The sequence below is a fragment of the Marivibrio halodurans genome, assembly GCF_017963645.1.
In the GTDB taxonomy this organism is placed as follows: Bacteria; Pseudomonadota; Alphaproteobacteria; order UBA8366; family Aestuariispiraceae; genus Marivibrio; species Marivibrio halodurans.
Map to the genome: position 1 here is coordinate 1 of NZ_JAGMWN010000007.1, position 110971 is coordinate 110971.

Here is a 110971-nt window from a genome sequence, read left to right on the forward strand (position 1 = left end):
ATGCGCGCAAGGCCATCGCGTACTATGAACAGCAATTGGTAATCACGCGGGAGATTGGCGACCGGCGTGGCGAGGGCGCTTCGCTGTTCAACGCTGCTGTCAGCCTGAAGAATCTGGGACAGGATCGCGAAGCCATCGCGCGCGCCCGGGCGGCCCTTGAAATCCTCGCGCGGATCGAGGCGCCTAGCGCGGAGACGGTCCGGAAATGGTTGGCGGATTGGACGTAGGACGGGAGCATGGGGCCGATGGAAGACCATGAATTTTTCGCAATTATTGCCGCGGCTGTCATCGCCGCGGGCGTCGTCGTCGTCGCGATGGTCCTGTTTCGCAAGCGGATAGCGTTCTCGGTTGAATGGGGGAATAAAAGAATGAGCCTGGAAGGGGAAAACGACCCCGCGCGGGAGACGCAGCGGCGGGGCCGGGCGGCGCCTTCGCCTGCCGGGTCGATCAAGGCTGGCGGGAACATATCCATCGCCAACGGCGATGGCACCGTGTCGATTGGCGGCGATGTGAAAGATTCCACGATCGGCACCGGTTCCGCGTCCGCCCAGGACAAACGGCCCTGAGGTCAAATCCATGCCCGCCATGATCGATCCCGACAGGTGGCGCCAGACGCTCGAAGCGATGGAGGCCGGCGCGGCAGCGATGACCAGAAGCCCCTCATTCCCGCCGCTTCATGCGTGGTGGCGGCGGGTGCTGGCTCTATTGAATCTGCCGGTCGGGCATGGGCGCTTCTCCCGGTGAAAGGGCCGAGGGGGCCTGCCCGTGCGTCAGATCCTCCGCGACCAATGGCTCGCCGGAGTAATAGGCGGGAAGCGCCCCCTTCTCGATCTTCTGGAAGGCCCGGTCCACCGCGGACTTGATGGTGGGGAGATTCGCCTCGATGCGGTCGCCGATGACCAGCACGGTCAGGCTGCCATCCTGCCAATAGGCGCTCTGGACATCGTCGAGCCGTTCGACCGTCGGGGCGGTGTCGGCGGGCTGTTTGGGGCGTTCCAGGACGACGGTGATCAGGTCGCCCTCGCGGTCGCGATAGAACAGATTGGTGCGGTAGCGCGTGCGCCCCTCGCTGCTTTCGGTGCCTTCCAACGCATAGCCAAGCGGGCTCAGGTCCGGGGCCTGCATGGTCAACATATCGGTTTTTCCGGTCCTCTGCTGGGAGGCTCCCTGCTTCGAGGACATCGTCGCCGGGCGGGTCGTCGCGGCCGCCGGGGAGGGCGTGTCGGCGGCGCCGCGGTGACGTTCCAGCCCTTCGGCGAGGTTGGGTTTCGGCGATTCCGCGGTCGCGCCGAAGCGGCCGACGCTCCACCCCGAAAGGGCGGCGATCAGGATCATGGCCGCCGCGAGCGCCTTCGTGCGCGGGCGTGTCCCCGACCCGCCCGGTGATCCCCGCATGAGGGTTCGCAAGAGCCGGGGCGGCGGCGGATCATCGGGGATTTCACCGTACCGTTCCCGAATCCTGTCCGCGACGGCGCGGTCGAGGCGGACATGTTCGCGTGCTTCAGGCCGATGTTCGAGATAGGCTTCGACCTGCGCCTTGCGGCGGGGGTCGCGATCCAAGCGCCCGTCCACATAGGCCTGCAAGTCGCGGTCGTCGATAGACTCGTCGAACCGATCCATCACTTGATCCTTCGGATTGGGGCCGCCGCGTCGATCGCGGGATCCATCGTGTTCCGCAATGTATCGCGGGCCCGGGACACGCGCGAACGCAACGTCCCGACGGGAATCCCGAGAACCGACGCCGCCTCGTCGTAGGAAAGATCTTCCAGCGTCACCAGCAGGATGGCCGCCCGCTGGTCTTCCGGCAGCCGGTCCAGGGCCTGGCTGATGTCCCGCCACATGAGGGAGGCATCCTGTGTCGGCTCGACCCGCCGGTCCGCCGCGGCCAGGGTCTCGTCCATTCGATCCCGCGGGTTGGTGAAGGGTTTCCCATCGCGCGTACTGTTGAGATGGGTTCGGTAAAGGATTGTGAAAAGCCAGGATCGCACGCTGCCGGAGCGTCGCCACTGGGCCCGCTTTCTGAGCGCCTTCTCCAGCGTTTCCTGGACGAGTTCGTCGGCCGCGTCCGGCGTGCGCGCCAACGAGCGGGCATATCGGCGCAGATGCGGGATTTCCCGCGCGATCAGCCACTTCAGATCACTCACCGGCGGCGCCCTTCTTCCTGTCGCGGTTACGTGATCGACACATGGGCGGACGGAAAAGTTCCCTCGCCGCATGAAATTCCCGCGCGATGGAACCAATCACGGGTCGAACGTGTCTGATAAGGGAAGAGCGAGCAATGAACCCGAGAGGAGTCCACAATGACCCGCTTTACCTCCATGATCGCGAGCATCGGCATCCTGTTGTTGGTGGCCGCTGCCCTTCCCGCCCAGGCCCAGATGGCGACGCCGCCTTCCGAGGACGAGGTCCAGACCTTCGCCGCCGCGGCGACCTCGATCCAGGAAGTGACGGAAGAGTATCGCGCCGAGGCCGAGAACGCGGAGACCGAAGCGGCCCGCGCGGATATTCGCGAGGAATATTCCCAGATGCTGACCGAAGTGGTCACCGACGAGGGGATGTCGGTTCAACGCTATAACGAAATATACGAGTTGGCCCAGCAGGACGAGGAGGTTCGCGCGCGCATCAATGCCGCGATGGCGGATCTCAACTCCTAGAATTCGGATTCGGCGCTAACCGATCGGACGGCGCCTTTCCCGTTTCTCCCGCCGGTGCCGGTGCCTGAAAAACCGCGTCGCGCGCCGGCGGGGTTCCCTTCAATGAGACGTTCGGTTGGAGCCCGCCCATGCGTTCGCGCGCCAAGCCGCTTGGTCTGATCCTCATCCTTGGCCTCGCCATCACCGCGGCCGTGGTCGGCTTTCTCCAGATGCGGGACAGCGAAACACCGCTCTCCGGGTTCGAGGCGAGCGGTCGCCCGCTGCTCGATCCGGAGGGGTTCGGGGAGGACGACGTCGCCACCATCGAAATTGCCACGGCGGAGGGCAGTGTCCGCCTTGCACGTGAAGCCGGGGATTGGGTGGTCCGGTCGCAAGATGGGTTTCCCGCCGATTCCGCGACGATCCATCAGCTTATCGATCGCGTCATGGCGGCACGCATCCTTTATGAGCGGCGGGTCGAGCAGACCGAATTGTCGCAATATGGCTTGCAGCCGGTGAGCGCGCTCGGCAGCGCGGCCGTCCGGCTGTCGTTCCGGGACGCGGCGGATGGCGTGCTTCTTGACCTGCGCATCGGCAATGTCATGTCGCTACCCGACGGGGTGGAGATGGAAACGCTGATCGCGCTTCCGGAGGAGCGGCTCGTCGGTGTGCTGGATCAGGATCTCGGCTTCTCCTGGTCGAGCGAGGATTGGTTGCGGCAAGTCGATCTGGGCTTCGACGGCGCCGATGTCGTCGCTCTTCGCATGGGGGGGGACGAGGATGCTTGGCGCGCTTACCACCGGAATTCGCAGGGGCGATGGCTCTTCGCTAGCCAGGCCGGGGAGGAAGAGCCGGCGGAGAAGCAAGGCTATCTCCGCTCCGCCGCGAAAACCCTGGCGGATTTGCCGCTCCTCGACGCCGCGCGGTCCGAGGCGGACTTGGGCGATGTGGAATGGCGGCGGACGATCGTGCTGGGGACTGGGCATGGCGCGCGGGTCGACTATCGCATCGTCGGGACGAAGTCGGGTGATTGGGTTGCCATCGACGCCGCGGAGAGCGCGTGCGACGGCGACCCGTCATGCGAACGGGTGAAAACCTCCGTGGCGGCGCTGTCGGGCTGGTTCTTCAAGATGTCGATCGCATCCGGATCGGACATCGAACTGGCTTACATGCTGTCCGAATAGACGGGCGCCGAGTGGGCTGGCTCTAGCTTTGCAATTTATTTAGGCAATTGCTGCGGTGCGCCCTGAAATGCCTAAATATTAGCCATTATAACGAATAATCTTGCGTACCGATCGACCTCCTGATTCCGAGGCGGCCGCTTTTCTTTTCAAAAAAGCATCATTACTTCAATGGCCTGTAAAAGATCCCCCACGCTGTAACAAACTTGGCACAAAAGCTGCTGTTCGTGATGCGCTGCAATATCGCAGACGCGAAAAAGAGGCTCGAACGAGCCGGTTCACGAACAGGGGAAGGGTATGACAGCGAAGAAAGTGATCGGGGCGGCCTTGGCCGGCCTCGTCGGCTATGTCGGGGCGAGCGCGGTAGCGCTGGCTCAGGACACGATCAAGGTGGGTGTTCTGCACTCGCTCTCGGGCACGATGGCGATCTCCGAGACGACGCTGAAGGACGCCATGCTCATGCTGATCGAGGAGCAGAACAAGAAGGGCGGCCTGCTCGGCAAGCAGTTGGAGCCGGTCGTCGTCGATCCGGCTTCCGACTGGCCGCTGTTCGCCGAGAAGGCGCGCGAACTGATCGAGGTCGAGGAGGTCGACGTCGTCTTCGGCTGCTGGACGTCGGTCAGCCGCAAGTCGGTTCTGCCGGTCTTCGAGGAGTTGAACTCGCTCCTCTTCTATCCGGTGCAGTACGAGGGCGAGGAAAGTCAGCGCAACGTCTTCTATACCGGCGCGGCGCCGAACCAGCAGGCGATTCCGGCGGTGGATTACCTGGCCGAGGTCGAGGGAGTCGAGCGCTGGGTGCTGGCCGGCACGGACTATGTCTATCCGCGCACGACCAACAAGATCCTTGAAACCTACCTCAAGGCTAAGGGCGTGGCCGACGAGGACATTATGATCAACTACACGCCCTTCGGTCATTCCGATTGGCAGACGATCGTCGCCGATATCAAGGAATTCGGGTCCGCCGGCAAGAAGACGGCCGTGGTCTCGACCATCAATGGCGACGCAAACGTTCCCTTCTACAAGGAACTCGGCAACCAGGGCATCGAGGCGTCCGACATTCCGGTCGTCGCCTTCTCGGTCGGCGAGGAGGAACTGGCGGGTATCGATACCGCGCCGCTCGTCGGGCATCTGGCCGCCTGGAACTATTTCATGTCGGTGCCGACGCCGGAGAACGACGCCTTCATCGAGGCGTGGCACGAGTTCATCGGCGACGATGCCCGCGTCACCAATGACCCCATGGAGGCCCATTACATCGGCTTCAATATGTGGGCGCAGGCGGTCGAGAAGGCCGGCACGACCGATCCCGACGCGGTGATCGATTCGATCATCGGCGTTTCGGTGCCGAACCTGACCGGCGGCTATTCGGCGATGATGCCGAACCACCACATCACCAAGCCCGTGCTGATCGGCGAGATTCAGGACGATGGCCAGTTCGCGACGGTCTATGAGACTCCGGGCCTGGTCGTGGGCGATGCCTGGTCGGATTTCCTGCCGGACTCGAAGGATCTGATCTCCGATTGGCGCAAGCCGATGGAGTGCGGGAACTTCAATACCGCCACCGGCAAGTGCGGCGGCATGACGTCCGAGTGATCGGGCGGGCGAACCGTTAGGACCGTTACCGCGTGGGGCGGGCGTGCCGGGGCCTCGATCTCCCTCGGGAGAGGGCCCCGGCCGCTGCCCCGGCGACTTCCGCCGTCCCACGCCGGATTCGTCCCCGCCGTTCCATGGCTTGGGTCCGCCGCTCCTCGGCTACGTGCCGCGCCGCGTTCGGCCCGCGCTTCCGGGCATCCCGCTTTCGGGCATCCCAACGGGAAATCGACATGCGCACAGCATTCCTATCCCTCGCGGCCATGATGCTGCTGTTCCTCGCCGCGCTGTCGCCGCTGCCGGCGGCCGCGCAATCGGACAATCCCGCGCTCGCGCCGCATCTGGCCGCGCTGGACAGCCGCGACTTCGCCGCCAAGGGGCGCGCGGTGGAGGCGATCGCGCAACTCGACGACCCGGTCGTCGTGCCTCTGCTGCGCACCCTGGGCGCGGGCGATCTTTACCGCCGTAAATCGGACGGCCTGTTCTTCCGGGCAGAACGCGACGGGCGCGACTACAAGCTCTTCGATCTGCAAAGCGGTGACCTCGTCGAGACGCTTTCCGGCTCCGCCGTCACCCGCATCATCGTGAACAACTCCATGCGCGGTCAGATCGACGCGCTGCTCGGCTCCCTCACCTTGCGCGCGGACGATCCGGCCCAGCGTCTCGCCGCCGCGCGGACGATCTTCGAGGAACGCGATCCCGCCACCCTGCCCGCGCTGGAATCCGCCATCGCGGCGGAGGACGACGACGATATCCGCGCGTTGATGGAGACGGCGCGCGCGGCGATCCTGGTCGCCGACGACGGGGCGCTGACCGAAAGCCGGCTGGAGGCCGTCTCGGTTCTGCGCGCCATGGGCGGGCGCGAGGCGATGGTCATCCTCAAGGGCGCATCGGGCGACGAAGCACCCGCGATCGCCGAGGCCGCCGCCGAGGGCGCCGCCGCGATCGAGCAGACAATGCAGCTCTGGGGCCTGGGCCAGAATGTCTGGTATGGCCTTTCCCTGGGCTCGGTATTGCTTCTGGCGGCGATCGGGCTCGCCATCACCTTCGGTGTGATGGGGGTCATCAACATGGCGCATGGCGAGCTTGTCATGCTCGGCGCCTACACGACCTTCGCCGTTCAGGAGGTGATCCGCAATTCGGCTCCCTGGCTTTTCGATTACTCGTTGCTGATCGCCGCGCCGCTCGCCTTCGCCGTGGTCGGCCTCGCCGGTGTCGCGATCGAGCGGGGGGTGGTGCGGTTCCTCTATGGCAGGCCGTTGGAGACGCTGCTGGCCACCTGGGGCATAAGCCTGATCCTGCAACAGGCGGTACGGTCGATCTTCGGCCCGACCAACAAGGAGGTCGGCAATCCCTCCTGGATGACCGGCGGGTTCGAACTCGGCTATCTGACCATAACCTATAACCGGCTATGGATACTGGTCTTCGCGTTGGCGGTCTTCGCCGGGCTGCTGGCGCTTCTGAAGAAGACGCCGGCGGGGCTTCAGATGCGCGCGGTGACGCAGAACCGGGCCATGGCCTCCGACCTCGGCGTCAAGAGCGGCTTCGTCGATGCGATGACCTTCGGCCTCGGTGCCGGGGTGGCGGGGCTGGCGGGCGTCGCGCTCAGCCAGATCGACAATGTCTCCCCCAATCTGGGGCAGGGCTATATCGTCGATAGCTTCATGGTCGTCGTCTTCGGCGGCGCGGGGAACCTGTGGGGGGCGCTCGCGGGGGCCTTCACGCTGGGTATCGCCAACAAGTTCCTGGAGCCGTTCTCCGGCGCGGTGCTGGCGAAGGTCCTGGTGCTCGTCTTCATCATCATCTTCATCCAGAAACGGCCGCGCGGGCTATTCCCCGTGAAGGGCCGCGCGGCGGAGAACTGAGCGATGGCCGACACCTCTCTCATCCGCCGCGCGGTCACCGCGCGCTCGCAGCTCTTCCTGATCCTGCTGGTGCTCGCCGCGATCCTGGTGCCGGTATTGAACCTCGCGGTTCCGGCGGGCAGCTTCTTCCATCTGCCGAGCTACGCGGTCTCCCTCTTCGGGAAGTATCTCTGCTACGCGCTGCTCGCGCTCTCGGTCGATTTGATCTGGGGCTATTGCGGCATCCTCTCGCTCGGCCACGGGGCGTTCTTCGCGCTGGGCGGCTATGCGATGGGCATGCATCTGATGCGCGAGATCGGCTCGCGCGGGGTCTATGGCGACCCGCTGCTGCCGGACTTCATGGTGTTCCTCAACTGGCAGGAACTGCCCTGGTTCTGGCACGGGTTCGGCAGTTTCCCCTTCGCGGTGCTGATGGCGCTTCTCGTGCCCGGGGTGCTGGCCTTCATCTTCGGCTGGTTCGCCTTCCGCAGCCGGGTGACGGGCGTCTATCTCTCGATCATCACCCAGGCGATGACCTATGCGCTGATGCTCGCCTTCTTCCGCAATGAGATGGGCTTCGGCGGCAATAACGGCCTGACCGACTTCAAGGACGTGCTGGGCTTCAATCTACAGTCCGACGCGACGCGCGCGGGGCTCTTCGTCGTCACCGCGGCCGCGCTCGCCGGCGGCTATCTGCTCTGCCGCTGGGTCGTGGGCAGCAAGGCGGGCAAGGTGCTGGTCGCCGTGCGTGACGCGGAGAGCCGTACCCGCTTCCTCGGCTACAAGGTGGAGCATTACAAGCTTTTCGTCTTCACCCTGTCGGCCATGCTGGCCGGGATCGCGGGCGCGCTCTATACGCCCCAGGTCGGCATCATCAATCCGAGCGAGTTCAGCCCCGCCAACTCGATCGAGATCGTGGTCTGGGTCGCGGTCGGCGGGCGCGGGACGCTGGTCGGCGCGGTCATCGGCGCCTTGATCGTCAACGGGGCGAAGACGCTATTCACCGGATGGTTCCCGGAGATCTGGCTGTTCGCGCTGGGCGCGCTCTTCGTGGTGGTGACGCTTTTCATGCCGCAGGGCGTGCTCGGCCTCGCGCGCGGGCAGGGCGGTCTGGCCGAGGGGGCGAAGCGGGCGCTCGCCTTCCTGGAACAGGCCGGCATCAAGCGGAAGGGAACGGGATCATGAAGGAGACACGCGCGCTCCTCTATCTCGACGACGTGACCGTCAGTTTCGACGGCTTCAAGGCGATCAACGGCCTCTCCCTCTTCGTCGAGCCGGGGGAGCTTCGCGCCGTGATCGGCCCCAACGGGGCGGGCAAGACGACGATGATGGATATCATCACCGGCAAGACGCGCCCCGATAGCGGCAAGGTGTTGTGGAAGGGGGAACACGACCTCACCAAGCTGGATGAGGCGGATGCCGCGCGTCTCGGCGTCGGACGGAAATTCCAGAAGCCGACGGTTTTCGAGACCCACACGGTGGAGGACAACCTGCTGCTCGCCCTCAAGGCCGACCGGCGGGTGATCCCGACCCTCTTCGCCCGCACGCGCAAGGACGAGCAGGCCCGGATCGACGCGATGCTGGCGCTGATCCGGCTGGAAGCGCGGCGCGCCGATCTGGCCGCCGATCTTTCCCACGGGCAGAAGCAATGGCTGGAGATCGGCATGTTGCTGGCGCAGGAGCCGGAACTGCTGCTGGTGGACGAGCCGGCGGCCGGCATGACCGACGACGAGACGATGGAGACCGCGAAGCTGCTGCGCGATATCGCGGGCGAGCGGTCCGTCATCGTGGTGGAGCACGACATGGCCTTCGTGCGCGAACTCGACGTCAAGGTTTCCGTCCTGCACGAGGGCTCGGTGCTGGCGGAAGGATCGCTCGACCACGTCAGCGCGGACCCGCGCGTGATCGAAGTCTATCTCGGACGCTAGGGGGGTCGGATGCTCACGGTCGAATCGGTCGATATGCACTATGGCGCCGCCCAGGCGCTGAACGGCGTCAGCCTGAAGGCCGCGCCTGGCCGGGTCACCTGCCTGCTGGGCCGCAACGGGGTGGGGAAGACCAGCCTTCTGCGCACCATCGTCGGGCGCCGCCGCCTGACGCGCGGTAGTATCCGGTGGCGCGATACGGAATTGGATGGGCTCAGGCCGGATCAGCGCGCGCGGCTCGGCCTCGCCTCCGTGCCGCAGGGGCGGGAAATCTTTCCGCTCCTGACCGTGCGGGAGAATCTGGAGGTCGGTTTCGCCACCCTACCCCGCCGCGAACGCAAGGTGCCGGACGAGGTGTTCGAGCTTTTTCCCGTGTTGAAGAGCATGCTCGATAGGCGCGGCGGCGATTTGTCGGGTGGGCAGCAACAGCAACTCGCCATCGGTCGCGCGCTCGTCACCCGACCCAGCCTGCTGGTCCTGGACGAGCCGACGGAGGGGATTCAGCCCTCCATCATCAAGGATATCGGCGCCGCGATCCGGCACCTGCGCGCGCGCGGCGATATGGCTATTCTGTTGGTCGAGCAGTATTTTGATTTCGCGCGTGACCTCGGCGACAGCTTCTTCGTGATGGACCGGGGGTCGATCGTCCTCTCCTCGAACAAGGACGACATGGTTGAGGCCGATGTTAGACGATGGCTCACGGTCTGAGACGCTCCGGCTGCAACGCGCCGTCGGCGCCGTTCGTGTGTCCGCGAAGCCCGGCCATCGGCGGGGCACAACGGTACTCGACGGGCTCTATCAGCAAGGGGCCGGTAAGGCGCGGTTTCCCCGCACCCATTCCCCCTGGCTGGAGGCCGTCTTGCTGAACACGGCCGGCGGCATAACCGGAGGCGACCGGCTGACGACGGGGGTGTCCGTCGCGGACGGCGCGCATCTGGTGGCGACGACCCAGACGGCGGAACGGGTCTATCGCTCTCTCGGCGAGGACGGGTGCCTGGATGCAACGGTGTCGGTGGCCGGGGGCGGCGTCTGCGAATGGTTGCCACAGGAAACGATCCTGTTCGACGGCGCGCGACTGAAACGCACGCTGAATGTGGAGATGGCCGACGACTCGCGCCTGACGCTGCTGGAGCCCGTCGTGCTCGGCCGGCAGGCGATGGGGGAGGTGGTGCGCCGCGCGCGTCTCGTCGATCAATGGCGTATCCGGCGCGGTGGCCGCCTCGTCTTCGCCGATGCGCTGCGTTTCGAGGAGACGGGCACGTTGGCCCGGCGGCGCGGCGTGCTCGACGGCGCGCGGGCCTTCGCGAGCCTGCTGCATGTCGCGCCTGAAGCGGAGGCGCGGCTGGAGGAGGCGCGGGCGATCCTGGCCGGTCTTCCCGGTCTCGCCGACCCGCGCGGAGATGTGGGCGCGGGCGCGGGCGTGGGCGTGGAGGCCGGGGCCTCCGCCTGGGACGGCATGCTCAGCCTGCGTTTCGTCGCGGCGGACGGCGCGTGTCTGCGCCGGGCGCTCATGGCGTTCCTGGAACGGTTCCGCGCGGTGGCCCTGCCGCGTGTCTGGATGATGTGAGGGAAGCGGGAGGAAAGCGATGAACCTGACGCCACGCGAGAAGGATAAGCTGCTGATCGCCATGGCGGCGATGGTGGCGCGCAACCGGCTGTCGCGCGGGGTGAAGCTCAACTACCCGGAGGCCGTGGCGATCATCTCCGATTTCGTGGTGGAGGGCGCGCGCGATGGCCGTTCCGTCGCCGATCTGATGGAGGCCGGGGCCACCGTCATCACCCGCGATCAGGTGATGGAGGGCATTCCCGAGATGATCCACGACGTCCAGGTCGAGGCGACCTTCCCCGACGGGGTGAAGCTTGTCACCATCCACCAACCGATCCGTTGAGCGAAGGGAGGTCCGTCCCCATGACGATCCATCGCAATGTCCTTGCCGCCGCCTTCGCGCTGACGCCGGTGGAGGCCGCGCGGGTCTCGGCCCTGCTCGCCAACTTGGGGAGGGTGCCGCGATGATCCCGGGCGAGATCATTCCCGCGGACGGCGAGATCGTGCTGAACGAGGGGCGGGAGACCGTGACCCTCACCGTCGCCAATACCGGCGACCGGCCGGTGCAGGTGGGCTCCCACTATCATTTCGCGGAGACCAACGCGGCGCTCGATTTCGACCGGGGGGCGGCGCGCGGCATGCGCCTCGACATCCCCGCCGGCAGCGCGGTGCGCTTCGAGCCGGGGCAGAGCCGGGAGGTCACCCTCGTCGCCTATGCCGGGCGGCGGCATGTCTACGGCTTCAACCAGGCGGTCATGGGAGGGCTCGACTGATGGCTTATTCGCTGTCCCGCGCGGCCTATGCCGATATCTACGGTCCCACCACGGGCGACAAGGTCCGGCTGGCCGACACGGAGCTTTTCATCGAGGTGGAGAAGGATTTCACCACCTATGGCGACGAGGTGAAGTTCGGCGGCGGCAAGGTGATCCGCGACGGCATGGGCCAGTCCCAGGCGACGCGCGCGGAGGGGGCGGTCGATACCGTCGTCACCAATGCGCTGATCGTCGATCACACCGGCATCTACAAGGCCGATGTGGGGTTGCGCGACGGCCGGATCTGCGCCATCGGCAAGGCCGGCAATCCGGACACGCAAGGGGGCACCCAGGGCGGCATCGATATCGTGATCGGACCGGGGACGGAGGCGATCGCGGGCGAGGGCAGGATCCTGACCGCCGGGGGCATGGACGCGCATATCCATTTCATCTGCCCGCAGCAGATCGAGGAAGCGTTGATGTCCGGCGTCACCACCATGCTGGGCGGCGGCACGGGACCAGCCACCGGGACGAACGCCACGACCTGCACGCCGGGTCCCTGGCATATCGGGCGGATGCTGCAGGCGGCGGACGCCTTCCCCATGAATCTCGCCTTCGCGGGCAAGGGCAACGCGGCGACCCCGGCGGCGCTGGAGGAACAGATCGCCGCCGGGGCCTGCGCCCTCAAGCTGCACGAGGACTGGGGCACGACCCCGGCCACCATCGACAATTGCCTCGCCGTCGCGGACGCGATGGACGTGCAGGTGATGATCCACACCGACACGCTCAACGAATCCGGTTTCGTGGAAACCACGCTGGCCGCGCTGAAGGGGCGGACGATCCACGCCTATCACACGGAAGGCGCCGGTGGCGGTCACGCGCCGGACATCATCAAGGCGTGCGGGGAGGCGAACATCATCCCGTCCTCCACCAACCCGACCCGGCCCTATACGGTCAACACGATCGACGAGCATCTGGACATGCTGATGGTGTGTCATCACCTCGACCCGTCGATCCCGGAGGATGTCGCCTTCGCAGAGAGCCGCATCCGGCGCGAGACCATCGCGGCGGAGGATATCCTGCACGACATGGGGGCTTTCTCCATCATCGCCTCCGACAGCCAGGCGATGGGGCGCGTCGGCGAGGTGCTGATCCGCACCTGGCAGACCGCGCACAAGATGAAGGTGCAGCGCGGGCGCCTGGCGGAGGAAAGCGGTGACAACGACAATTTCCGCGTCCGGCGCTATATCGCGAAATACACGATCAACCCCGCCATCGCGCACGGGCTCGCCGGCGAGATCGGCTCGATCGAGGTGGGCAAGCGCGCGGATCTCGTCCTGTGGAACCCGGCCATGTTCGGGGTGAAGCCGGACATGGTGCTGATCGGCGGCACCATCGCGGCGGCCGCGATGGGCGATCCCAACGCCTCCATCCCGACACCGCAGCCGGTGCATTACCGCCCGATGTTCGGGGCCTATGGCGGCGCGCTCCAAGCCTCGGGGGTCACTTTCGTCTCGCGGGCGGCGGCGGCCTCCGGCGTGGCCGAGGCGCTGGGTCTGCGCAAGCCGCTCCACGCGGTCGCCAACACGCGCGGCGGTATCGGCAAGGCATCGATGATGCTGAACGACGCCCTGCCCAGGATCGAGGTCGATCCTGAAACCTACGAGGTGCGCGCGGATGGCGAGTTGCTCACCTGCGAGCCGGCGGCGGAATTGCCGCTCGCCCAGCGCTATTTCCTCTTCTGATGGCGAGCGCGCGGCGTGTCATAAGGGCGGGCGACTGGTCGGGGCCGGCGGCGGACACGGTGCTGCTCGACTATGAGGGGCGCCAGCGTCGCCGCATCGCGCTGACCGGGATCGGGGGAACGGCGTTCCTGCTCAATCTCGAACGGGTCATGGGATTGCGGGACGGTGACGCCCTGGAATTGGATGACGGCCGGTTGATCGCGGTGAAGGCGGCGCCGGAGCCGCTCCACGCCGTCCATGCCGGCGACGCGCATGATTTGGTCCGGATCGCCTGGCATCTGGGCAACCGGCATTTGCCGACGGCGATCGAGGGGCGGCGGCTCCTGATCCGGCGCGACCATGTCATCGTCGACATGCTGCGCAAGCTGGGCGCGCGGGTGGCGGAGGTGACGGAGCCCTTCCGGCCGGAAGGCGGGGCCTATGGAACCGGCACGCCGCTCGCCCATGATCACGCGCCCGCGCCGGGCGGCCACCCCCCCGGCCATGGCCACGGGCATGGGCACGGGCACGGCCATGGATGACGCGGCGCTCTATAAGGTGAGCGTCTGGCTCTCGCCCGCCTTTCCGGTCGGCGGCTATACCTATTCCCACGGTCTGGAATGGGCGATCGAGGCGGGGGAGGTGCGCGACGCGGAGAGCCTTCGGGACTGGCTGGAAACCTGCCTCGCCCACGGCGCGGGGCGAAGCGACGCGATCCTGCTCGCCGCCGCGTGGCGTGCCGCGTGCGCGGACGACCGCGCGGCGCTGGCGACGGTGGAGGAACTGGCCGCCGCGCTTTCACCCTCGCGTGAGCGCGCGCTGGAGACGCACCAGCAGGGCCAGGCCTTCGCCCGCACCGCCGCCGCCGTCTGGCCGGAGGCCGCGCTGGACGGTGCCACGCTCCGCTATCCGGTGGCGGTGGGGTGGACGGCGGGACGGCACCAGGTTCCGCTGCGCGCGACGCTCATTTGCTTCCTGCAGGCCTTCGCGGCGAATATCGTGTCGGCGGGGGTCCGGGCCATCCCGCTCGGCCAGACGGACGGGCAGCGGGTGACCGCCGCCCTGGCCGAATGCGCCGTCGCCATCGCGGGCGAGGCGGAGACCGCGCCGCTCGACGAGATCGGCGGCGCGGCGCTTCGCATCGATCTCGCCTCCCTCCACCACGAAACCCAGTATTCGAGGTTATTCCGCTCATGACATCCCCGAACGGTCCCCTGCGCGTCGGTATCGGCGGTCCCGTCGGCTCCGGCAAGACGGCGCTCACCGATGCGCTCTGCCGGCGGTTTCGCGACCGCCGGTCGATCGCCGTCATCACCAACGATATCTACACCCGCGAGGACGCGGAATTCCTGACCCGCGCCGGCGCGTTGCCGGCCGAGCGTATCATGGGGGTGGAGACGGGAGGCTGTCCCCATACCGCGATCCGGGAGGATGCCTCGATCAATCTGGCGGCGGTCGAGCAGATGGTGGACCACTTCCCGGACCTGGAACTGATCCTGATCGAATCCGGCGGCGACAATCTGGCCGCGACATTCAGCCCGGAACTGGCGGATATCACGATCTATGTGATCGATGTCTGCGCGGGGGATAAGATTCCCCGGAAGGGTGGGCCGGGTATCACGCGCTCCGACCTGCTGGTCATCAACAAGATCGAACTGGCGCCCTCGGTCGGTGCCTCGCTGGCGGTGATGGACCGCGATTCCCGCAAGATGCGCGGCGAGCGCCCCTTCCAGTTCACCAATGTGCGCACCGGCGACGGCGTCGACAGTGTTGTTGCCTGGATCGAGCATCTGGGCTGGAACGCGCCCATGCCGGCGCGCGCGGCGTCGCCCGACGCCCCCGACGCGTCCGCCGCCCAGGCGTCCTGATGCGTGCTATGCCGCGCGGGAGACGGTATCCAACATGTTCCCGGCCGAGGTCACATCGACGTCGTAAGGTGTCTCCTCGACCGTGAGGCTTTCCAGCACCCGGTCGCGCACCACCATGCTGTAGCGGTTCGAGCGCCGCGCGAGTCCGATGCCGCCCAGATCGACGGCGAGCCCGCAGGTCTCCGCGAAGTCGGCGTTATTGTCGGTCAGCATCGCGATCCGGTCGTGATTGATGCCGAGTTCATTCGCCCAGGCGGCCATGACGAAGGGATCGGCCGCGCACAGGCAGACGATCCGATCGACATCGCCATGCTCCTGGAACGCCTCGACCAGGGGAATGTATTCCGGCAGATGGCTCACCCCGCAGACGGGCGTGAAGGCGCCGACGACACCGATGACCAGAACCTTGCGTCCGGCGAATAGTTCTTGCGCGTCGGTCCGCGTGACCTCTCCGTCGACGAAACGGAAGAAGGTCGCGTCCGGGATCGTTTGTCCGACCTTGATCATGGTTCCACATCCCATGTTGTTTCACGCCGAGATTCGGCGTGGCGTTCATACAGGCCCTTCCCTAATGAAGTGTGAAGATAGAGCGCGAACCGCGTCGATCGAGCTTGCCTGCATGCCGCCCGCGCGCCACGTTAACGCCATCACGCGGATCGAAGGGGAGAGGTACCGTGTCCACGCATCGTTCGTTCTCGCGGCGCGCCGGTCGTGCTTGCATCGCGCCGTTATTGGCAATGTTCCTACTCGGCCCGGCCGAGGCGCCGGCCCAATCCTTCCTCGACAAGGCCAATGACGCGTTGAAGAGTCTCGGCGGCTCGAACGCACTCGATTCCATAACGGGCGGGAAAAGCGGGTCCGGATCGTCCACCGGCGCGGCCGCCGGGCTCAGCGAGGGCACGGTCGCCGACGGGCTTCGCGAGGCGCTGGCCGTCGGCACGGAACGGGTGATCGGTCAGCTCGGCGCGACGGGCGGTTTCCTCGACGATCCGACGGTTCATATTCCGCTGCCCGACGATTTGAAGCGCGCGCGGGATCTTCTCGACGCGGCCGGGCTCGGCGGCTACGGCGACGAGGTGGAGGAGCGCCTCAACCGCGGGGCCGAGGAGGCGATGCCGGAGGCCGGCGAGATCCTCGGCGGATCGATCCGGCAGATGACGCTTGCGGACGCCAAATCCATCCTGAACGGGCCGGAGGATGCCGCGACCCAATTCTTCCGCCGCACAGCCGGGCCGGAAATCGAGGATCGTCTGCGCCCGGTCATCGAATCCTCCCTGTCGGAGGTCGGGGCGCTCAGCGCGCTCGATTCGATGATCTCGAAATACAAGACCTTGCCCTTCGTGCCGGACGTGAAGGGGGATTTGATCACCCATGCGACGGACGAGGCGATGAATGGCCTCTTCCACTATCTGGCGGAGGAGGAGGCGGCGATCCGCGCCAATCCGGCGGAACGGACGACCGACCTTCTGAAGACCGTCTTCGGATCGTAGAAGGAGGAGGCATGACGGCAGGCGACGACCCGCTGATCGAGTTGCAGATGCAACTCGCCCATCAGGAACGAACGATCGACGATCTGTCCGACGTGGTCGCCGCCCAGGCGCGGGAAATCGAGCGTCTGACCGGCCGCGTCGCGATCGCGGAACGCGCGCTCGCCGATATGGTGGAGGCGCTCGACCGGGCCGGCGCGCCGCTCCACCAGAAGCCACCGCATTATTGATCCGGGCCGAATTTCTTCGCCACCGGGGCAGCGGCCAAAGGACGCGCCTTGTCGTTGTCAGCGGCCGTGACAGGGCGGGGCGGGCGCGTTACATCAGCGGCCCATGGAATCGATCCGCCCCCTGATCCCGCTCGCCGTCGCCACCTGCCTCGCGATCGTCGCGTTGGGCATCGTCATGCCGGTATTGCCCTTCTATGTGACGGATCTGGGGGGTGGGAAGGATCTGGCGCCGCTGATCTTCTCCACCTTCTCGGCCGCGGCCCTGGTCGCGGCGCCCTTCTGGGGTCGGCTCAGCGACCGGATCGGTCGTCGTCCGGTCCTGCTGGTGGCGATCGCGGCGACGGTGATCGCCTATCTCTGGCTCGCCGCCGCGCATGAGATTTGGGAATTATTCGCCAGCCGCGCCTTCGCCGGCGCCACCGCCGGGTGGATGGCGGCGAGCCAGGCCTATGTCGCCGATGTGACGGCGGAGGAGGATCGCGCCAAGGGCATGGGGCTGCTGGGCGCGGCCTTCGGGATCGGCTTCACCATCGGGCCGGGTATCGGCGGGGTGTCGGTCGGGCAGGGGGACGCGGCCTCCGGCTATGTGCTGCCGGCCCTGCTGGCGGCCGGGTTCGCGGCGGCGTCCTTGCTGGTTACCTTCGTGTTCGTGAAGGAGCCGGACCGCCTGCGCGAAAGCGCGGGCGCGCGGATGAATCCGGCCGTCCTGCGCGAGCCCATGGTGGCCCGCCTGCTGCTGCTCTATTTCCTGGTGGCGCTGGTCTTCACCGCGCTGGAGGGGGTATTCGCGGTCTGGGGCGCGGCGCAGTTCGATCTCGATGCGCGGGACGTCTCCTATTACCTCGTCTTCGCGGGCGTCATCACCGTCATCATCCAGGGCGGGTTGGTCGGCCGGCTCTCCAAGCGTTTCGGGGAGGCGCGGATCGCGCTGGCCGCCGGGGTCGTGCTGCTCGCCGCCAGCCTCGTGTTGATCCTGGTTACCTCGCCGCTTCAGATCTATCTGCCGATGGCGCTGCTGGCGATCGGCATGGGGCTCAACAATCCCGCCTGCCAGTCGCTGTTGAGCCGCTTCGCGCCAAAACACCTCAAGGGCAGTGTCCTCGGCTCCGCGCAGAGCGCGCAGAGCCTCGCCCGCATCATGGGGCCGGCCTGGGCGGCCTGGGCCTTCGGCGCCCTGGGTCCGGAAACGCCTTTCATGATCGGTGCCGTCGTGATGCTGGCCGCGATCGCCGTGGCCGTCACCGTGGTGCGCCGCGTACCGGCGCCCATGCCTCTCAGATCCGCGGGTTGAGGATCGGTCCCCTCGGATTACCTCCATGTACGAAGAATCGCGGGGGAAGTGGAGGGGGGAGGTTTCATCATGGCCGAGCGGCAATTCGCATCGCGGCACCGAGGCCCCCTTGCACGCCCGTGACGGCGCGCCGATATAGCGTCGCGTTCGGCGCTCCGCCTTGTTCCCTTCCGCCGTTATCCGACTATAGGGTCACCGTTCCATGACCGTCCTGTTGATCGCCCTCGGCCTCGTATGCCTCGTCGTCGGGGGGGAGGGATTGGTTCGGGGTTCCGTTGCCGTCGCGCGTGGATTGGGGGTGTCGCCGCTCCTGATCGGGTTGACGCTTGTCGGGTTCGGCACCTCGACGCCGGAGTTGATGACCAGTCTCGCCGCCGCCTTCGCCAATTCGCCCGGGCTCGCCATCGGCAATGTGGTCGGCAGCAATATCGCCAATATCCTGCTGATCCTGGGGGTGACGGCCGTGATCGTGCCGGTGGCCACGGTTCGCGCGGCGCTCTGGCGCGACGGCACGGCGTTGGGCATCGCGACGACCGCCTGCCTGGCGGTGGTGCTGGCCGGGACGGCGGGGCGGGTCGCGGGGGCGCTGCTGGTGACGCTTCTCGGACTCTATCTGCTCTACACCATTCGAAGGGAGCGCCGGGTCCCCGACGCGGCCGCCGAACTGCACGGCGCGGAGGCGACGATGGCGGAGCCCGGCCCCCGTTCCCCCTGGCTCGCGGTCGCGATGACGGTGGGGGGGCTCTGCCTCACGATGCTGGGGGCGCACCTGTTGGTGAGGGGCGCGATCGATCTGGCCGCCGCCGCGGGCCTGTCGGAGACGCTGATCGGCCTTACCATCGTCGCGGTCGGCACCTCGCTTCCCGAATTGACGGCCAGCGTCGTGGCGGCGTGCCGGCGTCAGACGGACCTCGCTTTCGGCAACATCATCGGCAGCAATCTATTCAATATCCTGGGTATTCTGGGGATCACGGCGCTTGTCCGGCCGATCCCGGTGCCGCCGGAGATCGTGACCCTCGACATCTGGGTGATGCTGGGCGCGACGGCGGCGATGTTGGTCTTCGCGACCACCGGCGCGCGGTTGGTCCGGCTGGAGGGGGCGGCCCTGGTGGCGGCCTATGGTGGTTATATCGCCTGGCTGGCGGCGGGCGCGATATGATCACCGATTGACGGGCGGCGGTGTCAGACGCGGAAAATCCGCTCCGAAACGGCGCGGCGCTCCTCCCAGCCGGCTTCCTCCAACTCCGGTGTCGGCTGCACGCGCTCCGGATAACCCAGGCACAGATAGCCGACGAGGCGCCAGTCCTCCGCCGCCCGCGCGGCCTGGGCGACCACGTCCGGCTCCAGGATCGAGACCCAGCCGAGGCCGACGCCGTGCGCGCGCGCGGCGAGCCAAAGCGTCTGGATCGCGGCCACGACGGAATAGCGCACCGTCTCCGGCATGGTCCGGCGGCCGAGACCGGCGCCCTGTTCCGGCGTGTCCTCGGCGAAAACGGCGAGATGAACCGGCGCCACCTCCAGGCCGGAAAGCTTGAGGGAGGCATAGAGCTTCGCCTTCTCCCCCTCATAGCCGGCGAGGGCCGCGTCGTTGCAGCGCCTGAAGCTCGCGCGGACGCGGTCGCGCGACGCCTCGCTCTCCACCAGGACGAAGCGCCAGGGCTCGCTCAACCCCACCGACGGCGCGCGGCAGGCGAGCGTCAGGAGATGCATCACCAGATCGTCCGGCAGCGGGGCCGGGCGGAACCGCCGCACGTCTCGGCGCCAGGCCAGAAGGTCCGCGAAACGCTTGCGGAAGGCATCGTCGAAATCGGGAGCGGCGTCGCCTTCGTTCGCGCTGTCCTTCGCCGTCATGATCCTTCCATCCCGTCGAGTCGGAGGAAATGGAGCACCGCCGCGCCATAGCGGCGGCTGTCCTCGACCATGAACCCGTCCGGCGCGGAAAAGGGCGTCTTCGGATGCAATTGCACGACGGCAAGCGCATCGGGCTTCAGCCAGCCCATTGCCCGCGCGCTCGCCAGCGCATCCTCCGCGACCGTCTCATGATAGGGCGGGTCGAGAAACAGCATGTCCGCCGCTTCCGGTGCTTGAGGCAGGCGCGTCGCATCGGCCTTCACGATACGGGCCGGGGCGCCGATCCGCAGGCGGCGGATATTGCCTTCCAGCGCGCGCAGGGCGGCGGGCTCCCGCTCCACCAGCAGGGCGCGGGCGGCACCCCGGCTCAACGCCTCCAATCCGACGGCCCCGGTGCCGGCGAAGAGGTCGGCCACCGTGCCGCCGCGCAGGATCGCGCGATGGGGGCCGTGCTCCAACCGATTAAACAGCGCCTCGCGCGCGCGTTCGGAGGTCGGGCGCGTTCCCATGCCCGGCGGCGCGTCGAGGCGTTGATTGCGATAGGTGCCGGCGATGATCCGCATGGGGCTTAGCGCGGCTTGCGTCCCGTCGGCCGCTTGGAGAAGCCCTTCCGTCCGCCCGGGCGGACGGGCTTCGGCTTGGCCTTGGCGGTGCCGCCCTTGCCGGGGATCAGCTTCTTCACCTCTCCCAACTGCTCGCGCAGGATGCGGGGGCTCACCTCCTCCACATCGCCGGCGGGCAGACGGCCGAGCTGGAACGGCCCGTAGGCGACACGGATCAGCCGGTTCACCGGATAGCCCAGATGCTCCATCACCCGGCGGACCTCCCGGTTCTTGCCTTCCTGCAGGGAGATGGAGAGCCAGGCGTTCGAGCTTTGCTGCGATTCCAGTTCCGCCCGGATCGGGCCGTAGCGCACGCCGTCCACCGTCACCCCGTCGGCGAGCGCGGCGAGCCTTTCCGTATCGATCGCGCGGCCCTGGATGCGCACCCGGTAGCGCCGGGTCCAGCCGGTGGAGGGTAGTTCAAGGCGCCGCGCCAACTCCCCGTCATTGGTGAGCAACAGCAGCCCTTCCGAATTGATGTCGAGACGCCCGATGCTGATGACGCGCGGCAAGCGCTCCGGCAGGTTGTCGAAGACAGTGGCGCGACCCTTCTCGTCCCGGGCGGTGGTGACGAGGCCGCGCGGCTTGTGATAGCGCCAGAGCCGCGCCGGTTCCCGCGCGGGCAGGGGCTTGCCGTCGACCACCACCTCATCGGCCGGGCCGACGGTGCGCGCGGGGGTCTCGATCCGCTCGCCGTTGACGGTGACGCGGCCGGCCTCGATCCAGCGTTCCGCCTCCCGCCTGGAACACAGCCCGGCGCGCGCCATCGCCTTGGCGATGCGCTCGCCCTCGCCCGGGGCGGAGGCGTTCGGGCTTCCGGCGGCCTCGGTTTGGTCGCGCTCTGTCTCGTCGCGCTCTGTCTCGTCGGATGGGGGCTGGGTCATGGATCAAACGCTTTGCGTCGCGGGGCCTCGCGCCCGACAATGGTCGACGCCGCGCAAGATAGGGGAGCGTGGCCGCCGCGACCAACCCTTTTCTCGGATGCGCGTCGCGAAGGGCGCGGCCGCCGATGGAGAAGCCGGAACCGCCGATGGATCAGGACGCCGCCATGGATCGCGCCTTCGCGGAAGCCGAGGCCGCCGCCGCGCGCGGCGAGGTGCCGGTCGGCGCCGTCGTCGTCGAGGTTGGGACCGGCGCCATCCTCGCCGCCGCCGGCAATCGGACCGAGGCCGACCGCGACCCGAGCGCGCATGCCGAAGTCCTGGCGATTCGCCGGGCCTGCGCCGCGCGGGGAGAGCCGCGCCTGCCGGATTGCGATCTCTATGTCACGCTGGAGCCTTGCGCGATGTGCGCGGGCGCGATCTCCTTCGCGCGGATCCGGCGGCTCGTCTTCGCGGCCTATGACCCCAAGGGCGGCGGGGTCGAGCACGGCGCGCGCTTCTTCGAGCGTGCGACCTGTCACCACGCGCCGGAGGTCGTGGGCGGTGTTCGCGAACGTCGCGCGGCGGACTTGCTCAAACACTTCTTCGCCGCCCGTCGAGACCCGCATCGCGACGCGGAATGATCGATCGTCCCGAGGTGGGCAGAAGAGGAGACACGGCGGTTGAGAGGTCGGTCCTGCGGCTCCCGCTTGAGGGTGGGGAGGGTCAGCGAGAGCCGCAGGACGCCTCACGCCGGATCCGAGGACCCGGGTGAATGCTGGCGGGAAAGAACGGGATTGATCACGTCCCCCCACCGTAATCACACTTAAGTATATTAGATGCACGCGCATTCCAAAAGAAGGGAATCACGTACCGAGGGGTTGGACTCGAAAAAACTTGCCCTAGAGTATGGCACGTTCATTCTGAACCGCCCGGGATCGGTTGTCCGGGCTTCCGGCCAGGAGAGGTCGGGCGGGCGATGTGGGGCCTCGTCGCGGGACGGCGCGGGCGGCGTCGCTCCGCTTTCCGAATGTTCCGCATCGCCGCGCGCGTCGCTCCTTGCCGGAACCGGAAACGGCGTCCCGGGCGGTTAAAAAATAGCGCGCCACATTCTAACGTCTGGACCTGCCGGCCGATCGTGGCACGATGGCGCGGAGAGACGGTACTTTCGAAGGGGGGAGGCCCCCCGCGCGAGGAGGAGACGACATCATGGCGCTGACGCGGCGACATTTCCTTCAGGTAGGCGCCTGCGGGGTGGGGGCGGGCTGCCTCGGTGGATGTGTCGGCACCAACCGCGCCACGGGTGACACGAGCTTCACAGGACTGATGTCGATCGAGGACGACATCGCCATGGGGCGCGAGCAACACCCGAAGCTGGTGAAGGAGTTCGGTGGCGAGTACGAGAACGCCAAACTGCAGAGCTATGTCGAGCGGCTTGGCAACAAGGCGGCCGAATACGCGGAATATCAGGAGTTTCCGTACAAGTTCACCATCGTCAATTCGCCGATCATCAACGCCTTCGCGCTGCCGGGCGGATTCGTCTATGTCTCGCGCGGGCTGCTCAGCTACGCCTCCAACGAGGCGGAGTTGATGGGCGTTATCAGTCACGAGATCGGGCATGTGAACGCGCGGCACACGGCGGAGCGTGTCGGCTCCACGCAACTGGCGCAGGGGCTCTTGCTTCTCGGCACCGTCGCGACGGGGTCGAGCGCCGTCGCCGATGTCGGGAGCAGCGTCGCGGGTCTCGTCCTGCAAAGTTTCTCGCGCGAGCAGGAATTCGAGGCGGACAGCCTCGGCATACGCTATATGAGCCGGGCCGGCTACGACCCGGATATGATGTCCACTTTTCTCTCGACCCTGCGGGAATACAGCCAGGTTCAGGCCAAGATCAACGGCAAGGACCCGAGCAGCGTGGACGAGACCAACCTGATGGCCACCCACCCGCGCACGGTCGAGCGCGTGCAGCGCGCCAAGGATCAGGCGGTAGGTACCGCGCCGAACGCGACCCTGGTCAATCGGGAACAGTTCCTGGGCCAGATCGACGGCATGCTCTATGGCGACGATCCATCGCAAGGCGTGATCGACGGCCAGACCTTCACCCATCCCGATCTGCGCTTCCGCTTCACCGTGCCGGAAGGTTTCACGATGCTGAACAGCCCGGAGCAGGTCGTCGCCTTCAACGAGGATCGCACCGTCTCCATCGTCTTCGACGGGGTAACGGTCCCGGAGGGGCGGAACATGGCGACCTATCTACAACGGGATTGGTCGGGCGATGTCACCCTGCGGGATCTGGAGCCGATCGACGTGAACGGCATGCCGGGGGCGACGGGCTGGGCGCGCCTCAACGGTCAGCAGGGACAGGCGGATGTTCGCGGTGTCGCGATCCGCCACGGTGGCGATCAGGTCTATCGCTTCCGTTTCGTCACGCAGCCCCAGCAGACCGACGCCTTCAGCGAGCGGCTGCGCCAGACCACCTATTCCTTCGCCAGGATCTCGGCCGAGACGGCGAACGCGATCAAACCGCACCGTTTGCTCGTCGTGCCCGTGCAGTCCGGTGATACGGTCGCGGGGCTGTCGAAACATATGCCGCACGGCCGCTATAACGAGGAAATGTTCCGCGTGCTCAATGATCTGGTGGACGGGCGTCCCTTGCATGCCGGTCAGTACGTCAAGACCATCGTCCTTTAGCGGGGCGAGCCCCGGGGCCATGATGCAGGAAGGGTGACCCATGTCCGAGCGCGGGGAAGAGCGCCGCCGGGCCGATCCGGTACTCGCCGCCCGGTCTCCCTCCGCGGCGCGACGGTTGATCCGCGAAGGCATGATCGACGGACCGACCCAGGCGCTGGCCGCGGGTCATCTTCAGGCCGCGCTGGTGGTGGTTCCGGAGGCCGATGCCCTGGCTTTCGCCCGGCTATGCGCGCTCAATCCCCGGGCTTTTCCGCTTCTGGCCATGTCCGCGCCGGGGGACCGGGCGCTGCCGACGCTCGCCGGCGGGCTTGATCTAGCCCGTGATCTACCGGGCTATCGCGTCATTCGTGACGGTGTCGCGGAGGAGGGGGAGCGGGCGGATGTCTCGGATCTTTGGCGCGCCGATCTCGTCGCCTTCGCGCTCGGCACCGGGCAGGGAATGGAGGCGGCGCTGATGGCCGCTGATCTGGAAGTGCGGGAGGTCAGCGAGGCGCATTCCCCACCGCTTTATGAGAGCAATATACCTTTGATCGCGAGCGGTGCCTTCGCCGGCCGGCTCTGGGTGACGATGCGCCCCTTCAGCGCCGGGGACGCGATCCGCGCGATCGAGATCGCGGCGCGCTATCCGCTCGCCCATGGGGCGCCGGTGCATTTCGGCGATCCCGGGGCGATCGGCATCGACCGGCTGTCCCGGCCGGACGGCGGCGTTCCCTCGCGAATGCGCGAGGGGGAGGTGCCGCTCTTCTGGCCCTCGACCCATTCGGCGGCGACGGCGATTCGGGCCGCGCGGCCCGGCCTTGCCCTTCTAAACGCGCCGGGCAAGCGGTTGATCACCGACTTGCCGATCGATCGGGCGTGGGACCGGTAGAACGACCCCACGCCCGACGCCCCTCCCTGTCAATGCGCGATCAGCACCGGCACCGTCATATGGCGCAGGATGCCCCGGGTCGTTCCGCCGAGGACGGTCTCGCGCAGTCGCGAATGGCCGTAGGCGCCCATCACGATAAGGTCCGCGCCGTTGTCGCTGACCCAGTTGAGAATCGTGTCGGCCGGGTCGACCTCGGTGCTCACCCGTTCTATCCGGCAGGCGACGCCATGCTCGGCCAGCCAGCGCGCGATATCGGCGCCGGGCAGGTCATCCCACTTGCTGGCGTTGATGCAGAGGATGGTGACCTGTTCCGCCTGTTGAAGCAGCGGCAGGGCATCCATCACCGCGCGCGCCGCCTCCCGCCCGTTGCGCCAGGCGACCAGAATATTCTTCCCGGTCGTCTTCGGCGCGCCGATATAGGGAACGGCCAGGATCGGCCGGCCCGCCATCATGACCAGATCGTCGGGCAGGGCCTCGATATGGGCCGGATCGCGGTCCGGTTCCGATTGGCCAAGGACGATCAGGTCGGTGCAGCGCGCGGCCTCGGCCAGCGCGTGGGCGGGGTCGCCCTCCACCTCCTGCCATTCGCAGCGGTCGGCGCGCCCGGCCTTGCGGCAGCTTTCCTCGAAGATGATGCGGGCCTTGTCCATGGCGGCGCGAACTTCCGCCCGGATGGCGTCATAGACGGCCGCCGGAACCTGCACGCCGACGGCGCTGGGCAGGGTCGGAATACTTTCCACCGCGCAGCCGATGACGTGGGCGTCGTGACCGTCGGCAAGGCGCAGTGCCGTATCCAACGCGCGTTCGGCGCGCGCCGACCCGTCGAAGTGAACGAAAAGGCGCTTAAGGGACATGGGGCGGATCTCCTCTCGTCGGTCGCGCGCATCCGGATGGATGCGTGTTCATTCGTGCAAGGCTAGGCCTTTCCGCGTGGTCGCCGCCTTGACCTGCGTCAAATTCCGGTGTCGCTGGCCCGATCCTCCGAAGCCTGATAGGAGAGGCGGCGATCCGCCCCCCTCCAATCACCGAGCAACAGGTGAGCGTCCATGACCGTTCTTCTCATCAGCCGTTCCGACAGCGCCGCGACATGGGCCGCCGAATTGCGCCGGCAGGCTCCCGACATGCCCCTCAAGGTTTGGCCGGACGATATCGATGGACTCGATCCGGCGTCCGTCACCTATGTCATCGCGGCCAAGCCGCCGCCCGGGGAGATCGCCCGCTATCCCAACGTCAAGGCGGTGCTCTCGCTCTGGGCCGGGGTGGATCACATCACGGCCGATCCCGATTTCCCGGCGCATCTGCCGATCGCGCGCATGGTGGAAAGCGGTCTTACCAATGGCATGCGGGAATTCGTGATGGCGCAGGCGCTGGCCGCGCATCTGAAATTGCCGGATTACCTGAATCAGCAACGCCAACAGCTCTGGAGGCCGGAAATCCGCGGACCCCACGGAACCGAACCGTTGGTCGAGGAGGTCACCGTCGGCATCCTCGGCCTCGGTGTGATGGGGGAGGCATGTGCCCGCGCGCTAGCCGATTTCGGCTTTCCCGTGGTCGGCTGGGCGCGCTCACCCAAGGACATCCCGGGCGTCGAAAGCCTGTGCGGCGACGATGGGCTGGAAACCCTGCTGAGCCGGAGCCGCATCCTGGTCAATCTGCTGCCCCGCACGGACGCGACTGAGGATATCCTGAACGCCGATCTCTTCGCCAAGCTGCCGGAGGGGGCCTACCTCATCAATGTCGGCCGGGGGGAGCATCTGGTCGAAGCCGATCTGCTCCAGGCGCTCGACAGCGGCCAACTCGCCGGCGCCACGCTCGATGTCTTCCGGGAGGAACCCTTGCCCGGCAAGCATCCCTTCTGGACCCATCCCGCGATTACCGTCACCCCGCATATCGCCAGCATCACGCGGGTGCGCACCGGCGTCGGCCGCCTGCGCGCGGCGATCGAGAGCTTCGAGCGGGGCGAGACGCCCGAGGGCGTGGTCGATCCCAAGGCGGGATACTGAGCTTTCCCGCGTGTCGCGGTAGCCCCTGGGCGTCGGCCGTGTAACCCCTAGGCGTTGACCTTAGGCGTTGGCCGCGGCCGGGCCGGGATCGGCGAGCGGACCGTTGATGAGACGGAAGCCGCCCGCCTCCAGCCGTTCGGCGAGCGCCGCGATATGCGCCGGGCCGATCTCGCAGCAACCGCCGACGATCGCCGCGCCGGCCTCCGCCCAGGCGGTGGCGGCCTCGGCATAGTGCGCGGGGGTTACGTCATGGCGCGCGCTCAACACCTCCACCGTCGCGGCGTCGCGCAGCGGGGCGACACTGGTGAAGCCGTTGGCATAGGCACCGAAGGCAATTCCGGATGCGGAGAGCACGGGCATCGCGCCGTCCACCGCCTCCGGCGTGGAGCAATTGACCAATACCGCCCCGGCACCGCCGCGCCGCGCGGCCGCGATTCCATCAGCCAACGCCTCGCCCGAGCGTAGCCGGGCGCCGTCGGCATCGTCGACCGTCATGCCGGTCCAGACCGGCAGACCGCTTTCCCAGGCGGCGAGGCTGGCGGCCTCCGCCTCCGCGGCGCTGGGCAGGGTTTCAGCCAGGAACAGGTCCACATGCGGGGCCTGCAAGGCGACGATGGCGCGGTACTGGGCCAGCGCATCGTCGAAATCGGGGGAAAGGTCGGGTCGGTAGCTCGCGATCAGGGGCGGCAGGCACCCGGCGAGCGAGACGGGCCGCCCGGCACGCCACCGTGCCCGCTTCGCGACCGTAACGGCTTCCACCTGAAGCCGTTCGAAATCGTCGCCGCGCCCGGCCTTGGCCAAGCGGACGGGCGTCGCCGTGTAGCTGCTGAGCGTGATGACGCGCGCGCCCGCCATGATGAAGTCGTAATGGACCTGTTCCACCAACTCCGGCTCGTCCAGAAGCACCTGCGCGGACCAGAGCGGCATCGGCGGCTTGGCGCTGCGCTTGGTCAGTTCCTGGCCCATCCCGCCGTCCAGCAGGATGACATCGCGTATCGTATCGGTCATGGCGTCGGCACTTCCACCCGGATTGTATTTTCCGCTCCATCGCACGGCACGGCCATGTCGGCGTTTCCAATCGCGACGTCTTTTCGGTGATTCGCGCCCTGGGCCGGTATCACGCGGGCGCACGGTCGTTTCGCGAGACTCAGTCCCCGGCGGTAAGGGCCGCGACGTTCGGGTCGTGCCGGATCTCGCGCGCCAGCTTGCGCCGGATCGCCGCCGCGAAATGCCGGAGGGTTCCCGCCCGCATGACGAAGGCGCCGAAGCCGGTGATGACATGGTCGCGATACCAGAGGTCGAGGCGCGATTCCTCGTTCAGGATGGCGAGCCCGTTGACCGTGATATCCAGCCGGTCCGCCATGGCGCGGGCCTGGGGCAGCAGGACGACCCATTCGCGCGCCGGCGTTTCCTTGCCGTCGCCGGAGACGTCGATCACCTTGCGCGTGCCCTCGAAGCCGTTGTCGGCGATGTGCCGGGCGGCGACGGCGATGCCCTTGCCGATGCCGGTGCCGCCGCTGACCCGGCGTGGATAGTCCTCGACCAAGCGCGCGAAAGCTTCCGCGTCCGACGCGTCGCGCAGCTCCATCCAGGGGCCGACATCCTGGGGGCGCGTCGCCTCGGCCCAGACGACGAGGGAGACGGCGATGGCGCCGATCGGGCCGCTGCCGATCGCGGCCACGATCTCCGGCGCGCGGAAGGCCGCCGCGATACCCTGCATCTGCAAGCGGAACTCCCGATTATCGATGGAATAGGAGGCGTCGACCGCCAGCACCAGTTCGAGATCGACCCGCTTCCCCTCGGCCATCGCCGGACCGGCGAGGAGCGTCGGAAGGAGCCCGAGGGCGAGGAGAAGGCGGGCAGGTCGGATCATCCCCCGCAGGATAGTGCCGTTTCCCGATCGGGGGGAAGGCAATCCGCCCTATGTCCGCTCGCCATGAAGCCATCATGAAGCCTGCCCTGAAGCCCGCCATGAAGATTGCGTGACGGTCGTCGTTTGGTCTTGCGGTCAACCTCATCCGTCGATATTTCATGAAATATGGATAACAAGAACGCCACCGCCGCCTTCAAGGCCCTGGCCCAGCCGACCCGGCTGCTGGCCTTCAGGGCCGTGGTTCGGGCCGGTACGTCCGGCATCGCGCCCGGTTTTTTGGCGGAGCGGATGGGCGTACCCCACAACACGTTGTCGGGCCATCTCGATATCCTGCGCCGCGCCGGGTTGATCCGCCTCGCGGAGCAAGGCGGCGGGCGCCGTTACGCCGTCGACCCATCGGGGATGCGGGCGCTGGGCGACTATCTACTTGCCGATTGTTGCGGGGGGCGGCCGGATATCTGCGCGGCCGTTCTTCCGTCCCTTCATGGCGAGCGCAAGGGAGCCGAATGATGCAACGCGCCTTCAATGTCCTGTTCCTGTGCACCGGGAACAGTTGCCGGAGCGTTATGGCCGAGGTGATCATGAATCGCGATTTCGGGACGCGGTTCCATGCCTTCAGCGCGGGAAGCCGGCCACGCGGCGCGATCGACCCCGAAACGTTGGAATTTCTGCGCATGCGCCACTACGAAACCGATGCGCTACGCTCCAAGCCGTGGGATGAGTTCGCGGCGCCGGGCGCGCCGAAGCTCGATTTCGTCTTCACGGTTTGCGACAACGCGGCGGGGGAGGTCTGTCCCGTCTGGCCGGGGCAGCCGGTCTCCGCCCATTGGGGCGTGCCCGATCCGGTGGCGTTTCGGGGCACGGTGGCGGAGCGCGCGGCCTTCCTCGCCGATGTCTACCGCATGCTGGCGACCCGCATCGAGGCCTTCGCGGCCCTGCCGTTCGATAGTCTGGATCGCATGACGCTGAAGGCCCGGCTGGACGATATCGGCCGCCGGGAAAGCGAGACGCAATGAGGCCGGCGGAGCAACGCTGGGTCGAGGATGCGGTCGCGCATCTGGGCGCGCTCGCGCATGAGACGCGTCTCGCCGTCGTGCGTCTGCTGGTCGAGGCCCTGCCGGACGAAATGTCGGCCGGCGAGATCGCGGCACGCCTCGACGTGCGGGAGAATGCGTTGTCCCCACATCTGGACCGTCTTGTCCGCGCGGCGTTCCTGAGCCGCCGGCGGGAGGGGCGGTATCTCTATTATTCCGCCGATCTGACGGGGCTCGCCGCCGTGATGCGCTTCCTGCTGCGGGATTGCTGCGACGGCCGTCCGGAGCTTTGCGGGCCGAGCGCGGTGGCGGGTTGCCCGTCCCGGGCCGAGGAGGAGATGTCATGACCGATCGAACGGTGACGGAAAGCGACGCGCCGATGGGCCGTTTCGAACGCGGCCTCAGCCTTTGGGTGGCGCTGGCCATCGCGGCCGGGTTGGGGATGGGCACGGTATCGCCCGGCCTGTTCGAGACGCTGGCGGGGTGGGAGGTCGCGCGGGTCAATCTGGTCGTCGCGGTCCTGATCTGGGCGATGGTCTATCCGATGATGGTGTCGGTCGATTTCGCGAGCCTGCGCCATATCCGGGAGACGCCGAAGGGTCTCGTCGTCACCCTCGCCGTCAATTGGTTGGTGAAGCCCTTTACCATGGCGGGGCTGGCGGTCCTGTTCTTCGAGGGGCTGTTCGCCGACTGGATCGCGCCGGCCGATGCGAAGGAATATATCGCGGGCCTGATCCTGTTGGGCGCCGCGCCGTGCACCGCCATGGTCTTCATCTGGTCGCAACTGACGCGCGGGGACGCGACCTTCACGCTGGTTCAGGTATCGATCAACGATGTCGTCATGATCGTCGCCTTCGCGCCGATCGTGGCGCTGCTATTGGGCGTCACGGATCTCAGCGTGCCGTGGGAGACGCTGCTGATATCGGTCGCGCTCTATGTCGCGATCCCGCTCGCCGCCGGGATCGCCACGCGCCGGCGTCTGCTTGCCCGGTCGGGCGGGGACCCGGGCGCGGTCGACCGGTTCACCGCGCGGATGAAGCCATTCTCCATCTTGGGACTGCTGGCGACCGTGGTGCTGCTGTTCGGTTTCCAGGGGGAGGTGATCCTGGAACGGCCGGTGGTGATCGCCCTCATCGCGGTGCCGCTGCTGCTGCAATCCTACGGCATCTTCGCCATCGCCTATGGGGCGGCGCGGATCTGGCGGCTGCCCTTTCGGATCGCGGCGCCCTGCGCGTTGATCGGTACGTCGAACTTCTTCGAACTGGCGGTCGCGGTGGCGATCAGCCTGTTCGGTCTGCAATCGGGCGCGGCGCTGGCGACCGTCGTCGGCGTGCTGGTGGAGGTGCCGGTGATGCTTTCCCTCGTCGCCTTCGCCAACCGGACGCGGGGGTGGTTTCCCGAGGGGCGATAGCGTTCAGGCGCCGGATGCGGGATTTATGGATGTCGCGCCCAGATCCGCCGCGAACCGCTTCAGCGCCGCGACGACCGGGCTGTCGGGACGGGTTATCGCGGGATCGGTGCTGATAAGGGAGGCGGTGGCCTCCGGATAGCCCTGCCAATCGAGGATCGGCGCCGCGATCGCGGCAAGCCCCGGGAGGAATTGGCTATCGACCCAGGCATAGCCGTTTCCGCGCACCGCCGCCCTGATCGCCTCGGGTGTCTTTATACCGGTGACGCCGGCCGCCTGCTCGCGCGTCAGTTCCGACCGGCTGAGCGCATCCGGCAGATGGGCGAGGAAGACCTGTCCCGTCGCGGAGGTCAGGAGCGGCAGGCGCGTGCCGAGGCCGAGCGCGGTGGCGACCAGACGCTCCGAGCGCTCGATCCGCACGATCGTGGCGCCTTCCGGCCCCCAGACGGAGAGCAGTGCGCTGGTCCCCGTGGCGCGGGCAAGGTCGGGTAATGCATCGGCCGCGTCGTTGACGAGGCGCGAGCGGTTGAGCGCCGCCAGACCGATTTCCACCGCAAGCCGGCCGAGATCGTAGGCGCCGGAGCGACCCTGCTGCACCACCAGCCCCTTTTCCAGGAAACTCGCCAGATAGCGATGCAGCGTGCTGGCGGTCATGCCCGTCATCCGCGCCAGGTCGCCGAGCGTGACCGGCCCGCGCGCCCGCGCCATCGCGGTCAGCACATCGACCGCGGTGCCGGCGGATTGGATGCCCCGCCGGCCGGCGGGGGGCGGGGTGTCGTCGGGCGATGCCATGGCGTCAATCCGGTGGTTGCACGATATGAAACTATTTGCACAATATGGAATAACGAACAACGGCAACCGGGCCATAAAGGTCCGGGAGGAAACGTACGATGCGCATAAGAATTGTCGGCGGTGGGCCCGCCGGCCTCTATCTCGCCTATCTGTTGGCCGGCCAGGATGCGGGCCATGAAATCGATCTGTGGGAGCAGAATCCGAAGGGCGCCACCTTCGGATTCGGCGTGGTGTTCTCCGATCAGGCGCTCGGCTTCCTGAAGGATGACGACCCCGGCACGCACGATCTGATCGCCCCGGAGATGGAGCGCTGGCGCGATCTCAGGATCAATCACGCGGGCCGGACGGTGACCCTGGACGGCATCGGCTTCGCGGCGATCGGACGGCACCGGCTGCTCGACCTGCTGGCCGCGCGGCTGGAGACCACCGCCGTCCGCCCCCGGTGGGGGGAACGGATCGAGGGCGCGGCGCTTCTCGACGGCGCGGATATCGTCGTCGGCGCGGACGGGGTGAATTCCGTCGTCCGGCAGGCCGCCGATTTCGGCACGGACAACCGGCCGCTGGCCAACCGTTTCGCCTGGTTCGGGGTGGAAAAACCCTTCGATGCGCTGACCCAGACCTTCCGGCGCACGGAGAAGGGTTTCTTCAACGCCCATCACTATCGTTTCCAGCCGGACCGCAGCACCTTCATCGTGGAATGCGATCCGGCGACCCATGCGGCTTATGGGTTCGAGGGGATGGGAGAGGATGAATCGGCCCGGATCTGCGCCGAAATCTTCGCCGATGTGCTGGACGGCCGGCCGCTCCTGACCAACAAATCCAACTGGCGGCAATTCCCGCGTCTTTCGAACGACCGATGGTCGGTCGGAAACGCGGTGCTGATCGGCGATGCGCTGCGCACGGCGCATTTCTCCATCGGGTCCGGCACGCGGCTGGCCTTGGAGGATGCGATCGCGCTGGCGGATGCGATCGGGGAGGTAGGGCGCGACGCGCCGGCCGCCCTCGCGCTGTTCGAGGAACGCCGCCGTCCGATCGTGGAGAAGCTGGTCGCCGCGGCCAATGCGTCGGCGGCCTGGTACGAGGATTTCCCGGCGCACATGGCGCTCGATCCCCATGACCTTGCCTGGTCCTATATCTCGCGCAGCGGGCGGGTCGATCCCGACCGGCTGGCCAAGCTCTCGCCGGAATTCGTGGCCGCCTATCGCGCGGCGAAGGACGGGACGGTGGACAAGGAAGGGATGGCCAGGGGGGGCACGTCATGACCGACATCACCGACCGCGTGCCCCGGGATGCGGCGCCGTCGCGGGAGATCGGCTTCGCCTGTCCGGAACGCTATAACGCCTCCAGCGTCCTGTTCGACAATCTGGATCGCGGGCGGGGGGAGCGGACGGCCGTCCTCTGCCCCGCCGGCGATTTCACCTATGGGGCCTTGTGCGCGCTGGCCGGTCGGATCGGCAATGCGCTGATCGCCCAGGGGCTGGAACGCGGCGACCGCGTGCTCTGCTTCATGGAGGATCACGGCCCCCATCTGGCCGCCATCTTCGGCGCGATCCGGGCAGGTTTCGTGCCGATGCTGATCAATACCCAGTCGACCGACGAGTTGATCGACTTCTACCTAGAGGACAGTGGGGCCAGGGTCGTCGTCTGCGACAAGACCTTCCGGGAGAAGTTCGCGCGCGCGGCGGTGGAGCGGATCGTCACGATCGACCCGTTCGATATCGGGGCGGAGGGGGCGGAGAGCCTCGCCACCTTCATCGCGGACCAGCCGGAGACGCTCGATGCGGCCGACACGCACCGCGACGAAATGGCCTTCTGGATGTACAGCTCCGGTTCCACCGGGAAACCCAAGGGCGTCGTTCACCTGCATCACGACATGCCCTATACCGCCGAGGCCTATGCCAAGCCGGTGCTGGGGCTGACGGAAGGCGATATCTGCTTCTCCGTGCCGAAGATCTTCTTTGCCTACGGCTTCGGCAATTCCGCGACCTTTCCCTTCAGCGTCGGCGGCGCGACGGTACTGATGCCGGAGGCACCGAAGCCCCCGCGTATCTTCGAGATGGTGGAAACCTACCGTCCGACCCGCTTCTTCGGTCTGCCGACCCTCTATACCGCATTGGTCAAGCATGAGAGCGCGGTCAACGCCGACTTCTCCAGCGTCGAGACCTGTGTTTCCGCCGCCGAGATCCTGTCGGAGGAAATCTTCGACACCTGGCGCCGGCGTTTTGGGCACGACATCCTGGAAGGGCTGGGATCGACGGAGGTTCTGCATATTTATCTCTCCAACCGGATGGACCGGCGCAAGCTCGGCTCCGCCGGGATGCGGCTTCCGGGCTATGCGATCAAACTGACGACCAAGGAGGGCGCGCCCGTCGAACGCGGCGAGGAAGGCATCATGTGGGTGCTGGGCGACAGTAACGCGCCCTGCTACTGGAATCGCCCGGACAAGACGGCGGAGACCATGCGCGACGGCTGGATCTATACCGGCGATCGCTTCATCGAGGACGAGGACGGCTTCTTCTTCTTTCGCGGCCGGGCGGACGATCTGGTCAAGGTGTCCGGCCAGTGGGTCTATCCGTTGGAGGTGGAACTGACGCTCGCCAACCATCCGGCGGTGCATGAATGCGCCGTGCTGGCGGTCGAGATGGCGGATCGGCGCATGACGCTGCGTGCCCATGTCGTCCTGACGCCCGGCACCGAGCCGGGGGAGGCGACGACCAAGGCGCTGCAGGGGTTCGTGAAGGAAAAGCTGGTGCCCTATAAATATCCGCGCGACGTGGTCTACATGGATGAATTGCCCAAGACCGGCACCGGCAAGATAGACCGCGCGCGCCTGAAGGCGGCGCAGGGGGAGGTAACCCGATGAGCATGGATAACGCACCCAGGGAGACGCCCGAACGCCGGGCCTATTACGACCGGTTGGAGCCGCAGGACCTCTCGGCGCTGTGGACCAAGTTCTCGACCCTGGTCACGAAACAGCCCAAGAGCCGCGCGACGGCGCATCTCTGGCGCTACGCGGCGGTGCGCGACTTGCTGATGGAGGCGGGCGAGCTGATCACCGCGAAGGAGGCGGAGCGCCGCGTCCTGATCCTGGAGAATCCGGGCCTGCCCGGTGACGGCCGCGTGACCAGTTCGCTCTATGCCGGGCTGCAACTCGTCCTGCCGGGGGAGATCGCGCCGGCCCATCGTCACACCCAGACGGCGCTGCGTTTCGTCATGGAGGGCGAGGGGGCGCACACCGCCGTCGACGGCGAGAAGACGGTCATGAAGCCGGGGGATTTCGTGATCACCCCCAACTGGGCATGGCATGATCACGGCAATGACAGCGACCGGCCGATGATCTGGATGGACGGGCTCGACATCCCGTTGGTCAATTTCCTGGATGCCAGCTTCGCCGAAGGGTACGGCGCGGACGAATATCCGCGCGCCCGGCCCGCCGGCGACAATCTGGCGCGTTTCGGCCAGGGCATGTTGCCCATCGGCTGGGAGGCGGGGGACACCCGCAACAGCCCGGTCTTCAGCTATCCCTACGAGCGCAGCCGCGAGACGCTGGAGACCCTGCGCGGCACCGGCGAATGGGATGCCTGTCACGGCATCAAGATGCGCTACGTCAATCCGGCGAACGGGGATTGGGCCATGCCGACAATGGGCGCCTGCCTGCAACTGCTGCCCAGGGGGTTCGAGACCGCCGCCTATCGTTCGACCGACGCGACCGTCTTCACCGCGACGGAGGGCAGAGGGCGCAGCACCATCGGCGAGACGGTGCTGGAATGGGGCCCGCGCGATATCTTCGTCGCGCCGAGCTGGGCGCCCGTGCGCCACGAGGCGGACGAGGATGCGGTGCTGTTCAGTTTCTCCGACCGGCCGGTGCAGGAGAAACTCGGCCTCTGGCGCGAGGATCGCGGCAACGCCTGATCGACGATCCATAATTACGCAAAATTTGCAAAGGAACATCTTCATGGACTTCATCCTGCCCGCCCCGCCGCAGGCCAGCGTCGCCGTCGCCGGCGAGGCCGCGCGTTTCCCCGTGCGCCGTATCTTCTGCGTCGGGCGCAACTATGCCGCCCATGCGCGCGAGATGGGCAAGGATCCGGATCGCGAGCCGCCCTTCTTCTTCACCAAGCCGGCCGACGCGGTCGTCGATACCGGCGCGACCATCCCCTATCCGCCGGAGACGGAAAACCTGCATCACGAGATCGAACTGGTGGTCGCGATCGGCGCGGAAGGGCGCGCGGTGCCGAAGGAGAAGGCGCGCGATCTGATCTGGGGCTATGGTGTCGGGATCGACCTGACCCGCCGCGATCTTCAGACCCGCGCGAAGGAGATGGGACGCCCCTGGGATTGGGGGAAGGCCTTCGACAATTCCGCGCCCTGCGCGCCGCTCGTCCGGCGGGCGGAGGCAGGTGCCATCGATGATGCCCGCATCTGGCTTGCCGTCGATGGCGAGAGGCGCCAGGACGCCTCCGTCGAGGAACTGATCTGGGATATCCCGGAGATCGTCTCCATCGTCTCCCACACCATGGTGCTGCGGCCGGGCGACCTGATCTATACCGGCACGCCCGCGGGCGTCGGCGCGGTGACGCCCGGCCAGCGGATGACGGGCGGCGTCGGCGATCTGCCGGAAATCGATATCACCATCGGTCCGCGCGGCTGATGCGGCGGGGGAGAAAAATAGCCTACCCCACCGCCGGGTAGGTTCGCGCCGCCAGCGGCAGGGCGGCGGCGTCCGCCCGCAGCATGGCGATGAAGCCTTCCTCCGCCCGGTTGAGGCGCGTCTTCGGATTGGTCACGAGGAAGATATCGATCGCCGGGGGAGCGTCATGCGGCGGCAGGCGCCAGAGCAGACCGTCCCGCTCCTCCCGCGCGACGACATGGATCGGCAGGGGGCCGATCCCGACGCCCGCGATGATCAGGCGGCGCACCTCCTCCAGATGGGGGGAGGTGGCGCGGATCGTATCCTCCATGCCGATCTGCGCGCGCAGCAGCGCCACGGGACGCAGCGCGTCGTTCAACTGGTCCGTGCCGAAGGAGACCGACGGCTCCCCCCGCAGGTCCTCAAGCGTCAAATCCTCGCGTCCGAAGAAGCGATGGTCCGGGCCGCAGAAGAAGCCGAACCCCTCGCGATACAGATGGGTGTAGTCGAGGCGCGGATGGCGCTGGTGAACGAGGCAGATGCCGAAGCTCGCCCGTTTTTCCAGCACCCAGCCCTGCACCTCCGAACTGGTCGCCACGCTGAGGACGAAGCGCGCCAGCGGGTGCCGGTTGCTGAACCGGCCGAGCGCGCGGTCGAAGGGCGGATAGACCACATGGCTCGCCAAACCGATCGAGACCTCGCCGCGCACGGCGTCGTCGATGTCGCGCACGGCCGTGGCGATGCGCGCGATGGAGCCCTGGATTTCGATCGCCTCGCGGAACAGCGTCTCGCCCGCGTCGGTCACGCGAAATCGGCCGGGACCCCGGTCGATCAAGCGCTTGCCCAGCCGGTCCTCCAGCCGCTTGAGCGCGTTGCTGACCGTCGGTTGCTTCAACAGCAACCGGTTGGCCGCGGCCGTGATTCCCCCCTCCTGCACGATCGCGATGAAGGTGCGCAGCAGGTTCCAATCCAGTTGCCGGGCGAGCCGGTTGCCCTCCTCGGGCGCGTGCTGTTCCATCGGGTCATTCTTTCAAACTATGATCACGATTTCCATTATCTATTTGCTAAATGCAAGGGGCTCCCCGACCCTGATCATTACAGGATAAAGACGGGCCCCATTGAAGGGTCCCGATGACGATCAGGGGGACGAGGGGCGATGGCCTCGCTCGATCCGCAAGAAAAGCCGCTCCGGCCGTGGGCGCTGCTCTCGCCGGCATTGACCGCGATTCTGTTGCTGCTGGTGATCCCGGTTTGCTTCATCGCGGTCTATTCCTTCTGGCTGCGCACGGCGACGGGCGCGGATATCGCGGGCTTTCATCTCGACAATTGGGCCGAGGTGCTGGGCGATGCCTTCTACCGCGATATTCTGGGCTTCACGATCTGGATCGCTTTCGCGACGACGGTGATCTGCGCGCTGGTCGGCTATATCCCCGCCTATTTCATCGCCATGACGCAGTTCCGGCATAAGGCCTATCTGCTGCTGCTGCTGATGCTGCCTTTCTGGATCAGCTACATCATTCGCACGATGTCCTGGATCAACATCCTGGGCACCAGCGGGGTGGTGAATGTGGGGCTGCAATGGCTCGGCCTGACGGACGAGCCGATCCAGATGCTCTATAATCAATGGACGGTGATCATCGGGCTCGTGCATTTCCTGCTGCCCTTCATGATCCTCAATGTCTATGTCAGCCTCTATGCGATCGACCGCAATCTGATCGACGCGGCGCGATCGCTCGGCAGTACCCCATGGCAGGCTTTCACGGAGGTGACGTTGCCGTTGTCGCTGCCGGGGTTGGCGGCGGGGTCGCTGCTCTGCTTCGTGCTGGCGGCGGGGACCTATATCACGCCGCTCGTCCTTGGCGGGCCGACCGACGCGATGTTCGCCAATCTGGTGTTCGACGCGATCATCACGCAGCTCAACTGGCCCTTGGGCTCGGCCCTGTCGCTCGTGCTTCTCGCGCTGCTGGGCGTGCTGGTGGCGGTCTATAACCGCTTCGCCGGCATGGGCCAGATCGCCAAGAGCTTCGGTTAGGGGGAGGGCGACGCGATGCCGAGCGGGTGGAGCCTGATTCGTCTGGGGACGATCCTCGTCTATCTCTTCATGTTCGCGCCGGTCGCGGTCGTGGTGCTGCTGTCCTTCAACTCCAGCCAGTTCGGCTCCTTCCCAATGGAGGGGGTGAGCTTCCGCTGGTTCGTCGAGCTTTGGAACAACGACGCGATCGTGCGGGCCTTCCAGACCTCGCTGGTGCTGGGGGCGTTGACCTCGGTCATCTCGACCACGCTGGGGGTGCTCGGGTCGCTCGCCATGGTGCGTTACAGCTTCCCCGGCAAGAACCTGATCGCGACCGCGTTGATCGCGCCGATCCTGGTGCCGGAGGTGGTGCTGGCCGTCGCGCTGCTGCTGTTCCTCGGCGCGCTCGGTCAACCGAAGAGTTTCGTTCTGCTGCTGGCGGGGCATGTGATCTTCACCCTGCCCTTCGTCGTGCTGGTGGTGCAGGCGCGTCTCGTCGGCGTGCGGCGGGAATACGAGGAGGCGGCGATGAGCCTCGGCGCCGGCCCCGTCCAGACCTTCTTCCAGGTGACGTTGCCGTTGATCCTGCCGGCGGTTCTGGCGGGCGGGCTTTTCGCCTTCACCATTTCCTTCGACGACATCACGGGCACGCTGTTCTGGAAGCCGGGCGGCGTGGAGACGGTGCCGACGCAGATCTTCGCGATGCTGCGCAACTCCATCTCGCCGGAGATCAACGCGCTCGGCACCGTGATGATCGTGATGACCGTCGCCCTGCCGCTGCTGGGCGCGGCGGCGGCCCGGCGCCTGTCCCGTGGGCGGGGCGGGGGCTAGGGCGAAAGATCGCGCTTCGCGGGGCCATGGCCGCTGGCCCCCCGGCGTGGAAACCGAAGGACGAGGTACAAGGCGGCCCCGACGAGAAAAAGACGAGAGCGAAACACCCAACTGGGACTTTGAACGCATCCTTATCAGAGGAGAACAGGGAAATGGACGATACGAAACGGTATGAACGCCTGCTGGAACGCTATCGCAACGGCGATCTCAGCCGGCGGACCTTCCTCGGCTTGATCGGCGCCGCCGGCACGGTCGCGGGCGTCACCGGCGGGCCCTTCGCGGCGCTGCGCCGTCACGCCCAGGCGGCGACGCCGGAACAGGTCCGCTTCGACGGCTGGGGCGGCGTCGTCTCCGAGGCGTTCCGGGAATATGCCTTCGAGCCCTATACCAAGAAGACCGGGATCGATGTGGTCGACGGCACCTTCGGCGGTGCCGACGAGTATCTAGCCCGCGTGAAGGCGAGCCAGCCGGGCGAGTTCAATATCGCCCACCTGTCCGGCGTCTTCGACTATGTGCGCTATCACAATCTGGAGCTCTCGACCGAGCTCAACGAGGACAATATCCCGAACCTCAAGAACGTGATCACCGCGCTGACGGATGTGTTCCGTAACGTGACGGACGGCACGCTCTCGGCCGTGCCCTATGATTACGGCACGACCAGCCTCGCCTATAACCGCAAGTACATCTCCGACGAGGAGATCAAGGAGAAGGGCGCGAAGATCCTCATCGATCCCGCCTATGAGGGCAAGATCGGCGGCTGGGGCGAGTGGAAGACCCGCATCTGGTACGGCGCGCTGCAGACCGATCAGGACCCGAACGGAATCGAGGACATGGATGCCGTCTGGGACGCGATCCGTACGCACCGAGATCTAGCCCTCAAGTATTGGGGATCGGGCGCGGAGCTGATGAGCCTGCTCGCCGAGGAGGAAATCTACGTCACCGAGGGCTGGTCCGGCCGCATCAAGGCGCTGCAGGACGAAGGGCACGATCTCGGCTATTACGACCCGCCGGGCGGTCTCGGCTGGCAGGAGTGCCTGTTCGTGCTCAAGGGCAGCCCGATGGCGGCCTGCGAGGAACTGCTCAACTTCATGCTGGAGCCGGAGGTCGCGATCGCGGTCGCCGAGGGCCAGAACTATCCGCCGGCCCTCGACCCGACCAAGGTCGAGCTGTCGGAGAAGGTCAAGAAACTGCCGGCCTTCGATCCCACCGGCACGCTTTCCGGCCTGAACTTCTTCGATCCGCCCTATTGGAACAGCAACGAGGCGGAGTGGTCGAAGACCTTCGGGCGCGTGCAGAAGGGCTACTGATCGGCGTTTGCCGACCGGCCGGTGTTCGTTCCCCGGGATGGCCGCATGGGCATCCCGGGGGCGACCCGCCCCGGATAGCCGAGCCCGGATAACCGAGCCCGTTCAATCGAGAAGGATACGGCCCCGTGACAGAAGCGACGACGCATGCGGTGACGTTGCAGAAGGTGGTGAAGCGCTATGGCGACTTCACGGCCGTGCACCAAACCGACCTCGGGATCGAGGACGGCTCGTTCCTGACGCTTCTCGGCCCGTCGGGCTGCGGCAAGACGACGACGCTGCGCATGATCGCGGGCCTTACCTCGATCACCGAGGGGGATATCCTGATCAAGGGGACGCGGGTCAACGACCTGCCGATCCACAAGCGCAATCTGGGCATCGTCTTCCAGAATTACGCCCTGTTCCCGCACAAGACCGTGCAGGAGAATGTCGCCTTCGGATTGAAGTACCGGAAGGTTTCCGCCGACGAGGCCAGGCGCCGGGTCGGGGAGGCGCTGGAACTGGTGCAGCTTCCGCAGACGGCGGACCGTTTTCCTTCCCAGCTTTCCGGCGGGCAGCAGCAGCGCATCGCGCTCGCCCGCGCCATCGTGATCCAACCCGACGTGCTGTTGCTGGACGAGCCGCTGTCGGCTCTCGACGCCAATCTGCGCGAGGACATGCGGGTCGAGTTGAAGCGCATCCAGCACAGCCTGGGGATCACCACCGTCTTCGTCACCCACGATCAGTCGGAGGCGCTTGCCATGTCCGACCGGATCGTCGTGATGAGCGCCGGCCATGTCGAGCAGGTGGGCTCGCCCGAGGAGGTCTATAACCGCCCGTCGAGCGAGTTCGTCGCGCGTTTTCTTGGCGCCTCCAATATCCTGGAGGCGCGCATCGTCTCCGCCGATCGCACCGGCGCCAAGGTCGAGACCCAGGGGCTCGGCACGTTCCAGGCCGCCATCGACCAGGACGAGACCCGGCGCTTCGCCGAGGGGCAGAAGGTCAAGCTCTCGATCCGGGCGGAAAAGCTGGCTCTTACCGCCACCGGAAAAGGGGCGGCGGAAGTCGCCTCCGGCGATGCGCCGGATATCGCGCGCTTCGATGGGCGCGTGACGACCGTGGACTATCAGGGGCAGGTTGCCCGATATTTCCTGGAAGCGGGTGGCCATCAGCTTCAGGCGATCAACACGATCGATGAGCATCCGCTGAGCGAGGGCGAGGCCGTCTCCGTCGGCGTGCGCGCCCGCGACGTGGTCGTGTTGCCCCAGTAACTGCGTTTCTCATGCTCCGCGCGCCATGCGGATCGCATGGCGTCCGGACCAACCGCAAGGTCGCATCCCCGATGTCCGCCCCGATCGATCGTCCGCGTTCGCATCTCTTCTATCAGACCCGGCAGCGCCGCCCGCTCCTCGACCGGGGGGAGGGGGTCTATCTTTACGCGGAGGACGGGCGCCGGTTCCTCGACGCCTCCAGCGGGCCGATGGTGGCCAATATCGGCTATTCCAACCCGAACGTCCTGGACGCGATGCGCCGTCAGATGGACAAGGCCACCTTCGGCTACCGCCTGCATTTCGAGAACGAGCCGGCCGAACGCCTCGCCGCCATGACGGCCCGGCGGATGCCGGAAGGGTTGGATCGCATCTTCTTCGTTTCCGGCGGGTCGGAGGCGGTGGAAAGCTGTCTCAAGCTGGCGCGGCAATGGGCGGTCGCGACCGGCCGGGACTCACGCTGGAAGGTGATTTCGCGCTTCCCGTCCTATCACGGCTCGACTCTCGGCGCGCTGGCGGTGACCGGCATGGATGTCATGTCCCGGCCGTTCGAGCCGATGATGCGCCAGATGCCGAAGATCGACGCGCCGACCTGCTATCTCGACCGGGACGATCTGGACGACGAGGCGCGCGGTCTGCGCTATGCTGAGCAGCTGCGCGACAAGATCCTGGAGGAAGGGCCGGAGAGCGTGCTGGCCTTCATCGTCGAGCCGATCGGCGGTGCCTCCACCGGCGCGCTGGTCCCGCCGGAGAGCTATCTGCCGCGCATTCGGGAGATTTGCGACGAGTTCGGCATCCTCCTGATCCTGGACGAGGTCATGACCGGCGCCGGGCGCACGGGCAGGTTCCTGGGCGGCGATCACTGGCCCGCGGCACGCCCCGATATCGTCGCCATGTCGAAGGGGTTCGCGGCCGGCTACGCGCCGCTCGGCGCCATGGCCGCGCATCGCGATCTGGTGGAGCCGGTGCTGGACCATGGCGGCTTCATCCACGGGTACACCTATGCCGGCAATCCGCTGGCCTGCGCGGCGGGCGCGGCGGTGATCGAGGAGTTGGAGCGCCTCGACCTGATCGCGGCGGCCGAACGCCAGGGCGCGAAATTGAAGGCCGAGTTGGAAGGGCTGATGGATCGTTATCCCTTCATCATCGACGTGCGGGGGCGCGGCCTGTTACTGGCCTTCGAACTCGGCCGCGATCGGGAGAGCATGGCACCCCTGCCGGTCGCGATGAACGGTTTCACCGACCTGGTAGAGGACGCCTATGCCCGCGAGCTCATCATCTATTCCCGGCGCACGCGCGGCGGCCTCAAGGGCGAGCATTTCATGATCTGCCCGCCCTTGATCGTCGAGGACGCGCATATCGGCGAGATCGTCGAGAAGCTGACAGGCGCGCTCGACGCCTTCGCCGCGCGCCACAAGCTGCCCGTCGCCGACTGAACCGAGGAGAGTAGCGTCGATCATGGCGAAGTCGGTCATCATCACCTGCGCCGTCACCGGGTCGGTCCATGTGCCGAGCATGAGCCCGCACCTGCCCGTCACGCCGGAGGAGATCGCGACCCACGCGATCGAGGCGGCGGAAGCCGGCGCGGCGATCCTGCATCTCCATGCGCGCGACCCGGAGGATGGCCGCCCCTCCCCGGACCCCGAGGTCTTCGGCCGGTTCCTGCCGCGCATCAAGCAGGCGAGCGACGCGGTCGTGAACATCACGACCGGCGGCGGCTCCACCATGACGGTGGAGGAACGGATGGCGGCCGCGCTCGCCCATTCGCCGGAGATGTGCTCGCTCAACATGGGCACGATGAATTTCGGCCTGTTCCCCGCCATCGATCGGATCGCGCATTTCAAGCACGATTGGGAGAAACCGTTCCTGGAGGCGACGCGCGATTTCGTCTTCAAGAACACCTTCGGCGACATCGAAACCGCGCTCGCGCGGCTGGGCGGCGATCACGGGGTGCGGTTCGAGTTCGAATGCTATGACGTGGGACATCTCTATACCCTCAAGCATTTCGTCGATCGCGGTCTGATCCGGCCCCCCTTCTTCGTCCAGTTCGTGCTTGGCGTGCTCGGCGGGATCGGTCCGGACCGGGAGAACCTGGTCTTCATGAAAACGACCGCCGACAAGCTGTTCGGCGCGGATTACGAGTTCTCGGTGCTTGGCGCGGGACGCCATCAGATGCCGCTCGCCGCGATCGCGCTTTCTCTCGGCGGCAATGTGCGGGTGGGGCTGGAGGACAGCCTGACCATCGGACCCGGCCAACTGGCCGAGCGTAACGCCGATCAGGTGCGCCAGGTCCGCAAGATCGCCGAGGGCCTGTCCCTCGATATCGCGAAGCCGGCCGAGGCCCGCGCGCGTCTCGCGCTGAAGGGCGGCGACCGGGTCGGCTTCTGAGACGCCTTTCGGGTTCGGAGTTGCATGAGCATGAAGGTCTATTTCGCCGACGAGCAGTTGCGCCACGAGCCGAGGACGTTCCTCGTCTCCGGCGCCCAGAAACCGAGCCCCGAGCAGTCGGAGCGCGCGCGGCGCCTGCTGGCCGGCGCGGAGCAGGCCGGTCTCGCCCCGGAGCGGCCGGCCGATCACGGTCTCGGCCCCATCGCGCGGGTTCATACGCCGGAATATATCGATTTCCTCTCCCGCATCTACGAGCGGTGGCAGCGTATCGAGGGCGCCTCGGAGGAGGTCATTCCGAACATCCATCCCGACCGGCGGGACGGCAGCTATCCGTCTTCCGCCGTCGGGCAGGCGGGTTATCATCAGGCCGATACGGCCTGCCCGATCGGCCCGCATAGCTGGGACTCGATCTATTGGAGCGCGCAGAGCGCGGCCGAGGCCGCCGTCGCCGTGCGCGACGGCATGGCGGGCTGGACCTACGCGCTGTGCCGTCCGCCCGGCCATCATGCCTTCAAGGATCTGGCGGGTGGTTTCTGTTTCGTGAATAATTGCGGCGTGGCCGCCGGCGTGTTGCGGGAAGCGTGCGAGCGGGTCGCGATCCTCGATGTCGATCTCCATGCCGGCAACGGCACGCAAGGCTGCTTCTATGATCGCGCCGACGTGCTGACCGTCTCGATCCATGCCGATCCGGTGCGCTATTACCCCTTCTTCTGGGGGTTCGCGGACGAACGGGGGGAGGGGCCCGGCCTCGGCTACAATCTCAACCTGCCGATCCCGCGGGGCACGGGCGACGAGGATTACATGCCCGCGCTGGAGGACGCGATTCGGCGGATAGAGGCCTTCGCGCCCGACGCGCTCGTGGTCGCGCTCGGCCTCGATGCCTATGTCGGCGATCCCTTCGCGGGCCTCGCCATCACGACGGACGGCTTCGGGCGCATCGCCGAGCGGATCGGCCGAATGCGCTTGCCCACCGTCCTGGTGCAGGAGGGGGGCTATCTCTCGGACGATCTCGGCCCCAATCTGACGCGTTTCCTGACTGGATTCGGGAACGGTCACGGGGCATGACTGTTCCATTCGCAGTAACAAGGAAGGAAACGATCCGATGACCGTGACCCGCCATCATGTCGGCCAGCGCATGAGCCAGATCGTGGTGCATAACGACACCGTCTATCTCGCCGGGCAGGTGGGGGAGGCGGGCGCCTCCGTCACCAAGCAGACCGAGGATATCCTGGCGCGCATCGACACGCTGTTGGCGGAGGTCGGCTCCAACAAGGCGAAGATCCTGCAGGCGGTCATATGGCTCGACGACATGGCGCATTTCGCCGAGATGAACGCCGTCTGGGATGCCTGGGTGCCGGAGGGCGCGGCGCCCGCGCGCGCCTGCGGGGAAGCCAGGCTGGCGACGCCGGAATATCAGGTGGAGATCATCATCACGGCGGCGGTCTGACGGGGCGGCGCCGTCCCGTTCCGGGGGCGGCGTTGACTTGGGCGACGGTTGCTGTACGTTTTGTCGCACATAGCCCGTGCCGCGCCGTGGGAGAGCGCGTCTCCGGCCGGATGGATATCCGGCCGGGCCGCCGCCGAAGGAGCAACCGCCCCGGAATCTCTCAGGCAAAGGGACCGCGTCGCGCGAAGGGCATTCTGGAAAGCGGGGGTCGCCCGCGCGCTCGGCATCGACGGTGCCGGCATGTAAGCGACCTCCCACCGACGGGGTAAGCCCCGCCGGCCCGATGCGTTCTCCATGCATCGGCGGTGGCGACGGGTCACACTCTCAGGTTCTCGGGACAGAAGGGGCGTCCGAACCGGCGGGATAACCGCTGGCGGGGAGGAAGCCGCGCGTGGAGCAAGGCCCGATCGGCCCGGTTCCGCGCATCTGTCTTGGGACGCGTGAGAGGAGCATGGTCCGCCCATGGCCGAATCTTCATCCGACACCACCGGCATGTCCGCCGACGGCGATCTTTCGCGGACGCCGCTACATGCGTTGCATCTGGAATTGGGGGCGAAGATGGTCCCCTTCGCCGGCTATGATATGCCGGTGCAATATCCGATGGGCGTGCTGAAGGAACATCAGCATTGCCGTGCGGCGGCGGGGCTGTTCGACGTCTCGCACATGGGGCAGGCATGGCTGGTGGCGGAGGCGGGCGAGGACCCGGCCGCGCCGCTGGAGATGCTGGTGCCGGCGGAGATCCAGGCGCTGAAGCCCGGCCGTCAGCGCTATACCCAGTTCACGAACGGGGCGGGCGGCATCCTCGACGATCTGATGGTGACGCGCCCGGTCGGTGAACTCGGCGCGGATCGTCTCTATCTCGTCGTCAACGCGGCCTGCAAGGAGGCCGATTTCGCCTATATGTCGGAGAAGCTGGCCGGGCGCGCGCGTCTCGAACGGCTGGACGATCGCGCGCTGATCGCGGTCCAGGGGCCGGAAGCGGCGGCCGCCGTCGCGCATGTCTTCGACGACCGGGATCTGACCACCGCCCCCTTCATGAGCCAGAGCCTGGGCCGCTTCGCGGGGGAGGTCTGCTGGCTTTCCCGGTCGGGCTATACCGGGGAGGACGGGTTCGAGATATCCATGCCCACCGCCATCGCCGAGGAATTGACCCGCGCCCTGCTGGCGGTGGAGGCGGTGGCGCCGATCGGTCTCGGCGCGCGCGATTCCCTGCGGCTGGAGGCGGGGCTGTGCCTCTATGGCCACGATATCGATACCGGCACGACGCCGGTGGAGGCGGGGCTCGTCTGGTCGATCGGTAAGCGCCGTCGCGGGGAGGGCGGTTTCCCCGGCGCGGAAACCATCCAGGCGCAGATCGCCGACGGCGCGCCGCGCCGCCGCGTCGGCATCCGGCCCGACGGGCGCGCGCCCGCGCGCGAGGGGGTCGAGATTTCGAGCGAATCGGGCGAAGGGATCGGTACGATCACCAGCGGCGGCTTCGGGCCCAGCTTCGGCGGGCCGGTCGCCATGGGCTATGTCCGGGCCGATCACGCGGAACCGGGCACGGCGGTGCGACTGACCGTCCGCGGCAAGGCGCAGCCGGCGACGGTGGTGGCCCTGCCCTTCGTGCCGGCGAATTTCTATCGGGGTTAAGGGTGCAAAGAGCGGGGGAGCGGCCGTATCGGGCGGCCGGTCCGACGAGGAACTGCAGGAATCCAGGGGAGAGCAACGAGATGAGCAAGACCTACTACAGCGAGGATCATGAGTGGATCGAGGTCGAGGGCGATATCGGCACGATCGGCGTGACCAATTTCGCGCAAGAACAGTTGGGCGATGTCGTCTTCGTCGAACTGCCGGAGGTCGGGGACAGCCTGGACCAGGGCGGGGAAGCCGGCGTGGTCGAATCCGTCAAGGCGGCCAGCGAGGTCTATGCCCCCGTCAGCGGCGAGGTGACGGAGGTCAATGACGATCTCGCGGACAATCCCGGCATGGTCAATGACGAGCCCGAGGACGGCGCCTGGTTCTTCAAGCTGAAGCTGTCCGATCCGGCGGAACTCGACGATCTGATGGATGCGGCCGCCTATAAGAAGTTCTGCAAGGATCAGGCCTGAGGCCTGAAGTCCGGCCGATTTAATCCCGCCGAGGAGAGACGAAACGATGAGTGTCGATTGGCAGCATGGCGAACGTTTGACCCTGGAAGCCCTGGAGGTGCGCGACGATTTCGTCCGCCGACATATCGGGCCAAGCCAACCGGATATCGACGCCATGCTGGCGAGCCTCGACGGCGTCGGCGATCTGGAGGAACTGGTCGAGCGCACGGTGCCGAAATCAATCCAGCAGAAGACGCCGCTCAACGTGCCGGAATCGATCAGCGAGCGCCGGACGCAATCCGCGCTGCGCGCCATGGCCCAACGCAACAAGGTCTTCCGCTCGATGATTGGCGCCGGGTATCACGGCACGATCACGCCGCCGGTCATCCTGCGCAATGTCATGGAGAATCCGGGCTGGTACACGGCCTATACGCCCTATCAGGCGGAGGTCAGCCAGGGCCGGTTGGAGGCGCTGCTCAACTTCCAGCAGATGATCGTCGATCTGACGGGGATGGAACTCGCCAACGCCTCGTTGCTCGATGAGGGAACGGCGGCGGCCGAGGGCATGGCCATGGCGAAGCGGACGCTGCGCAAGAACAAGTCGTCGCGGTTCTTCGTCGATGCCGATATCCATCCCCAGACGCTCGCCGTGATCGAGACGCGGGCGCGTTATCTCGGCATCGAGATCGTGCTGGGCGACGCCGAAGCCGATCTCGCCGACCAGCCGGACCTGTTCGGCCTGCTGATCCAGAATCCGGGGTCTTCCGGGCGGTTGCGCGATGTCTCGGCGGAGATCGAGACGGTGCACGGCATGGGCGGTCTCGCCATCGTGGCGACCGATCCGATGGCCCTCGTCCTCACCAAGTCGCCCGGCGAGATGGGCGCGGATATCGTCGTCGGGTCGGCCCAGCGATTCGGCGTGCCGATGGGCTATGGCGGGCCGCACGCGGCCTTCTTCGCGACGCGCGAGGCGTATAAGCGCTCCACCCCCGGCCGGATCATCGGCGTTTCCGTCGATGCGGAGGGGCGGCAGGCCCTGCGCATGGCCCTCCAGACGCGCGAGCAGCATATCCGCCGGGACAAGGCGACCAGCAATATCTGCACCGCCCAGGTTCTGTTGGCGGTGATCGCGGGCTTCTATGCCGTCTATCACGGGCCGGAGGGGCTGCAGCGCATCTCGGGCCGCATCCACCGCAAGGCGGAGATCGTGGCGGAGGGGCTGCGGCGCCTCGGCTTCGGGGTGGTCCATGATTGCTTCTACGACACGGTGAAGCTCGCCGTGCCCGGCCAGGCGTCGAAGCTCGCGGCCAAGGCGCGCGCCGCCGGCATCAATCTGCGGGTTCACGATCCGGATCATCTCGGCATCACGGTGGACGAGACGACGAAGCGCCAGGATCTGAAGGATCTGTTCGAGGTCTTCTCATCGGTTTCCGACGAACGCCCCTCGATCGAGACGCTCGACCGGGAGGTCGGCGGCACCATCCCCGGCACGCTCGTCCGCCGGGGCGATATCCTGACGCATGACGTCTTCCATCTCTATCACTCCGAGACGGAGATGATGCGCTATCTGCGCTGGTTGCAGGCGAAGGACGTGGCGCTCGACCGGGCGATGATCCCGCTCGGCTCCTGCACCATGAAGCTCAACGCCGCGACGGAGATGATCCCCGTCACCTGGCGCGAGTTCGCGCATATCCATCCCTTCGCGCCGCTCGACCAGGCGCAGGGCTATCAGCAGCTTTTCGAGGAGCTGGAGGCCTGGCTCGCCGACATCACCGGCTATGATTCGATCAGCTTCATGCCCAATGCCGGCAGCCAGGGCGAATATACCGGCCTGCTCGTGATCCGGCAGTATCTCGCCGCCAAGGGGGAGGGGCATCGCGACATCTGCCTCATCCCGTCCTCGGCGCACGGCACCAACCCGGCCAGCGCGGTGATGGCCGGCCTGGAGGTCGTGGTGGTCGAATGCGACGACGACGGCAATGTCGATGTGGAGGATCTGAAGGCCAAGGCCGGGGACCATGGCGACCGCCTGGCCGCGATCATGATCACCTATCCCTCCACCCACGGCGTGTTCGAGGAGCGGGTGGCCGAGATCTGCGAGATCGTCCACGACCATGGCGGACAGGTCTATGTCGACGGCGCCAATCTGAACGCCATGGTCGGGATCTGCCGGCCGGGCGATTTCGGCGCGGATGTCAGCCACCTCAACCTGCACAAGACCTTCTGCATCCCGCATGGCGGCGGCGGTCCGGGCATGGGGCCGATCGGGGTGAAGCGTCACCTCGCCGCCTTCCTGCCGAACCATCCGCTGGTGCCGGGCGTCAATCCGGCCGCGCATGACGGCGAGCCGGTGGGCCCCGTCTCCGCCGCGCCCTACGGCTCCGCCTCGATCCTGCCGATCAGCTGGGCCTATATCCGCATGATGGGGCCCTCGGGCCTGCGCCGCGCGACCCAGGTGGCGATCCTCAACGCCAACTATATCGCGCGGCGCCTCTCCGATCATTTCGAGGTGCTCTATACCGGGCGCAACGGCATGGTCGCCCATGAATGCATCCTGGACTGCCGCCCGTTCGAGGAAAGCGCGGGCGTCACGGTGGAGGATATCGCGAAGCGCCTCGTCGATTACGGCTTCCACGCCCCGACCATGTCCTTCCCCGTGGCCGGTACCCTGATGATCGAACCGACGGAGAGCGAGGCGAAGCGTGAGCTGGACCGCTTCTGCGACACCATGATCGCGATCCGCGAGGAAATCCGCGCCATCGAGGCGGGCGAGGCCGATCGGGAGAACAATCTGCTCAAGAACGCGCCGCACACCCACCACCTGCTGATGGCGGAGGCGTGGGACCGCCCTTATTCCAAGGAGGCGGCCTTCTTCCCGCTCAAGGCCCTGCGCGCGGACAAGTTCTGGCCGCCCGTCGCCCGCGTCGACAATGTCGCCGGCGACCGACATCTGGTCTGCACCTGCCCGCCGATCGACGAATACCGCGCGGCGGCGGAGTAAGCGGGCCTTCCCTCCAGAAGGCGGCAGGCGGACGGGGTCAGGCGCGGCCGCGCAGTCGGGGCAGGCGCCGGGGGCGTGGCGCGCGTGCCGCCGTGGCGGCGGGCGTCTGTCCGCCGTCGGTGGTTCCGGCCGCCTGGGCGAGCTTGCGTTCGCGATAGAGCATGAAGAGACCGGAGCCGATAATGATCGCGGCCCCGATCCAGGTGCGGGCGTCCGGCACCTCGGACCAGAGGATATAGCCGATCAGCGCGCTCCATAGCAGGGCGCCGTATTCCAGCGGCGCCACCTGGGCCACGTCCGCATGGCGGAAGGCGAGCGTCATGGCATATTGCGCCACCGCCCCCAGCAGCCCGACGCAAACCATCAGCGCCAGATCGGCGCCGACGGGTGCCTGCCACCCCTCCACCAGCGTCCAGGCGAGGCCGAAGAGCGAGCCGGTCAGGGTGAAATAGAAGGTGATGCTGGAGGCCGGCTCGCTGGCCGAGAGCTTGCGGATCAGGATCATGGCGAAGGCCATCAGCACCGCCGCCGCCAGCGCCGCCCAGGCGCCGGCCGAGAAGACGCCGCCGCCCGGATCGACGATCACCAAAACGCCGATGAAGCCGAGGCCGACGGCGGTCCAACGGCGCGGGCCCACCCGCTCCTTCAGCAGCGGCACGGAAAGCGCGGTCATGAAGATCGGCGCGGCGAACATGATCGCGATGGCATCGGCCAACCGCATCTGGCTGAAGGCCCAGAAGGCCGCCGCCATGGCCGAGAGGCCGACGAGGCTGCGCAGGAAATGCACGCCCGGCCGGCGTGTGCGGAGGGTATGGAGGCCGCCCGCCCGCAACACGAAGACGAACACGACCGGCAGGGCGACCGCGCAGCGGAACAGCACGATATGCGAGGTCGGATAGCTGTCGCCCAGCCACTTCACCGTCGCGTCCATGATGGCGAAGAGGAAGACGCTCGCCATCATCAACGCGACCCCGGTCGCGGCGTCGCGGTCCTCTGGGGCGTGAAGGCTGGAGCCGGAGGGGGGCATGAAAGGGCTCCGGGAACGGGTTTCCGATTATCCGCTGATAGCGCGTATGGCCCGCGGCCGCCAGGGCCAGCGGCCCTGCTTGATATCCGCCAGCGGCCCTGCTTGATATCCGCCAGCGGCCCTGCTTGATATCCGCCAGCGGCCCGGGTTGGCCCCCGCCAGCGGCCCGGCTTTGGGGTTCGCGCGCCCTATCCTTGTCGCATGAAGGCCGCGAACATCTCCGCGACCGGGGCCTTGTTGATGTCGCGGGTGATGAAGACGAGGCGGGAGCGCTTCTCCTCCTCCGCCGGCCAGGCCGGCAGCATCGCGGGCGGGTGGAAGACGTGCTGCACACCATGGACGGCGACGGGCCCCTCCACCTCCGCCACGTCGAGGATACCCTTGATCCGCAGCAGATTGGCGCCGTGTCCGGCGATCAGCGCCTCGACCCATTCGACGAAGCTGTCCCAGCGGATCGTCTCGTCCCACTCGATCACGAAGCTGCGGATGCGGTCGTCGTGGCGGTTCGGGTCATGGGCGTGGTCATGTCCGTGCCCATGCCCATGCTCGTGCTCATGCCCCCCGGCATAGGCTTCCTCCGCCAGCCAGCGGGCGACATCCGGGCTCTTGCTGGTCGGGTCGTAGAGGCCGGCATCGAAAAGCGTGGCCGGATCGGCCACCCCGTTCGCGACGTGCAGGATCGGGGCGGCGGGGTTGAGGGCGCGCAGCCGCGCCTCCAGGTCTTGCGTCGCGGGTTCCAGATCGGTCTTGGTCAGCAGGATACGGTCGGCGACGGCGGCCTGCTTCACGGCCTCCGGCTGGGCGTCGAGGGTCGCGGCCCCCGCCACCGCGTCCACCGTCGCGACCACGCCGTCGAGGCGATAGCGCGCGCTGATTACCGGATCGGTCATCAGCGTGTGCAGGATCGGCGCCGGATCGGCGAGGCCCGTGGTTTCGATCACCAGCCGTTCGAAGGCCGGAATCTCCCCCTTCCAGCGGCGGCGGATGAGGGTTCGCAGCGTCTCGATCAGATCGCCCCGGATGGTGCAGCACAGACAGCCCGAATCCATGACAACCATATCCTCGGACGCGGTCTCGACCAGCCGGTGGTCGATGCCGACGGTGCCGAACTCATTGATGACCACCGCCGTCTCTCCCATCGCCGGGTGGCGGAGAAGATGGTTCAGCACAGTCGTCTTGCCGCTGCCGAGGAAGCCGGTCAGGACGCTGACGGGTAGCCGTTCCAGGCCGGGGTCGGTGGTTTCGTCTGTCATGATCGGGATTGCCTTGTTCGCGCTTGGCCGGGCCGCCTAAACTTCCGCCCTTGGAAGATGCGAGAAAACACCAGCACGAGGCCTGCCGCAATGAGCCAGGAACGTTCGAGCGACCCGATCCACTGGACCGCCTGTCAGGCGGTGGACGCATTGGCGGACGGCGAGATATCGCCGCATGAGCTGATCGCGGCCGCCTTCGCGCGGATCGAGGCGGTGGACGATGCCGTCAACGCCCTGCCCACCCGGTGCCGGGACCGCGCGGAGGCGGCCGCGGAGGAAGCGGCCGCGCATGGGCCCCTCCATGGTCTGCCGGTCGCGGTCAAGGACCTGAACGAGGTGGCGGGCGTGCGCTGCACCTTCGGCAGCCCGATCTATCGGGATTACGTGCCCGAGACCTCCGACATCATGGTGGAGGTGCTGGAGGGGCGCGGTGCCCTTACCATCGCCAAATCCAACACGCCGGAATTCGGCGCCGGCGCCAATACGTTCAACGAGGTGCTGGGCGTCACCCGCAATCCCTGGAACACGGATCTGACCTGCGGCGGCAGTTCCGGCGGCTCCGCCGTGGCGCTGGCGACGGGGCAGTGCTGGCTCGCCACCGGCTCCGATCTGGGGGGCAGCCTGCGCACGCCGGCGGGTTATTGCCAAATTGTGGGAATGCGGCCGTCGCCGGGTACGGTGCCCCGGTCGGATACGGCCTTGCCCTTTGGGACGTTGGCGGTCGAAGGGCCTATGGCGCGCAATGTGGAGGATGTGGGCCTGATGCTCGACGCCATGGCGGGCCAGCATCCGGGGGACCCGATCAGCCGTCCGCCCAATGTTCCGTCCTTCCGCGATGCCGCGCATAATGGGCGCGCGCCCCGGCGGGTCGGGTTTTCGGAGGATCTGGGCATCCTGCCGGTCGATCCCCGCATCCGCGCGGCGACGGCGGCGGGGGTGCGTTACTTCGAGGATCTCGGCGCCACAGTGGAAGAAGCGGCCCCGGATTTCACCGGCGCGGCCGAGACCTTCCAGACCCTTCGCGCGGCCGGTTATGTCGCCGGGCACCGACGCCATCTGGCGGAACATCGCGACTTGCTGAAGCCGGATGTCATCTGGAATATCGAGAAGGGCATGGCGCTCACCGCCGACGACATCGCGGCGGCGGAGATCGAGCGGGCGGCGCTTTATCGCCGGTTCCTTGCCTTCTTCGAGACCTACGACCTCTTCTGTTGTCCGGTCTCCATCGTACCGCCCTTCCCGGTCGAGCAACGCTATGTCGCGGAATGCGACGGCCATCGTTTCGACAATTACGTCGATTGGCTGGCCATGTGCTCCGCCATCACGCTGACCGGGTTGCCGGCGATCTCGGTCCCCTGTGGCCGGACGGAGGAAGGGCTGCCCGTCGGCCTGCAACTGGTCGGCCCACCGCATGGGGAGGCCCTGTTGCTCGGCATGGCGAAGCGGTTCGAGGAGGCGACCGGCCTCGCCGCCACGGTGCCGATCGACCCGCGCCCGCCCGTGGCCTAGGCGGTCGGGCCGTATCCGCCGCTATGCCGCGCCCGGCAAGGTGACGACGGTCGGGCCGCGCTTGGTCGCGACCATGGTGTGCTCGTACTGGACCGTGGGTGCCCGGGGCTCGGACAGCAGGGTCCAGCCGTCATCGCCCCGGTCCGCCGCCCATTCGGCGCCGAGCGACAGGAACGGTTCGATCGTGAAGACCAAACCGTCCGCGATGCGCCGCCGTTCCTCCGGCGCGTGCCAGGTGGGCAGTTCCTTCGGGTCCTCGTGCAGCGAGGTGCCGACGCCATGGCTCGCCAGATTGCGCACCAGGCTATAGCCGCGCTTGTCCGCGAAGGCCTGGATCGCGGTGCCGATCGCGCCGAGCGGGCGGTCCGCCGCCACCTGCCGGACCCCGGTCCAGAGCGCCTGCTTGCCGTCGCGGGTCAGCCGCGCGATGCGCGCTTCCGTCGGCGGCACGGCGAAGGAAGCGCCGGTATCGGCGAAAATGCCGTCCTTCTCCGCCGAGACGTCGATATTGACCAGATCGCCGGCCGCGATCCGCCGGTCGCCGGGCACGCCATGGGCGATTTCCTCATTGACGCTGATGCAGGTGGCACCGGGGAAGCCATAGCTCAATTCCGGCGCGGAACGCGCGCCCGCCGCCTCCAGCAGCCGGCGGCCGATCGCGTCCAGCTCCGCCGTGGTCATGCCGGGTTCCAGGGCGCGGCCCATGGCCTGTAGCACATCGGCCACGATGCGGCCGATGACCTTCAGGCGCTCGAAGTCGCTCTCGTTCGTCAGCGTCATGGGATGCCGTTTCTCCTCCACTCTCGACCGCACTTTATCCAACAGCCTCCGGGGGAACCAGCGCCGTCGTTGCACGCGCCCGTCCCGGCGCGTACATTGCACCGCACCAAGGATACCCACGAAATGCCGAGGGAGCCGGCCCGTCATGGACAACACCCGCCTGCACGAGGACCTCAATGGGTACTTCATCGAGGATCTGTCGGTCGGCATGTCCGCCGCCTTCGCCAAGACCATCACGGAGGCGGACATCGTCATGTTCTCCGGCGTCACAGGCGATATGAACCCGGTCCATGTGAACGAGGATTTTGCCCGGGACACCATGTTCAAGGGCCGCATCGCCCACGGCATGCTGACGGCCAGCCTGATTTCCACCGTTCTGGGCATGAAGATGCCGGGCCCGGGTTGCATCTATCTGAGCCAGGACCTGAAGTTCCTGGCGCCCGTGCGTGCGGGCGATACAGTGACGGCGCACGCCATTATCACCGACATCATCCCGGAGAAGAAGCGCATCGTCTGCAAGACGACCGCATCCATCGGCGAGAAGATCGTCTGCGACGGGGAGGCCAAGATGATGGTCCGCTCCCGTGCGGAGGAGGAAGCCTCCAAGGGGTGAGGGCCTCGGTCCGGCGGCGCGCCTATCGCCGCCCGAACAGCTTCTCGATATCGGCGAGCTTCAGTTCGACATAGGTCGGGCGGCCGTGGTTGCATTGGCCGGAATGCGGCGTTGCCTCCATCTGGCGTAGCAGGGCGTTCATCTCCTCCACCGTCAACCGCCGGCCGGACCGGACGGAGCCGTGGCAGGCCATGGTGCCGCAAACCTCCTCCAGGCTTTCCTTCAGCTTGAAGGCGTCGCCCATCTCCTCCAACTCATCGGCGAGGTCGTTGAGGAGCCCCTGCGCATCCATTTCCCCCAGCAGCGCCGGCGTCTCCCGCACCGCGACGGCGCCGGGGCCGAATCCCTCGACCACGAGGCCGAGTTCCGCCAGTTCCTCCGCCCGGGCCAGCACGCGTTCCGCCCGATCCTCGCCCAGATCGATGATTTCCGGGATCAACAGGCCCTGGCGCGCGACGCCCGTGCTCTCGATCGCGCGCTTCATGCGCTCATAGACGAGGCGTTCATGCGCGGCGTGCTGATCGACGATGACGATCCCGTCGCCGGTCTGGGCGACGACATAGGTTTCGTGCAGTTGCGCGCGCGCCGCGCCGAGGGGATAGGCCTGCAACTCCTCCCCACGCGGTGCCGCCTCGCCCGTTTCCGGGTCGTAGGCGCCGGCATCGGTGGGGGCGGGGGCGTGCTCGCCGCCATGGTCCGGCGGCGCGCCTTCTCCCCGGGCGGAAGGGGCGAAGGCGTCCCGGCCGTCCGGCCCTTGGAAGCTATAGGCGCTGGCCGCCAGCCCGCGGTCGGGCCGCCATCCTTCCGCCTGCGGCCGATAGGCATGGCCACCGCCCATTCCACCGGACCCGCCACGATAGGGCAGGGGTGACGGCCCGTCCTGAGGGCGCAGCGCGCCCAGCGCGCTGCCCGCGACCGTCGTGCTGGCGCGGTGGCCGGCCTCCGCCAGCGCGTGACGCAGCGCGCCGACGATCAGGCCGCGCACCAGGCCCGGTTCACGGAAGCGCACCTCCGCCTTCGCCGGATGGACGTTCACATCCACCCAGCGCGGATCGCAATCCAGGAAGAGGGCCAGCATCGGGTGCCGGTCGCGCGCCAGGAAATCCTGATAGGCCGCGCGAACGGCGCCGATCAACTGCTTGTCGCGCACCGGACGGCCATTGACGAAAAGGAACTGCATCTGCGCGTTGCCGCGATTGAGCGTCGGCAGTCCGGCATGGCCGGTCAGGCGCACGCCCTCGCGCTCCGCGTCGATAGCGAGCGCGTTCTCCTTGAAGTCCCGCCCCATGATGGCGCCGAGGCGGTCGAGGCGGCTGTCCAGCAGATCGCCCTGCGCGCCTTGTACAGAGAGCTTGCGACGCCCGTCATCCTCCAGCGTGAAGGCGATCTCCGGATGCGCCATGGCGATGCGGTTCAGCACATCGACGATGGCCATGGATTCCGCCCGCGCGCTGCGCAGGAACTTGAGCCGCGCGGGCGTGGCGAAGAACAGGTCGCGCACCTCCACCCGCGTGCCCTGGCTTCCGGCGGCGGGTTCCACCGCGCGCTCCACCCCGCCGTCGACCTGGATGCGGTGGGCGGTATCGCTGCCGGCCGCGCGGCTGGTGATCGTCAAGCGGCTGACCGACCCGATGGAGGGGAGCGCCTCCCCCCGGAAACCCAGCGTCGTGATATGGAAGAGGTCTTCCTCCGGTAGCTTGGAGGTGGCGTGGCGGGCGATGGCGAGTTCCAGTTCCGCCGCCGTCATGCCACGTCCGTCGTCGGCGACCGCGATCAGGGCACGGCCGCCGTCGCGCACCGTCACCTCGATACGCCGGGCGCCGGCGTCGATCGCGTTCTCCACCAGTTCCTTGACGGCGGAGGCCGGCCGCTCGATCACCTCGCCCGCCGCGATGCGGTTGACGAGCCCCTCCGGCAGGCGGCGGATCGCCGGGCCGCCGGTCTGCGCGGGGTCGCTCGGCGGGGTCGCGGACGCGGCCGGTTCCCCGGATGCGCGCGCGGGATCGGCCATCAGTTCTCTCCCAGTTCCCGGAGGTAGCGGCGGATCAGGACCTTGCCCGACTCAACAGCGGGCTGATCGAAGGGGTCGACGTCGAGCAGCGCGGCGGCCAGCACGGTCTCCAGCATGAAATGCATCATCAGCGCGCCCATGGAGGCTTCGTCGATGCGGCGCATGTCGATCCGGCGGACCGGCCGCCCGTGATTCGCGAGTGTCTCTGTCGTGGCCCGGCGCGAGGCTTCCATCAGATCGCCCAGCGTGCGCCCGCCCATATAGGCGATCGACGGGTCGACGATCAGATCGGGGTCGAGGCGCACGCCCGTGGCTTCGTTCGGGCCCCCCATCACGGTGAACATCTTGTCCGCCGGTCCGTCGAGCCAAAGTTGAAGCTGGCTGTGCTGGTCGACCGGCCCGGTGCCGTAGATCGGCGTCGTGCCCTGGCCGTTCTTGCCGAGGCTCTCCGCCCAGAGCTGACGGTACCAGCGGGCGAGCGAGCCAAGCCGATCCGAATAAGCCAGCATGACGGAGGCACCGACGCCTCGCTCCCGCTGCAAGCCGACGGAGATGGCCGCGCCCAGGGCCGGGTCGCTCTCCCGCGCGCGGCGGCCCGGGCTCAGCGTGTCCTCCAATATCGTGGCCGCCCCGGCGCGTACCGCGCCCGCGTCGAGCCCCGCGATCATCGTCGGCAGCATCCCGACGAGGCTCAGGACCGAATAGCGTCCGCCGATGCGCGGATCGTGATCGAGCACCGGCAGGCCGAACCGCTCGCCCAGCGCGCGCAGGGGGCGGGGGCCCGGTTCGGTGATCAGCGTGATCCGCCCCGCCAGGCCCGCGTCGCCCACCTGGGCCCGGATGATCGGCAGGATCGCCATGAATTGCATCATGGTCTCGGTCGTGCCGCCGGACTTGGAGATGACGATCACGCCGGTTCGCGTGAAATCGAACCGGTTGACCATGCGCTCGAAGATCATCGGATCGACATTGGTGACGATATGCAGCTTAGGCAGGCCGGAATCATGCTCGCGGCTCGCCATCTCGTAGAGCGCGCTGCCGCCGAGGCTGGAGCCGCCGGTGCCGAGGACGAGGACGTCCGTGAAGCTCTCCCTATAGTGCGCGGCCCGGTCCTCCAACGCATCTAGGTCCGTGCGGGCACGCGCCAGATCGAGAAAGGGGAGGGCGGTGTCGGCTTCGCGCATCCGCCGACGCAACCCTTCCAATACGGGGTCGAGGTCGGCGCACAGCCGGTCGAGCGCCGACGCGGAGAGGCCGCCCTCCCCGATGGTCTCCGCCAAGCATTGATCGACGCTCTGACGGTAGAGGGGGGCGCTCGTTCCGGCCGGTGCCGTGGGCGCGGCGGTCTCGTTGGTGGATAGTGCTGCCATGGTCGTTTTCATAGCGGATGGCTGTGATACAGTCCAACCCATCCGAAGCCCTTCGCCACAACCGCCTGAAAGCCGGGCTCGATGCGACTTTTATGCCGCTCCTTGATATCGTTTCCGGCGCTCGTTCTGGCGCTGTTTTGCCTGATCGAGTCGCCCGACGCCCTCGCTCAATCCCAGCAGGGTGGTGGTGGCGATGCGGGAAGCGCCGATGTCTCGTCGGACGACTGGGCCTATAGCATCACGGTCGCGAACTGGAACAATCAACTCGACCGGGTGCGCTCCTATATCGATCTTGGCGCAAGCGATCCGGCGCGAACGGAAGAAGCGCTGGATACCCTGTCCGGCGTGCGGGAGGGCGCGCAGGCGGAGAAGAGCAAGGCCGAGGATGCCCTGGCGCAGGCGCAATCGCGACTCGATGCTCTCGGCCCCAAGCCGGTCGAGGGGGAGCCGCCGGAGCCTTCCGACATCCGGCGCAAGCGCGACCAGATCCAGCAGGAGATCAATTTCTACAAGTCTCGGGTCTCGCTCGCCGACTTGGCCCTGACCCGTGTCAATGGGCTCGAACAGGGGCTGTCGCGCAGTGAGCGGGCCTTGCTCATCGACCGGCTGACAACCCGGGGGCCCCTGCCGTTCGACCCGAGCACCGTGTTCGAGGCAGTGGGGGATATGAGCGCCTTCCTGACCGGAATCGTCAACACGGCGCATGGCTGGTGGACCGGCCTGCCCTATGCGGATCGATCGATCGAGCGTCTGGTGATACGAATCCTCGCCTTCGTGGCGGGCGCCTTCCTGATTGCCTATCTCGTGCGCATGCTGTTGCTGCGCCGGTTCGGCGCGCATCCGACGGACGAACCGCCGGCCTATCGCCAACGTCTGTTGGCGGCGGTCGCCGAGGGGCTCTCGAAAGGGCTGATACCGGCCACGATCCTCGGTATTATCGTCGCCCGCACTCAGACGGAAAGCGCGCCGATCTCCGGCGATCTCGGCGATCTGGTCGGTTTGGCGGCGGTGATGATCATCATCTATATCGTCGCCACGAGCCTGCCTCACAGCGTGCTGTCACCCGATTATCCGGAATGGCGGCTGACCCGGCTGGACCCCGCGAACGCACGCCGGATTCTGGCGCTGATCCGGGTGATCGCGGTGCTTTTTTGCGTCGACGAGTTCCTGGTCGAGGCGAGCGAACGGGTCGCGAGCCTTCAGAATCTCCGCACGCCCGAACTGAACGCGGTCTGGACGCTGATCTTCAACGTGGCGCAGGGGCTTTGTATCTTCGCCCTGCTCAGGCCCAGCCTCTGGCGGCTGACCGATGCGCCGGAGGAGAGCATCGACGACGAGGACGGACCGCCCCGCCCCTATGCGAATGCCGCGACGGAATCCGAGGCGGCGAACCGGGCGGGAGACACGGACGACGAGGCCGAGGACGACGGCGCCTCCGATCCACCGGTCGACCAGCCGGCGGGCCTTGTCGGCGCGGCGCGGGCGGCACGGGCCGGTGCCGGGGCGGGCTTCTGGAAGATTCTGCGTTTCGCGCTGGCCAGCATCGCGGTGGTCGGAATGTTGGCGCCGCTCGCCGGTTACACGGCGCTCGCCAATTATCTCCTGAACAACCTGCTGGGAACCGGACTGGTCGTGGGCGCGCTCTACATCCTGCGTGGTCTTTTCCGGGAGATGATCGGTCTCGCCAGTTCGAGCAGCCTCCTGCGCGATCGCATCGGGATCGATTATCGCGCCCGCTCGCGCATCAAGTTCTGGTTCCGCGCGGCGTTGGATATCCTGATCATCGTGATCGGTGTTCTGATGATCGCGCCGAATTGGGGCCTCTCGCGAAGCGAGATACTGCGCTGGATCAAGGAGGGATTCGAGGGGTTCACGATCGGCAATGTGACGATCTCGATCGCCGATATCGCCTTCGGCCTGATCGCCTTCGCCGTGGTCCTCGGGCTGACCGGCACGACGAAACGCATGCTGGCCGAGCGCGTGCTGCCGGAAACGGAGATCGACGAGGGCGTTCAGCATTCGGTCACCGCCGGGGTGGGCTATGCCGGCTTCGTGATCGCGCTGGCGCTCTCGATCGCGGTGATGGGCGTCGACCTCTCGAACATCGCCATCATCGCCGGCGCGTTGTCGGTTGGGATCGGCTTCGGGTTGCAGAACATCGTCAACAACTTCGTCTCCGGTCTGATCCTGTTGATCGAGCGGCCGATTAAGGCCGGGGACTGGGTCGTCGTCGGCGAGAACGAAGGATTCGTGAAGCAGGTCAGCCTGCGCGCGACCGAGATCGAGACATGGCACCGCGCCAGCGTCATCGTGCCGAACGCGGATCTTCTCTCCTCCGCGCTCAAGAACTGGACGCTCAAGGACAAATATGGGCGCGTCGATATGCCGATCGGTGTCGCCCTGGACAGCGACCCGAAGCAGGTCGAGCGTATCCTGCTGCAGGTCGCGCGCCGTCATCCGCGCGTGGTGCGCTGGCCGCAGCCGGTCGTGCTGTTGATGTCGGTGGGGGAAAGCCGGCTTCAGTTCGAGCTTCGTGTTTTCACCGACGATATTCTTTGGGTGATGTTCATCGCGAGCGAGCTTCGGATCGAAACCCTGCGCCGGTTCAGGGAGGAAGGGATCGTCGTTCCGTTCGACCAAACCGTCGTCCATCTGGAACGCGGCGATCCGCGCCAGCCGCCGCGCGACGAGTCGGGGGCCATCATCCGCCGTTCCGGCGGCGTCCAGCGCTCCACCGGCCCGATTCCGACCGCGATCCAGCATCCCAGCCGCGACGGTAAGAGCGAGGGACCGAACGAAGGGCCGGCGAGCGGCGCGCCGGAAGGCGGCGAAGGGCGGTGACGGCCGATCCGATGGGATCGGCTGCTACTCGCCCAAGGGTGGCTCACCCCGTCGACGGCGGCGACGTGGGCGCAGGTCGTTCCAACTCACCCGGCCGGAGTCGATCCGGCGCTGCTTGATCGCCTGGACGATGGCCAGCTTGCGCTCGTTCGTCGCGCGCGACCATTCCATGATCTCCGCGCGCGTGCGAAGGCACCCGACGCAACGCTCGGCCGCGCCGTCGAGGGCGCAGATTCCCACGCAGGGGCTCGGGATATCGGGCAGGGGCTGGCGTGTCATGATTTCGCAGATAAAGCGGAACAGGGAGATCGGCAAGGGAATGCCGTTAATTCTAATATTCTAGAAATATGGTTGACAGCATCATCGGCGAGGATCATCGTTCATCGCATGATGGAACTTGAACGAACCGCCGCCTGTCTTGAAGCGCTCGGCAATCCGACACGGCTTTCGATCTATCGCTTGCTGGTACGCGCGGGGCAGGCGGGCAAGGCGGTCGGCCAAATCCAGCGTATGCTCGACGTTCCGGCCTCGACCTTGTCGCATCATCTGAAGCATCTGGAGATGGTGGGCCTGGTGACGAAGCGTCGGGACGGCACCACCCATCTCTGTGTCGCATCCTATGAGACCATGGATGCGATGCTGGCTTTCCTCACGCGCGAATGCTGCGTGGAGGCGGGCGCGGGCGCAACCGTGGACGCAACCGCGGACGCGTCCGGCAGCGTGGCCGCGAATGATGGGGCTTAACCCCTCGATGGTCGTACCTGTTTCCAGCAACGGGCGGCATTGGAATGGAACCGGGGCGGGGCGTTCGCGCCCACCCCACGGCTTACGCCGGGAGTGATGGAGAAAGGCCATGTCTGATGAACGCGGCATTGGGCTTGATTTATATTTCGGAATTTCTAGAAAAATAGTTTATTTGTTTAAGAATGTGCTGCGTGATCGCGTGGTGATCGGTTTCCTGATCATCCTATCGGCGCTTGCCGTGATCGAGGTCGCGGCGGTACCGGTACTCCTGGAGGAGACGGCGCGCAGCCTGTTGGAGATGGCGCCCTTCATTGTCGTTTCGGTTCTCCTCGCCGCTTCGGTCAGGGCGAGCGGCGCGGATCGGTTGATCGGCCGGGCACTTTCGGGGCGCGCGCATGTGGCGGTGGTCACGGCGGCCGTCTTCGGAGCGCTCTCGCCCTTTTGCAGTTGCGGCGTGGTTCCCTTGATCGCGGCACTGTTGTCGGCGGGCGTGCCGCTCGCGCCGGTCATGGCCTTCTGGCTCGCCTCGCCGGTGATCGATCCGGAGATGATGGTGTTGAGTTGGGGCGTGCTGGGCGCGGAAATCACCATCGCCAAGACGCTTTCGGCCATTCTGCTCGGTCTTCTCGGCGGGGCCGTGGTGCTGGCGGTCGCGCGCGCGGGCGGCTATGGCGATGTGTTGAAGGGAGCGGCACGGGGCGGCTGCGCCCCGTCCTGTGGCACGAAGGCGGCGATCGACCCCGGGGCGCGGCCGGTTTGGGCCTTCTGGCGGGAGGTGGCGCGTCGCCGGACCTTCTCGACCGAATTCGCCCGCAGCGCCGTTTTCCTCGCCAAATGGCTGAGCATTGCCTTCCTGTTGGAGGCCGTGATGCTGCGCTGGGTGCCGATGGGGCAGGTCGCGGGCGGGATCAAGGGTCTCGGCATTTGGGCGGTTCCGGCGGCGGCGGCCGTGGGGGTTCCGAGCTATCTCAACGGTTACGCGGCGATCCCTCTGGTGCGTGGCCTGATGGATGTGGGACTGCAACCCGCGGCCGCGCTCAGCTTCATGGTGGCGGGGGGCGTCACCTCGATCCCGGCGGCGATCGCCGTGCAGGCGCTGGTGCGTTGGCCGGTCTTCGCGACATATCTGGGGGTGGCGATGGCCGGCTCCATCGGCGTCGGGCTTCTGCATGCCGCGATGCTGGGATGACGGCCAATCTGTCGCGTCGCATATCGCGAAAAAAAGGGCCGCGCCGAAGCGCGGCCCAAGTTTAGGGAGGAAACGCCCAAAAGAAGCGCGTATGGGAGCGGGGCTCCCCGCGCTACAACATGGCGAGGCGCGCCATGCTGCACTGCAAAATATGGCATGTGCGTTGCAGCAAGGCAAGGGAAACCTTTAAAAAATTGTCGCGGCATGTGCTGGGTTTTTTGATCCCAACCCCTTGAATTGCGACAAAACTTCATAATGGTTGCACGGAATGCAACCTGTGAGACCCGGGTGGGCGGCGATCGATGCGGCTTGTTCCACCCGAGCATGCGGGTCATTTTGGACTCATAGGTACACGAATGATCGAGCGGATTCGTCTCGCCGAGGCTGCCCGGTGCGGGAGGGGTTCGATCGAAACGGGCCAGGAAAAGGTCTCCCATGGTGGAAACGACGGCGGAAACCACGGCCCAGCCCGGGAGCGACCCCGATGACTACGAGGTCACCGAGCAGATCGGGCATCTGTTGCGGCGGGCGCATCAACGCGCAAGCGCGCTGTTCCAAGAGACGCTGGACGACCCGGCACTGACGCCGACGCAGTTCGCGGCCCTGATGAAGCTCGCGGACGGCGGCCCGTTATCACAGAATCACCTGGGACGCCTGACCGCGATGGACCCGGCGACGATACAGGGGGTGATCCGGCGATTGGGGGAGCGGGGGTTGATCGAGCGCCGCGACGACCCCACGGATCGCCGCCGGACCCTCCTCATGCCGAGCGAGGCGGGCCGGGCGCTCGCCGCGCGTCTGGTGCCAAGCGCGCGGGAAGTTACCCGGCGCACATTGGAGCCGCTCACTCAAGCCGAGCGTCGCACCCTGATCGATCTATTGATCCGGATCGGCGGATAGGGGGGACCGCCTGTTTCCGGCGTGCCCGGCCCCCACCCAGTCCGATCGGACTCAATCCCGCTCGACGCACATGGCGATACCCATGCCGCCGCCGATGCAGAGCGTGGCGAGGCCCTTCTTGGCATCGCGCTTCTGCATTTCGTGCAGCAGGGTGACGAAGACCCGCTGGCCCGAGGCGCCGATCGGATGGCCGAGCGCGATGGCCCCGCCATTGACGTTCACCTTCTCCGGGTCCCAGCCCATGTCCTTGTTGACCGCGAGCGCCTGGGCCGCGAAGGCCTCGTTCGCCTCGATCAGGTCGAGATCCTCCGGCTTCCAGCCGGCCTTCTCCAGCGCCTTCTTGGAGGACGGGATCGGGCCCGTGCCCATGATCGAGGGATCGACGCCCGCCGTCGCCCAGGAAACGATCCGGGCCAGCGGCGTGATCCCGCGCTTCTTCGCCTCCTCGGCGCTCATCAGCACGCAGGCCGCCGCGCCGTCATTGATGCCGGAGGCATTGCCGGCCGTGACCGTGCCCTCCTTGTCGAAGGCGGGGCGCAGCTTCGCCAGGCTCTCGGCCGTGGTGCCATGCTTGGGGTGTTCGTCCTCCTCGACGACGGTGTCGCCCTTGCGGCCCTTGATGGTGACGGGGATGATCTCGTCCTTGAAGCGGCCAGCCTTCTGCGCGGCCTCGGCCTTCTGCTGGGAGAGCGCGGCGAATTCGTCCTGCTGCTCGCGGGTCAACTGCCACTGACGGGCCACGTTTTCCGCCGTGTTGCCCATGTGATAGCCGTTGAAGGCGCACCACAGACCGTCGCGGATCATGGTATCGACGAATTTCAGATCGCCCATCTTCTGGCCGCTGCGCAGATAGGCGGCGTGGGGCGCCTGGCTCATGCTTTCCTGGCCGCCGGCGACGATGATGTCGGCGTCGCCCGCCTTGATCGCCTGCATGCCGAGCGCGACCGAACGCAGGCCCGAGCCGCAGAGCTGGTTCATCTGATAGGCGGTCTTCTCCACCGGAATGCCCGCCTCGACCGCGGCCTGGCGCGCCGGGTTCTGGCCCTGGGCGGCGATCAGGATCTGGCCCATCACCACTTCGTCGACGGCTTCGGGCTCGACCTGGGCGCGGCTCAGCGCCTCCTTGATGGCGATCGAGCCGAGATAGGAGGCCGGCACGCTGGACAGTGCGCCGTTGAAAGCGCCGACCGGCGTGCGCGCCGCGGCCGCGATAACGATTTCGCTCATGGATGCTCCTCCATTTTGATGCGCTTCATGGGGCGCCGTGGCGTTCGCCATTCCCCGCGCCGGCATGGTTGCGTCGACAGTACCGCGCCCCGTAGGGGACGGCAACGCGCCTAGGGGCGGCGATCCGGCGCGCATGCTCCCCGGTGTTCTCAAGGAATACCTAGGTGGCTCCCACCCTACCTGCAAGGAAGGCGCGGATCGGTTCCCAGACCGTCCGATCGGCCCGCCCACCCACGATCATGCCGATATGGCCGGCCTTGGGGCGCTCCAGCCGGCAATCGGGAATCGCCTCGGCAAGCGCGAGCGCCGATCCCGGCGGCACGATCCGATCGCCGGAGGGGACGAGGGCAAGTGTGGGCATACCGACATCGCGTGGGCGAACCGGGAACCCGCTCAGCCGCCAAGTGCCGTTGCCCGGCCGGTTCTCGCCGTACCAACGGGTCATGCACTCGCGCGCGACGGGGGCGGCCAGCGGCACGCCGTCATTCAGCCAGTCTTCCAGCGCGACGAAGGAACGGGCGCGGTCGCTTTCCGGGTCCATGCGGGCGAAGGCGTCGAACTTCTTCATTGCCAGAAACGGGTCGAGCGTCGCGAACAGCGCCTGCAGCGCATCGATCGGCAATACGCCCTGGCTTTGCAACAACGGCTCCAGACCGCCCGCCATCGCGCCCAGCAGGCGGGCCTGACGCGGGCGTTCCGCATGGAAGTCCCATGGTGTGGCGAGCAGGATCAACCGGTCGACGGGTGGGTTGGGGCCGAGATAGCCGGCAGCAAGCGGCAGCGTCAGAAGCCCGCCCATGCAATAGCCGAGAAGCCCGACCGGCCGCCCGCAAGCCGCCGCGCAATGCCCGGCCGCCCGGCCCAGCCGGGCGACATAATCGGTGACGGTGAAATCCTCCTCATCCGCGCCGGGCGTGCCCCAGTCGACCAACATCACGTCGATTCCGCGCGCGGCGAGCCATCGGGCGAGCGATCGTTCCGCCGTCAGGTCCAGCACATAGCCGCGATTGACGAGCGAGGGGACCAGCATGACCGATCCTTGCGACGGCCCCTCGCGCAGGCCGCGGAAATCGAGCAGCCGCGTCGTTCCCTCCGCCCAGAGGATGGGGGGATCCTCCAACGACCGTTGATAGGGATGGGCCCGGTAGCGCTGGATTCCCTCCAGCATGCGGGACAGGCGCCGGGCGGCCGTATCTTGAACGGCCATGGTGAAGGCGTTCCAGACCGCCTGCTCCCGCCAGAAGGCTTCCAGGTCGGGATCAGCCCTTTCGCCGGCGCCCAGGGGATTTGGCAGGGGATTTGGCGGGAGATTTTGCGCCGGATCGCTTGGCTGGCGCGCGGCGTGGCGACGAATCGCCTTGCGCAGGCTCGCCACCTCCGCGCGCAAGCTCGGATGCCAGGGAATCGAGCCGTTCCTCAAGCCGATCGAAGCGCCGAGCGAACTCGTCGAGGCGGCGATCGCGCTCATCAGGTGCAGCGGGAGCGGACGCGGCCCGATCCGCCGTCCCGGCCCCGGCGTCGGTCCCGCCAGAAGGTCCGGCCGTGTTCGTTCCCCTCGTGGGTTCCGCGTTCGATCCATGATTCGATGCGCCGGACGATCCAGCGTCCGCTCCCCCATTGCGTGGTTCAGCGCGGGCGCCCGCATCCGGGCCTCCACGCGCGGCGGACGGGCCGGCCATCCCAGCCAGCATGGTCCGCATCATATTCATCGCGTCCGTCATATGTGCCGGATCGGCCCAGCGCGCCATGTCCTGGGAGCGCGGCGCACCGCCAAACCCCTCACCCCCGCCGAAGCCGGGCCATTGTCCCATGCCTCCGCCGTTGATGCCCCCGCCGCTGGTGCCGCCGCCCATGGCCCCCGCCATCGGATGCCAGAGCCGCGCCATGTCCGCCATCGCCTGGGCGGTCGCCGGATCGTCCGACAGCAGGGCGATTTGCTCCCGCCACAGATCGAAGAACCGTTCGGCGAGCGTCGTCAGATCCTCGACCGGCGGGTCGTCGTCTCTTTCGGACATCCCCACATCCTCAAATCGCTTCGCGCCCGCACTATAACCCAGCACGGGACCCGGCTCCAGGCATGGTCGGCGGCAACCCTTGCACCGCAATTTCCCGCGATGCAATATAATGGAACGAATGGACGCGGATAAGGGTGCGTCGCGGAATATCCGATACGGGGTATTCCGTCTTCCAATGACACGACCGGAAGCGCGGGCGCGCCAACCGGTCCAGGCACGGGAGCCAGCCCATGGCGGATCAACGCGGATCGGACGCGAAGCCGGGCCCCAGTCCCGGGGATATGCCGGGCAAGGCGGGCGCCAAGGGCGCCGGTAGCCAGGCGTCGGGCCAGGCCACGGACGGCACGTCCGCCCCGGTCACGATCAAGAAATACGCGAACCGGCGCCTCTACAACACCGCGACCAGCAGCTATGTCACGTTGGAAACGCTCTGCGGGATGGTGAAGGACGGGGTCGAATTCGTCGTCTACGACGCGAAGACCGGCGAGGATATCACACGATCAGTCCTGACGCAGATCATCGTCGAGGAGGAGGCGAAGACGGGGCAGAACCTGTTGCCGATCGGTTTCCTGCGTCAACTCATCGGATTCTACGGCGACAATATGCAGCAGATGATGTTGCCGCAATATCTCGATCTTTCGCTGCGCTCCTTCGCCGAGAATCAGGAGAAGATGCGCTCCTACATGTCCGATACGTTCGGTGCCGTCTTTCCTTTCGGCCAGATGGAGGAGATGGGGAAGCGCAACATGGAGATCTTCGAGAACGCCATGCGCGCTTTCCGGCCCTTTTCTCCGGACCTGTCCGGTGGCGGACCGGCCGGGGCTCCCCGTTCCGCGCCCCAGCCCAGGGGCGAGGCCGACCGGCAGGACGCCGCCGATCAGGCGGAACGGGTGAAGGCCCTGCAGGACCAGCTCTCGGAGATGCAGCGCCAGCTTCAGGATATGCAGAAAAAGTAAGAGAGGCAGGAAGGGGACGGGCGCGCCGTCCGCCGGCCTCATCGCTCGCCCGGGGGGCTTCCATTCGTCTCGGATCGCCAAGCCGGCGCGACGTCGGGCCGGCCCAGATGCCAGCCCTGCAGGAAATCCGCCCCCTCGCGTGTCAGGATGCGGGCGTCCTCCTCGCTCTCGATGCATTCCGCTACCGTCTTTAGGCCGAAGCCCTCCGCCAAACCCAACAATGTACGCACGAATAGCTGGTTATCCTGGTTGTGCGCGATATCGGTGACGAAGGCGCCGTCGATTTTCACGACATCCACGGTCAGCGACTTCATGTGCCGGAAGGACGTGTAGCCGGAGCCGAAATCGTCGAGTGCCACCTTGCAGCCCAGGTCGCGCACAGTGCTGATGAACCGCGCGGTGACGTCGAAATCCTCCAGTGCCGCGGTCTCGGTGATCTCGATCGTCAGTCGCTCGGCAAGGCTTCGGCTGCTCTTGACCAGCCCCATGAGGGTCCGCATCCAGGATGGATCGATCACCGTCATGCTGGAGACATTGACCGCGAGCGCGATCTCCGGGTAGCGCCGCAAATCCGCGGCCGCCAGTTCCAGCGCGCGAAGGTCCAGCAGGCGGATCAGCCCCAGCTTCTCCAGAATCGGCACGAACTCTCCCGCCGAGCGGAGAGAACCCGCCTCGTCATACATGCGCAGCAGCGTTTCGTAGTAGCGCGTCTCGCGCGTGCGCGCGCACACGACCGGCTGATAGGCGAGCACGATGCGTCCCTCGTCGAGCGCCCGCAGCACATCCTCGCCGGTTTCGATGTTGCGGCGCTGGCGTTCCCTCTGCTCGGCCGACATCTCATAGGGCACGAAGCAGTTACGGCCTGCCGTCTTGGCATCCTGCAGGGCGCTCTCCGCGCCGGTCATCGCATCCTGGGCGGTACGGATGAAGCCGGGGATCGCCACCCCGCCGATCGAGACGGTCATGCGCAGCGGCCCGGCGGCGGTTTCCAGCGGTGCCGTCCGGAAACTTTCCAGGATCTTCTGCGCGGTTCGCGCCAGCCCGTCCGCATCGCATTGCGCCAGGACGATGCCGAATCGGTCGCCGCCGATCCGTCCGATGATGTCGGTGACGCGCAGGCCGCGCTCGATCCGTTGTCCGGCGGCGATGATGGCCGCGTCGGCGGTTTCATGCCCATAGCCGTCGTTGATCATCGACAACTTGTCGATACCGACGGCCAGATAGCCGCCGGAGACCCGGTAGCGATGATTGTAGGAGATGGCGTTCTGTAGCGCCTCGCGCAGGCGGGTCTTGTTGAGGTGGCCGGTCAGTTCGTCATAGTTGGCACGATGCTCCAGCAGGCTTTCCGCTTGCTTGCGCCGGGTGATCACGCGCAACGTGCCGGCAAGGCGCGCCGGCTCGCCTTCCGGCCCGTCCGCTTCGACCCGGCCACGGTCGTGAACCCAGATGAAGGACCCATCCTCGCGCCGGATCCGATATTCGCAGTCATAGGGCGCGCCGGTGGAGATGTGTTCGTTCAGGATCTTCAGCCGCCGGGCGAGATCCTCGGCATTAATACGCTCGTTGAAAGCCTCGCCGTCGGCGACGGAACGCTCCGTGCCGGGACCGAAGATATCCACCAGATTACCGGCCCAATCGATACGGTCCTCGATCAGGTTCCAAATATAGGCAAGGTCGCCAGAGGCCGAAAGCGCGGCCCACAGAACGCCGGCGCCGCCCTCCCCGCGGCCGATTCCAGGATCGCTCTCGGCATTCGACGCCGCCATGGATCTATCATCCAACTTCATCGCCTTCTCACCGTCCCCCCGGCGGGAAGCGCCCCTCCCAATCCGCGAACGGTATCGCCTGTCATCCATCGACCCGGATCACGAATTCACCAAATGAAACGTGAAAATGTCCAATTGTCATGCAAGCGCCCTCGAATTTAGCAAATACGTACGAAAGAAGCGACTGATCTTTCGAATGAAAATATCAAAGCACAGTTTGCGAAACTTTTATTCCAATCATCAACCATAAGGCGAGTTCCTTGGGAGGGTGTGAGGGCGATCACGTGTATCCGGCGATATGCTCCCCGATGCCTCGGGAAGACCCCTTGTCGATCTTTATATTTTGCCGCAAACTCATACGTATACAAACAAATCCGTCAATTCGACGGGGCCCTTCCCGGGCGCTCTCGCCCTATCGGAGACGCCGGGAAACGGAACGGGGGACTGGCGGCCGGTCATGACGGCGACATCCTATCTTCGGCCGAGGGATCTGACGGCGGCGCTCGACGCGCTGGCGGGCGCTCCGATGACCGTTCTCTCCGGTGGGACCGACCATTTCCCGGCTCGGGTCGGTCCGCGCCCGCCCGAGGCGGTGCTGGATATCGGTGGGATCGACGCCTTGCGCGGGATCGAGGAAACGGTGGCTGGGCACCGTCTCGGCGCGCGCACTACCTGGATGGATGTGATCGAGGCTGATTTGCCCCCTCATTTTGATGCGTTGAAGCAGGCCGCCCGGGAAGTCGGCGGCATGCAGATCCAGAATCGCGGGACGCTGGGCGGCAATCTCTGCAATGCGTCGCCGGCCGCCGATGGGACGCCTTGTCTGCTGGCGGCGGATGCCATGGTCGTCCTGGCGAGCGCGCGGGGCGAACGCCGCCTGCCGCTTGCCGATTTCCAGGCGGGTTATCGCGCGACGGCTAGACGGCCGGATGAATTGCTCACCGCGATCGAGGTGCCGAAGCCGGCCGTCGGTTCCGCGCGAAGCTGTTTCCTGAAGCTCGGCGCGCGGCATTATCTCGTGATCTCGATCGCCATGGTGGCCGCGACATTGGAAGTGACGCCGGACGGCACCGTCGCGGCGGCGCGCATCGCCGTGGGCGCTTGTTCGGCGACGGCGCGCCGTCTGCCGGCGCTGGAGGCTGCGCTGGCGGGGCGGCCCGTCGCGCCGGGGCTGGGGGGCGTCGTCGTGCCGGACTATTTGGACGACCTGTCCCCGATCGACGATGTGCGGGCGAGCGCGGATTACCGCCGCCATGCGGCGGGCGTGCTGATCGCCCGCGCGCTGGAATGCCTGGCGACCGCCGGGAAGGGTGCTTGAACCATGGCCGAAACGCTGAACGGATCGCCAAAGGATCGGCGCGCGGAGATGGAAACGAACGGTTTCCTCGGTCTCATCGTGAATGGTGTGGCCCATCGCCTGGATGTGCCGCCGGGCAAGCGCCTGACGCGGGTGCTGCGGGAGGATCTGGGCCTGACCGGCACGAAGGTCGGATGCGATGCGGGCGATTGCGGGGCCTGTACCGTGCTACTCGACGACCGGCAGGTCTGCGCCTGCCTGGTGCCCGTGGGCCAGGCCGAGGGGCGGTCGGTCCGCACGGTCGAGGGGCTGGCGGACGGTGCGCGCCTGAACCGCCTGCAGGAAGCCTTTTGGAAGCACGGCGCCGCGCAGTGCGGCATCTGCACGCCCGGCATGCTGATGGCGGGCATGGAATTGCTGGAGCGGACCGCGCGCCCGACGCGCGATCAGGCCATGGATGCGCTGGGCGGCGTGCTCTGTCGCTGCACCGGCTATCAAAAGATCGTGGAGGCAATGCTGGATGCGGCCGGAAACGGCCCCGCCCCGCCGGTGGATACGCTCCCCGACGGGGGAATGGGCGCGCGGGTGGCGCGGCTCGACGGGCGGGCGAAGCTCGACGGGACGGAACGCTACGGCGCCGATCACTGGCCGGCGGATTGCCTGCATCTGCGCGTCGTGCGCAGCCCATATGCCCACGCCACCTTCGAGATCGGCGACCTCGCCCCCGTTCATGCCCGTTTCCCGGGGCTGCACCGCATCCTGACGGCGAAGGATATTCCGGGCGTCAACGGCTTCGGCATCTATCCCGACATAAAGGACCAGCCGGTGCTGGCGCCGGGCCGGGTGCTCTATCGCGGCGACGCGGTGCTGGCTCTCCTCGGCGATCGGGAGACGATCGACGGGCTGACCGACGAGGACCTGCCGATCACTTGGACGGAAAAGCCGGCGGTTCTCGATATCGATACCGCGCTTGATCCGGCCTCGCCGCCGCTTCACGACCGGTTGACGGAGCATAACGTCCTGATCCGCGGCCGAGTCCGCGCCGGCGAGGCGGAGGAGGCGCTGGGGATCTGCGCGGCCGCCGCCGATACCCGGTTCGATACCCCCTTCGTCGAGCATGGCTATATCGAGCCCGAGGCCGGCTATGCCGTGCGGGTCGGTGATCGTGTCCATGTCTATGCCTGCACCCAGGCCCCCTATATGGATTTGGACGAGGTGGCGAACGTCCTCGGCTTCGACAAGGGGCGCGTGCGCATCGTACCGACCGCTTGCGGCGGCGGCTTCGGCGGCAAGCTCGACGTTTCCCTGCAACCGATCCTGGCGGTCGCGGCATGGCTGACCGATCGTCCCGTACGCTATGTCTATGATCGGCCGGAATCGATGCGCGCCAGCACCAAGCGTCACCCGGCCCGGATCGACGCGCGTCTCGGCGCGGACGCCGACGGGCGGCTCAAGGCGCTGCGCCTGCACGCGGATTTCGATACGGGCGCCTATGCCTCCTGGGGGCCGACCGTGGCGGGGCGTGTCCCGGTCCATGCGACCGGGCCCTATCGGGTGGAGAATGTCCTGGCCACCAGCGCCGCGATTCATACCAACCAATGCCCGTCCGGCGCCTTCCGGGGCTTCGGCGTGCCGCAATCCGCGTTGGCCACGGAAGGGTTGATGGATGATCTGGCCGCGCGTCTGGGGATCGATCCTCTCGAATTTCGGCTACGCAACGCGCTGAGGCCGGGCGACCGAACGGCGACGGGACAGGTGCTGGAGCGTTCCGTCGGCATGGCCGCTTGCCTGGAGGCGGTGGCACCGCGCTGGAAGGATTGGCGCGCCGATGCGCAGGCCGCGAATGCGGCTGCGCGGGTCGCGGGTTCTCCCATGCGGCGGGGCGTCGGCGTTGGTTGCATGTGGTACGGGTGCGGCAACACCTCGATGTCGAACCCTTCCCATATGCGGGTGACGGTGGACGCGGCCGGGCGCGTTACCCTCTATAACGGTGCGGTCGATATCGGCCAGGGCACCTATACGATCATGCCGCAGGTCTGTGCCGAGACGTTGGGCGTGCCCGTTTCCACGCTGGCCCAGGTGACCGGGGATACCGACGCGACGCTGGATGCCGGCAAGACCTCCGCCTCGCGTCAGACCTTCGTCTCCGGCCGCGCGGTCAAGGAGGCGAGCCTCGCGCTGCTGGCGGAAATCCGGCGGCGCGCCAATGCCGGACCGGCGGCCGTCATCCGGTTCGAGGAAGGCGCGATCCTGGCCGTCGAGGACGGGGTGGAGAAGCGCATCGATCTGTCCGGCCTGCCGGTGGGCGCGGACGGCGCGGTGCTGGAAGGGATCGCCAGTTTCGATCCGCCGACCACGCCGCTCGACGCGGATGGGCAGGGCACGCCCTATGCCACATACGGCTTCGCGGCCCAGATCGCGGAGGTGGTCGTCGATATCGACCTCGGCACCGTGAAGCCTTTGCGTATTCTGGCCGCCCACGATGTCGGCCGCGCGGTCAATCCGACCATGGTGGAGGGACAGATCCACGGCGGGGTGGCGCAGGGCCTCGGTCTCGCGCTGATGGAGGAATATCTGCCGGGCCGGACGGAGAACCTGCACGACTATCTGATCCCCACCTTCGGCGATATGCCGGAGATCGAATGCCTGTTGATCGAGGACGAGGAGCCCGAGGGCCCCTATGGCGCCAAGGGCATCGGAGAGCCCGCGCTGGTCCCGACCGCGCCGGCGATCCTGGGCGCGATCCGGCATGCGACGGGGGCGGTGGTCCGCCGGGTACCCGCCCTGCCGCACAGGGTGCTGACGGCGATCCGGGAAGCGGACGCGGAGGCCGCATCGCGATGACCGAAACCCGGCGGGATACCTCCGGCGCCGAACCGGCCGTAACCGCGTCGCGGGACGAACGGGGAAACGGCGCGGAAGGCGGGATCGTGCGCTGCGACGCTTGCCCGGTGCTCTGCCGCATCCGGGAAGGGCGGACCGGTGCCTGCGACCGCTATGCCAATGTCGGCGGGCGGCTGTCGCGGACCGATCCGCTGGTGATGCTGCGCCGCGCGGAAGACCGGGCGGATGGCGGCGTCGTTCCTTTCCTGAAAGACGGTAATGGCGCCGAGGGCAGGGTCTGGCGGGGCGAGATCGCGGGCGATGCCCCGGTTTTCGTCACCGGCATCGGGTCCACCACCACCTATCCCGATTACAAACCGGCGCCCTTCATCGTCTCCAGCAAATGGCGGGGGGTGGATACGGTCACCGTCGTGACGGAGGGGATTTTCAGCTATTGCTCCCTCAAGGTGAAGATAGACACCGACCGTCACATCGGCCCGGAGCAGGCGACCGTGCGCGTCGACGGCGAACCCATCGGCCATGTCATGACGGCGGAATACGGCTCCCAGATGCTCTCGCTCGGCGGGGTGCGGCACCTGACCGGCGGCGGTAAGAAGGAAGGGGTCGTCACCTGCCGCGCGATGCTGGATCTGTGCAACAAGGCGGCGGTGGAGATGACCATCGACGACGGCGCCACGCTGACCGTCCAGGCCGGCGCCGCGCCGGTCATCGACGGTGAGCGGGAGGCGCGCATGCGCGTCGGCTGCGGGTCCGCCACGATCGGCATCTTCGCCCAGCAATGGCACGGCCACGCGGACGAGGTGATCGTGGTCGACGACCACATCACCGGCGTGCTGACGGAACATCAGGCGGGGGCCTATCTCGATATGAAACCCGCCGGTATCCGCGTGCGCGGGCGCAAATCGACGCCCGGACGCTATTTCCAGGTGGCGGCCCCCGGCGGCGGCTGGGGCGGCACGGATATCACCGATCCGTTGTCCATTATAGAGAAGATCGATCCGGAAAAGGCCTGGCCGGGGCTGCGCCTTTTCATGGTCAGCACGACGGGGGAGGATTCGCTCTATTGCGTGCTGGACGAGGATCTGAAGCCGATACCGGCGGAAATGCCGGCGGCGCTGGTCAAGGTCGTCGACCGCATCGCGGAGAATTGCGAGCCCGCGCTCTGCTCCGTCCTGTTCATGGGCGGGGCGGGGGGCAGCCTGCGCGCCGGCGTCACGGAGAACCCGGTGCGCCTGACGCGTTCGGTCCGCGATCTCTTCACGCGGGTGACACTGGGCGGCGCGCCGGCCTATGTCTGGCCCGGTGGCGGCATAACGGTGATGGCGGACGTGACCCGCGTGCCGGACGGTGGTTTCGGCTCGGTCCCCACGCCCGCGCTCGTCGCGCCGATCGAGTTCACCATGAGCCGCGCGGATTATTTGGCGCTTGGGGGGCACGCGGGCGCGATTCGCGATCTTGCCGATCTGGAGGCGCCGGATGGGCACCGGCTGCTTCAGCAGGAGGCGGACAATCCCTGGCCGCTGGACCCGTTATCGGAAAGCGCCTAACTAAAAGGTCGAGAGGGAGACTGCCGTCCATGTTGGATCCGCTGATCGTCAGCCTGCCGGACGGGCGGCGCCATTTATGTCATGGCCCGATCGATCTCGTCATCGAGGCCTGGGGCGCGCCGGAGGAGGTCGCCGCCGCCCACGCGCAGGCGGAGGCGTGCTTTCCGACGCTCCTGCCTCGCCTCGCGGAGGAACTGGCGCTTCTGCGCCGACCCGTGGGAGAAAATCCGACGGGGCCCGTTGCGCAACGCATGCGCTGGGCGTGCCTGCCTTTTAGCGACCAAGAATTCATCACGCCGATGGCCGCGGTCGCCGGGGCGGTGGCGGACGAGGTGCTCACCGTCATGCTCGATCAACGACGCCTTGAGAAGGTCGTCGTGAATAACGGCGGGGATATCGCCTTTTACCTCGACCCCGGGGCACGGTTCTCGGCGGAACTCATCGCCAATGACGAAACGCTGGAAGTCGCCGGCCGGATCGAGGTGACATCGGATCAGCGCGGACGGGGGCTGGCCACCAGCGGTCGCGGGGGGCGCTCCCTCTCGCTCGGTATCGCGGACGCGGTCACTGTCCTGGCGGATACGGCCGCCGCCGCGGATGCGGCCGCGACGCTGATCGCCAATGCCGTCGATTGCACGTCGTCGGCGATCCGCCGTGTGCCGGCCAGCAGTCTCGACCCCGATAGCGATCTCGGCGATTTGCTGACGGTTGTTCGGGTCGGACCTCTGCGCACGGAGGAGGTCGATCGCGCGCTCGCCGGTGGCGTCGCGCGGGCCGAGCTTTTCAAGGCCCAGGGGTTGATCGAGGCCGCCGTGCTCAGCCTGCGGGGTGAGCGTCGCCTCGTCGGCGCTGGTCCCCTTTCCATCGAGCCTGCCGGGAGTCTCACCGTATGAGCGACGTCGCGACGATCCAAATCCGCAAGCTGATTACCCATGTGGAGGAGATCCGGCACGAATTCGGCCCCGTCCCGGAACGTCCGGTCCATGTCGGGTGGGCGGCCGCGGTGATCGCCAATCCCTTCGCCGGTGGATACGCCCCCGATATCGAGGGGTTCATGGAGGATCTGAAGCCGCTCGGCGACGAGATGGCGGATCGTCTCCTCAAGGCCATGGGCGGTGAGGCGAAGGCGATCGAGGCCTATGGCAAGGGCGCCATCGTCGGCGTCGACGGGGAGTTGGAGCATGGCGCGCTCTGGCATGTGCCGGGGGGCTATGCCATGCGCCGGCTGCTGGGGGAGGCGCTGGCCATCGTGCCGTCCTCCAAGAAGGTGGCGGCGACGGGGGCTGGGCTCGACGTGCCGCTCGGCCATATCGACGCGGCCTATGTGCGCAGCCACTTCTCCGCGATCGAGGTGCGGGTGGCCGATGCGCCGCGCCCCTCGGAGATCCTCTATGCCATCGCCATGGCCGATGGTGGGCGCATCCATGCGCGTGTCGGCGGCTTGACGCAGTCCGGGATATCGAAGCGCGACGGCCTTCGCTGACCAGGGGTTCGCTTATCCGGCCGGACCGGGCGCGTGGTCTTGGGGGGCGTGGGGCCCGGCCTGGGGGAGGACCTCCCGCCCGGGGCGCGCGGTCGGCTGAACGGGCGGCGGCCGTCGCCGGGACATCGTGAGGGGGGCGATGCACCGACTTGGGGTTGGACCACCGCCCGCCCGGCGCGACATTCGCGCGCCCCGGGGAACGGGATTGGTCCCAGAATGGCGGCGCCCCATGGCGCTCAAAGGGCGCGAATGCGGCAGTTCCGTGGCGTGTCGCGAATTCGGGACGATTTTGGCTGGGCGGGGTTTACACCGTCAGGCCCGTGCCCACCTGTCCCGGTAACGGACGACGCGGACGAAACCGCTCGGATGACTAAGGAGTTACCGGACAATGGCCGATGAAAAGCGCATTCTCTTCGTGACCACCTCGCACGACCGCCTTGGCGACACGGGCAAGGCGACGGGCTTCCACCTGGAGGAGCTGACCCATCCCTTCTATGCTTTGAAGGATGCGGGGCATACGGTCGATATCGCCTCCGTCGCGGGGGGCGAGGCGCCGATCGATCCCGGCAGCCGCAAGCCCGACGGCGAGAACGCGGAGAGCGCCGAACGCTTCCTCAAGGACGACACCGCGATGGCCGCGATTCGCCAGACCGTGAAGATCGCCGACGTCAATCCCGACAGCTACGACGCGATCTATCTGCCCGGCGGCCATGGCACCATGTGGGACATGCCCGATAACGAGACCCTGGCGCGCCTGATCGGTGCCTTCCATCAGGCAGGCAAGCCGGTCGCCGCCGTTTGTCACGGCCCGGCCGGACTGGTCGGCGCGGTCGATGGCGAGGGCCGGCCGATCGTCAGGGGGCGCACCGTCAACAGCTTTACCGATGCCGAGGAAAAAGCGGTCGAGTTGCAGGAGGTCGTGCCGTTCCTGCTGGAGAGCCGGCTGCGCGAGCTCGGCGCGACGTTCGAGGGGGGCGACAGCTTCTCCTCGCACGCCGTGCGCGACGGCAATCTGATCACCGGCCAGAACCCGATGTCGCTGGAGGCATTGAGCGCCTATCTGCTCGAAGCCCTGCGCGAGGCGCCGGTACGCCGGGCGGCGTGACGCGCCGAGACACCGTCGCGCGGTCGGTATAGGCCTCTCCCCGCCGGGGAGGGGCTTATTCTTGATCGGGCCTCCCCCCCCCCGGTCTCTTCCCACCCGACTGTGATTCCCCGGTTGTGATCAGCGTCATTGCGCGCACGGGCGACGCTGCCTAGACTCACCCCATGCCATATGTATCGCGCGACGAGAACGGCACGATCATCGGGATTTCGGACAAGAGTTCGCCGAACGCCCGGGAGTTCCTGCCGAACGATAATCCGGACGTGCTGCGCTATCTGCATGGCGCGAACCCGTCGGCCATGCGCGCGACGCTTTCCGAGAGCGATACGGACATGGCGCGTATCACCGAGGATATCCTGGATGTCCTGATCGGCCGTAACATGATCAATTTCACCGACCTGCCGATCCAGGCGCAGCGCAAGCTGATGGCGCGCCAGAAAATCCGGCGCAATCTCTCCGCGCTCAGCAACCTCGTCGCCGACGAGGACGATATCATCTGACCGGCGCGGCGATGCCACCCGACCCGCCATCGCACGGCACCGCTGTTCGGCCCGCCCTCGCGGAGGATCTGACGGCGGTACGCGCGCTGGCGGAAGGTGCCTATGCCCTCTATCTCCCCCGCATGGATCGGCGTCCGGCGCCGATGGACGCGGATTACGCCGCCGTGATCCGGGAGGGGCGGATGGACGTCCTGAGCGACGGTGGTGATTCCGGCCGGAATGGGACCGTCCGCGGCTTCATCGTCCATTTCGCACGCGACGGGGATTGGTTCGTGGAGACGATCGCGGTCGATCCGGCCCGCCAGGGACTTGGATATGGTCACCGCCTCATGGCCCATGCGGAGGCGCGGGCGCGCGCGGCCGGCCGGACGGTGATCGCCCTCTATACCAACGCGGCGATGACGGAGAATCTGACCTATTATCCGCGTCTCGGTTATCGGGAGAGCGCGCGCCGGGTGGAGGACGGCTTCGCCCGCGTCTATTTCGAGAAGAGGCTGCCGGATGCGCCAGCATCGTGACGAATTGCAGGTCGAGACGGCCGGACCGGGGCTGATCGAGATCACCCGCCCGGTCACCCAATTCGTGACGGGAAGCGGGATCGGGGAAGGTCTGCTGACCCTGTTCTGTCGACACACGTCCGCCTCCCTGGTGATCCAGGAGAACGCCGACCCCGATGTGCGGCGCGATCTGGCCGATTTCTTCGCCCGTCTGGTCGAACGCGACCCCGCGCTCTACCGCCACACGACGGAAGGGCCGGACGACATGCCGGCCCACATCCGGGGTGCGCTCACCCAGACGCATCTTTCCATTCCGGTGGCGGATGGCCGCCCGGTGCTCGGTACCTGGCAGGGGATCTATCTGTTCGAGCATCGCGACCGGCCCCACCGCCGCCGGGTTGCCCTGCATCTCCTGGGGACGTGAGCCTTCTCGACCGACGATCTTCTCGACCCCCTTGCATTCGCCGCCGCAGCGTATAGGTTGATACTAGAAATCTCAGTCGGGGTGCCCCTGTAGGACGGGGCTGAGAGGCGCGGCCGCTTGATCCGTGCCAACTCGTGGAACCTGATCCGGCTCGCACCGGCGTAGGGAACGGAGATCCGACCTCGCTTCTCCCCAGAATCAGGCGGTTTCCGCGACCCGGCGTCATCAAGGCCGGATCGACGCGGCGCGTCGGCCCTCGTCCCGCAAGGGGGCGGCGTCGACGGCGTGGAGGATCGATGGCGGATCGTCCGATCGACGTGAAGGGGCGGCTGGATGCCGGCGCCGATGCGCTGGACCGGCTGCGCGCCACCGCCCCGCGCGTTCATTGCCTGACCAACATGGCCGCTGCCAATCTGGTGGCGAACGGCCTGTTGGCGCTCGGCGCGGTGCCGTCGCTCACCGATCATGACGAGGAGGTGGGCGCCTTCACCGCCGGGGCCGGCGCGCTTTCCGTCAATCTGGGGACGCCCGATGCGGAGCGCCTGCGGGCGATCGATATCGCGGTCGCGGCGGCGAAGGTACAGGGGGTGCCCTGGGTCCTCGACCCCGTGATGATCGACCGCGCGCCGACGCGCCTGCGCGCGGCGGCCAAGCTGGTGAACGACGGCCCGGCCGTGCTGCGCCTCAACGAAGGGGAACGCGCGGCCCTTTTCGACAGCGCCGATGCGCCGTCCTTCGACGGCGTGCTGGCGATCAGCGGCGCGGCGGACAGCATCGGTCATCACGGCGCGGTCCTGCGGGTCGCCAATGGCGATCCGATGATGACGCGGGTCACGGGCATGGGGTGCCTGCTCGGCGCCTTGACCGGGGCCTTCCTGACGGTGGAGCGGGACGGGCTCACGGCGGCGCTGGCGGCGTCGGTGCTGCTCGGCCTCGCGGGGGAGCGGGCGGCCGGGAGCGCGCGGGGGCCCGGCGGCTTCCAGCCGGCATTGCTCGACCGGCTCCATGATCTGACCCCGGATGATCTCATGCGCGATGCGAAGGTGACCACATGCGCCGATTGAACCCCGTCGATATCAGCCTCTATTTCATTCTCGGCCCCGATCATTGGGGCGCGCGCGATCCGGCCTGGCTGGTTCGCGAGGCCGTCGCCGGCGGCGCCAGCCTCGTGCAACTGCGCGACAAGCGCTATGGCGCCGCCGCGACGATCGAGAGCGCGCGGGCGCTCAAGGCCGCGCTCGACGGCACCGGCGTGCCGCTTATCGTCAACGACCGGGTGGATGTGGCGATGGCGGCGGGCGCCGACGGCGTCAATCTGGGGCGCGAGGATATGCGTCCCCTGGATGCGCGGCGCCTGCTGGGGCCCGACGCGATTATCGGGGTGACGGTGAAGACCATCGCGGAGGCGGAAGCCGTCGATCCGGCGGTGATCGATTACGCCTCCATCGGCGGGGTCTTCCCGACCGGCAGCAAGCATAATCCGGAGGCGCCCATCGGCCTCGATGGTTTGGCGGAGCGCGTGCGGATCATCCGGAACCGCGCGCCCACCATGCCGATTTCCGCCATCGCCGGCATCGATTTGGCGAACGCGGCGGATGTGGCCGCCGCCGGGGCGGACGGCGTGGCGCTGGTCAGCGCCGTCGCGAGCGCCGACGACCCCCGGGCGGCGGCCGCCGCCCTCATCGACCGCATTGCCGAGGGACGGGCCCGCCGTCAACCGGATAGAAAAGAGGCCGCCTCATGAGCACCCCCATCGCCCTTACCGTCGCCGGTTCGGATTCCGGCGGCGGCGCCGGCATCCAGGCCGATTTGAAGACCTTCTCCGCGCTCGGTGTCTATGGATGCAGCGTCATCACGGCGCTCACCGCCCAGAACACGCGGGAAGTGCAGGGTGTCTTCGATGTCAGCCCCAGCTTCGTGCGCGCCCAGATGCGTGCGGTGTTCGAGGATATCGCGATCGACGCGGTGAAGATCGGCATGCTGGGCCGCGCCGATGTGATCGATGCCGTGCGCCTCGACTTGAAACGCTACAAGCCGGCCTGGGTCGTGCTCGACCCGGTGATGGTCGCGAAGAGCGGTGACCGCCTGCTCGCCAAGAACGCGATGAAGGCGCTGATCGACGGGCTTGTTCCCCTTGCCGACATCATCACGCCGAACCTGCCGGAGGCGGCCGCGCTCCTGAAGCTGAAAGAGCCGATCACCGACCCGGACGCGATGGTGGAGGCCGCGCGCCGGCTTCTGGATTTCGGTCCACGCGCGGTCTTGCTGAAGGGCGGGCATCTGGCGGGCGACAGCGCCGCCGACCTGCTGTTCACCGAGGAAGGCGGAAGCGAATGGCTGCCCGGCCGACGCTTCAATACCCGGAACACGCACGGCACCGGTTGCACCCTCTCCGCCGCCATCGCCGCGGGCCTCGCCAAGGGGCAGACGATGGGCGAGGCGGTGAAGCAGGCCAAGGCCTATATCGCCAACGCCATCGCGACCGCCGACACGCTCGATGTCGGTGGGGGGCACGGCCCCGTTCATCATTTCCACGGGCTCTGGCACGGCTAGGGCCGAAATTCCTCCGGACTCAAGAAGGAAGGATAAGCTGATGGCTTCCTCCGATGACTCCACGCATGATTTTCCGACGGATCGCCGACGCTTTCTCGCCCGCGCGGGGCTCGGGACTCTCGCCGGCGTCGGCGCGGGTGCGGGCGCGTTGAGCGCGCCGGCCGTCGCGCGCGCGCAGGACAGGATTACCTGGCGCATGGTGACGAGCTGGCCGCGAAATTCCCCCGGCCCCGGTATCACCGCCGATCGTCTGGCCAAGCGCATCACGACGGCGAGCGAGGGGCGGTTGACCGTCGAATTGCACGCCGCGGGCGAGTTGGTACCCGCGCTTGAGGTCTTCGACGCGGTTGCCGACGGAACGGCCGACATGGCGCACACCGCCTCCGTCTATTGGACGGGCAAGGCGGCGCCGGCGGCCTTCTACACCACCGTGCCCTTCGGTCTCAGCTCGCGCGAGCACATGGCCTGGGTCTATCACGGCGGTGGTCAGGAGCTGTGGGACGAGCTTTACGGCCGATTCGGCGTGAAGGGCTTCATGGCCGGCAACACCGGCATGCAGATGGGCGGTTGGTTCAAGCGGCCGATCGAAAGCCCGGAAGACGTGAAGGGCCTGAAGATGCGCATCGTCGGGCTGGGCGGCGAGGTCATGCGCCGCATGGGCGCCACGCCCGTCACCCTGCCGGCGGGTGAGATATTCACCGCGCTTCAGTCCGGCGTGGTCGACGGGGCGGAATTCCTGAATCCCTGGATCGACGAGGCCTTCGGCTTCTACAAGGCGGCCAAGCATTATGCCTGGCCCGGGGTAAACAAGCCGAACGGGACGGGAGAATGCCTCGTCTCCGCCAAGGCCTATGCCGATCTGCCGGAGGATCTGCGCCAATTGGTCCAGGATGCCTGCCAGGCCGAGCATGCCTACGCTCTCGCCGAGGCCGATTGGAAGAGCGCGGCGGCCCTTGACCGGCTGGAGAACGAGCGCGGCGTCTCCCTCTTCCGCATGCCGGACAGCGTCACGGCGGAGCAGCGGCGCCTCGCCGATACGGTGATCGAGGAAGCGGTCGCCGACGACCCCATGGGACCCAGGATTCTGGAAAGCTACCGCGCGGCGCAACGCACGGCGCGCCGTTGGTCGGAGGTCGGCGTGCGCGCCTATTTCCAGGCCCGCGCCGTCTGACGCGCCGATAAGCCCGCGCCGTCTGACGCGCCGATAAGCCCGCGCCGTCTGACGCGCCGATAAGATAGAGGCCCATCGCGATGTCCGTCACCGCACCCGCCATACGCATAGAAGGCGCCAGCCTGCGTTTCGATACCGTGACCGTCTTCGACGGGCTGGATGTCGAGATCGCGGGCGGTGCCTGGACCTGCCTTCTGGGGCCGAGCGGGGTGGGCAAGACCAGCCTGCTGCGTCTCGTCGCGGGCCTGGATGCCGAAGGGGCGGCGGCCGGCGGCCGGGTCGTGGCGGATGACGGTGCGCCGCTTGCCGGGCGGATCGCCTACATGGCCCAGCGCGACCTTCTGCTGCCGTGGGCGAGCGTGCTCGACAACGTGCTGCTCGGCCCCCGCCTGCGCGGGGACCTCAAGGGCGCGAGGGCCCGAGACTTGCGCGAGCGGGCGCTCTTCCTGCTGGAGCGGGTTGGTCTGGCCGAGCGGGCCTCGGCGATGCCGGCCGAGCTTTCCGGCGGCATGCGCCAGCGTACCGCGCTCGCTCGCACGCTGTTGGAGGACCGGCCGGTCGTGTTGATGGACGAGCCCTTCGCGGCGCTCGACGCGCTCAGCCGGTACCGATTGCAGGCGATGGCGGTGGAATTGCTGGCGGGGCGCACGGTTCTGCTGGTCACCCATGATCCGCTGGAGGCGCTGCGCGTCGCCGACCGGGTGGAGGTACTGCACGGCGCGCCGGCGCGTCTCGCCCGCCCCGCGATCATTCCCTCCGGAGATGCGCCGCGCGCCACCGACGCGCCGGAGATCGCGCGTCTGCACCGTGCCTTGTTGGAACGTTTGGCGGGAGGGGCCGCCATCGGCGGGGCCGAGAGCGCCATGGCCGCGACCGGCGCCCCCCTCGCGCGGGAGGTCGCGGAATGAGCGGCATGACCGGGGGCGGGCTCATCCGGCCGCTGACATTGACCGTCGGGCTCCTCGCGCTCTGGCAGGCGGCGGTGTGGGTCAGCGGCGCGCCCCCCTATATCCTGCCCGGCCCGATCGCGGTGATCGAGGTCTTGGTTCAGAAATATCCGACCCTTGTCCGGCACGGCGCGATCACGGCCTCGGAAATCCTGATGGGCTTGGCGCTGGGTACGGTTTTCGGGGTGCTAAGCGCCCTGGTCCTGACGGCGTTCCGCCCCGCGCGCCGGTGGCTGATGCCGGTCCTGGTGGTCAGTCAGGCGCTGCCGGTCTTCGCGCTGGCACCGATGCTGACGCTTTGGCTCGGCTACGGCATGGCCAGCAAGGTCGCGATGGCGGTGCTGATCATCTATTTCCCCGTGACATCCGCCTTCCATGATGGGCTGAAGCGCACGGACCCCGGGTGGCTCGATCTTGCCCGCACCATGGGGGGCGGGCGGATGGCGGTGTTGCGCCGTCTGCGCCTGCCGGCGGCGCTGCCGGCCTTCGCCTCCGGCTTGCGGGTGGCGGCGGCGGTCGCGCCCATCGGCGCCGTGGTCGGGGAATGGGTCGGCTCCAGCGCAGGCCTTGGCTATCTGATGCTGCACGCCAATGCGCGCCTTCAGATATCGACCATGTTCGCGGCTCTGCTGGTGCTGGCCGTCTTCTCGCTCACCCTGTTTTTCGTGGTCGATCGCGGCATGCGCCACCTGGTGCGCTGGCAGCCGGAGGCCTGATCCCGTCGCCCCGTTCCCCGAGGGCAAAGTCCAAGGAGTTCCACACCATGCGGTTCATCCCATCCTTCCTCGTCATCGCCGCTCTGGCGGTGACGTTCGGCGCCCGCGACGCCTCGGCGCAGGAGAAATTGACCCTGCTACTCGACTGGTTCGTCAATCCGGACCACGCTCCGATCATCGTGGCGCAGGAAGCCGGCTTCTTCGAGAAGCATGGCCTGGATGTCGAGATCGTCGAGCCCGCCGACCCCAACGATCCGCCGAAGCTGGTCGCCGCCGGCAAAGCCGAGATCGCCGTCAGCTACCAGCCGCAGCTTCACATGCAGGTGGCGGAGGGGCTGCCGCTGGTTCGCGTCGGCACGTTGGTGGCGACGCCACTCAACTCCCTCGTCGTGCTGGAGGACGGGCCGATCCGGGACCTCTCCGACCTCAAGGGCAGGACGATCGGCTTTTCGGTCGGCGGCTTTGAATCCGCGTTGCTGGGCGCGGTGCTGCGGAAGGCCGGGCTGTCGATCGAGGATGTCGAACTCGTGAACGTCAATTTCTCCCTCTCGCCCTCGATCATCTCGGGACAGGTGGACGCGGTGATCGGCGCCTACCGCAATTTCGAGCTCAACCAGATGGATATCGTCGGCCGGCCCGGTCGCGCCTTCTATCCGGAGGAACTCGGCGTGCCGCCCTATGACGAGCTGATCCTGGTCGCGCACAAGGACAAGCTCGACGACGCGCGCCTGACGCGTTTCCTCGCCGCGCTGGAGGAGGCGACGGTCCATCTCATGAACCATCCGGAGGAGAGCTGGGAGCTTTTCATCGGCCGCGACGCGGATCTGGATGACGAGCTTAACCGCCGCGCCTGGGCGGACACGCTGCGCCGCTTCGCGCTGCGGCCGGCCGCCCTCGATACGGGACGCTATCGCCGCTTCGCGGACTTCATGGTCGAGTCCGGGTTGATCGAGAACGCGCCGCCGGTCGACGACTACGCCGTCGATCTGGGCCGGTGAAACCGGGGAGGCACGCGATGTTGTTCGAACGTTTGAAGGACGCGGCGGGGCAGGCCTGGGAGGTCTATACCCGCCATCCCTTCGTGCTCCAACTGGGGGAAGGTACGCTGCCGGAGTCGGCCTTCCGCCAATATCTGATCCAGGATTATCATTTCCTGATCCATTTCGCGCGCGCCTATGCGCTCGCCGGTTACAAGGCGGGCGGGATCGAGGATCTGCGCCGCGCGAAGTCGGGGATGGTGGCGATTCTGGATACGGAACTCGGTCTGCATGTGGACTATTGCGCCAAATGGGGGATATCCGAAGCGGATATCATCGCCGCGCCGGAAGCGGAGCCCTGCCTAGCCTATACCCGCTATGTGCTGGAACGCGGAATGGCGGGGACGCTGCTCGACCTGCATGTGGCGCTGGCTCCCTGCATGCTGGGGTACGAGGAGATCGCGCGCTGGTTGCTTGATCAACCCTGGCTGGATCGGGAGGACAATCCCTATGCGGCCTGGATCGCGATGTATTCCAGTGCCGATTACCGCGAGGCGGCGGCGGAGGAGCGCGGCTATCTCGACCGGTTGGCGGCGCGCGAGAACATCTCCGACGCGCGTATGGCCGACCTTGGCCGAACCTTCACGGAAGCCACGCGGCTGGAAGCGCGATTCTGGCAGATGGGATTCGATCTGGCCTCGACGGAGGCGGACCGGGTGTAGGCGGACCAGTGTAGGCGGGGCGCCTCAGGCCAGCCGCTTGAGGAAGCTTTCCGGCAATTGGAAACCGCGCGCCACCTCGAACAGCGAGGCGACGACGGGCGGCGGCGGGTCGCGGTCATAGGCGACGAGGCCGATATCGTGCGCGACCGTCGGGTTCACCAGCGGTATCGCGCGGATTCCACTGCCGCCGTCCAGCACCATCAGGAAATGTTCCGGCAGGATGCTGGCGACGCCGTGAATCCTGATGTGGGAATAGAGACTGACGACGGAATTCGATTCGATCACCGGGCTGGGGTGGCATTTCAAATCGGCGAAGACCTTGTCGACGATTCGCCGGTTCTGCATGTCTGGCGTCAGCAGGCCGAGGGGGTAGTCGGCTGTCTCCATCCAATCCACCTCCGTGCGCTCGGCCAGGGGGTGGTCGTGGCGGACGAAGAGCCGGAAATGCTCCTTGTAAAGCGGCGCGGTCAGGGCCCGGCCCACGGGCTCGTTGTCGAGATAGGTAACGCCCGCGTCGAGCGAGAAATCGTCGATATTGCGCAGGATCTCCCGCGATGCCTGGGACAGGATCGAGAAAGTGATGCCGGGGAAGCGCTGCCGGACCGCCTCCGTCAGGATGGAAACCGACGGCAGCGCGGAGGGGATGACGCCGAGCGCGATCCGACCCGTCAATTCCCCCTTCATCGCCTCCAGGTCCTGGGTCATGGCGGACTGGTTCTCCAGGATCGCATGGGCCCATTTCAGGATGCGCTCGCCCTCCGGCGTCAGCCCCTCGAAGCGCTGGCCGCGCTTGACGATGGCCACGCCCAATTCCTGCTCCAACTGACGGATTCGCCCGGAGAGTGTCGGCTGGGTCACGCGGCAGGCCTGTGCCGCGCGGGTGAAATGCCGCTCATGGGCCAGGGCGACGAGATATTGAAGCTGCCGGATATCCATCGGGTATCATGATGCCTTGTGCTGGGGGCTTCGGGCACCATCGCCCAGGCGTGGCGATTGCTCTAGCCGGCTCGCGCCTCGGATCGGGGGCCGGTCCGCGCCACCGCGCGCCACCAGCCCACCACAGCCGCGCGGTCGAGCGGCAATTCGGTCCCCATGCCGCCGTGAAATGCCTGCCAGGGCTGACGGTAATCCTCGCGCACCGCGACCAGCAGCGGGATCTCCAACGCCGCCGCGCGCTCGAAGACACCGCGCAAGCCTTGCGATTCCGCCTCCGCCCGTCCGAAACGGTTTATGATCAGCAGATCGGTTCGCGCGTCGATACCGGCTTCGAGCCGCGCGGCGATCTCCGTTATGGCATGGGGGTCGAGCTTGCAGCCGCGCGCGCCGCCGCCGCGGAACTGCAGGATCGGAATCTCCCAGGCACCGTTGATCTCGCGCGCGATCAGGGCGTTGCGCCCGCCTCCCGGCCGGGGGTGCCGGCGTTGCACGACGCCGCCGAGACGCGCGCCTTCCGCCGCCGCCAAGGCCCGGATTTCCTCAAGGATATCGTCGACCGGCTCGCGCATCCGGTAAATGAGCCCCGCGAGCGAAGGAGGGGCGGCGGGTGATGCCGTCATGCGGTTATCTCCAGTGCTCTCTTCTGGCTGGTCCGATACTATAGGCGACCGATCGTCCCGGCCATCTCTCCATAGGATGGTTCTCTGATTTAAACACACGCTTGCGGGCGATGCATTTCAGGCGCATTTTACGTAGCATGGCGTCATGAAAGAACGCGAATAAACAAGAACACATAAAAATGAGTCGAATAGGGATGAAACATGACGGGTGGCAACGAGACCGTCTTCTCAAGATGGTCACGACGTAAACACCAGTCGCGCCGATCCGAAACGCCCGTCGAGGATCGTGGATCGGAATCGGAGCGGGTGGAAGAGGGGCGCTCGACACGGTGCGTCGATGCGCGGCGCGCGCGCTCTTCATCTCTCTCCGAGGGGCGCGCGAGCGTTTCCGATGAGGCGGAAGAACTGATCGAGGACGTCGCGCCGGAGGCGGACGCCGATCCGGAAATGCTGTCCGAGGAGGATCTTCCGGACATCGACTCGCTGACCTACGAGTCGGACTTCTCCATGTTCCTTCAAAATAACGTGCCCGGTCATCTCCACCGTTTGGCGATGCGGAAGCTTTGGCGCACCGACCCGGTGCTGGCCAATGTCGACGGGCTCAACGACTACGATCTCGATTACACGATCGAGGAGGCGATGGATGTCGCCCGCCAGTCGGCGGAGGATCTGGCGCGTGGGTCCAAACGCCTGAATGTTTCGGAGGAGCGCGCGCGCGAGCGCGAGGAGAAGCGCAAGGAACGCCAGCAGCGCGCCGGGGAGGGCCGGGGGGAGGGCCGGGCGGAGCCCGCGCGGCAATCCGATGCCGGAACGGACGGGAAGCCCGATCCGTCGCCCATGCCGGAGCCCGGCGAAGCCACAGAAGCCACAATGGAATCGGTCGCGGAGCAGGACGCGTCCGGGGAGGAACGCGGCCGGGGGTAGCGATCGCTCGGGTTCACGGCGCGACGCGCGGCAGGGCGCGTCCGGGATGGGAACCGGCACATCGAAAGAACGAGGGATAACCATGATATCGAGTGGCATCGGAAGCGAGGTGCGGCAAGCGGACCGGGAGTACGAGGCCCCGTCCGAACCGCGCGGGATTTCGGCGGAGGAGGCCGGTCGGGCGGATGTCTATCGCCTGCTGGCCCTGCTGCTCGAAGGGCCGCCGAACGAGGAGTTGCGCGCCTTGCTGATCGGGGTGGCGGACGACGGCAGCGACCTCGGCGTGGCCTTGGCCCGAGTGGCCGACGCCGTTCGTGGGCAGGACCCGGCATGGACGCGCGATGCGTTCGGACGCCTCTTCGTCGGCGCGCCGGCGGCCAAATTGATGCCCTATGGCTCACACTACAAGAGCGGTCAGCTTTATGGTCGCGATCTCGCGGAATTGCGCATGGACCTCGCCCGTCTCGGCATCGCGCGGGCGAAGGATGCGACGGAGCCGGAGGACCATATCACTTCGCTCTTCGAGATCATGTCGGGTCTGCTGACCGGGGCCTTCGGTGCCGCGCCGCTCGACATCGCGGAGCAGTCGGCCTTTTTCGCCAAGCATGTCCAGCCCTGGACGCCGCGCTTCTTCCGCGACATGGAGGCGGCGGCCGAGGATGAATTCTACCATGCGGTCGCCCGGTTCGGCGGCGCCTTCGTCGCGCTGGAGGTCGAGGCCTTCGACCTGCCCTGAGGGGCGGGCCTCAAGCGGGGACGGCTGGCATTTCGGTCGGGCCCCTCTCGCCTCATGCGTTTTTCGTTTCGGTCTTGCGCGGGGCCGTGGTACCTTTAAGTGCGTTTTTATGCGAAAAACGTTTTTCGTGGGTTAAGTGAGACGCGAAACGCCTGGATGGGCGCGGCGTCGATAAGGCACAGCCCCGAAAAGACCGGCTTCGCGACGCGGGTACGCCCGCCCGCGCCACGGTCCCCAGAGGGAGAGACGGAGAAACGATCATGAAGACGAGGGATACGGAACGGAACCCGGTGCGCCGGCGCGACGTGTTGAAGTTCGGGGCGTTCGGCGGCGCGGCCGCCGTGGCTTCCGTCGCGTTCACGGGCGAGGGGGAGGCGGCTTCCGCCGAGGAGGCGCCGGCCAAGGGCAAGGGCAGCTATGTCGAGACCGCGCATATCAGCGCCTACTACAACTCGACCCGCTTCTGATCTGCCCGATTCCACTATGAACGGCCCTGTTCGGGAGGAAACGACATGCTGAGAAAAATATCGAACACGGCGACGGGCCGCGCGGGTTTCGCCGCGCGCTCGGCGTTCGCCCAGGCCGACGGCATCAGCCGGCGCAGCTTCCTGCAACGCTCCGGCGTGGCGGCGGCGGGTCTGGGACTTGCTTCGGTGCCCCTGCGCACGGTGCGCAAGGCGGATGCCGCGACGACGGAAGCGACCGCCGGCGAGGTTTCGACGAAAACCTCGATCTGCACCTTCTGCGCCGTCGGTTGCACGGTGAAGGCGGAGGTTCAGGGCGGCGTCTGGGTCGGTCAGGAGCCGGCCTTCGACAGCCCGATCAATGTCGGCGCGCATTGCGCCAAGGGCGCGGCCATCCGCGACGAGGCGATCGGGGAGCGCCGGTTGCGTACGCCGCTCAAGCTCGTCGATGGCAAGTGGCAGAAGGTTTCCTGGGAAGACGCGATCAACGAGATCGGCGACCAGATGCTCAAGATCCGGGAGGAGTCGGGGCCGGATTCGGTCTATTGGCTCGGCTCGGCCAAGACCTCGAACGAGCAGTGCTATCTCTACCGCAAGTTCGCGGCCTTCTGGGGATCGAACAATATCGATCACCAGGCGCGCATCTGTCATTCCAGCACGGTCGCCGGCGTCGCCAACACCTGGGGCTACGGCGCGATGACCAACAGCTTCAACGATATGCATAACAGCCGGGCGATCATCACCTTCGGCGGCAACCCCGCCGAGGCGCACCCGGTCTCCATGCTGCATATCCTGAAGGCGAAGGAGGAGAACGACGCCCCCTTCATCGTGGTCGATCCGCGTTTCACCCGCACGGCCGCGCACAGCACCGAGCATGTCCAGCCGCGTCCCGGCACGGACATCGCGGTGATCTGGGGCATCCTCTATCACATCTTCGATAACGGCTGGGAGGATAAGGAATATATCAACAGCCGCGTCTGGGGCATGGAACATGTCCGCGAGGAGGTGATGCGCTGGACGCCGGAGGAGGTCGAGCGCGTCTCGGGCGTGCCGGGTTCCCAGTTGAAGCGCGTCGCGCGCACGCTGGCCAGCAACAAGCCGGTCTGCCTGACCTGGACGCTGGGCATGACCCAGCACACGATCGGCAACAACAATACGCGCGCCATGCCGATCCTGCAGCTCGCGCTCGGCAATATCGGTCAGTCCGGCGGCGGCACCAATATCTTCCGCGGTCACGACAACGTGCAGGGCGGCACCGACATGGGCGTGCTCTGCGACACCCTGCCGGCCTATTACGGCCTTTCCGAAGGGGCGTGGAAGCACTGGTCCCGCGTCTGGGACGTGGACTACGCCTATCTGGAAAAGCGCTTCGCCAGCAAGGACCTGATGCAGGCGGCCGGCACGCCGGTCTCCCGCTGGTACGAACTGGTGGTGATGGACAAGTCCGAGATCGACCAGCCGGACAACATGCGCGCGATGGTCTTCTGGGGGCATTCGGTCAACTCGCTGACCCGCCTGAAGGCACAGCAGGAGGCTTTCGCCAAGCTGGACCTTCTGGTGATCGTCGACCCCTACACGCCGCTATCGGCGCTGATGGGCAGCCGGCAGAACAACACCTATCTGCTGCCCGCCTCCTCGCAGTTCGAGACCGAGGGGTCGATCACGGCCTCCAACCGCTCGATCCAATGGCGCGAGAAGGTCGTGGAGCCGCTGTTCGAATCCAAGCCCGACCACGTGATCATGCATATGTTCGCGAAGAAGTTCGGCTTCGACGGCGAGATGTTCAAGCACATCAAGGTCGAGAACGGCGAGCCCTCCATCGAGGACATCACGCGCGAGATCAACAAGGGCACCTGGACGATCGGCTATACCGGCCAGTCGCCGGAGCGCTTGAAGGAGCATATGAAGTACCAGCACACCTTCGACAAGACCACCTTGCGCGCCAATGGCGGTCCGCTCGACGGTGAATATTACGGCCTGCCCTGGCCGTGCTGGGGCACGCCGGAGATGGCGCATCCGGGCTCGCCCAATCTCTATGATCCGTCGGTCCCGGTGGCCGAGGGTGGCATGGGCTTCCGGGCGCGTTACGGCGTCGAGGCGCCGGCGGATTGGGGCGGCGGCGATCTGCTGGCCGGCGGCGACGAGGAGGGTGTCTCCTATCCCGTCGGGTCGGAGATCAAGGCCGGCTATCCCGAATTCACCATGGCGATGCTGAAGAAGCTCGGCTGGGACACGGATCTCAGCGCGGAGGAGATGGACGTCATCGCCAAGGTTGGCGGCAACGATATCGATGCCGTCAACTGGAAGACGGACATCTCGGGCGGTATCCAGCGGGTCGCGGTCAAGCATGGCTGCGCGCCCTACGGTAACGCCCGGGCGCGAACGGTGGTCTGGACCTTCCCGGATCCGATTCCGGTTCACCGGGAGCCGCTCTATACCCCGCGGCGCGATCTGGTGGCCGACTATCCGACCTACGCCGATACAAGGCGGTTCCGTCTGCCGGTCAAGTACGCGAGCATCCAGGAACAGGATTTCTCGGCGGACTTCCCGCTGGTCCTAAGCTCCGGCTGTCTCGTGGAGCACGAGGGCGGCGGCGCCAAATCCTTCGCCAACCCTTGGCTGGCGGAGTTGCAGCAGCACATGTTCGCCCAGGTCAATCCCTATGACGCCAACAATATCGGCGTTCAGGATGGCGGCATGATCTTCCTCGACAGCCCCGAGGGCGGGTCGATCCGCATCCAGGCCCGGGTCACCGAATCCGTGGCCAAGGGCAATGTGTGGATCCCGTACCACTTCCTCGGCAAGTTCGAGGGCGAGGATCTCCAGGGGCTCATGCCGGACGGAACCGGTCCGTTCGTCACCGGGGAATCCGGCAACATCGCCATGACCTACGGCTATGACTCGGTCACCAACATCCAAGAAAACAAGGTGACCATCTGCCGGATCCGGGCGGCATAAGGGAGGACTGACCAATGGCACGAATGAAGTTCCTGTGCGACGCGGAGCGGTGCATTGAGTGCAACGCGTGCGTTACGGCGTGCAAGAACGAGCATGAGGTACCCTGGGGGATCAACCGCCGTCGTGTCGTGACGATCAACGACGGGGAGCCTGGGGAGCGGTCGATCTCGGTCGCGTGCATGCATTGCTCGGACGCGCCGTGCATGGCGGTGTGTCCGGTGGATTGCTTCTACCAGACGGAGGAAGGGGTCGTTCTTCACTCGAAGGATCTGTGCATCGGGTGCGGCTACTGCTTCTACGCCTGTCCGTTCGGGGCGCCGCAATATCCGCAGGCGGGCAATTTCGGCAGCCGGGGCAAGATGGACAAATGTACCTTCTGCTCGGGCGGCCCGGAGGAGAACCATTCCCAGGCGGAGTTCCAGAAGTACGGGCGCAACCGTCTGGCCGAGGGCAAGCTTCCGCTGTGCGCGGAGATGTGCTCGACCAAGGCGTTGCTGGCGGGCGACGGGGACATGATCTCCGACATCTACCGCGAGCGCGTCGTGGCCCGCGGCTTCGGCTCCGGCGCCTGGGGGTGGGGGTCCGCCTACGAGAAATCCGGGTCCTGACGAAACGGACGGCGCCGGGCGCGGGGCGATGACATCGCCTCGGCCCGGTGCCGGTCGTTCGTCCGATCAACCTTTCTCGCCGGATCCATTCCCGGCGCCCACGCGCGGCCGGCCACGCCATTCCACGCCATCGGAGGACGAGAAGCCACATGCGATCGATGAGGAATACGGCCGGGCGAAACACGGTCGAGAATAAGTCGGCGGAGAACAAGTCCACGCGGATCAGGGCGGCCGGCGCGCGTTCCGGTGGAATAGGTCTCGCGGGCGCGATTCTGTTAAGCGGAGCCCTCGGACTCGCCGGGTGCCGCGAGGCGGAACAGGATCGGCCGCTGGACTACGATCCGGGTACCTATCAAGGGCAGCAGGATCAAACGCTCTCGAAGGAGACGTTGGATCAATTGCGCGAGCGCGCGCAGCGCGGCCATTCGCTTTAGCGACGGGGGTGAGAAAATGCGAGGGATCATGCCATTCAGTCGCGTCGTGAGCACGCTTCCGGGCCGTTCGGGCGGGATCGTTCTCGCCATGCTGCTCGCTCTCGCGGCGTTCGCGGGGCCGATGGTCGGGCCGGCCGTGGCGCAGGAGGCCGCCGCCCAGGCGCAACCTCAGCCCGGACCGGAGGAGGCCGTGGGCGGCACCGTTCCGGGCGCCGCGCTGGGCACGACCAGCGATGCCGATTTCTGGCGTCAGATCCGGCGCGGGGTTAGCGGTGTCTCGCAACAGACGCATCAGGCCGGCGGCCGGTTGATTCAGTCGAGTGGCGACAACTGGCGTGCCGTGCGCAACGGCCCGGTCTCGCGCTATGGCGTTTGGTTGCTGATCGGCGCGGTGGCCTTGCTGGCGGTATTCTTCGCGCTGCGTGGGCGCATCCGGATCGAGCACGGCCCCGCCGGCACGACGATCGAGCGGTTCGCCCCGATCGAGCGGGTGGCCCATTGGCTGACCGCCGGTTCCTTCGTGATCCTGGCGATTACCGGGCTCAACCTGCTCTATGGGCGCTATGTCCTGCCGCCGGTGATCGGCAAGGAAGCCTTCGCGGCGATCACGCTCGCCGGAAAATGGGCCCATAACTGGGTCGCTTTCGCCTTCATGGTGGGGCTGGTGATGATCTTCGTTCTCTGGGTCGTGCACAACATCCCGAGCCGCGTCGATCTCAAATGGTTCGCGCAGGGCGGTGGGCTCTTCTCCAAGGGCGTGCATCCGCCGGCCCGGAAATTCAACGGCGGACAGAAGATCGTCTTCTGGGCCACCATCCTGGGTGGAGCCTCGCTCAGCCTGTCCGGCTGGGCATTGCTCGACCCCTTCACCACGACGATGTTCGCCGATACCTTCGCGGCGTTGAACCTCGTCGGCTTCTCGCTCCCGACCGACCTCAGCCCGATGGACGAGCAGCAGCTCGCCCAGATATGGCATACCGTGGTGGCGCTGGTGATGATCGGCATCATCCTTGCCCATATCTATATCGGGTCGATCGGCATGGAGGGGGCCTTCGCCGCCATGGGAAGCGGTCAGGTCGACCTCAACTGGGCACGCGAGCACCATAGCCTCTGGGTCGACGAGGTGCTGGAAAAGGAGCGCGACCGGCAACATGGGCACGCCCAACCGGCCGAATAGCGGGGTGGTCCATCACCGATAGGCGGGCGCGGCGTGGCGGTTATTCCACCACACGCTCACGGTGGGTGAAGACCTCGAACCCGTCGTTCCGGGCAAGGGCGACGAGGGTGATGCCCGCGCGCTCCGCCGTGCGCACGGCAAGCGCGGTCGGCGCGGAAACCGCGACCAGAACCGCTGCCCCCAGGACCGAGGCTTTCTGCACCATCTCCACCGATACGCGGCTCGTCAGCAGCAGCACACCCGGCGGGTCCCGTCGCTCCGCGCGGTAAACGGCGCCGACCAGCTTATCCAGCGCGTTATGGCGGCCGACATCCTCGCGCACCGCGACCATCCCCTCGCCGGGGCGCCAATAGCCCGCGGCGTGGACGGCCCGGGTTTCGGCATGCAGTGTCTGGGCGGGGAACAATTCCGCCTGCGCGGCGATCAACTCGGCGCCCGTGAAACGGCCTTCGCCGTCGACGATGCGGTCGGTTTCATAGGTCGCTTCCTGCAGGCTTTCGATCCCGCATAGTCCGCATCCGGTCGGCCCGGCGATACGCCGCCGCCGGTCGCGGAAGCCGGCCGAGGCATCCTCATCCAGCCAGATCCGCACATCGATTCCTTCATCGAAATGCGCGACCTCGATTTCCTTGATCTGATCGGGCGTGGTGATCTGCCGCTCGGTCAGGCTGAATCCGTGGGCATAATCCTCAAGGTCGCGCGGCGTCGCCATCATGACGGCATGGGTCGTGCCGTTATAGGTCAAGGCGACGGCCGTCTCCTCCGGGATGCAGCGGCGCCCCGGGCCCGCGGCCGCGCGCTCGCGCCATGTCAGCGTATCGACCGTGAGGGATGTGCCCCGCATGTCCATCTGTCCTTCGATTCCCCGCGACCGGGCCAAGGCGTGCCGACCGGGGGTAGGCCCAACGCCCCGATGATAGCGTGCGTTTCCAAGGCTGAACATGGGCCGTCACGGGGGATGCGCAACCCTGTTCCCGTCCGGATGGATTATACCAAATCTTGTTGATCGCGCCTCATGTGGATCGCGTTCGGCTTTCCCTTGAACGGACGGAGGTGGGCAGGAAGGGCGCGCCCCTCCCGGGCCCTCGAACGGCGTCGCCCGCGCCTCTCGATGCCCCGCATCGCCATGGTACGCGCGCCCAGCCGAGAACCCGGGAGGGACGTCCCCATGGGTCGTGATCAACAAGATTTGGTATTATTCGTCGAGGAGGCCCGCATTGCCGTTGAAATGGACGGTGCCGAACCCGCCGATCTCGTAGCCGGTCAGGCGCTTCGCCCGCTCCTTGAATTCCACCGTCCGGGCGAAGGCGATGAGCCGCTGGGCCGGCGGTTCGAACCATTCCCGATGCCAGATCAGAAGATCGAAGCGTTCCTTGGTGACCGGGATGAAGGGCAGGGCGAATTGTCGCGCGACGCAACGCAGGCCGAAGGCGACGTCCGCCTCCTCCTCCCGCACGCGCAGGACGGCGTCCTGTTCGCTGCGCGAGGGTTTCAGGAAGATGCAGTCGTCGGCGTCGACCCCGTGCCGGGCCATCTCCCGATCGAACAGGATGCGGCTGCCGGCGCCTTCCTGACGGATGGCGATCCGCCGCCCCCGGATGTCGGAGAACTCCCGGATCGTCTGGCGGTCTTCCTCGCGCATGATGAGGCCGCGATCGCGCCATGCCCATTCGATCAGGGCCACGCCGTGGTTCTCGAACCGCCCCGTCACCGATGGTCCGTTCCAACGGGCGTCCGCGTTTCCAGCCGTGCCGCCGGCCGCCCCGCTATTGGCCGCATCGGGGATATGGACGCCCGCGATCACGCCTTCCGCGTTGGCGAAACGCTCGACGCCGTCGCGGCTGCCGTCGAGGAAGGTGGCGAGGCCGGAGTTCGATTCCCGTATCGCCCATTCGAGCAACGGGTCGTGGCTGCCGAGCAACACATTGGGCGGCGCCGCTCGACGCCGCACCTCGGCATTGTTGCCGTGGCTCTCCAGCCAATGGTGGATGGCCTCGCGGTTGAACAGCCATTTTCCGAAGGCGCGCGTTCCGGGGATCTCGCCCGACGCGGCCATGTCGTAGATCTTGCGCTCCTGAACGTGGAGCAGGGCGGCGACCTGCTTCGTCGTCAGGAAGATGTCCGACAGGTCGTCGTCCTTCGATCGATCGAGCAGGGCCTTTGAGCGCATTGCCGTGTGGTCCGGACGTGGAACGGTGTCGCCCTACCTACCCCCTCGCCCCACGAACGGCAAGACGGCGCGCCCGCGCGGGCAGTCCCGGTCGGAGGCGGAAATCCGCGCGGGCGGTGGCCGCCGGCTCAGAGCTTCGCCAGCACCGCTTCGGCGGAGGAGACGGAGAAATCGCCCGGCTCCTCGACCGCGAGATAGGTCACCGTGCCGTCCTCGACGATCATGGCGAAGCGCTGGCCGCGCATGCCGAGGCCGCGTTCGATCAGATCGAGTTCGAGGCCGAGCGCGGTGGTGAACTTCGCCGAGCCGTCGGCCAGCATGTCGACCTTGCCGCCCGCGCCCTGATCCTTTGCCCAGGCGCCCATCACGAAGGGATCGTTGACCGACAGGCAGGCGACGGCATCCACGCCCTTCGCCTTGATCGCGTCGATATTCCCGATGAAGCCGGGCAGGTGCTTGGCCGAGCAGGTCGGCGTGAAGGCGCCGGGGACGGAGAAGACGACAACCTTCTTGCCCGCGAAATACTTCGCGGGGTCCACGGGCTCCGGCCCGTCCGCGCCCATCGTCATAAGCCCGACGGCCGGAATCTTATCGCCTACTTGAATGGCCATGGCAGTTCGTCTCCCTCGTCTTTCCTGTCGTTGCGGACGGCGGACCGCCGCCGCGTCGCGATGCGGAAGGCATAATGGGTGCGCCCCCGGGCAAAGTCCAGGGACGCCACTTCCCCCGGCGGGCGGCCATTATTACCGTCCGGCCAGCAGGGGATCGGCGCCGGCGGCGGCCGCCGCCTCCAGCACGTCCGTCTCGCTCAACAATTCCGGCAGCGTCACGCCCGAGGGCGCGTCGGGGCCGTAGACCGCGTTGAAGGGGATGCCGTAGCGCCCGAAGCTCGCCAGATAGTCGGCGATCGCCGGGTCGGGACGGGTCCAGTCCGCGCGCATGGCCACGACCTCCGGGCCGGAAAGCCACTCGGCGACCGTCCCGCGCTCCACCACCGTCTTCTTGTTCCATTGGCAGGTGACGCACCAGTCGGCGGTAACGTCGACGAAGACCGTGCGCCCGGCCGCGACATGGTCGGCGATCGCGGCGCGGTCGAAGGCGATCCATTCGATGCGGTCGTCACCGGCGCCGTCCGCCTGGCCCGCGGTCGCCGGCATGTCGCCGCGCACCCCGTGCCCTATGGTTAGCGGATAGATGACCGTCAGGAAGGCCAACACCGCCGACAACGGCCAGGCGAAACGGGCGAGGCGCGATCCCTGCACCCGCTTCGCGCCCAGCACGATGCCGGCCAGCCCGGCCATCATGCCGATGGCGGCGGCCGATTCCGCGCCGATCGTCATCCGCAGGATGTCGAGCAGCCAGAGCGCCGTGCCGACCAGCGCCAGCGCCAGCACCCGCCGCAACCAGATCATCCAGGGGCCGGGCCGGGGCAGCAGACGGGCGATTCCCGGCATGGCCGCCACCGCCAGATAGGGCGCGGCCAATCCGATGCCGAGCGTGAGGAAAACGGCCAGGATTTCCTCCGCCCCCCGGCTCAAGGCGAAGCCCACGGCCGTGCCCAGGAATGGCGCGGAACAGGGCGTGGCCAAAAGCGTCGCGAAGGCGCCGGTCACGAAATCCCCGGAATAGCCGCGACCTTGCCCCGCCCGGGCCGCGTGGTCGGTGACCGCGCCGGGCAGGCGGAATTCGAACAGGCCCAGAAGATTGCAGGTGAACAGCACCAGCAACGCCACCATGAAGGCAAGGAAGACCGGTTGCTGGAACTGGATTCCCCACCCCACCGTCAACCCCGCCGTCTTGACCGCGATCGCGGCCACGGCGAGCACCAGGAAGGAGACGATAATGCCCGCGGCCGAGGCAAGGAATCCGAAGCGAACCTCCTGCCGCGTGGCGCCGGATTTCGATACCGCGCCCATCAGCTTGAGCGACAGCACCGGCAGCACGCAGGGCATGAGGTTGAGGATCAACCCGCCGATCAGCGCGAAACCGATCACGGTCCAAAAGCCGAGCGATGGGGGGGGCACCGCCGACGCCTCTCCGCTCGTCGGCTCGATCGCATCCAGGAAGCGTTCGCCGGGGGAGGCTTCCTCGCCGCCCGGCGTCGGGGTCAGCACCGCTTCCACCGCCCGGGCGCCGTCGATCAGGGTCAGGGTAAGCGGTTGGTCGGCAAGCGCCTCCGCCGTCGCACCGCCGCCTGGGATGCTCAGGCGCGCACCGTGACCGCCGGGGTCGATCCGGGTGTCCGCGCGGCCGAACCAACTTCCCGCCGGCCCCTCGACCAGCAATTCCATCGGGGTGTCGTCGAAATCGGTCGTGGAACGCGCCGCGACGCGCAGCGTCAATGCCGGCCGGTGCGGTCCCTGGACGGTGTCCCCGGTGGGCGTGGCCGGGGCGATGCGCGCCGATTCGATGGAAAGGCCGCCGGGCGTATCCGCCGCGCCGCCGCGTTGCTTGACCGGGACGGCCGCGCGGTACTTGTCGATCAGATGCGCGCCGGGCGTCCCATGCGCGGCGCCGGCCGGCAGGTCGATCGACAGGGCCGCGTCGTAGGGGATGCAGATGTCCTTGCAGGTCAGGTAATTGACCGTCCCGGCAAGACGCACGGCCTCCCCCGGGCGTTCCGGCGTCAGGGTGATCGGCAGGACCACCTCGTCGCCATAACCGAAGGTCTGCATCTCGAAGATGGTGAAGCGTTCCGGCGCGGGCCAGGCGATTTCCGTCGCCGCGACATTGCGGCTGTCGCTCCAATCCGGGCGCGGCGGGAAACCGGCGTCACCCGGGCTGCGCCAATAGATCTTCCAGCCGGGCTGAAGCTGGAATTCCAGGCCGAGCTTCAAGGTCTCGCCCTCGCCCACCTTGTCGACGGCGGCGATCAGCCGAACCGACCCCTGGTCCGTATCGAACCAGGGGCCCGTGCCGTCCGTGCCCTGGGCCCGCGCGTCCGGGATCGCGAGGGTAAGCAGCGCGACCAGGGCCGCAAGGACCGGAAGCAGCCCGCGGCGTGGCGCGGAACCGGAGAGGCGATGGCGTGTCATGGCGTCATTCATCTTCCCGGGAACGGAGGAGATCAACCCCATTCCCCTATCGTCTTGCCTACCTATATAGGGGAAAGCACCGGCGGGCGCCCCGATCCGGATGATCAAATTCGTGCGACCGCTGGTCGCGCGGATAGTCGGGGGGTGTCCGCGCTGGCTTGCATCGCCGAGAAACTGTTAGACTCCCGATACCCGTTCCAGGAAGAGGTCACGGATTTCATGGCAAGCTCCGCCAAGACCCATTCCGGTTATCTTACCGGCCAGCTTCTGGTCGCGATGCCGGCGATGACCGATCCGCGCTTTCAACGCGCCGTCATCTATATGTGCCTGCACAACGCGGAAGGGGCGATGGGGTTGGTGATCAACCGCTTGGTGGATTCCCTGACCTTCGACGAGTTGCTGGAGCAACTCGACCTCGGCCGGTCCGATACGCATGAGGAAATCCGCGTCCATTTCGGCGGGCCGGTGGAGAGCGGGCGGGGCTTCGTCCTGCATTCGACCGACTATCAGCAGGATGCGACGGTGGATATGGAGAACGGGATCGGTCTGACCGCGACCATAGATATCCTGCGCGATATCGCGCGCGGCTCCGGCCCGCAGGCGCAGTTGCTGGCGCTCGGCTATGCCGGATGGGGGCCGGGGCAACTCGACAGCGAAATCCAGGAGAATGCCTGGCTGCATGTCCCGGCGGAGCCGAGCCTGGTCTTCAACGACCGGTTGGACGAGAAATGGGATCAGGCGATCGCGCGCCTCGGCTTCGACCCGTCGCTGCTGTCCTCCGATGCCGGGCGGGCGTGATCGGGGCCGGCGCGCGTGGCGTCTATCCCGGCGCCACGATCCAATAGACCGTCACCACCAATAAGGCCGCCATCGCGCGGTTGAACCACAGGCGCCGGTTACCCTCCGCCAGGAAGCGGCCGATCGCGATGCCGAACAGGGTCCATGTCGCGACGCAGGCAAGGCTGATCGGCCCGTGGATCGCCAGCATCATTCCGACATCGACCGCGAGATCCAAGGTGCCGCCCGCCGGGTCCGGCGCCATGAAGCTCGCCGGCATGGTGAGCGCCATCGCCCAGGCCTTGGGGTTCAGCCACTGGAAAAGGGAGGCTTCGAGAAAGGTGAGCGGCTTCCCCCGCCCATCGCTTTTCGCCGGCGCCGCCGTGGCGATTCGGTAGGCGAGATAGAGCAGATAGGCACCGCCCGCGACGCGCAATATGTCATGGAGCGTCGGCATCTCGCGAATGACCGCGCCGAGACCGGCCGACACGACCGTCAGCATGAACATGAAGCCCAGCACCACGCCCATCAGATGCGGCAGCGTCCGCCGCCAGCCGAAATTGGCACCGGACGCGGCCAGCATGAGGTTGTTCGGGCCGGGCGTGATCGAGCCCGCGAACGAGAAGCTCGCGAGTGGCAGATAGGCGACGGACATTGCGCGGATCCTTTCGGGACCGACAGCGCGCGGACGAACCGACGCTATCGCGCCACCCGTTAAGGGTCAACGTGACTGACATATTCTGGGAGCGCCTTGGGAGGGTATATTCTTCGGCGGAAGGGGGGGGTAGGCGTCAATCCTCGCCAAGGAGGTTGCCGCGCACCGTGATCAGATGGGCACGCATGGCGGCACGCGCGCGCTCCCCATCATGATCGCGGATGGCGGCGACCAGATCGCTGTGTTGCGTGTCATAGCGCGCCCGGGTCTCGGCGGTGACGCTGCGTTTCTTGAGCTGATACCAGGCCGGTTCGTCCCGCACAGCGTTTATCGCGAGGCAATAGTCGATCAAGACCCCGTTTCGCGCCGCCTCGAAGACGGCGAGATGGAGCTTCGCGTCCCAATATTCGAATTCGGCAAGACCGCGCGCGGATAAGCTGTTCCGCAGTGCCTCGGAAAGCCGTGCGATTTCCTCCGCGTTGGCGCGGGTGGCGGCCAGGGCGGCGACCTGCGGTTCGATGATGAGGCGGACCTCCATCAGGTCGGCGGGGGAAGCCTCCCGCATGTGGCGGCCGGTCGCGAGACGACCGAGACCGGCGATCCCGGGGGCCGTCGCCTCGCGCACGAAGGTTCCCTGACCGACTCGCCGTTCCAGCAGCCCTTCGGCCGTCAGCCGGTCGAGTGCTTGGCGCAACGTGTTGCGCGCGACCCCGCATTCTTCCGCGAGCGCTCGTTCGGTCGGCAGTTGCGTGCCGGCGGGCCATTCCCCGCCATGCAGCTTGCCGAGCAGACCTTCATAGATGCCGGCGGCAGCGCGGCCCAGGACGATTTTATTCATGGGCTCCTCTTTTCAATGAACCAATACTGAACCATTCGCGTTCCATGTGCAATCCTTTAGGCGGCCATCTCGAATGGAATTGACAATGATTAGGATTTAGAGCACAGTTCCGGTGCGCCAGGGTGAACCAATTGGTTTATTTTTGGTTCAAAGGTTGGAACCAAGGTCGTCATTTCCAATCCGCGTGGACCGGATTTCCACACGGGGTCGGGATGGTCGGCGGCCCGTTCCGGCGGACCGGCAATAAGAATATGAGGCGGGGAGACGATGCGCTATATCCTTTTCGAGCGGCTGGAAGGCCGTGATTCGGCGCCGGCGCTTGGCCGCATCGCGACGGGGGCCTCGGAGATTGAGGTCTTCGACCTGCCGGCGGTCGAGGCCGCGCGTGGCGTGCTGGCCCTGATCGATCGGGAGCATGCCGGCGACCCGGCGCCGCTTTCCGGGGAGCGGGTGATGATCGACGCGGTTCGTCCGCTCGCTCCGGTTCCGCGTCCGGCACGTAATATCTTCTGCGTCGGCAAGAACTATTTCGATCATGCGGAGGAGTTCGCGGGGAGCGGTTTCGATTCCAGCGCCGCCCAGGGCGCGGTGCCGAAGGCGCCGATCGTCTTCTCCAAATTGCCGGAATGCGTGACGCCCTTCGACGCGCCGATACCCGTGGACGCCGACATAACGACCGCGATCGACTATGAGGCGGAATTGGCCGTCATCATCGGCAAGGGCGGGCGCGGTATCGCCAAGGCCGAGGCTCTCGGCCATGTCTGGGGCTATACCATCGTAAACGACGTGACGGCCCGCGATCTTCAGGGCAAGCACAGCCAATGGCTGATCGGCAAGTCGCAGGACGGCTTCTGCCCGATGGGCCCGGTCGCCTTGGCGGCCGATGCCTTCGACCTGGAGACGGCGCGTATCCGGTGCTGGGTCAATGACGAGTTGCGTCAGGATGCGACCATGCAGCAACTCATTTTCGATATCCCGACGCTGATCGAGACCATCAGCCGGGGCATCACCCTGATGCCGGGCGATGTGATCGCGACCGGCACCCCGGCCGGCGTGGGCATCGGGTTCAAGCCGCCGAAATATCTCGCCCCTGGGGATAGCGTGCGGATCGAGGTGGACGGTATCGGTGTTCTGGAGAACCCGGTTGTCGCCTACCGCGCGGCCGAGAACGCGGCCTGACGGATATCGTCGGGAAACCGGATCAAGGGACGGGTTGGATCGATATGGCGCGTACGCACAAGATCAACGGCGTGACAGTGGAGATGGAAGGCGAGGGGCCGGCCGTCGTGATGCTTCACGGCCTGGGGGGCACCTCCAACACGTGGGTGCCGCAAGCTGCGGCTCTTTCGGGCCGGGCCCGGGTTATCCGCCCCGATTTGCCGGGTTCCGGCCGGTCGCCGCTCTCGGCGATCGGGACGGACCTCTCGATCGACGCGCTCGCGGATTGCGTGCTCTCGATCATGGGGGTGTTGAATGCGCCGCGCGCCCATCTGGTTGGTCATTCCATGGGCACGGTCATTTGTCAGCGGATCGCGGAGGTCCGGCCGGAGGCGGTGGAGAGTCTCGCCCTCTTCGGGCCGATCCATGCTCCGCCCGACGCGGCGCGCAAGGGGTTGAAGGATCGCGCGGGGAAGGCGCGGCGCGAAGGCATGGCGGAGATATCGGATGCCATCGTGGCCGGCGGGACCGCCGCTTACAGCAAGACGGACCGCCCGGCGGCCATCGCCTTCGTGCGGGAATCGGTGATGCGGCAGGACCCGGCGGGCTATGCCGCGACATGTGAGGCGTTGGCCGGGGCCAAGGGCGCCGATCTGGCGCGCATCGACGTGCCGGTCCTGTTGCGCACGGGCGACGAGGACGCGATCGCCCCGCCGGCGGCGCAGCAGCGCATGGCGGATGCCTTTCCAGCGGCGGACGCGGCGGTCTTCTCCCGCTGCGGCCATTGGACGACGATCGAGTGCGCGGCCGAGTCGAGCCGGGCGTTGAGCGATTTCCTGGCACGAATGACATGACGGCCCGCGCGGCGGGCGCGGCAGCGGAAATTCGGGACGGCGCGCGGTTAAAATAAAGAGGCGCCGCCCGGTAGGGAGGAAAACATGGCGGACACGCTTTTCACCAACGTTCGGATTCTGGACGGAACCGGCGACCAGCCCTATCCGGGCGAGGTTCTCGTCCAAGGTGCGCGCATCAAGCAGGTAAGCCGTGGCGGACGATCCGTCGGCGGCCATGCCCAGACGGTGATCGACGGCGCCGGTGCCACCCTGATGCCGGGGATGGTCGAGGCGCATTGCCACCTGTCCTGGAACAACCAGCCGAGCCTGGACGCGATCCAGATGATGCCGACGGAGGAGCACACGCTCTTCACCGCCGACATGGCCGGGTTGCTGATCGACGCGGGCTTCACCTCCGCGGTCGGCGCGGCCTCGGCCAAGCCGCGCCTCGACGTGGTTATCCGCAACGCGATCAAATCAGGGCAGATCGCCGGGCCGCGCTACCTCGCCGGTAGTCAGGAAATCGCGACCGTCGGTGGCCTTGGCGACACGTCGCCGCCGCACCTCGACTTCCCGGAACTGTCCTTCGGCCATCTCGTCTCCGGCCCGGAGGAGATGCGCGCGGCCGTGCGCCAGTTCATCAAGTATGGCGTCGATCTCATCAAGTTGAACCTTTCCGGCGAGGAGATCGCCGGCGTCGGCGCGGAGGAAACCCCGATGTCCGACGAGGAGGTCGCGATGGCAGTCTCCGAGGCGAAGCGCCGGGGCAAGCGGGTCGCCGCGCATGCGCGATCCTCCGAATCCGTCAAGATGTGCATCCGCCATGGGATCGAACTGATCTATCATGCCTCCTTCGCCGACGAGGAGGCGCTCGACATGCTGGAGGCGGCGAAGGACAAGCATTTCGTCGCCCCCGGCCTCGCCTGGCTGATCAAGACGGCGACGGAGGCCGCCGACTACGGCGTCGATCCGAACGGTCCGATGGGCATGATGTACGCCCGAGAGCGCGATATCGCCATCGAAACGATGAGAAAGATGCATAAGCGCGGTATCCGGGTCCTGCCGGGCGGCGATTATGGCTTCGCCTGGATCCCGCACGGCACCAATGCCCAGGATCTGGAATATCTCGTCGACAAGGTGGGGATGACGCCGATGGAGGCGATCCTGTCCACCACCAAGCATGGCGGCGCGATCATGGGCATGCCGGGCGAGCTGGGCCAGATCCGGGAAGGTTATCTGGCCGACCTGCTGCTGGTGGACGGCGACCCGCTTTCCAATATCCGGCTGCTTCAGGACAAGCGGCGCATCCTGGCGGTGATGAAGGACGGCAGCTTCCACCGCGCGCCCCAGGCGTCCTCGCAGAGCCGCCAGACGCGCTGGGCCGGCTAAAGAGGTCCGGTAACACGGGCGAAGCACGGGAGTCGGACCGGAGACGGCATGAAGCTCTTCATCCTGACATTCATGAACGGATTGACGCTGGCGGCGCTTTATTTCCTGGTGGCCAGCGGCTTCACGCTCGTCTTCGGCCTGATGCGCAACGTCAATCTGGCGCATGGCTCGCTCTATCTGGCGGGCGCCTATATCGGCTATACGATCGCGGATGCGACGGGCAGTTGGTATCTCGGCGTCGTGGCGGGCTTCGTTTCCATGGCGCTCGCCGGGGTGTTGCTGCAGATCCTGGTCTTCCAGCGGATGGAGGGACAGGACCTGCGCCAGACGCTGGTGACGATCGGCATCTCGATCGTGCTCGCCGACCTGATGCTGGCGATCTGGTCGGGCACGACCTATCAGTTCTCGCCGCCGGAATGGCTCTTCGGCGCGACGGAACTGCCTTATATCCTTGGCTATCGCTCCAGCGGAGAGGCGGTCTATCTGAAATATCCCACCTATCGTATCGCGTTGCTGGTGGCGGCGATCGCGATCGGGGTGGCGCTCTGGCTTTTCCTTAACAAGACGCGGGTCGGCACGATGATCCGCGCCGGCGTCGACGATCGCGCGATGCTGGCGGCGACCGGCGTCAACGTTCATCTGATCTTCGTCGTCGTCTTCGCGCTCGGCGCGGGGCTCGCGGGGCTTGCCGGGGTGATCGGCGGCACGGCGCTTTCCATCGCGCCGGGCGAGGACGTGCGCTATCTGCTGGCTTCCCTCGTCGTCGTCATCGTCGGCGGCATGGGCAGCGTCACGGGCGCGGCCATCGGGGCCCTGCTGATCGGGTTGGCGGAGCAGTTCGGTCTCGTCTATTCGCCGACCTACGGCGTCGTCTACACCTTCCTGATCATGGTCGTGGCGCTCGCCGTCCGGCCGCAGGGCATCATGGGGAAACGGGCATGAGCGCGGCCGACGACACAAGCCGCGCGGGAGGACGCGAGGCGGCCGTGCCCCCGTCGGTGGTGGGCTATATCCTGCTCGGCACCTTCCTGCTGACCTATCCGGCCTATGCCAGCGATTTCTTCCTGTTCCAGGTCGCGGCCTATGCGATGATCCTGGGTATTATCGCGCTGTCGCTCACCTTCCTCGCCGGCTATGGCGGCATGGTCAGTCTGGCGCAGATGACGATCGCGGGGCTTGCCGGCTATCTAGTGGCGATCTTCGGGGCGACGTCGGCGACGGAATTCGGCCTCGGTTGGCCCTGGTGGCTGGTGGTGCCGCTGGCCATCGGTCTCGCGACGCTGGCCAGCGCGCTGATCGGCGCAATCTCGGTCCGGACCGAGGGCATCTATACCATCATGATCACGCTGGCGATCGCGGTCGCTTTCTTCTACTTCACGCGCCAGAATTACGACCTCTTCAACGGTTTCAACGGCTTCGCGGGGATCGCGCCGCCGATGCTCTTCGGGGTCGATTGGCGCACCCCTCTGCCTTTCTATTATCTGACGCTCGGCGTTTCGGTCGCGGCCTATGTCTTCGTCCTCTACATATCCCGCTCGACCTTCGGGCTCAGCCTCCAGGCGGTGCGGGACAATGCGCGCCGGATGGAGGCGCTGGGCTTCAACGTCACCGGCCATCGCATCTTTGCCTGGGTGATCGCGGGCGCGATCGCGGGCGTCGGTGGCGTGCTGGCCGTGTGGTTCAACGGGCGGATATCGCCGGGCACGATCTCGGTCGGGCCCGTCATCGACATTCTGGTGATCGCGGTGATCGGCGGGCTGCGCCGCCCGATCGGCCCTTTCCTCGGCGCGATCGTCTTCGTGCTTTTGGAGAACTTCGCCATCGATCTGATCGACCGGGAGCGGTTCAATACCGTGATCGGCTTGTCTTTCCTGGCGATCGTCCTGTTCTCGCCGGACGGTCTCCTCGGTTTGTGGGACCGGCTGAAGGGCCGTCTCGCCCAGACACGACCGCCGCTCTCGTGACAGGAGCGCCCCGCGAACGGGCGGCGGACAAAAAGAATGGGTGCTCGCGGCCGGGGATGGTCCCTGGCTGGCCAAGAGAAGAAAGCGGACGGCGCGAGGCCGGTCCGCGCAGAAGGGAGGAAGCAACCATGCGGTTATTGAAACGCACGATGCTCGGGCTGACGCTCGCGGCGTCGGTGGGCATGACGGCGGGGCCGGCGGCAGCCCAGGACACGATCAAGATGGGGGCGCTCGCCACCCTGGAAGGCGCCTTCACGGTGATGGGCGAGGACGGCCTGCGGGGCGTGAAGCTCGCTCTGGAGGAAGTCGGCTACGAGGTCGGGGGCAAGAAGATCGAACTGATCGAGGGCTCCTCCGATGCGTCGCCGGACAGCGCCGTGCGCGCCGCGCGCAAGCTGGTCGAGCAGGATGGCGTGGAGGTCCTGATCGGCCCGCTCTCCGGCTCGGAAGGGCTGGCGGTCAAGGACTATGCCAAGACGCAGCCGGACGTGACGTTCCTCAACGGCTCCTCGGCGGCGCAGGACACGACGCTGCGCGACCCGGCGGAGAACTTCTTCCGCTTCTCGACCGACGGCGCGCAGTGGATGGCCGGTCTGGGCGAATATGCCTATGAGGAGAAGGGCTATCGCAACGTCGTCGTCATCGCCGAGGATTATTCCTTCCCCTATACCCAGGTGCAGGGCTTCATGCTGCCCTTCTGCGAATTGGGCGGTAAGGTCGTCGACAAGCACTGGGTGCCGATCGGCAACAAGGACTATTCCTCGATCATCGCGGCGCTTCCGTTCGACATCGATGCGATCTATGTCGCGCTGGGCGGTGCCGATGCGATCAACTTCCTGTCGCAGTACCAGCAGGCCGGCGGCGAAGCGCCGTTGATCGGCGGGTCGATCACGGTCGACCAAACGGTGCTGGGCTCCAAGGGGCAGCGCGCCGACTATGTCGCGGGCACGCCGTCCGCCGGGCCGATCGCCGATAACTGGGACGATCCGCGTTGGCAGAAGTTCGTCGCGGCCTATAAGGAGCAGTTCCCGGACGGCTTCCCCTCGCCTTCGCTGTTCGCGCATGCCTATTACGTGAACACCAAGGCGGCGGTGTTGGCGCTTGAAGAGGTCGGCGGCGATCTGTCCGACGGCGGCGCGAAGTATCGCGAGGTGCTCTCGACCCTCGAATTCGAGACGCCGACCGGCATGGTCAAGCTCGACGAGAACCGCAACGCCATCGCCGACATCTTCCTGACGGAAGTCGCGAAGGGCGATGACGGGCTCTACAACAAGGTCGTGAAGGTCATCCACGACGTGAACCAGACGCTCGGTGTTCCGCGCGAGGAGTTCATGTC

The 110971-nt window shown here is 67.0% G+C and carries 109 protein-coding genes, 1 pseudogene and 2 riboswitches (1 of these 112 cut by a window edge); of the genes and pseudogenes, 81 read left to right on the forward strand and 29 right to left on the reverse strand.

Annotation, left to right across the window (positions count from 1 at the left end; genetic code table 11):
- A partial coding sequence (locus KAJ83_RS14585) for a tetratricopeptide repeat protein (protein WP_210682838.1) occupies positions 1 to 227 on the forward strand: 227 nt, incomplete at its 5' end.
- A gap of 9 nt (positions 228 to 236) precedes the next feature.
- Positions 237 to 566, forward strand: a complete 330-nt coding sequence (locus tag KAJ83_RS14590) for a hypothetical protein (protein ID WP_210682839.1) — start codon at positions 237 to 239, stop codon at positions 564 to 566.
- A gap of 136 nt (positions 567 to 702) precedes the next feature.
- Here the strand turns inward: KAJ83_RS14590 and KAJ83_RS14595 are convergent, their stop codons facing one another.
- Entirely contained in the window at positions 703 to 1620 is a 918-nt protein-coding gene (locus KAJ83_RS14595; protein ID WP_210682840.1) for an anti-sigma factor family protein, read from the reverse strand.
- Entirely contained in the window at positions 1620 to 2144 is a 525-nt protein-coding gene (locus tag KAJ83_RS14600; protein ID WP_210682841.1) for an RNA polymerase sigma factor, read from the reverse strand. The genes KAJ83_RS14595 and KAJ83_RS14600 overlap by 1 nt, the downstream gene beginning before the upstream one ends.
- 156 nt (positions 2145 to 2300) lie before the next feature.
- On the opposite strand from KAJ83_RS14600, the gene KAJ83_RS14605 reads away from it, so the two are divergent.
- The 14 genes from KAJ83_RS14605 to ureG all read left to right on the forward strand — a co-directional run bounded on the left by KAJ83_RS14605 (position 2301) and on the right by ureG (position 15060).
- Positions 2301 to 2654 (forward strand): DUF4168 domain-containing protein, encoded by a 354-nt coding sequence (locus tag KAJ83_RS14605; RefSeq protein WP_210682842.1) that lies wholly within the window; start codon positions 2301 to 2303, stop codon positions 2652 to 2654.
- A gap of 128 nt (positions 2655 to 2782) precedes the next feature.
- A complete protein-coding gene (locus KAJ83_RS14610; protein WP_210682843.1) occupies positions 2783 to 3817 on the forward strand; it encodes a hypothetical protein in 1035 nt (344 codons plus the stop codon).
- A 294-nt stretch (positions 3818 to 4111) separates the two neighbouring features.
- Positions 4112 to 5404, forward strand: a complete 1293-nt coding sequence (gene urtA / locus KAJ83_RS14615) for an urea ABC transporter substrate-binding protein (RefSeq protein WP_210682844.1) — start codon at positions 4112 to 4114, stop codon at positions 5402 to 5404.
- A gap of 230 nt (positions 5405 to 5634) precedes the next feature.
- Positions 5635 to 7266, forward strand: coding sequence for an urea ABC transporter permease subunit UrtB (gene urtB, locus KAJ83_RS14620; RefSeq protein WP_246484653.1), 1632 nt, complete (start codon positions 5635 to 5637; stop codon positions 7264 to 7266).
- A gap of 3 nt (positions 7267 to 7269) precedes the next feature.
- Positions 7270 to 8430 (forward strand): urea ABC transporter permease subunit UrtC, encoded by a 1161-nt coding sequence (gene urtC / locus KAJ83_RS14625; RefSeq protein WP_210682845.1) that lies wholly within the window; start codon positions 7270 to 7272, stop codon positions 8428 to 8430.
- Positions 8427 to 9173, forward strand: coding sequence for an urea ABC transporter ATP-binding protein UrtD (gene urtD / locus KAJ83_RS14630; protein ID WP_210682846.1), 747 nt, complete (start codon positions 8427 to 8429; stop codon positions 9171 to 9173). The genes urtC and urtD overlap by 4 nt, the downstream gene beginning before the upstream one ends.
- Before the next feature lie 9 nt (positions 9174 to 9182).
- A complete protein-coding gene (gene urtE, locus KAJ83_RS14635; RefSeq protein ID WP_210682847.1) occupies positions 9183 to 9878 on the forward strand; it encodes an urea ABC transporter ATP-binding subunit UrtE in 696 nt (231 codons plus the stop codon).
- 37 nt (positions 9879 to 9915) lie between these two features.
- Positions 9916 to 10737: an urease accessory protein UreD gene (locus KAJ83_RS14640; protein WP_210682848.1), complete on the forward strand. Its 822-nt coding sequence runs from the start codon at positions 9916 to 9918 to the stop codon at positions 10735 to 10737.
- A gap of 19 nt (positions 10738 to 10756) precedes the next feature.
- Positions 10757 to 11059 (forward strand): urease subunit gamma, encoded by a 303-nt coding sequence (locus KAJ83_RS14645; protein WP_210682849.1) that lies wholly within the window; start codon positions 10757 to 10759, stop codon positions 11057 to 11059.
- Positions 11060 to 11180: 121 nt separating this feature from the next.
- Positions 11181 to 11489 (forward strand): urease subunit beta, encoded by a 309-nt coding sequence (locus KAJ83_RS14650; protein WP_210682850.1) that lies wholly within the window; start codon positions 11181 to 11183, stop codon positions 11487 to 11489.
- Positions 11489 to 13213, forward strand: coding sequence for an urease subunit alpha (gene ureC / locus KAJ83_RS14655; RefSeq protein ID WP_210682851.1), 1725 nt, complete (start codon positions 11489 to 11491; stop codon positions 13211 to 13213). The genes KAJ83_RS14650 and ureC overlap by 1 nt, the downstream gene beginning before the upstream one ends.
- Positions 13213 to 13734, forward strand: a complete 522-nt coding sequence (locus KAJ83_RS14660) for an urease accessory protein UreE (RefSeq protein ID WP_210682852.1) — start codon at positions 13213 to 13215, stop codon at positions 13732 to 13734. Before ureC ends, KAJ83_RS14660 begins: the two co-directional genes overlap by 1 nt.
- Positions 13709 to 14389 carry an urease accessory protein UreF gene (locus KAJ83_RS14665; RefSeq protein ID WP_246484654.1) on the forward strand — a complete coding sequence of 227 codons (681 nt, stop codon included), beginning with the start codon at positions 13709 to 13711 and terminating at the stop codon, positions 14387 to 14389. The genes KAJ83_RS14660 and KAJ83_RS14665 overlap by 26 nt, the downstream gene beginning before the upstream one ends.
- On the forward strand, positions 14386 to 15060 hold the full coding sequence (ureG, locus tag KAJ83_RS14670) for an urease accessory protein UreG (protein WP_210682854.1): 675 nt from the start codon (positions 14386 to 14388) through the stop codon (positions 15058 to 15060). Before KAJ83_RS14665 ends, ureG begins: the two co-directional genes overlap by 4 nt.
- Before the next feature lie 6 nt (positions 15061 to 15066).
- On the opposite strand, the gene KAJ83_RS14675 is transcribed toward ureG, so the two are convergent.
- Positions 15067 to 15567, reverse strand: a complete 501-nt coding sequence (locus KAJ83_RS14675; protein WP_210682855.1) for a peroxiredoxin family protein — start codon at positions 15565 to 15567, stop codon at positions 15067 to 15069.
- A 230-nt stretch (positions 15568 to 15797) separates the two neighbouring features.
- Here KAJ83_RS14675 and KAJ83_RS14680 point away from each other — a divergent pair, with 230 nt between their 5' ends.
- The 4 genes and pseudogenes from KAJ83_RS14680 to KAJ83_RS14695 all read left to right on the forward strand — a co-directional run bounded on the left by KAJ83_RS14680 (position 15798) and on the right by KAJ83_RS14695 (position 19227).
- Positions 15798 to 16550 carry a DUF4197 domain-containing protein gene (locus tag KAJ83_RS14680; protein ID WP_210682856.1) on the forward strand — a complete coding sequence of 251 codons (753 nt, stop codon included), beginning with the start codon at positions 15798 to 15800 and terminating at the stop codon, positions 16548 to 16550.
- An 11-nt stretch (positions 16551 to 16561) separates the two neighbouring features.
- Positions 16562 to 16777, forward strand: coding sequence for a SlyX family protein (locus KAJ83_RS14685; RefSeq protein WP_210682857.1), 216 nt, complete (start codon positions 16562 to 16564; stop codon positions 16775 to 16777).
- A gap of 94 nt (positions 16778 to 16871) precedes the next feature.
- Positions 16872 to 18068: pseudogene (locus KAJ83_RS14690) on the forward strand (MFS transporter); the annotation flags it as partial.
- 202 nt (positions 18069 to 18270) lie between these two features.
- Positions 18271 to 19227, forward strand: coding sequence for a calcium/sodium antiporter (locus tag KAJ83_RS14695; RefSeq protein WP_210682859.1), 957 nt, complete (start codon positions 18271 to 18273; stop codon positions 19225 to 19227).
- Between the two features lie 23 nt (positions 19228 to 19250).
- Here KAJ83_RS14695 and bluB read toward each other — a convergent pair whose 3' ends face one another.
- From bluB to KAJ83_RS14710, 3 genes are read right to left on the reverse strand one after another with little or no spacing between them, the layout of a single operon-like run.
- Positions 19251 to 19919 (reverse strand): 5,6-dimethylbenzimidazole synthase, encoded by a 669-nt coding sequence (gene bluB / locus KAJ83_RS14700; RefSeq protein ID WP_210682860.1) that lies wholly within the window; start codon positions 19917 to 19919, stop codon positions 19251 to 19253.
- Entirely contained in the window at positions 19916 to 20482 is a 567-nt protein-coding gene (rsmD, locus tag KAJ83_RS14705) for a 16S rRNA (guanine(966)-N(2))-methyltransferase RsmD (RefSeq protein WP_210682861.1), read from the reverse strand. The genes bluB and rsmD overlap by 4 nt, the downstream gene beginning before the upstream one ends.
- A 5-nt stretch (positions 20483 to 20487) precedes the next feature.
- Positions 20488 to 21405 (reverse strand): pseudouridine synthase, encoded by a 918-nt coding sequence (locus tag KAJ83_RS14710; RefSeq protein ID WP_210682862.1) that lies wholly within the window; start codon positions 21403 to 21405, stop codon positions 20488 to 20490.
- Positions 21406 to 21530: 125 nt separating this feature from the next.
- Here KAJ83_RS14710 and KAJ83_RS14715 point away from each other — a divergent pair, with 125 nt between their 5' ends.
- The 3 genes from KAJ83_RS14715 to KAJ83_RS14725 all read left to right on the forward strand — a co-directional run bounded on the left by KAJ83_RS14715 (position 21531) and on the right by KAJ83_RS14725 (position 24937).
- Entirely contained in the window at positions 21531 to 22025 is a 495-nt protein-coding gene (locus KAJ83_RS14715) for a nucleoside deaminase (protein WP_246484656.1), read from the forward strand.
- Between the two features lie 565 nt (positions 22026 to 22590).
- Positions 22591 to 24069 carry a M48 family metalloprotease gene (locus KAJ83_RS14720; protein ID WP_210682863.1) on the forward strand — a complete coding sequence of 493 codons (1479 nt, stop codon included), beginning with the start codon at positions 22591 to 22593 and terminating at the stop codon, positions 24067 to 24069.
- Positions 24070 to 24109: 40 nt separating this feature from the next.
- The gene (locus KAJ83_RS14725) at positions 24110 to 24937 is read left to right on the forward strand and encodes a D-glutamate cyclase family protein (RefSeq protein ID WP_210682864.1); all 828 of its coding nucleotides are present in this window, start codon (positions 24110 to 24112) and stop codon (positions 24935 to 24937) included.
- Between the two features lie 29 nt (positions 24938 to 24966).
- On the opposite strand, the gene KAJ83_RS14730 is transcribed toward KAJ83_RS14725, so the two are convergent.
- Positions 24967 to 25791 carry a universal stress protein gene (locus KAJ83_RS14730; protein WP_210682865.1) on the reverse strand — a complete coding sequence of 275 codons (825 nt, stop codon included), beginning with the start codon at positions 25789 to 25791 and terminating at the stop codon, positions 24967 to 24969.
- Between the two features lie 192 nt (positions 25792 to 25983).
- Here KAJ83_RS14730 and KAJ83_RS14735 point away from each other — a divergent pair, with 192 nt between their 5' ends.
- Positions 25984 to 26940 carry a 2-hydroxyacid dehydrogenase gene (locus KAJ83_RS14735; RefSeq protein WP_210682866.1) on the forward strand — a complete coding sequence of 319 codons (957 nt, stop codon included), beginning with the start codon at positions 25984 to 25986 and terminating at the stop codon, positions 26938 to 26940.
- 60 nt (positions 26941 to 27000) lie between these two features.
- On the opposite strand, the gene KAJ83_RS14740 is transcribed toward KAJ83_RS14735, so the two are convergent.
- On the reverse strand, positions 27001 to 27948 hold the full coding sequence (locus KAJ83_RS14740; protein ID WP_210682867.1) for a homocysteine S-methyltransferase family protein: 948 nt from the start codon (positions 27946 to 27948) through the stop codon (positions 27001 to 27003).
- Between the two features lie 139 nt (positions 27949 to 28087).
- Entirely contained in the window at positions 28088 to 28747 is a 660-nt protein-coding gene (locus KAJ83_RS14745; RefSeq protein WP_210682868.1) for a DUF1194 domain-containing protein, read from the reverse strand.
- 231 nt (positions 28748 to 28978) lie between these two features.
- Here KAJ83_RS14745 and KAJ83_RS14750 point away from each other — a divergent pair, with 231 nt between their 5' ends.
- The 4 genes from KAJ83_RS14750 to arsB are packed head-to-tail and all read left to right on the forward strand — an operon-like array spanning position 28979 to position 31258.
- Complete coding sequence (locus KAJ83_RS14750; RefSeq protein WP_210682869.1) at positions 28979 to 29323, forward strand: ArsR/SmtB family transcription factor; 345 nt, start codon at positions 28979 to 28981, stop codon at positions 29321 to 29323.
- Positions 29320 to 29829, forward strand: a complete 510-nt coding sequence (locus KAJ83_RS14755; protein ID WP_210682870.1) for an arsenate reductase ArsC — start codon at positions 29320 to 29322, stop codon at positions 29827 to 29829. Before KAJ83_RS14750 ends, KAJ83_RS14755 begins: the two co-directional genes overlap by 4 nt.
- Positions 29826 to 30194 carry an ArsR/SmtB family transcription factor gene (locus KAJ83_RS14760; protein WP_210682871.1) on the forward strand — a complete coding sequence of 123 codons (369 nt, stop codon included), beginning with the start codon at positions 29826 to 29828 and terminating at the stop codon, positions 30192 to 30194. The genes KAJ83_RS14755 and KAJ83_RS14760 overlap by 4 nt, the downstream gene beginning before the upstream one ends.
- Complete coding sequence (arsB, locus tag KAJ83_RS14765; protein WP_246484658.1) at positions 30191 to 31258, forward strand: ACR3 family arsenite efflux transporter; 1068 nt, start codon at positions 30191 to 30193, stop codon at positions 31256 to 31258. The genes KAJ83_RS14760 and arsB overlap by 4 nt, the downstream gene beginning before the upstream one ends.
- A gap of 3 nt (positions 31259 to 31261) precedes the next feature.
- On the opposite strand, the gene KAJ83_RS14770 is transcribed toward arsB, so the two are convergent.
- On the reverse strand, positions 31262 to 32047 hold the full coding sequence (locus KAJ83_RS14770) for an IclR family transcriptional regulator (protein WP_210682872.1): 786 nt from the start codon (positions 32045 to 32047) through the stop codon (positions 31262 to 31264).
- A 98-nt stretch (positions 32048 to 32145) separates the two neighbouring features.
- Here KAJ83_RS14770 and KAJ83_RS14775 point away from each other — a divergent pair, with 98 nt between their 5' ends.
- Genes KAJ83_RS14775 through KAJ83_RS14790 form a run of 4 tightly spaced genes read left to right on the forward strand, consistent with a single transcriptional unit; the run spans position 32146 to position 36698 of the window.
- Positions 32146 to 33309, forward strand: a complete 1164-nt coding sequence (locus KAJ83_RS14775) for an FAD-dependent monooxygenase (protein ID WP_210682873.1) — start codon at positions 32146 to 32148, stop codon at positions 33307 to 33309.
- The gene (locus tag KAJ83_RS14780) at positions 33306 to 34910 is read left to right on the forward strand and encodes a benzoate-CoA ligase family protein (protein ID WP_210682874.1); all 1605 of its coding nucleotides are present in this window, start codon (positions 33306 to 33308) and stop codon (positions 34908 to 34910) included. The genes KAJ83_RS14775 and KAJ83_RS14780 overlap by 4 nt, the downstream gene beginning before the upstream one ends.
- A complete protein-coding gene (gene gtdA / locus KAJ83_RS14785; protein WP_210682875.1) occupies positions 34907 to 35959 on the forward strand; it encodes a gentisate 1,2-dioxygenase in 1053 nt (350 codons plus the stop codon). Before KAJ83_RS14780 ends, gtdA begins: the two co-directional genes overlap by 4 nt.
- Positions 35960 to 36002: 43 nt before the next feature.
- Positions 36003 to 36698, forward strand: coding sequence for a fumarylacetoacetate hydrolase family protein (locus tag KAJ83_RS14790; RefSeq protein ID WP_210682876.1), 696 nt, complete (start codon positions 36003 to 36005; stop codon positions 36696 to 36698).
- A 22-nt stretch (positions 36699 to 36720) separates the two neighbouring features.
- Here KAJ83_RS14790 and KAJ83_RS14795 read toward each other — a convergent pair whose 3' ends face one another.
- Positions 36721 to 37695 carry a LysR family transcriptional regulator gene (locus tag KAJ83_RS14795; RefSeq protein WP_210682877.1) on the reverse strand — a complete coding sequence of 325 codons (975 nt, stop codon included), beginning with the start codon at positions 37693 to 37695 and terminating at the stop codon, positions 36721 to 36723.
- 138 nt (positions 37696 to 37833) lie between these two features.
- Between KAJ83_RS14795 and KAJ83_RS14800 the strand changes: the two genes are divergently transcribed.
- From KAJ83_RS14800 to gcvP, 11 genes are all read left to right on the forward strand, one after another.
- Positions 37834 to 38709: an ABC transporter permease gene (locus KAJ83_RS14800; protein ID WP_210682878.1), complete on the forward strand. Its 876-nt coding sequence runs from the start codon at positions 37834 to 37836 to the stop codon at positions 38707 to 38709.
- A 15-nt stretch (positions 38710 to 38724) separates the two neighbouring features.
- Complete coding sequence (locus KAJ83_RS14805; RefSeq protein ID WP_210682879.1) at positions 38725 to 39519, forward strand: ABC transporter permease; 795 nt, start codon at positions 38725 to 38727, stop codon at positions 39517 to 39519.
- A gap of 152 nt (positions 39520 to 39671) precedes the next feature.
- Positions 39672 to 40826 carry an ABC transporter substrate-binding protein gene (locus KAJ83_RS14810; RefSeq protein ID WP_210682880.1) on the forward strand — a complete coding sequence of 385 codons (1155 nt, stop codon included), beginning with the start codon at positions 39672 to 39674 and terminating at the stop codon, positions 40824 to 40826.
- Positions 40827 to 40951: 125 nt separating this feature from the next.
- Positions 40952 to 42073, forward strand: a complete 1122-nt coding sequence (locus tag KAJ83_RS14815) for an ABC transporter ATP-binding protein (RefSeq protein ID WP_210682881.1) — start codon at positions 40952 to 40954, stop codon at positions 42071 to 42073.
- Positions 42074 to 42144: 71 nt separating this feature from the next.
- On the forward strand, positions 42145 to 43506 hold the full coding sequence (locus KAJ83_RS14820; RefSeq protein ID WP_210682882.1) for an aminotransferase family protein: 1362 nt from the start codon (positions 42145 to 42147) through the stop codon (positions 43504 to 43506).
- Positions 43507 to 43528: 22 nt separating this feature from the next.
- A complete protein-coding gene (kce, locus tag KAJ83_RS14825) occupies positions 43529 to 44458 on the forward strand; it encodes a 3,5-dioxohexanoate:acetyl-CoA acetone transferase (protein ID WP_210682883.1) in 930 nt (309 codons plus the stop codon).
- A gap of 24 nt (positions 44459 to 44482) precedes the next feature.
- Positions 44483 to 45523, forward strand: a complete 1041-nt coding sequence (locus KAJ83_RS14830; protein WP_210682884.1) for a histone deacetylase family protein — start codon at positions 44483 to 44485, stop codon at positions 45521 to 45523.
- Positions 45524 to 45560: 37 nt separating this feature from the next.
- Positions 45561 to 45905, forward strand: a complete 345-nt coding sequence (locus KAJ83_RS14835) for a RidA family protein (protein WP_210682885.1) — start codon at positions 45561 to 45563, stop codon at positions 45903 to 45905.
- 77 nt (positions 45906 to 45982) lie between these two features.
- A riboswitch (glycine riboswitch) is annotated at positions 45983 to 46091 on the forward strand.
- A 276-nt stretch (positions 46092 to 46367) separates the two neighbouring features.
- On the forward strand, positions 46368 to 47537 hold the full coding sequence (gene gcvT, locus KAJ83_RS14840; protein WP_210682886.1) for a glycine cleavage system aminomethyltransferase GcvT: 1170 nt from the start codon (positions 46368 to 46370) through the stop codon (positions 47535 to 47537).
- Positions 47538 to 47617: 80 nt separating this feature from the next.
- Positions 47618 to 47995: a glycine cleavage system protein GcvH gene (gene gcvH / locus KAJ83_RS14845; RefSeq protein WP_210682887.1), complete on the forward strand. Its 378-nt coding sequence runs from the start codon at positions 47618 to 47620 to the stop codon at positions 47993 to 47995.
- 46 nt (positions 47996 to 48041) lie between these two features.
- The gene (gcvP, locus tag KAJ83_RS14850; RefSeq protein ID WP_210682888.1) at positions 48042 to 50975 is read left to right on the forward strand and encodes an aminomethyl-transferring glycine dehydrogenase; all 2934 of its coding nucleotides are present in this window, start codon (positions 48042 to 48044) and stop codon (positions 50973 to 50975) included.
- Between the two features lie 37 nt (positions 50976 to 51012).
- Here the strand turns inward: gcvP and KAJ83_RS14855 are convergent, their stop codons facing one another.
- The gene (locus tag KAJ83_RS14855) at positions 51013 to 52002 is read right to left on the reverse strand and encodes a DMT family transporter (protein ID WP_210682889.1); all 990 of its coding nucleotides are present in this window, start codon (positions 52000 to 52002) and stop codon (positions 51013 to 51015) included.
- Positions 52003 to 52190: 188 nt separating this feature from the next.
- Entirely contained in the window at positions 52191 to 53255 is a 1065-nt protein-coding gene (locus KAJ83_RS14860) for a CobW family GTP-binding protein (protein ID WP_210682890.1), read from the reverse strand.
- Positions 53256 to 53345: 90 nt separating this feature from the next.
- On the opposite strand from KAJ83_RS14860, the gene KAJ83_RS14865 reads away from it, so the two are divergent.
- The gene (locus tag KAJ83_RS14865; RefSeq protein ID WP_210682891.1) at positions 53346 to 54764 is read left to right on the forward strand and encodes an amidase; all 1419 of its coding nucleotides are present in this window, start codon (positions 53346 to 53348) and stop codon (positions 54762 to 54764) included.
- Positions 54765 to 54785: 21 nt separating this feature from the next.
- Here the strand turns inward: KAJ83_RS14865 and map are convergent, their stop codons facing one another.
- Positions 54786 to 55544, reverse strand: coding sequence for a type I methionyl aminopeptidase (gene map, locus KAJ83_RS14870; protein WP_210682892.1), 759 nt, complete (start codon positions 55542 to 55544; stop codon positions 54786 to 54788).
- 145 nt (positions 55545 to 55689) lie between these two features.
- Here map and KAJ83_RS14875 point away from each other — a divergent pair, with 145 nt between their 5' ends.
- Positions 55690 to 56157 (forward strand): MaoC family dehydratase, encoded by a 468-nt coding sequence (locus KAJ83_RS14875; protein ID WP_210682893.1) that lies wholly within the window; start codon positions 55690 to 55692, stop codon positions 56155 to 56157.
- Positions 56158 to 56179: 22 nt separating this feature from the next.
- On the opposite strand, the gene mutL is transcribed toward KAJ83_RS14875, so the two are convergent.
- Both mutL and KAJ83_RS14885 read right to left on the reverse strand, forming a co-directional pair.
- Entirely contained in the window at positions 56180 to 58168 is a 1989-nt protein-coding gene (mutL, locus tag KAJ83_RS14880; protein ID WP_210682894.1) for a DNA mismatch repair endonuclease MutL, read from the reverse strand.
- Entirely contained in the window at positions 58168 to 59538 is a 1371-nt protein-coding gene (locus KAJ83_RS14885; protein ID WP_210682895.1) for a glucose-6-phosphate isomerase, read from the reverse strand. Before KAJ83_RS14885 ends, mutL begins: the two co-directional genes overlap by 1 nt.
- A gap of 102 nt (positions 59539 to 59640) precedes the next feature.
- Here KAJ83_RS14885 and KAJ83_RS14890 point away from each other — a divergent pair, with 102 nt between their 5' ends.
- The gene (locus KAJ83_RS14890) at positions 59641 to 62379 is read left to right on the forward strand and encodes a mechanosensitive ion channel family protein (RefSeq protein WP_210682896.1); all 2739 of its coding nucleotides are present in this window, start codon (positions 59641 to 59643) and stop codon (positions 62377 to 62379) included.
- A gap of 24 nt (positions 62380 to 62403) precedes the next feature.
- Here the strand turns inward: KAJ83_RS14890 and KAJ83_RS14895 are convergent, their stop codons facing one another.
- Complete coding sequence (locus KAJ83_RS14895) at positions 62404 to 62658, reverse strand: DUF1289 domain-containing protein (protein WP_210682897.1); 255 nt, start codon at positions 62656 to 62658, stop codon at positions 62404 to 62406.
- 108 nt (positions 62659 to 62766) lie between these two features.
- Between KAJ83_RS14895 and KAJ83_RS14900 the strand changes: the two genes are divergently transcribed.
- From KAJ83_RS14900 to KAJ83_RS14910, 3 genes are all read left to right on the forward strand, one after another.
- On the forward strand, positions 62767 to 63123 hold the full coding sequence (locus KAJ83_RS14900) for an ArsR/SmtB family transcription factor (protein WP_246484660.1): 357 nt from the start codon (positions 62767 to 62769) through the stop codon (positions 63121 to 63123).
- 184 nt (positions 63124 to 63307) lie between these two features.
- Entirely contained in the window at positions 63308 to 64312 is a 1005-nt protein-coding gene (locus KAJ83_RS14905; RefSeq protein ID WP_343222023.1) for a permease, read from the forward strand.
- A 435-nt stretch (positions 64313 to 64747) separates the two neighbouring features.
- Positions 64748 to 65212: a MarR family winged helix-turn-helix transcriptional regulator gene (locus KAJ83_RS14910; protein ID WP_210682899.1), complete on the forward strand. Its 465-nt coding sequence runs from the start codon at positions 64748 to 64750 to the stop codon at positions 65210 to 65212.
- A gap of 51 nt (positions 65213 to 65263) precedes the next feature.
- Here the strand turns inward: KAJ83_RS14910 and KAJ83_RS14915 are convergent, their stop codons facing one another.
- The 3 genes from KAJ83_RS14915 to KAJ83_RS19390 form a co-directional block, all read right to left on the reverse strand.
- A complete protein-coding gene (locus KAJ83_RS14915; protein ID WP_210682900.1) occupies positions 65264 to 66439 on the reverse strand; it encodes an acetyl-CoA C-acetyltransferase in 1176 nt (391 codons plus the stop codon).
- A 160-nt stretch (positions 66440 to 66599) separates the two neighbouring features.
- Positions 66600 to 67646, reverse strand: a complete 1047-nt coding sequence (locus KAJ83_RS14920; RefSeq protein WP_246484662.1) for an alpha/beta fold hydrolase — start codon at positions 67644 to 67646, stop codon at positions 66600 to 66602.
- A gap of 52 nt (positions 67647 to 67698) precedes the next feature.
- Complete coding sequence (locus KAJ83_RS19390; protein ID WP_246484664.1) at positions 67699 to 68454, reverse strand: hypothetical protein; 756 nt, start codon at positions 68452 to 68454, stop codon at positions 67699 to 67701.
- 281 nt (positions 68455 to 68735) lie between these two features.
- Here KAJ83_RS19390 and phaR point away from each other — a divergent pair, with 281 nt between their 5' ends.
- Positions 68736 to 69410 carry a polyhydroxyalkanoate synthesis repressor PhaR gene (gene phaR / locus KAJ83_RS14925; RefSeq protein WP_210682981.1) on the forward strand — a complete coding sequence of 225 codons (675 nt, stop codon included), beginning with the start codon at positions 68736 to 68738 and terminating at the stop codon, positions 69408 to 69410.
- A 38-nt stretch (positions 69411 to 69448) separates the two neighbouring features.
- Here phaR and KAJ83_RS14930 read toward each other — a convergent pair whose 3' ends face one another.
- Positions 69449 to 71176: a putative bifunctional diguanylate cyclase/phosphodiesterase gene (locus KAJ83_RS14930; RefSeq protein WP_210682901.1), complete on the reverse strand. Its 1728-nt coding sequence runs from the start codon at positions 71174 to 71176 to the stop codon at positions 69449 to 69451.
- Between the two features lie 457 nt (positions 71177 to 71633).
- Here KAJ83_RS14930 and KAJ83_RS14935 point away from each other — a divergent pair, with 457 nt between their 5' ends.
- From KAJ83_RS14935 to tenA, 17 genes are all read left to right on the forward strand, one after another.
- Entirely contained in the window at positions 71634 to 72494 is an 861-nt protein-coding gene (locus KAJ83_RS14935; RefSeq protein WP_210682902.1) for an FAD binding domain-containing protein, read from the forward strand.
- A 3-nt stretch (positions 72495 to 72497) separates the two neighbouring features.
- A complete protein-coding gene (locus KAJ83_RS14940; RefSeq protein WP_246484667.1) occupies positions 72498 to 75317 on the forward strand; it encodes a molybdopterin-dependent oxidoreductase in 2820 nt (939 codons plus the stop codon).
- Positions 75314 to 76864 carry a 6-hydroxynicotinate reductase gene (locus KAJ83_RS14945; RefSeq protein ID WP_246484668.1) on the forward strand — a complete coding sequence of 517 codons (1551 nt, stop codon included), beginning with the start codon at positions 75314 to 75316 and terminating at the stop codon, positions 76862 to 76864. The genes KAJ83_RS14940 and KAJ83_RS14945 overlap by 4 nt, the downstream gene beginning before the upstream one ends.
- A 29-nt stretch (positions 76865 to 76893) precedes the next feature.
- Positions 76894 to 77757, forward strand: a complete 864-nt coding sequence (locus tag KAJ83_RS14950) for a UPF0280 family protein (protein ID WP_210682903.1) — start codon at positions 76894 to 76896, stop codon at positions 77755 to 77757.
- Positions 77754 to 78347: an amino acid synthesis family protein gene (locus tag KAJ83_RS14955; RefSeq protein WP_210682904.1), complete on the forward strand. Its 594-nt coding sequence runs from the start codon at positions 77754 to 77756 to the stop codon at positions 78345 to 78347. The genes KAJ83_RS14950 and KAJ83_RS14955 overlap by 4 nt, the downstream gene beginning before the upstream one ends.
- Before the next feature lie 388 nt (positions 78348 to 78735).
- On the forward strand, positions 78736 to 79452 hold the full coding sequence (locus tag KAJ83_RS14960; RefSeq protein ID WP_210682905.1) for a type 1 glutamine amidotransferase domain-containing protein: 717 nt from the start codon (positions 78736 to 78738) through the stop codon (positions 79450 to 79452).
- Between the two features lie 164 nt (positions 79453 to 79616).
- A complete protein-coding gene (locus KAJ83_RS14965) occupies positions 79617 to 79952 on the forward strand; it encodes a hypothetical protein (RefSeq protein ID WP_210682906.1) in 336 nt (111 codons plus the stop codon).
- A gap of 11 nt (positions 79953 to 79963) precedes the next feature.
- Positions 79964 to 80470: a GNAT family N-acetyltransferase gene (locus KAJ83_RS14970; RefSeq protein ID WP_210682907.1), complete on the forward strand. Its 507-nt coding sequence runs from the start codon at positions 79964 to 79966 to the stop codon at positions 80468 to 80470.
- Positions 80454 to 80873 (forward strand): secondary thiamine-phosphate synthase enzyme YjbQ, encoded by a 420-nt coding sequence (locus tag KAJ83_RS14975; RefSeq protein WP_210682908.1) that lies wholly within the window; start codon positions 80454 to 80456, stop codon positions 80871 to 80873. Before KAJ83_RS14970 ends, KAJ83_RS14975 begins: the two co-directional genes overlap by 17 nt.
- 67 nt (positions 80874 to 80940) lie before the next feature.
- A riboswitch (TPP riboswitch) is annotated at positions 80941 to 81058 on the forward strand.
- Positions 81059 to 81169: 111 nt separating this feature from the next.
- Positions 81170 to 81937: a hydroxyethylthiazole kinase gene (locus KAJ83_RS14980; protein WP_210682909.1), complete on the forward strand. Its 768-nt coding sequence runs from the start codon at positions 81170 to 81172 to the stop codon at positions 81935 to 81937.
- Complete coding sequence (gene thiE, locus KAJ83_RS14985) at positions 81925 to 82617, forward strand: thiamine phosphate synthase (RefSeq protein WP_246484670.1); 693 nt, start codon at positions 81925 to 81927, stop codon at positions 82615 to 82617. Before KAJ83_RS14980 ends, thiE begins: the two co-directional genes overlap by 13 nt.
- A complete protein-coding gene (gene thiD, locus KAJ83_RS14990) occupies positions 82614 to 83426 on the forward strand; it encodes a bifunctional hydroxymethylpyrimidine kinase/phosphomethylpyrimidine kinase (protein ID WP_210682910.1) in 813 nt (270 codons plus the stop codon). The genes thiE and thiD overlap by 4 nt, the downstream gene beginning before the upstream one ends.
- Positions 83427 to 83466: 40 nt before the next feature.
- Positions 83467 to 84597: a TRAP transporter substrate-binding protein gene (locus KAJ83_RS14995; protein WP_210682911.1), complete on the forward strand. Its 1131-nt coding sequence runs from the start codon at positions 83467 to 83469 to the stop codon at positions 84595 to 84597.
- An 80-nt stretch (positions 84598 to 84677) separates the two neighbouring features.
- On the forward strand, positions 84678 to 85505 hold the full coding sequence (locus KAJ83_RS15000) for an ABC transporter ATP-binding protein (RefSeq protein ID WP_210682912.1): 828 nt from the start codon (positions 84678 to 84680) through the stop codon (positions 85503 to 85505).
- A complete protein-coding gene (locus KAJ83_RS15005) occupies positions 85502 to 86260 on the forward strand; it encodes an ABC transporter permease (RefSeq protein ID WP_246484671.1) in 759 nt (252 codons plus the stop codon). The genes KAJ83_RS15000 and KAJ83_RS15005 overlap by 4 nt, the downstream gene beginning before the upstream one ends.
- 47 nt (positions 86261 to 86307) lie before the next feature.
- Positions 86308 to 87258 (forward strand): ABC transporter substrate-binding protein, encoded by a 951-nt coding sequence (locus tag KAJ83_RS15010; protein WP_210682913.1) that lies wholly within the window; start codon positions 86308 to 86310, stop codon positions 87256 to 87258.
- Between the two features lie 17 nt (positions 87259 to 87275).
- A complete protein-coding gene (gene tenA / locus KAJ83_RS15015) occupies positions 87276 to 87959 on the forward strand; it encodes a thiaminase II (protein WP_210682914.1) in 684 nt (227 codons plus the stop codon).
- A gap of 24 nt (positions 87960 to 87983) precedes the next feature.
- Here the strand turns inward: tenA and KAJ83_RS15020 are convergent, their stop codons facing one another.
- Positions 87984 to 88895 (reverse strand): LysR family transcriptional regulator, encoded by a 912-nt coding sequence (locus KAJ83_RS15020; RefSeq protein ID WP_210682915.1) that lies wholly within the window; start codon positions 88893 to 88895, stop codon positions 87984 to 87986.
- A 62-nt stretch (positions 88896 to 88957) separates the two neighbouring features.
- On the reverse strand, positions 88958 to 89515 hold the full coding sequence (locus KAJ83_RS15025; protein WP_210682916.1) for a DUF2478 domain-containing protein: 558 nt from the start codon (positions 89513 to 89515) through the stop codon (positions 88958 to 88960).
- Between the two features lie 201 nt (positions 89516 to 89716).
- Here KAJ83_RS15025 and KAJ83_RS15030 point away from each other — a divergent pair, with 201 nt between their 5' ends.
- From KAJ83_RS15030 to KAJ83_RS15060, 7 genes are all read left to right on the forward strand, one after another.
- Positions 89717 to 90439 (forward strand): DUF3306 domain-containing protein, encoded by a 723-nt coding sequence (locus tag KAJ83_RS15030; protein ID WP_210682917.1) that lies wholly within the window; start codon positions 89717 to 89719, stop codon positions 90437 to 90439.
- A gap of 82 nt (positions 90440 to 90521) precedes the next feature.
- A complete protein-coding gene (locus tag KAJ83_RS15035) occupies positions 90522 to 91175 on the forward strand; it encodes a TorD/DmsD family molecular chaperone (RefSeq protein ID WP_210682918.1) in 654 nt (217 codons plus the stop codon).
- 260 nt (positions 91176 to 91435) lie between these two features.
- On the forward strand, positions 91436 to 91642 hold the full coding sequence (locus tag KAJ83_RS15040) for a hypothetical protein (RefSeq protein WP_210682919.1): 207 nt from the start codon (positions 91436 to 91438) through the stop codon (positions 91640 to 91642).
- A gap of 45 nt (positions 91643 to 91687) precedes the next feature.
- Positions 91688 to 94597 carry a molybdopterin-dependent oxidoreductase gene (locus tag KAJ83_RS15045; RefSeq protein ID WP_210682920.1) on the forward strand — a complete coding sequence of 970 codons (2910 nt, stop codon included), beginning with the start codon at positions 91688 to 91690 and terminating at the stop codon, positions 94595 to 94597.
- Positions 94598 to 94611: 14 nt separating this feature from the next.
- The gene (gene fdh3B, locus KAJ83_RS15050) at positions 94612 to 95205 is read left to right on the forward strand and encodes a formate dehydrogenase FDH3 subunit beta (RefSeq protein ID WP_210680966.1); all 594 of its coding nucleotides are present in this window, start codon (positions 94612 to 94614) and stop codon (positions 95203 to 95205) included.
- Positions 95206 to 95354: 149 nt separating this feature from the next.
- Positions 95355 to 95639, forward strand: a complete 285-nt coding sequence (locus tag KAJ83_RS15055) for a hypothetical protein (protein WP_210682921.1) — start codon at positions 95355 to 95357, stop codon at positions 95637 to 95639.
- A 28-nt stretch (positions 95640 to 95667) separates the two neighbouring features.
- Positions 95668 to 96816, forward strand: a complete 1149-nt coding sequence (locus KAJ83_RS15060) for a formate dehydrogenase subunit gamma (protein WP_246484673.1) — start codon at positions 95668 to 95670, stop codon at positions 96814 to 96816.
- Between the two features lie 40 nt (positions 96817 to 96856).
- Here the strand turns inward: KAJ83_RS15060 and fdhD are convergent, their stop codons facing one another.
- The 4 genes from fdhD to KAJ83_RS15080 form a co-directional block, all read right to left on the reverse strand.
- On the reverse strand, positions 96857 to 97660 hold the full coding sequence (fdhD, locus tag KAJ83_RS15065) for a formate dehydrogenase accessory sulfurtransferase FdhD (RefSeq protein WP_210682922.1): 804 nt from the start codon (positions 97658 to 97660) through the stop codon (positions 96857 to 96859).
- A gap of 351 nt (positions 97661 to 98011) precedes the next feature.
- The gene (locus KAJ83_RS15070; RefSeq protein WP_210682923.1) at positions 98012 to 98986 is read right to left on the reverse strand and encodes a helix-turn-helix transcriptional regulator; all 975 of its coding nucleotides are present in this window, start codon (positions 98984 to 98986) and stop codon (positions 98012 to 98014) included.
- Between the two features lie 128 nt (positions 98987 to 99114).
- Positions 99115 to 99597: a peroxiredoxin gene (locus KAJ83_RS15075; RefSeq protein WP_210682924.1), complete on the reverse strand. Its 483-nt coding sequence runs from the start codon at positions 99595 to 99597 to the stop codon at positions 99115 to 99117.
- A gap of 132 nt (positions 99598 to 99729) precedes the next feature.
- The gene (locus KAJ83_RS15080; RefSeq protein ID WP_210682925.1) at positions 99730 to 102021 is read right to left on the reverse strand and encodes a protein-disulfide reductase DsbD family protein; all 2292 of its coding nucleotides are present in this window, start codon (positions 102019 to 102021) and stop codon (positions 99730 to 99732) included.
- 219 nt (positions 102022 to 102240) lie between these two features.
- Between KAJ83_RS15080 and KAJ83_RS15085 the strand changes: the two genes are divergently transcribed.
- The gene (locus KAJ83_RS15085; protein WP_210682926.1) at positions 102241 to 102819 is read left to right on the forward strand and encodes a YqgE/AlgH family protein; all 579 of its coding nucleotides are present in this window, start codon (positions 102241 to 102243) and stop codon (positions 102817 to 102819) included.
- Positions 102820 to 102841: 22 nt separating this feature from the next.
- Here KAJ83_RS15085 and KAJ83_RS15090 read toward each other — a convergent pair whose 3' ends face one another.
- Both KAJ83_RS15090 and KAJ83_RS15095 read right to left on the reverse strand, forming a co-directional pair.
- Positions 102842 to 103453: a LysE family translocator gene (locus tag KAJ83_RS15090; RefSeq protein WP_210682927.1), complete on the reverse strand. Its 612-nt coding sequence runs from the start codon at positions 103451 to 103453 to the stop codon at positions 102842 to 102844.
- 136 nt (positions 103454 to 103589) lie between these two features.
- Positions 103590 to 104291, reverse strand: coding sequence for a FadR/GntR family transcriptional regulator (locus KAJ83_RS15095; protein ID WP_210682928.1), 702 nt, complete (start codon positions 104289 to 104291; stop codon positions 103590 to 103592).
- 267 nt (positions 104292 to 104558) lie between these two features.
- On the opposite strand from KAJ83_RS15095, the gene KAJ83_RS15100 reads away from it, so the two are divergent.
- From KAJ83_RS15100 to KAJ83_RS15125, 6 genes are all read left to right on the forward strand, one after another.
- The gene (locus KAJ83_RS15100; protein ID WP_210682929.1) at positions 104559 to 105470 is read left to right on the forward strand and encodes a fumarylacetoacetate hydrolase family protein; all 912 of its coding nucleotides are present in this window, start codon (positions 104559 to 104561) and stop codon (positions 105468 to 105470) included.
- A 44-nt stretch (positions 105471 to 105514) separates the two neighbouring features.
- Positions 105515 to 106303 (forward strand): alpha/beta fold hydrolase, encoded by a 789-nt coding sequence (locus KAJ83_RS15105; RefSeq protein WP_210682930.1) that lies wholly within the window; start codon positions 105515 to 105517, stop codon positions 106301 to 106303.
- Positions 106304 to 106387: 84 nt separating this feature from the next.
- Complete coding sequence (locus KAJ83_RS15110) at positions 106388 to 107671, forward strand: metal-dependent hydrolase family protein (protein WP_210682931.1); 1284 nt, start codon at positions 106388 to 106390, stop codon at positions 107669 to 107671.
- A gap of 48 nt (positions 107672 to 107719) precedes the next feature.
- Entirely contained in the window at positions 107720 to 108613 is an 894-nt protein-coding gene (locus KAJ83_RS15115; RefSeq protein ID WP_210682932.1) for a branched-chain amino acid ABC transporter permease, read from the forward strand.
- Positions 108610 to 109635, forward strand: a complete 1026-nt coding sequence (locus tag KAJ83_RS15120; protein WP_210682933.1) for a branched-chain amino acid ABC transporter permease — start codon at positions 108610 to 108612, stop codon at positions 109633 to 109635. Before KAJ83_RS15115 ends, KAJ83_RS15120 begins: the two co-directional genes overlap by 4 nt.
- A 128-nt stretch (positions 109636 to 109763) precedes the next feature.
- Positions 109764 to 110971 carry the 5' portion of an ABC transporter substrate-binding protein gene (locus KAJ83_RS15125; RefSeq protein ID WP_210682934.1) on the forward strand. Its footprint extends 40 nt past the window's final position, so only the first 1208 of its 1248 coding nucleotides appear in the window; it begins with the start codon at positions 109764 to 109766; its stop codon lies beyond the right edge, outside the window.

Bases quoted from the DNA above. Each gene is read 5' to 3' on its own strand.
- KAJ83_RS14915 (WP_210682900.1), bottom strand. From the start codon at position 66,439: ATGAGCGAAATCGTTATCGCGGCCGCGGCGCGCACGCCGGTCGGCGCT.
- KAJ83_RS14855 (WP_210682889.1), bottom strand. From the start codon at position 52,002: ATGCCCCCCTCCGGCTCCAGCCTTCACGCCCCAGAGGACCGCGACGCC.
- ureC (WP_210682851.1), top strand. From the start codon at position 11,489: ATGGCTTATTCGCTGTCCCGCGCGGCCTATGCCGATATCTACGGTCCC.
- KAJ83_RS15110 (WP_210682931.1), top strand. From the start codon at position 106,388: ATGGCGGACACGCTTTTCACCAACGTTCGGATTCTGGACGGAACCGGC.
- KAJ83_RS14955 (WP_210682904.1), top strand. From the start codon at position 77,754: ATGAGCGACGTCGCGACGATCCAAATCCGCAAGCTGATTACCCATGTG.
- KAJ83_RS14835 (WP_210682885.1), top strand. From the start codon at position 45,561: ATGACCGTGACCCGCCATCATGTCGGCCAGCGCATGAGCCAGATCGTG.
- KAJ83_RS14980 (WP_210682909.1), top strand. From the start codon at position 81,170: ATGGCGGATCGTCCGATCGACGTGAAGGGGCGGCTGGATGCCGGCGCC.
- KAJ83_RS15020 (WP_210682915.1), bottom strand. From the start codon at position 88,895: ATGGATATCCGGCAGCTTCAATATCTCGTCGCCCTGGCCCATGAGCGG.
- KAJ83_RS14685 (WP_210682857.1), top strand. From the start codon at position 16,562: ATGACGGCAGGCGACGACCCGCTGATCGAGTTGCAGATGCAACTCGCC.
- mutL (WP_210682894.1), bottom strand. From the start codon at position 58,168: ATGGCCGATCCCGCGCGCGCATCCGGGGAACCGGCCGCGTCCGCGACC.
- KAJ83_RS14760 (WP_210682871.1), top strand. From the start codon at position 29,826: ATGAGGCCGGCGGAGCAACGCTGGGTCGAGGATGCGGTCGCGCATCTG.
- tenA (WP_210682914.1), top strand. From the start codon at position 87,276: ATGTTGTTCGAACGTTTGAAGGACGCGGCGGGGCAGGCCTGGGAGGTC.
- KAJ83_RS15095 (WP_210682928.1), bottom strand. From the start codon at position 104,291: ATGAATAAAATCGTCCTGGGCCGCGCTGCCGCCGGCATCTATGAAGGT.
- KAJ83_RS15060 (WP_246484673.1), top strand. From the start codon at position 95,668: ATGCCATTCAGTCGCGTCGTGAGCACGCTTCCGGGCCGTTCGGGCGGG.
- KAJ83_RS14725 (WP_210682864.1), top strand. From the start codon at position 24,110: ATGTCCGAGCGCGGGGAAGAGCGCCGCCGGGCCGATCCGGTACTCGCC.
- KAJ83_RS14900 (WP_246484660.1), top strand. From the start codon at position 62,767: ATGATGGAACTTGAACGAACCGCCGCCTGTCTTGAAGCGCTCGGCAAT.
- urtA (WP_210682844.1), top strand. From the start codon at position 4,112: ATGACAGCGAAGAAAGTGATCGGGGCGGCCTTGGCCGGCCTCGTCGGC.
- KAJ83_RS14780 (WP_210682874.1), top strand. From the start codon at position 33,306: ATGACCGACATCACCGACCGCGTGCCCCGGGATGCGGCGCCGTCGCGG.
- KAJ83_RS14770 (WP_210682872.1), bottom strand. From the start codon at position 32,047: ATGGCATCGCCCGACGACACCCCGCCCCCCGCCGGCCGGCGGGGCATC.
- map (WP_210682892.1), bottom strand. From the start codon at position 55,544: ATGACGCTGACGAACGAGAGCGACTTCGAGCGCCTGAAGGTCATCGGC.
- KAJ83_RS14750 (WP_210682869.1), top strand. From the start codon at position 28,979: ATGGATAACAAGAACGCCACCGCCGCCTTCAAGGCCCTGGCCCAGCCG.
- KAJ83_RS15010 (WP_210682913.1), top strand. From the start codon at position 86,308: ATGCGGTTCATCCCATCCTTCCTCGTCATCGCCGCTCTGGCGGTGACG.
- thiE (WP_246484670.1), top strand. From the start codon at position 81,925: ATGCGCCGATTGAACCCCGTCGATATCAGCCTCTATTTCATTCTCGGC.
- KAJ83_RS14860 (WP_210682890.1), bottom strand. From the start codon at position 53,255: ATGACAGACGAAACCACCGACCCCGGCCTGGAACGGCTACCCGTCAGC.
- KAJ83_RS15100 (WP_210682929.1), top strand. From the start codon at position 104,559: ATGCGCTATATCCTTTTCGAGCGGCTGGAAGGCCGTGATTCGGCGCCG.
- KAJ83_RS15075 (WP_210682924.1), bottom strand. From the start codon at position 99,597: ATGGCCATTCAAGTAGGCGATAAGATTCCGGCCGTCGGGCTTATGACG.
- gcvH (WP_210682887.1), top strand. From the start codon at position 47,618: ATGAGCAAGACCTACTACAGCGAGGATCATGAGTGGATCGAGGTCGAG.
- KAJ83_RS14735 (WP_210682866.1), top strand. From the start codon at position 25,984: ATGACCGTTCTTCTCATCAGCCGTTCCGACAGCGCCGCGACATGGGCC.
- ureG (WP_210682854.1), top strand. From the start codon at position 14,386: ATGACATCCCCGAACGGTCCCCTGCGCGTCGGTATCGGCGGTCCCGTC.
- KAJ83_RS14595 (WP_210682840.1), bottom strand. From the start codon at position 1,620: ATGGATCGGTTCGACGAGTCTATCGACGACCGCGACTTGCAGGCCTAT.
- KAJ83_RS14775 (WP_210682873.1), top strand. From the start codon at position 32,146: ATGCGCATAAGAATTGTCGGCGGTGGGCCCGCCGGCCTCTATCTCGCC.
- KAJ83_RS14970 (WP_210682907.1), top strand. From the start codon at position 79,964: ATGCCACCCGACCCGCCATCGCACGGCACCGCTGTTCGGCCCGCCCTC.
- KAJ83_RS14975 (WP_210682908.1), top strand. From the start codon at position 80,454: ATGCGCCAGCATCGTGACGAATTGCAGGTCGAGACGGCCGGACCGGGG.
- KAJ83_RS15040 (WP_210682919.1), top strand. From the start codon at position 91,436: ATGAAGACGAGGGATACGGAACGGAACCCGGTGCGCCGGCGCGACGTG.
- KAJ83_RS15090 (WP_210682927.1), bottom strand. From the start codon at position 103,453: ATGTCCGTCGCCTATCTGCCACTCGCGAGCTTCTCGTTCGCGGGCTCG.
- KAJ83_RS14910 (WP_210682899.1), top strand. From the start codon at position 64,748: ATGGTGGAAACGACGGCGGAAACCACGGCCCAGCCCGGGAGCGACCCC.
- KAJ83_RS14740 (WP_210682867.1), bottom strand. From the start codon at position 27,948: ATGACCGATACGATACGCGATGTCATCCTGCTGGACGGCGGGATGGGC.
- gcvT (WP_210682886.1), top strand. From the start codon at position 46,368: ATGGCCGAATCTTCATCCGACACCACCGGCATGTCCGCCGACGGCGAT.
- arsB (WP_246484658.1), top strand. From the start codon at position 30,191: ATGACCGATCGAACGGTGACGGAAAGCGACGCGCCGATGGGCCGTTTC.
- KAJ83_RS15105 (WP_210682930.1), top strand. From the start codon at position 105,515: ATGGCGCGTACGCACAAGATCAACGGCGTGACAGTGGAGATGGAAGGC.
- bluB (WP_210682860.1), bottom strand. From the start codon at position 19,919: ATGACGGCGAAGGACAGCGCGAACGAAGGCGACGCCGCTCCCGATTTC.
- KAJ83_RS14950 (WP_210682903.1), top strand. From the start codon at position 76,894: ATGTTGGATCCGCTGATCGTCAGCCTGCCGGACGGGCGGCGCCATTTA.
- KAJ83_RS14995 (WP_210682911.1), top strand. From the start codon at position 83,467: ATGGCTTCCTCCGATGACTCCACGCATGATTTTCCGACGGATCGCCGA.
- KAJ83_RS14605 (WP_210682842.1), top strand. From the start codon at position 2,301: ATGACCCGCTTTACCTCCATGATCGCGAGCATCGGCATCCTGTTGTTG.
- KAJ83_RS14865 (WP_210682891.1), top strand. From the start codon at position 53,346: ATGAGCCAGGAACGTTCGAGCGACCCGATCCACTGGACCGCCTGTCAG.
- KAJ83_RS14795 (WP_210682877.1), bottom strand. From the start codon at position 37,695: ATGGAACAGCACGCGCCCGAGGAGGGCAACCGGCTCGCCCGGCAACTG.
- KAJ83_RS14920 (WP_246484662.1), bottom strand. From the start codon at position 67,646: ATGGCCGTTCAAGATACGGCCGCCCGGCGCCTGTCCCGCATGCTGGAG.
- KAJ83_RS15025 (WP_210682916.1), bottom strand. From the start codon at position 89,515: ATGACGGCATCACCCGCCGCCCCTCCTTCGCTCGCGGGGCTCATTTAC.
- KAJ83_RS14680 (WP_210682856.1), top strand. From the start codon at position 15,798: ATGTTCCTACTCGGCCCGGCCGAGGCGCCGGCCCAATCCTTCCTCGAC.
- KAJ83_RS14960 (WP_210682905.1), top strand. From the start codon at position 78,736: ATGGCCGATGAAAAGCGCATTCTCTTCGTGACCACCTCGCACGACCGC.
- fdhD (WP_210682922.1), bottom strand. From the start codon at position 97,660: ATGCGGGGCACATCCCTCACGGTCGATACGCTGACATGGCGCGAGCGC.
- KAJ83_RS15055 (WP_210682921.1), top strand. From the start codon at position 95,355: ATGCGATCGATGAGGAATACGGCCGGGCGAAACACGGTCGAGAATAAG.
- KAJ83_RS14895 (WP_210682897.1), bottom strand. From the start codon at position 62,658: ATGACACGCCAGCCCCTGCCCGATATCCCGAGCCCCTGCGTGGGAATC.
- KAJ83_RS14645 (WP_210682849.1), top strand. From the start codon at position 10,757: ATGAACCTGACGCCACGCGAGAAGGATAAGCTGCTGATCGCCATGGCG.
- KAJ83_RS15085 (WP_210682926.1), top strand. From the start codon at position 102,241: ATGGCAAGCTCCGCCAAGACCCATTCCGGTTATCTTACCGGCCAGCTT.
- gtdA (WP_210682875.1), top strand. From the start codon at position 34,907: ATGAGCATGGATAACGCACCCAGGGAGACGCCCGAACGCCGGGCCTAT.
- KAJ83_RS15030 (WP_210682917.1), top strand. From the start codon at position 89,717: ATGACGGGTGGCAACGAGACCGTCTTCTCAAGATGGTCACGACGTAAA.
- KAJ83_RS14800 (WP_210682878.1), top strand. From the start codon at position 37,834: ATGGCCTCGCTCGATCCGCAAGAAAAGCCGCTCCGGCCGTGGGCGCTG.
- KAJ83_RS14810 (WP_210682880.1), top strand. From the start codon at position 39,672: ATGGACGATACGAAACGGTATGAACGCCTGCTGGAACGCTATCGCAAC.
- KAJ83_RS14665 (WP_246484654.1), top strand. From the start codon at position 13,709: ATGGGCACGGGCACGGCCATGGATGACGCGGCGCTCTATAAGGTGAGC.
- KAJ83_RS14710 (WP_210682862.1), bottom strand. From the start codon at position 21,405: ATGACCCAGCCCCCATCCGACGAGACAGAGCGCGACGAGACAGAGCGC.
- KAJ83_RS15080 (WP_210682925.1), bottom strand. From the start codon at position 102,021: ATGACACGCCATCGCCTCTCCGGTTCCGCGCCACGCCGCGGGCTGCTT.
- KAJ83_RS14755 (WP_210682870.1), top strand. From the start codon at position 29,320: ATGATGCAACGCGCCTTCAATGTCCTGTTCCTGTGCACCGGGAACAGT.
- fdh3B (WP_210680966.1), top strand. From the start codon at position 94,612: ATGGCACGAATGAAGTTCCTGTGCGACGCGGAGCGGTGCATTGAGTGC.
- phaR (WP_210682981.1), top strand. From the start codon at position 68,736: ATGCCGGGCAAGGCGGGCGCCAAGGGCGCCGGTAGCCAGGCGTCGGGC.
- KAJ83_RS14830 (WP_210682884.1), top strand. From the start codon at position 44,483: ATGAGCATGAAGGTCTATTTCGCCGACGAGCAGTTGCGCCACGAGCCG.
- KAJ83_RS14930 (WP_210682901.1), bottom strand. From the start codon at position 71,176: ATGGCGGCGTCGAATGCCGAGAGCGATCCTGGAATCGGCCGCGGGGAG.
- KAJ83_RS15070 (WP_210682923.1), bottom strand. From the start codon at position 98,986: ATGCGCTCAAAGGCCCTGCTCGATCGATCGAAGGACGACGACCTGTCG.
- KAJ83_RS14730 (WP_210682865.1), bottom strand. From the start codon at position 25,791: ATGTCCCTTAAGCGCCTTTTCGTTCACTTCGACGGGTCGGCGCGCGCC.
- KAJ83_RS15115 (WP_210682932.1), top strand. From the start codon at position 107,720: ATGAAGCTCTTCATCCTGACATTCATGAACGGATTGACGCTGGCGGCG.
- KAJ83_RS14965 (WP_210682906.1), top strand. From the start codon at position 79,617: ATGCCATATGTATCGCGCGACGAGAACGGCACGATCATCGGGATTTCG.
- KAJ83_RS14790 (WP_210682876.1), top strand. From the start codon at position 36,003: ATGGACTTCATCCTGCCCGCCCCGCCGCAGGCCAGCGTCGCCGTCGCC.
- KAJ83_RS14945 (WP_246484668.1), top strand. From the start codon at position 75,314: ATGACCGAAACCCGGCGGGATACCTCCGGCGCCGAACCGGCCGTAACC.
- urtC (WP_210682845.1), top strand. From the start codon at position 7,270: ATGGCCGACACCTCTCTCATCCGCCGCGCGGTCACCGCGCGCTCGCAG.
- KAJ83_RS14745 (WP_210682868.1), bottom strand. From the start codon at position 28,747: ATGGCCGAGGGGAAGCGGGTCGATCTCGAACTGGTGCTGGCGGTCGAC.
- KAJ83_RS19390 (WP_246484664.1), bottom strand. From the start codon at position 68,454: ATGTCCGAAAGAGACGACGACCCGCCGGTCGAGGATCTGACGACGCTC.
- KAJ83_RS14885 (WP_210682895.1), bottom strand. From the start codon at position 59,538: ATGGCAGCACTATCCACCAACGAGACCGCCGCGCCCACGGCACCGGCC.
- KAJ83_RS14650 (WP_210682850.1), top strand. From the start codon at position 11,181: ATGATCCCGGGCGAGATCATTCCCGCGGACGGCGAGATCGTGCTGAAC.
- KAJ83_RS14720 (WP_210682863.1), top strand. From the start codon at position 22,591: ATGGCGCTGACGCGGCGACATTTCCTTCAGGTAGGCGCCTGCGGGGTG.
- KAJ83_RS14660 (WP_210682852.1), top strand. From the start codon at position 13,213: ATGGCGAGCGCGCGGCGTGTCATAAGGGCGGGCGACTGGTCGGGGCCG.
- KAJ83_RS15035 (WP_210682918.1), top strand. From the start codon at position 90,522: ATGATATCGAGTGGCATCGGAAGCGAGGTGCGGCAAGCGGACCGGGAG.
- KAJ83_RS15000 (WP_210682912.1), top strand. From the start codon at position 84,678: ATGTCCGTCACCGCACCCGCCATACGCATAGAAGGCGCCAGCCTGCGT.
- urtE (WP_210682847.1), top strand. From the start codon at position 9,183: ATGCTCACGGTCGAATCGGTCGATATGCACTATGGCGCCGCCCAGGCG.
- rsmD (WP_210682861.1), bottom strand. From the start codon at position 20,482: ATGCGGATCATCGCCGGCACCTATCGCAATCAACGCCTCGACGCGCCG.
- kce (WP_210682883.1), top strand. From the start codon at position 43,529: ATGGCGAAGTCGGTCATCATCACCTGCGCCGTCACCGGGTCGGTCCAT.
- KAJ83_RS14875 (WP_210682893.1), top strand. From the start codon at position 55,690: ATGGACAACACCCGCCTGCACGAGGACCTCAATGGGTACTTCATCGAG.
- urtB (WP_246484653.1), top strand. From the start codon at position 5,635: ATGCGCACAGCATTCCTATCCCTCGCGGCCATGATGCTGCTGTTCCTC.
- KAJ83_RS15045 (WP_210682920.1), top strand. From the start codon at position 91,688: ATGCTGAGAAAAATATCGAACACGGCGACGGGCCGCGCGGGTTTCGCC.
- KAJ83_RS14675 (WP_210682855.1), bottom strand. From the start codon at position 15,567: ATGATCAAGGTCGGACAAACGATCCCGGACGCGACCTTCTTCCGTTTC.
- KAJ83_RS14695 (WP_210682859.1), top strand. From the start codon at position 18,271: ATGACCGTCCTGTTGATCGCCCTCGGCCTCGTATGCCTCGTCGTCGGG.
- KAJ83_RS15005 (WP_246484671.1), top strand. From the start codon at position 85,502: ATGAGCGGCATGACCGGGGGCGGGCTCATCCGGCCGCTGACATTGACC.
- KAJ83_RS14940 (WP_246484667.1), top strand. From the start codon at position 72,498: ATGGCCGAAACGCTGAACGGATCGCCAAAGGATCGGCGCGCGGAGATG.
- KAJ83_RS14935 (WP_210682902.1), top strand. From the start codon at position 71,634: ATGACGGCGACATCCTATCTTCGGCCGAGGGATCTGACGGCGGCGCTC.
- KAJ83_RS15120 (WP_210682933.1), top strand. From the start codon at position 108,610: ATGAGCGCGGCCGACGACACAAGCCGCGCGGGAGGACGCGAGGCGGCC.
- KAJ83_RS14590 (WP_210682839.1), top strand. From the start codon at position 237: ATGGGGCCGATGGAAGACCATGAATTTTTCGCAATTATTGCCGCGGCT.
- KAJ83_RS14715 (WP_246484656.1), top strand. From the start codon at position 21,531: ATGGAGAAGCCGGAACCGCCGATGGATCAGGACGCCGCCATGGATCGC.
- KAJ83_RS14805 (WP_210682879.1), top strand. From the start codon at position 38,725: ATGCCGAGCGGGTGGAGCCTGATTCGTCTGGGGACGATCCTCGTCTAT.
- gcvP (WP_210682888.1), top strand. From the start codon at position 48,042: ATGAGTGTCGATTGGCAGCATGGCGAACGTTTGACCCTGGAAGCCCTG.
- thiD (WP_210682910.1), top strand. From the start codon at position 82,614: ATGAGCACCCCCATCGCCCTTACCGTCGCCGGTTCGGATTCCGGCGGC.
- urtD (WP_210682846.1), top strand. From the start codon at position 8,427: ATGAAGGAGACACGCGCGCTCCTCTATCTCGACGACGTGACCGTCAGT.
- KAJ83_RS14820 (WP_210682882.1), top strand. From the start codon at position 42,145: ATGTCCGCCCCGATCGATCGTCCGCGTTCGCATCTCTTCTATCAGACC.
- KAJ83_RS14610 (WP_210682843.1), top strand. From the start codon at position 2,783: ATGCGTTCGCGCGCCAAGCCGCTTGGTCTGATCCTCATCCTTGGCCTC.